This is a genomic window from Cohaesibacter celericrescens (assembly GCF_002866925.1).
GTDB lineage: Bacteria > Pseudomonadota > Alphaproteobacteria > Rhizobiales > Cohaesibacteraceae > Cohaesibacter > Cohaesibacter celericrescens.
This window is the reverse complement of the sequence record NZ_PKUQ01000055.1, coordinates 57,672-173,014: the sequence shown is the minus strand read 5'-3', so window position 1 is coordinate 173,014 and position 115,343 is coordinate 57,672. Positions and strand designations below refer to the sequence as shown.

The 115,343-nt window shown below is 51.3% G+C and carries 95 protein-coding genes and 1 tRNA gene (2 of these 96 cut by a window edge); 38 read left to right on the top strand and 58 right to left on the bottom strand.

The window, feature by feature from the left end:
• The 3 genes from C0081_RS21770 to C0081_RS21760 all read right to left on the bottom strand — a co-directional run.
• Window positions 1-1,096, bottom strand: the 5' portion of a protein-coding gene (locus C0081_RS21770) for a DUF4401 domain-containing protein (protein ID WP_101535838.1). It extends 113 nt beyond the left edge of the window; 1,096 of the gene's 1,209 nt are visible here — the first part of the coding sequence; the start codon lies at window positions 1,094-1,096; its stop codon lies off the left edge, out of view.
• Window positions 1,089-2,147, bottom strand: a complete 1,059-nt coding sequence (locus C0081_RS21765) for a DUF2157 domain-containing protein (RefSeq protein WP_146006515.1) — start codon at window positions 2,145-2,147, stop codon at window positions 1,089-1,091. The genes C0081_RS21770 and C0081_RS21765 overlap by 8 nt, the downstream gene beginning before the upstream one ends.
• A gap of 324 nt (window positions 2,148-2,471) precedes the next feature.
• Window positions 2,472-3,746, bottom strand: coding sequence for a multidrug effflux MFS transporter (locus C0081_RS21760; RefSeq protein ID WP_101535836.1), 1,275 nt, complete (start codon window positions 3,744-3,746; stop codon window positions 2,472-2,474).
• 450 nt (window positions 3,747-4,196) lie between these two features.
• Here C0081_RS21760 and C0081_RS21750 point away from each other — a divergent pair, with 450 nt between their 5' ends.
• Window positions 4,197-7,061 carry a sensor domain-containing protein gene (locus tag C0081_RS21750; protein ID WP_101535834.1) on the top strand — a complete coding sequence of 955 codons (2,865 nt, stop codon included), beginning with the start codon at window positions 4,197-4,199 and terminating at the stop codon, window positions 7,059-7,061.
• Between the two features lie 159 nt (window positions 7,062-7,220).
• Window positions 7,221-8,918: a methyl-accepting chemotaxis protein gene (locus tag C0081_RS21745; RefSeq protein WP_101535833.1), complete on the top strand. Its 1,698-nt coding sequence runs from the start codon at window positions 7,221-7,223 to the stop codon at window positions 8,916-8,918.
• 205 nt (window positions 8,919-9,123) lie between these two features.
• On the opposite strand, the gene C0081_RS21740 is transcribed toward C0081_RS21745, so the two are convergent.
• Window positions 9,124-10,470, bottom strand: coding sequence for an MFS transporter (locus C0081_RS21740; protein WP_180967009.1), 1,347 nt, complete (start codon window positions 10,468-10,470; stop codon window positions 9,124-9,126).
• A gap of 609 nt (window positions 10,471-11,079) precedes the next feature.
• Entirely contained in the window at window positions 11,080-11,619 is a 540-nt protein-coding gene (locus C0081_RS21735; RefSeq protein ID WP_101535831.1) for an acyl-CoA thioesterase, read from the bottom strand.
• Between the two features lie 250 nt (window positions 11,620-11,869).
• Here C0081_RS21735 and C0081_RS21730 point away from each other — a divergent pair, with 250 nt between their 5' ends.
• Complete coding sequence (locus C0081_RS21730) at window positions 11,870-12,562, top strand: SOS response-associated peptidase (protein ID WP_101535830.1); 693 nt, start codon at window positions 11,870-11,872, stop codon at window positions 12,560-12,562.
• A gap of 40 nt (window positions 12,563-12,602) precedes the next feature.
• Here C0081_RS21730 and C0081_RS21725 read toward each other — a convergent pair whose 3' ends face one another.
• The gene (locus C0081_RS21725; RefSeq protein ID WP_101536052.1) at window positions 12,603-13,442 is read right to left on the bottom strand and encodes a helix-turn-helix domain-containing protein; all 840 of its coding nucleotides are present in this window, start codon (window positions 13,440-13,442) and stop codon (window positions 12,603-12,605) included.
• 174 nt (window positions 13,443-13,616) lie between these two features.
• Here C0081_RS21725 and C0081_RS21720 point away from each other — a divergent pair, with 174 nt between their 5' ends.
• A complete protein-coding gene (locus tag C0081_RS21720) occupies window positions 13,617-13,817 on the top strand; it encodes a DUF2061 domain-containing protein (RefSeq protein ID WP_101535829.1) in 201 nt (66 codons plus the stop codon).
• A gap of 55 nt (window positions 13,818-13,872) precedes the next feature.
• Here C0081_RS21720 and C0081_RS21715 read toward each other — a convergent pair whose 3' ends face one another.
• On the bottom strand, window positions 13,873-15,072 hold the full coding sequence (locus C0081_RS21715; RefSeq protein WP_101536051.1) for an NnrS family protein: 1,200 nt from the start codon (window positions 15,070-15,072) through the stop codon (window positions 13,873-13,875).
• Between the two features lie 452 nt (window positions 15,073-15,524).
• On the bottom strand, window positions 15,525-15,701 hold the full coding sequence (locus C0081_RS23325) for a hypothetical protein (RefSeq protein WP_180967008.1): 177 nt from the start codon (window positions 15,699-15,701) through the stop codon (window positions 15,525-15,527).
• Between the two features lie 235 nt (window positions 15,702-15,936).
• Between C0081_RS23325 and C0081_RS21710 the strand changes: the two genes are divergently transcribed.
• The 7 genes from C0081_RS21710 to C0081_RS21680 all read left to right on the top strand — a co-directional run bounded on the left by C0081_RS21710 (window position 15,937) and on the right by C0081_RS21680 (window position 22,242).
• Window positions 15,937-16,704, top strand: coding sequence for a helix-turn-helix domain-containing protein (locus C0081_RS21710; protein WP_101535828.1), 768 nt, complete (start codon window positions 15,937-15,939; stop codon window positions 16,702-16,704).
• Between the two features lie 83 nt (window positions 16,705-16,787).
• Entirely contained in the window at window positions 16,788-17,555 is a 768-nt protein-coding gene (locus C0081_RS21705; RefSeq protein ID WP_101535827.1) for a HalD/BesD family halogenase, read from the top strand.
• A gap of 121 nt (window positions 17,556-17,676) precedes the next feature.
• Window positions 17,677-18,303, top strand: coding sequence for a LysE family translocator (locus tag C0081_RS21700; RefSeq protein WP_101535826.1), 627 nt, complete (start codon window positions 17,677-17,679; stop codon window positions 18,301-18,303).
• Between the two features lie 251 nt (window positions 18,304-18,554).
• Window positions 18,555-18,767, top strand: a complete 213-nt coding sequence (locus C0081_RS21695) for a hypothetical protein (RefSeq protein WP_101535825.1) — start codon at window positions 18,555-18,557, stop codon at window positions 18,765-18,767.
• 361 nt (window positions 18,768-19,128) lie between these two features.
• Complete coding sequence (locus tag C0081_RS21690) at window positions 19,129-19,839, top strand: glutathione S-transferase N-terminal domain-containing protein (protein WP_101535824.1); 711 nt, start codon at window positions 19,129-19,131, stop codon at window positions 19,837-19,839.
• 168 nt (window positions 19,840-20,007) lie between these two features.
• Window positions 20,008-20,628: a phosphatase PAP2 family protein gene (locus tag C0081_RS21685; protein ID WP_101535823.1), complete on the top strand. Its 621-nt coding sequence runs from the start codon at window positions 20,008-20,010 to the stop codon at window positions 20,626-20,628.
• A 537-nt stretch (window positions 20,629-21,165) separates the two neighbouring features.
• Entirely contained in the window at window positions 21,166-22,242 is a 1,077-nt protein-coding gene (locus C0081_RS21680; RefSeq protein WP_101535822.1) for a porin, read from the top strand.
• 166 nt (window positions 22,243-22,408) lie between these two features.
• On the opposite strand, the gene C0081_RS21675 is transcribed toward C0081_RS21680, so the two are convergent.
• Complete coding sequence (locus C0081_RS21675) at window positions 22,409-22,990, bottom strand: TetR/AcrR family transcriptional regulator (protein ID WP_101535821.1); 582 nt, start codon at window positions 22,988-22,990, stop codon at window positions 22,409-22,411.
• A gap of 886 nt (window positions 22,991-23,876) precedes the next feature.
• Here C0081_RS21675 and C0081_RS21670 point away from each other — a divergent pair.
• The gene (locus tag C0081_RS21670; protein WP_101535820.1) at window positions 23,877-24,686 is read left to right on the top strand and encodes a transglutaminase-like domain-containing protein; all 810 of its coding nucleotides are present in this window, start codon (window positions 23,877-23,879) and stop codon (window positions 24,684-24,686) included.
• Window positions 24,687-25,287: 601 nt separating this feature from the next.
• Here C0081_RS21670 and C0081_RS21665 read toward each other — a convergent pair.
• Window positions 25,288-25,770 carry a bacterioferritin gene (locus C0081_RS21665; RefSeq protein ID WP_101535819.1) on the bottom strand — a complete coding sequence of 161 codons (483 nt, stop codon included), beginning with the start codon at window positions 25,768-25,770 and terminating at the stop codon, window positions 25,288-25,290.
• A 442-nt stretch (window positions 25,771-26,212) separates the two neighbouring features.
• On the opposite strand from C0081_RS21665, the gene C0081_RS21660 reads away from it, so the two are divergent.
• Window positions 26,213-28,507: a molybdopterin-dependent oxidoreductase gene (locus C0081_RS21660; protein WP_101535818.1), complete on the top strand. Its 2,295-nt coding sequence runs from the start codon at window positions 26,213-26,215 to the stop codon at window positions 28,505-28,507.
• A gap of 238 nt (window positions 28,508-28,745) precedes the next feature.
• On the opposite strand, the gene C0081_RS21655 is transcribed toward C0081_RS21660, so the two are convergent.
• The 3 genes from C0081_RS21655 to C0081_RS21645 form a co-directional block, all read right to left on the bottom strand.
• A tRNA-His gene (locus C0081_RS21655) sits at window positions 28,746-28,822 on the bottom strand.
• Window positions 28,823-29,011: 189 nt separating this feature from the next.
• Entirely contained in the window at window positions 29,012-29,596 is a 585-nt protein-coding gene (locus tag C0081_RS21650; RefSeq protein ID WP_101535817.1) for a phasin family protein, read from the bottom strand.
• A gap of 274 nt (window positions 29,597-29,870) precedes the next feature.
• Window positions 29,871-30,248 (bottom strand): phasin, encoded by a 378-nt coding sequence (locus C0081_RS21645; RefSeq protein ID WP_101535816.1) that lies wholly within the window; start codon window positions 30,246-30,248, stop codon window positions 29,871-29,873.
• Window positions 30,249-30,666: 418 nt separating this feature from the next.
• Here C0081_RS21645 and C0081_RS21640 point away from each other — a divergent pair, with 418 nt between their 5' ends.
• Window positions 30,667-34,794, top strand: coding sequence for an ATP-binding protein (locus tag C0081_RS21640; RefSeq protein ID WP_180967007.1), 4,128 nt, complete (start codon window positions 30,667-30,669; stop codon window positions 34,792-34,794).
• A 75-nt stretch (window positions 34,795-34,869) separates the two neighbouring features.
• On the opposite strand, the gene C0081_RS21635 is transcribed toward C0081_RS21640, so the two are convergent.
• On the bottom strand, window positions 34,870-36,294 hold the full coding sequence (locus tag C0081_RS21635; protein WP_101535814.1) for an aminotransferase-like domain-containing protein: 1,425 nt from the start codon (window positions 36,292-36,294) through the stop codon (window positions 34,870-34,872).
• 162 nt (window positions 36,295-36,456) lie between these two features.
• Between C0081_RS21635 and C0081_RS21630 the strand changes: the two genes are divergently transcribed.
• Together C0081_RS21630 and C0081_RS21625 are read left to right on the top strand one after the other, a co-directional pair.
• The gene (locus C0081_RS21630) at window positions 36,457-37,500 is read left to right on the top strand and encodes a threonine dehydratase (RefSeq protein WP_245418021.1); all 1,044 of its coding nucleotides are present in this window, start codon (window positions 36,457-36,459) and stop codon (window positions 37,498-37,500) included.
• Window positions 37,501-37,661: 161 nt separating this feature from the next.
• Window positions 37,662-38,252, top strand: coding sequence for a DUF2585 domain-containing protein (locus tag C0081_RS21625; protein ID WP_101535813.1), 591 nt, complete (start codon window positions 37,662-37,664; stop codon window positions 38,250-38,252).
• Between the two features lie 19 nt (window positions 38,253-38,271).
• Here C0081_RS21625 and C0081_RS21620 read toward each other — a convergent pair whose 3' ends face one another.
• The 4 genes from C0081_RS21620 to C0081_RS21605 form a co-directional block, all read right to left on the bottom strand.
• On the bottom strand, window positions 38,272-39,030 hold the full coding sequence (locus C0081_RS21620) for a glucose 1-dehydrogenase (protein ID WP_101535812.1): 759 nt from the start codon (window positions 39,028-39,030) through the stop codon (window positions 38,272-38,274).
• 16 nt (window positions 39,031-39,046) lie between these two features.
• Entirely contained in the window at window positions 39,047-40,510 is a 1,464-nt protein-coding gene (locus C0081_RS21615) for an aldehyde dehydrogenase family protein (protein WP_101535811.1), read from the bottom strand.
• 139 nt (window positions 40,511-40,649) lie between these two features.
• Window positions 40,650-41,267 (bottom strand): NUDIX domain-containing protein, encoded by a 618-nt coding sequence (locus C0081_RS21610; protein WP_101535810.1) that lies wholly within the window; start codon window positions 41,265-41,267, stop codon window positions 40,650-40,652.
• A 32-nt stretch (window positions 41,268-41,299) separates the two neighbouring features.
• Entirely contained in the window at window positions 41,300-42,157 is an 858-nt protein-coding gene (locus C0081_RS21605) for a 3-keto-5-aminohexanoate cleavage protein (RefSeq protein ID WP_101535809.1), read from the bottom strand.
• Window positions 42,158-42,454: 297 nt separating this feature from the next.
• Between C0081_RS21605 and C0081_RS21600 the strand changes: the two genes are divergently transcribed.
• The 3 genes from C0081_RS21600 (at window position 42,455) to C0081_RS21585 (ending at window position 45,916) form a co-directional block, all read left to right on the top strand.
• Window positions 42,455-43,375 carry a MurR/RpiR family transcriptional regulator gene (locus C0081_RS21600; protein WP_101535808.1) on the top strand — a complete coding sequence of 307 codons (921 nt, stop codon included), beginning with the start codon at window positions 42,455-42,457 and terminating at the stop codon, window positions 43,373-43,375.
• 537 nt (window positions 43,376-43,912) lie between these two features.
• The gene (locus C0081_RS21595; RefSeq protein ID WP_101535807.1) at window positions 43,913-44,581 is read left to right on the top strand and encodes a TetR/AcrR family transcriptional regulator; all 669 of its coding nucleotides are present in this window, start codon (window positions 43,913-43,915) and stop codon (window positions 44,579-44,581) included.
• 219 nt (window positions 44,582-44,800) lie between these two features.
• On the top strand, window positions 44,801-45,916 hold the full coding sequence (locus C0081_RS21585) for an ATP-dependent DNA helicase (protein WP_101535805.1): 1,116 nt from the start codon (window positions 44,801-44,803) through the stop codon (window positions 45,914-45,916).
• Window positions 45,917-45,923: 7 nt separating this feature from the next.
• Here C0081_RS21585 and C0081_RS21580 read toward each other — a convergent pair whose 3' ends face one another.
• A complete protein-coding gene (locus C0081_RS21580; protein ID WP_101535804.1) occupies window positions 45,924-46,445 on the bottom strand; it encodes a response regulator transcription factor in 522 nt (173 codons plus the stop codon).
• 432 nt (window positions 46,446-46,877) lie between these two features.
• On the opposite strand from C0081_RS21580, the gene hemA reads away from it, so the two are divergent.
• Window positions 46,878-48,155: a 5-aminolevulinate synthase gene (hemA, locus tag C0081_RS21575; RefSeq protein WP_101536049.1), complete on the top strand. Its 1,278-nt coding sequence runs from the start codon at window positions 46,878-46,880 to the stop codon at window positions 48,153-48,155.
• A gap of 87 nt (window positions 48,156-48,242) precedes the next feature.
• Here the strand turns inward: hemA and C0081_RS21570 are convergent, their stop codons facing one another.
• From C0081_RS21570 to pip, 12 genes are all read right to left on the bottom strand, one after another.
• Window positions 48,243-48,878, bottom strand: coding sequence for a LysE family translocator (locus C0081_RS21570; RefSeq protein WP_101535803.1), 636 nt, complete (start codon window positions 48,876-48,878; stop codon window positions 48,243-48,245).
• Entirely contained in the window at window positions 48,862-49,527 is a 666-nt protein-coding gene (locus C0081_RS21565) for a DedA family protein (RefSeq protein WP_101535802.1), read from the bottom strand. The genes C0081_RS21570 and C0081_RS21565 overlap by 17 nt, the downstream gene beginning before the upstream one ends.
• Window positions 49,524-49,988 carry a hypothetical protein gene (locus C0081_RS21560; RefSeq protein WP_101535801.1) on the bottom strand — a complete coding sequence of 155 codons (465 nt, stop codon included), beginning with the start codon at window positions 49,986-49,988 and terminating at the stop codon, window positions 49,524-49,526. The genes C0081_RS21565 and C0081_RS21560 overlap by 4 nt, the downstream gene beginning before the upstream one ends.
• A gap of 55 nt (window positions 49,989-50,043) precedes the next feature.
• Complete coding sequence (ccoS, locus tag C0081_RS21555) at window positions 50,044-50,256, bottom strand: cbb3-type cytochrome oxidase assembly protein CcoS (RefSeq protein WP_101535800.1); 213 nt, start codon at window positions 50,254-50,256, stop codon at window positions 50,044-50,046.
• A 149-nt stretch (window positions 50,257-50,405) separates the two neighbouring features.
• Window positions 50,406-52,667: a heavy metal translocating P-type ATPase gene (locus C0081_RS21550; RefSeq protein WP_101535799.1), complete on the bottom strand. Its 2,262-nt coding sequence runs from the start codon at window positions 52,665-52,667 to the stop codon at window positions 50,406-50,408.
• A 52-nt stretch (window positions 52,668-52,719) separates the two neighbouring features.
• The gene (locus C0081_RS21545) at window positions 52,720-53,208 is read right to left on the bottom strand and encodes a FixH family protein (RefSeq protein ID WP_180967006.1); all 489 of its coding nucleotides are present in this window, start codon (window positions 53,206-53,208) and stop codon (window positions 52,720-52,722) included.
• A gap of 155 nt (window positions 53,209-53,363) precedes the next feature.
• Window positions 53,364-54,827 (bottom strand): cytochrome c oxidase accessory protein CcoG, encoded by a 1,464-nt coding sequence (gene ccoG, locus C0081_RS21540; RefSeq protein WP_101535797.1) that lies wholly within the window; start codon window positions 54,825-54,827, stop codon window positions 53,364-53,366.
• A 462-nt stretch (window positions 54,828-55,289) separates the two neighbouring features.
• The gene (gene ccoP, locus C0081_RS21535; RefSeq protein WP_101535796.1) at window positions 55,290-56,165 is read right to left on the bottom strand and encodes a cytochrome-c oxidase, cbb3-type subunit III; all 876 of its coding nucleotides are present in this window, start codon (window positions 56,163-56,165) and stop codon (window positions 55,290-55,292) included.
• A gap of 2 nt (window positions 56,166-56,167) precedes the next feature.
• Complete coding sequence (locus C0081_RS21530) at window positions 56,168-56,320, bottom strand: cbb3-type cytochrome c oxidase subunit 3 (protein ID WP_101535795.1); 153 nt, start codon at window positions 56,318-56,320, stop codon at window positions 56,168-56,170.
• 11 nt (window positions 56,321-56,331) lie between these two features.
• Window positions 56,332-57,066: a cytochrome-c oxidase, cbb3-type subunit II gene (gene ccoO, locus C0081_RS21525; RefSeq protein WP_101535794.1), complete on the bottom strand. Its 735-nt coding sequence runs from the start codon at window positions 57,064-57,066 to the stop codon at window positions 56,332-56,334.
• Window positions 57,067-57,078: 12 nt separating this feature from the next.
• Window positions 57,079-58,710: a cytochrome-c oxidase, cbb3-type subunit I gene (ccoN, locus tag C0081_RS21520; protein WP_101535793.1), complete on the bottom strand. Its 1,632-nt coding sequence runs from the start codon at window positions 58,708-58,710 to the stop codon at window positions 57,079-57,081.
• Window positions 58,711-59,266: 556 nt separating this feature from the next.
• Entirely contained in the window at window positions 59,267-60,223 is a 957-nt protein-coding gene (gene pip, locus C0081_RS21515; RefSeq protein ID WP_101535792.1) for a prolyl aminopeptidase, read from the bottom strand.
• Window positions 60,224-60,470: 247 nt separating this feature from the next.
• Between pip and C0081_RS21510 the strand changes: the two genes are divergently transcribed.
• The gene (locus tag C0081_RS21510; protein ID WP_101535791.1) at window positions 60,471-61,664 is read left to right on the top strand and encodes an alpha/beta hydrolase; all 1,194 of its coding nucleotides are present in this window, start codon (window positions 60,471-60,473) and stop codon (window positions 61,662-61,664) included.
• 100 nt (window positions 61,665-61,764) lie between these two features.
• Complete coding sequence (hemN, locus tag C0081_RS21505) at window positions 61,765-63,114, top strand: oxygen-independent coproporphyrinogen III oxidase (RefSeq protein ID WP_101535790.1); 1,350 nt, start codon at window positions 61,765-61,767, stop codon at window positions 63,112-63,114.
• A gap of 131 nt (window positions 63,115-63,245) precedes the next feature.
• On the opposite strand, the gene C0081_RS21500 is transcribed toward hemN, so the two are convergent.
• The 4 genes from C0081_RS21500 to C0081_RS21485 form a co-directional block, all read right to left on the bottom strand.
• Window positions 63,246-63,869 (bottom strand): Crp/Fnr family transcriptional regulator, encoded by a 624-nt coding sequence (locus C0081_RS21500; RefSeq protein WP_101536048.1) that lies wholly within the window; start codon window positions 63,867-63,869, stop codon window positions 63,246-63,248.
• Window positions 63,870-64,335: 466 nt separating this feature from the next.
• On the bottom strand, window positions 64,336-64,953 hold the full coding sequence (locus C0081_RS21495; RefSeq protein ID WP_101535789.1) for a response regulator transcription factor: 618 nt from the start codon (window positions 64,951-64,953) through the stop codon (window positions 64,336-64,338).
• A complete protein-coding gene (locus C0081_RS21490; protein WP_101535788.1) occupies window positions 64,950-66,284 on the bottom strand; it encodes a two-component system sensor histidine kinase NtrB in 1,335 nt (444 codons plus the stop codon). Before C0081_RS21490 ends, C0081_RS21495 begins: the two co-directional genes overlap by 4 nt.
• A 52-nt stretch (window positions 66,285-66,336) precedes the next feature.
• A complete protein-coding gene (locus tag C0081_RS21485; RefSeq protein ID WP_101535787.1) occupies window positions 66,337-67,563 on the bottom strand; it encodes a pyridoxal phosphate-dependent aminotransferase in 1,227 nt (408 codons plus the stop codon).
• Window positions 67,564-68,084: 521 nt separating this feature from the next.
• On the opposite strand from C0081_RS21485, the gene C0081_RS21480 reads away from it, so the two are divergent.
• Window positions 68,085-71,642, top strand: a complete 3,558-nt coding sequence (locus C0081_RS21480) for a PAS domain-containing hybrid sensor histidine kinase/response regulator (protein WP_101535786.1) — start codon at window positions 68,085-68,087, stop codon at window positions 71,640-71,642.
• 45 nt (window positions 71,643-71,687) lie between these two features.
• On the opposite strand, the gene C0081_RS21475 is transcribed toward C0081_RS21480, so the two are convergent.
• From C0081_RS21475 to C0081_RS23125, 3 genes are all read right to left on the bottom strand, one after another.
• Complete coding sequence (locus C0081_RS21475) at window positions 71,688-72,608, bottom strand: calcium/sodium antiporter (RefSeq protein WP_101536047.1); 921 nt, start codon at window positions 72,606-72,608, stop codon at window positions 71,688-71,690.
• Window positions 72,609-72,932: 324 nt separating this feature from the next.
• Window positions 72,933-73,604, bottom strand: coding sequence for a response regulator transcription factor (locus C0081_RS21470; RefSeq protein WP_373235625.1), 672 nt, complete (start codon window positions 73,602-73,604; stop codon window positions 72,933-72,935).
• A 52-nt stretch (window positions 73,605-73,656) separates the two neighbouring features.
• Entirely contained in the window at window positions 73,657-73,842 is a 186-nt protein-coding gene (locus C0081_RS23125; RefSeq protein ID WP_146006514.1) for a hypothetical protein, read from the bottom strand.
• A 187-nt stretch (window positions 73,843-74,029) separates the two neighbouring features.
• Between C0081_RS23125 and C0081_RS21465 the strand changes: the two genes are divergently transcribed.
• Window positions 74,030-74,887 (top strand): thioesterase family protein, encoded by an 858-nt coding sequence (locus C0081_RS21465; RefSeq protein WP_146006513.1) that lies wholly within the window; start codon window positions 74,030-74,032, stop codon window positions 74,885-74,887.
• 10 nt (window positions 74,888-74,897) lie between these two features.
• On the opposite strand, the gene C0081_RS21460 is transcribed toward C0081_RS21465, so the two are convergent.
• The 4 genes from C0081_RS21460 to C0081_RS21445 form a co-directional block, all read right to left on the bottom strand.
• Window positions 74,898-75,521 carry a hypothetical protein gene (locus C0081_RS21460; RefSeq protein ID WP_101535783.1) on the bottom strand — a complete coding sequence of 208 codons (624 nt, stop codon included), beginning with the start codon at window positions 75,519-75,521 and terminating at the stop codon, window positions 74,898-74,900.
• Between the two features lie 182 nt (window positions 75,522-75,703).
• Window positions 75,704-76,732, bottom strand: a complete 1,029-nt coding sequence (locus tag C0081_RS21455) for a DUF2336 domain-containing protein (RefSeq protein WP_101535782.1) — start codon at window positions 76,730-76,732, stop codon at window positions 75,704-75,706.
• Window positions 76,733-77,042: 310 nt separating this feature from the next.
• On the bottom strand, window positions 77,043-77,681 hold the full coding sequence (locus C0081_RS21450; RefSeq protein WP_180967005.1) for a 2-hydroxychromene-2-carboxylate isomerase: 639 nt from the start codon (window positions 77,679-77,681) through the stop codon (window positions 77,043-77,045).
• A gap of 184 nt (window positions 77,682-77,865) precedes the next feature.
• Window positions 77,866-78,795, bottom strand: coding sequence for an AraC family transcriptional regulator (locus C0081_RS21445; protein ID WP_180967004.1), 930 nt, complete (start codon window positions 78,793-78,795; stop codon window positions 77,866-77,868).
• Between the two features lie 239 nt (window positions 78,796-79,034).
• On the opposite strand from C0081_RS21445, the gene C0081_RS21440 reads away from it, so the two are divergent.
• A complete protein-coding gene (locus C0081_RS21440) occupies window positions 79,035-79,580 on the top strand; it encodes an NUDIX domain-containing protein (RefSeq protein ID WP_101535779.1) in 546 nt (181 codons plus the stop codon).
• Window positions 79,581-79,640: 60 nt separating this feature from the next.
• On the opposite strand, the gene C0081_RS21435 is transcribed toward C0081_RS21440, so the two are convergent.
• From C0081_RS21435 to C0081_RS21415, 6 genes are all read right to left on the bottom strand, one after another.
• The gene (locus C0081_RS21435) at window positions 79,641-81,854 is read right to left on the bottom strand and encodes a 3-hydroxyacyl-CoA dehydrogenase NAD-binding domain-containing protein (RefSeq protein WP_101535778.1); all 2,214 of its coding nucleotides are present in this window, start codon (window positions 81,852-81,854) and stop codon (window positions 79,641-79,643) included.
• Window positions 81,855-81,869: 15 nt separating this feature from the next.
• Entirely contained in the window at window positions 81,870-83,078 is a 1,209-nt protein-coding gene (locus C0081_RS21430) for an acetyl-CoA C-acetyltransferase (RefSeq protein ID WP_101535777.1), read from the bottom strand.
• Window positions 83,079-83,216: 138 nt separating this feature from the next.
• Window positions 83,217-85,004 carry an acyl-CoA dehydrogenase C-terminal domain-containing protein gene (locus C0081_RS21425; protein WP_101535776.1) on the bottom strand — a complete coding sequence of 596 codons (1,788 nt, stop codon included), beginning with the start codon at window positions 85,002-85,004 and terminating at the stop codon, window positions 83,217-83,219.
• A 384-nt stretch (window positions 85,005-85,388) separates the two neighbouring features.
• A complete protein-coding gene (locus tag C0081_RS23445) occupies window positions 85,389-85,634 on the bottom strand; it encodes a GNAT family N-acetyltransferase (protein ID WP_245418020.1) in 246 nt (81 codons plus the stop codon).
• A gap of 23 nt (window positions 85,635-85,657) precedes the next feature.
• Entirely contained in the window at window positions 85,658-85,828 is a 171-nt protein-coding gene (locus C0081_RS23440) for a hypothetical protein (RefSeq protein ID WP_210200587.1), read from the bottom strand.
• A 29-nt stretch (window positions 85,829-85,857) separates the two neighbouring features.
• Window positions 85,858-86,289, bottom strand: a complete 432-nt coding sequence (locus C0081_RS21415) for a MerR family transcriptional regulator (RefSeq protein ID WP_245418039.1) — start codon at window positions 86,287-86,289, stop codon at window positions 85,858-85,860.
• A gap of 437 nt (window positions 86,290-86,726) precedes the next feature.
• On the opposite strand from C0081_RS21415, the gene C0081_RS21410 reads away from it, so the two are divergent.
• The 3 genes from C0081_RS21410 to C0081_RS21400 all read left to right on the top strand — a co-directional run bounded on the left by C0081_RS21410 (window position 86,727) and on the right by C0081_RS21400 (window position 93,290).
• On the top strand, window positions 86,727-91,220 hold the full coding sequence (locus C0081_RS21410) for a peptidoglycan-binding protein (RefSeq protein WP_101535775.1): 4,494 nt from the start codon (window positions 86,727-86,729) through the stop codon (window positions 91,218-91,220).
• A gap of 361 nt (window positions 91,221-91,581) precedes the next feature.
• Window positions 91,582-92,505 carry a sulfite exporter TauE/SafE family protein gene (locus tag C0081_RS21405; RefSeq protein ID WP_101535774.1) on the top strand — a complete coding sequence of 308 codons (924 nt, stop codon included), beginning with the start codon at window positions 91,582-91,584 and terminating at the stop codon, window positions 92,503-92,505.
• 95 nt (window positions 92,506-92,600) lie between these two features.
• A complete protein-coding gene (locus tag C0081_RS21400; RefSeq protein ID WP_180967003.1) occupies window positions 92,601-93,290 on the top strand; it encodes a TIGR02186 family protein in 690 nt (229 codons plus the stop codon).
• 37 nt (window positions 93,291-93,327) lie between these two features.
• Here C0081_RS21400 and pdeM read toward each other — a convergent pair whose 3' ends face one another.
• From pdeM to C0081_RS21385, 3 genes are all read right to left on the bottom strand, one after another.
• Window positions 93,328-94,101 carry a ligase-associated DNA damage response endonuclease PdeM gene (gene pdeM / locus C0081_RS21395; RefSeq protein WP_101535772.1) on the bottom strand — a complete coding sequence of 258 codons (774 nt, stop codon included), beginning with the start codon at window positions 94,099-94,101 and terminating at the stop codon, window positions 93,328-93,330.
• Window positions 94,101-96,617, bottom strand: coding sequence for a ligase-associated DNA damage response DEXH box helicase (locus tag C0081_RS21390; protein WP_101536045.1), 2,517 nt, complete (start codon window positions 96,615-96,617; stop codon window positions 94,101-94,103). Before C0081_RS21390 ends, pdeM begins: the two co-directional genes overlap by 1 nt.
• 174 nt (window positions 96,618-96,791) lie before the next feature.
• The gene (locus tag C0081_RS21385; protein WP_101535771.1) at window positions 96,792-97,631 is read right to left on the bottom strand and encodes a GGDEF domain-containing protein; all 840 of its coding nucleotides are present in this window, start codon (window positions 97,629-97,631) and stop codon (window positions 96,792-96,794) included.
• Between the two features lie 286 nt (window positions 97,632-97,917).
• Here C0081_RS21385 and C0081_RS21380 point away from each other — a divergent pair, with 286 nt between their 5' ends.
• A complete protein-coding gene (locus tag C0081_RS21380) occupies window positions 97,918-98,196 on the top strand; it encodes a DUF6460 domain-containing protein (RefSeq protein WP_101535770.1) in 279 nt (92 codons plus the stop codon).
• A 506-nt stretch (window positions 98,197-98,702) separates the two neighbouring features.
• On the top strand, window positions 98,703-100,061 hold the full coding sequence (locus C0081_RS21370; RefSeq protein WP_101535768.1) for an MATE family efflux transporter: 1,359 nt from the start codon (window positions 98,703-98,705) through the stop codon (window positions 100,059-100,061).
• 30 nt (window positions 100,062-100,091) lie between these two features.
• On the opposite strand, the gene arsC is transcribed toward C0081_RS21370, so the two are convergent.
• Genes arsC through C0081_RS21355 form a run of 3 tightly spaced genes read right to left on the bottom strand, consistent with a single transcriptional unit; the run spans window position 100,092 to window position 101,963 of the window.
• Window positions 100,092-100,436, bottom strand: a complete 345-nt coding sequence (gene arsC, locus C0081_RS21365) for an arsenate reductase (glutaredoxin) (protein ID WP_101535767.1) — start codon at window positions 100,434-100,436, stop codon at window positions 100,092-100,094.
• An 18-nt stretch (window positions 100,437-100,454) separates the two neighbouring features.
• The gene (locus C0081_RS21360; RefSeq protein ID WP_101535766.1) at window positions 100,455-101,561 is read right to left on the bottom strand and encodes a quinone-dependent dihydroorotate dehydrogenase; all 1,107 of its coding nucleotides are present in this window, start codon (window positions 101,559-101,561) and stop codon (window positions 100,455-100,457) included.
• 39 nt (window positions 101,562-101,600) lie between these two features.
• On the bottom strand, window positions 101,601-101,963 hold the full coding sequence (locus tag C0081_RS21355) for a DUF952 domain-containing protein (RefSeq protein WP_101535765.1): 363 nt from the start codon (window positions 101,961-101,963) through the stop codon (window positions 101,601-101,603).
• Window positions 101,964-102,185: 222 nt separating this feature from the next.
• Here C0081_RS21355 and C0081_RS23625 point away from each other — a divergent pair, with 222 nt between their 5' ends.
• The gene (locus C0081_RS23625; RefSeq protein WP_245418019.1) at window positions 102,186-102,803 is read left to right on the top strand and encodes a hypothetical protein; all 618 of its coding nucleotides are present in this window, start codon (window positions 102,186-102,188) and stop codon (window positions 102,801-102,803) included.
• A 36-nt stretch (window positions 102,804-102,839) separates the two neighbouring features.
• The gene (locus C0081_RS21345) at window positions 102,840-103,886 is read left to right on the top strand and encodes a hypothetical protein (protein ID WP_101535764.1); all 1,047 of its coding nucleotides are present in this window, start codon (window positions 102,840-102,842) and stop codon (window positions 103,884-103,886) included.
• 25 nt (window positions 103,887-103,911) lie between these two features.
• On the opposite strand, the gene C0081_RS21340 is transcribed toward C0081_RS21345, so the two are convergent.
• Complete coding sequence (locus tag C0081_RS21340; protein WP_180967002.1) at window positions 103,912-105,363, bottom strand: alpha/beta fold hydrolase; 1,452 nt, start codon at window positions 105,361-105,363, stop codon at window positions 103,912-103,914.
• 67 nt (window positions 105,364-105,430) lie between these two features.
• On the bottom strand, window positions 105,431-107,053 hold the full coding sequence (locus C0081_RS21335; protein WP_101535762.1) for a lysine--tRNA ligase: 1,623 nt from the start codon (window positions 107,051-107,053) through the stop codon (window positions 105,431-105,433).
• Window positions 107,054-107,473: 420 nt separating this feature from the next.
• On the opposite strand from C0081_RS21335, the gene C0081_RS21325 reads away from it, so the two are divergent.
• The 3 genes from C0081_RS21325 to C0081_RS21315 all read left to right on the top strand — a co-directional run bounded on the left by C0081_RS21325 (window position 107,474) and on the right by C0081_RS21315 (window position 109,694).
• Entirely contained in the window at window positions 107,474-107,884 is a 411-nt protein-coding gene (locus C0081_RS21325) for a tellurite resistance TerB family protein (RefSeq protein WP_101535760.1), read from the top strand.
• A gap of 329 nt (window positions 107,885-108,213) precedes the next feature.
• A complete protein-coding gene (locus tag C0081_RS21320; RefSeq protein WP_101535759.1) occupies window positions 108,214-108,852 on the top strand; it encodes a thymidine kinase in 639 nt (212 codons plus the stop codon).
• A 107-nt stretch (window positions 108,853-108,959) separates the two neighbouring features.
• Window positions 108,960-109,694, top strand: a complete 735-nt coding sequence (locus C0081_RS21315; RefSeq protein WP_146006512.1) for a DUF930 domain-containing protein — start codon at window positions 108,960-108,962, stop codon at window positions 109,692-109,694.
• 1 nt (window position 109,695) lies between these two features.
• Here the strand turns inward: C0081_RS21315 and C0081_RS21310 are convergent, their stop codons facing one another.
• Window positions 109,696-110,469 carry an alpha/beta family hydrolase gene (locus C0081_RS21310; protein WP_180967001.1) on the bottom strand — a complete coding sequence of 258 codons (774 nt, stop codon included), beginning with the start codon at window positions 110,467-110,469 and terminating at the stop codon, window positions 109,696-109,698.
• 212 nt (window positions 110,470-110,681) lie between these two features.
• On the opposite strand from C0081_RS21310, the gene C0081_RS21305 reads away from it, so the two are divergent.
• Window positions 110,682-111,497, top strand: a complete 816-nt coding sequence (locus C0081_RS21305; RefSeq protein ID WP_210200586.1) for a sterol desaturase family protein — start codon at window positions 110,682-110,684, stop codon at window positions 111,495-111,497.
• Between the two features lie 6 nt (window positions 111,498-111,503).
• Here the strand turns inward: C0081_RS21305 and C0081_RS21300 are convergent, their stop codons facing one another.
• On the bottom strand, window positions 111,504-112,475 hold the full coding sequence (locus C0081_RS21300; RefSeq protein ID WP_180967000.1) for a transporter substrate-binding domain-containing protein: 972 nt from the start codon (window positions 112,473-112,475) through the stop codon (window positions 111,504-111,506).
• A gap of 254 nt (window positions 112,476-112,729) precedes the next feature.
• Between C0081_RS21300 and C0081_RS21295 the strand changes: the two genes are divergently transcribed.
• Both C0081_RS21295 and recQ read left to right on the top strand, forming a co-directional pair.
• The gene (locus C0081_RS21295; RefSeq protein WP_101535756.1) at window positions 112,730-114,772 is read left to right on the top strand and encodes a glycosyltransferase; all 2,043 of its coding nucleotides are present in this window, start codon (window positions 112,730-112,732) and stop codon (window positions 114,770-114,772) included.
• 134 nt (window positions 114,773-114,906) lie between these two features.
• Window positions 114,907-115,343, top strand: the 5' end (the start) of a protein-coding gene (gene recQ / locus C0081_RS21290) for a DNA helicase RecQ (protein ID WP_245418018.1). The gene runs 1,516 nt beyond the window's last position; the window shows 437 of its 1,953 coding nt (coding positions 1-437); it begins with the start codon at window positions 114,907-114,909; its stop codon lies beyond the right edge, outside the window.

Sequence of the window (115,343 nt, the reverse complement as noted above, 5' to 3'; positions counted from 1 at the left end):
TAGCGGACTTTTGAAGCAACGTAAGATCAAGCGCGTAATAATAGTAAAACCCGAAACCAAGGGCGAACGCCAAACCCAACAGAATATGGGCAGGCCGATGGGTGGCATAGCCCAATATCATCAACCCAAGTGCCAACAGAATGCCCGGATCAGAAATCAGGGTAAGCACCAAAACTCCGGCACAAGCGGCCAGCAATGGTTCACTCAGTTTGGAGCGGCCAGTCCCCGCAACCCAAAAAATCAAAGCCAGCAAAGCAAGGGCCAAGGCAATTTGCGTAGGCCATTTTTCACTAAAACCTGCCAATCCCAATGAAAAGGATGCGACGGCCTGCGGCACCTGCCCCAAAGCGGTCAATTTGATAAATGTGGCAATGATCCCGACACCGATACACAGAGAGACCAACAAGGCATCATACAGAGCGAGCACATGACGGCGCAGTATCGACCAATGCAGAAAAGCCGCAATACCAAACAGATGCACGATGACCAGAAGGGTGAACATGCCCCCCTGCCAGCGCGCTGATGTGTCCAGCAACAGGCAAACCCATAGGGAAATCAGGAAGGACGATGCAGCAACAAACCTTTCCAGAGACGACGGAAAGAGCAAAAAGCTGAGAACAGCAACCAACCCTAGGATGATGACGATTGGCCAAGCAAACCCCAAATCAAGAATATCATAGGCAACCATCGCCAATCCGCTGATAAGGGACACTTTGCCTGCCTGCAACAATGTCAGGCCGATTTGGAAGAGAAAATCCTGTTTTAAACCCGTGCTGTTCAATCCCGACCGGTAAAGAAGGGTCGCGACAGACATCAACACCAAGCCATTCACACTGAGACTGATCTGGTCTAGTTCGAACAGGCCGAACAAATAGAGCAGATAAAGGATCAGAAAACCCGAGATTATCGCACCAATCCCACTCAAAGCACGCAAGTAAAGCGGCGTTTCGTGGTGTGTCTGTGCGTCGGTGGCAACAATTTCATTTGAAATTGCCTCAAGGGTTGCCGGTTCTATTTCTGGTTTTTGTTGGCGCAAATAGGCAAGCCAACGAGCCGCATCGGGGGCATCTAGCACCAATTTGAAAGCCTCATACATTGCCACTTGCCGTCTCCCCGTCCCTATTGTCTTTCTGCCCGCCCTCAAGCGCCAACAGCCGCCTCAAATATCCGGCGGCGGCAGCAAAACAGATGATGGCGGTCACTGCGGTCCAAAAGGTGGTTCCGAGTGCGCCAAACAGTTGGGTATCAAAGAAGACCGCCAACGCAATGACAACCAGCAAACAAAGCATCAGCAGAACCATTGTCAATGCAGGAATGTCCAATGTGATTTTGCGGTAGGTAACCAACAGAACCACGCAAACTATCGTCGCCAACACGCCACTGACCGTAACGAATGCAGTGGCCGAGCCGATATTGGTAATCCATTCCAGCATATTGGGGAACAAGAACAGCAGCATCGCCGCAACCAATAGCCAACGTGTCCAATGAGGTGCCAACCACGTAGACGCCCTTGCATGCGGGGACCGGTTTGCATTGAGCACCAATCGTTCGCGGAGAATGAGAGCACTGCCAATGAATGCAACATGGATCAGATTCCAGAAATAGACATGCTGCGTGCCCAAGCCAAAATCGGCCTGCCAAAAGAGCCAGAGTGCCAGATTGATTAGGCCTAACCACAGCACCCACATGACAGCCAAACGAGAAACAAGCGTCCAAGGCGTCATCAACACAGCCCATAGAGCAAACAATTGCCACGCGTCAGCGCCGGTCTGATAGATCTGTCCGAATGTGGCGAGAAAGACACCCACCAGCGTCGCCGCAACCAACAACAACAATCGTCCGGTAAGACGATCCGGCGTTTGCTGCCACGCCCCTATTGCCGCCAAAACCAAGGCCGCCTGAATGACCGCCAACTTGACCAAGTCTGGGATAGATGCCCAGTTGAAGGCGAAAAAAAAGATAATACCCGATAGCATCAACCCAGTGCCAAAGGCCAGCAGCAGCAGCATCGTCCAATTTGCCCAAAGATAAGCCGGATGAAGCCAATTGAGGCTTTGTTGCCGAAGTTCAGCATCAATCACCCCTTTTTTGGTCAATTCGTCAAGTCGATGCCGATCAATAGACAAGCCGGCCAGTTTATCAATCATCCTTGGACCAGAATTTGAGGAAGACAAGGCGCTATAATCCTTTGCTTTGAGCAAGCTTCAAGTGATTTATCTCAACAGCATAACAAGAATGCGCAGATTTTGTGAGCTCTTGTTGTTTTACGCTCTATTTGGATGTCACTTTAACAAGTTTTAAGCGCTGTAACGGGGTGGTCGCTCGAGTGGACACTGCAGGCGCAGTCTGGTGGTTTGAACCTGATATTTCAAACCACCAGTCAATTTTGATGGCACATTATCAAACCATTTGAATAGTCTAACGACAGGTTTCTCAAAGCCATGAGACAGTCAAATGTTTTGTTCCATCGATTAAACGGGCATTGCTTCGTCCGATTTTGGGGCACGCAAACGCTCTGTGATCTGAACCACCAGCAATGTCGTCAATCCAGAGATCATAAAGGCACCGCCCAACGCCAAGATCGTGCCGTCATAGACTTGGCCCATCAGGGTTGCAATAGTCATCGCCAGCCCCGTGGAGACTGCGCCGATCCAAGCCGACGCCAAGCCAGCAATCTGCCCCACGTCTTCCATGGCCAGCGCATTGATATTGCCAAATAAAAGACCCATGCAGAAAAAGAGTGGGCTAAACAGCATCAGGAACAACCACAGTGGCGGCACAAAGCCGGACTGGTAGGACAATATCAAAGCGAGGGAAGACAGACAAATCAATGTCATCAGGGCCGCATTGACCAACTTGCGCATCCCGAACGTCATCACCAGCTTAGAATTGAGGAACGACGCAAGACCGACAGACAGCGCCAAGCCTGCAAAGAAAAAGGGAAATCGCTCTCCAACAGCATAGGTGGTTTGAAACAGATCCTGTGCAGTGCTGATATAAAACATAAAAGGACCAAAGGCGAAACCTGCAGCAATCATATAGCCAAAGCAGCTGGGAGTGGTGAAGACCCGTCTCGTTCCATTCCAAAGGGATGATGGCGTGACCCGAACGCGTTTGGATGCTGGCAGCGTTTCTCTTTGGCGTATGCCGAACCAAATCCAGGCAACGCACGCAAGAAAAACCACGAAGAGGAAAACAGCGCGCCAGCCAGCCAAATGAGCAATAAACTGGCCAATGATCGGTGCTATCGCAGGTACGAAGATGAACACCCCCATGATAAAGGACATGATGCGCGCCATAGCCCTGCCTTGGAACATATCCCGAATGAGAGCCATCAGGATAATGCGCGGACCAGCGACGCCGAACCCTTGCAAAAGCCGGCCGATGAGAAGTTGGGAAAAAGACGTGGAAGACCAGCTTAACAAATTACCGATGACAAACAGAGCCAGCCCTAAGTAGATGCATTTTTTTCGGCCTATTTGGTCCGAAAGGGGGCCGTAGACCAGTTGCCCAACAGCCAATCCAGCAAACAGCGCCGTAATCACTTGTTGCAATTGTTGGGGATCTGAATGCCCCAATTCATGCCCGATGATGTCGAGCGACGGCAGGATGGCATCCGTACTCAAAGCAACCAACGACATCATAAGTGCCATCAGAACGACAAATTCAACAAATGGCAAACTTGCCGCTGTTGGCTCGGACTTGTCAGCCTGCGGATCAGACATTTTGTCTTTTGAGTCAATCATTTATCAATAGATCCTTTTTGCACGCGGAACATCTGGATCATCAGATGCTTCATGCTAAATCTCACATTTTTGGGCAAGACAGCGTTGTGGGGAAACCGTCATTATAGCAGGTGCGCACCACCAGACCCTAGAGACGCTTTGGATGGTGCAGATGGGGAATATAGGGTTGCTCTTACCATTGGCAAATAACGATGACCAGCAAAATTCGGATTTTCTAACGTCCACTTATGCCAACTCGTATGGCCGCAATATGAAATCGGGATACTTTTGGCATGGCATTTTGGATCTCCCCTTCCGCTTTATCTATATTTCAACACTTTCCTGTCATTTTTGACAATAAGACCCTTCGAATTGGCAGAGATGGGTGAGAATTCCTTGGCTCACTCGCGATACGTATCAGTTGTTTCAGCGAAGGGGCTGTGTTGACCCGAGTTAACCAGAGGCCTTTGTATGCTTAAGAAAACCGGCGTAAGTGGACATAAACTGATCTTATTCGGGCTCTTCTTCACCACAATTGTCGGCGAGTTGCTTTTGCTGGATATTACAGCATCTGCAGATCATGAATTTGTGCATGAAACACTTCAAATGGCTAGCCAATTCTTTTTGTGGTGTATCGCAGGCCTCACTGTTCTTGCATATTTAGCGCACCGCCGCGCAAATCAACGTTTGCTGGCCCTGATTGAAGAGCGCGACAAATCGCGACAGCTCTCAGCAACCCTGAAGTCTCATAAAGCGGCCATTGATGCGCATGCTATTGTCTCCATCACCGATCCAGACAGTAAAATCACTTATGTGAACGAAAATTTTTGTAACATCGCACAATATTGCGGTGATGAAATGATCGGCAAAAAACATACCATTCTTAATTCAGGATATCATCCGGACTCCTTCTTCGAAGACATGTACAAAACCGTCATGGGAGGAGATGCGTGGTTTGGTGACATCTGCAATAGGGCCAAAGATGGCAGTCATTACTGGGTCACAACCACTGTGATGCCTATTCATGATGCCGAAGGCAACTTGACAGAAATTGTCTCCATTCGGACGAATATCACAGAGCTTAAGAAAAAAGAGGAAGAGCTGAATAAAAGCAATCAGATCCTCTATTCTACATTTGACAATTTCCCCGGCGCTATCAGTGCTTATGACAAGGACCTTGTTCTTCAGCTAGCCAATCCTGCTTTCTATGATCTGCTTGATCTTCCCGCCAAAGATTTTCCGGTGGGTTGTAATTTTGCGGATATATACCGTCACAATGCTTCTTCGGGTGTCTATGGAGACGGCGATGTGGAGCAGATGGTGTCTGAAGCCGTTGCATTGGCTAAGCAATTCTTGCCTCACAGCTTTGAGCGCACCACGCCTAACGGTCAAGTGCTGGAAGTGAATGGCTGGCCGCTTGAGGACGGTGGCTTCGTGAGCTCGCACATTGATGTTACAGAACGTCACACGATGATCGAAAATCTTCGTGACAAAAATGAACTGGCTGAAAAGGCGACACTCGACCTGCAGACCGCACAGCAGGCTCTGAGTAAGACCCACGAGAATTTGTTAAACTCGGTCAATTCGATGCAAAATGGGTTTGCCCTTTGGGACCGACAAGGCATCCTGCAGATGGCCAACCTCGCCTATCGCAATATTTATCCCAAGCTCTCGCACGTCATCCGCCCGGGTCTGAGATTGGACAATATGATGCGCTTGGGCTGCGAAGCTGGTTGTTGGTCATTGGACGGACTGGATGTAGACAGCTGGGTTGAAAATTACTTAAAGGATCATTTCGAAAAACAGGAGTTCGAATATGATTTGATTCTGGATGACGGAACGCAGTTGGTGGTATCCAAAAAACACTTGGCCAATGGTGAGAGCATTTCCACAGTCATCGATATGACCGTTCAAAGAGAACGGGAAGCCGAACTGCGCCGGACTCGCGATGCGCTGGAGCATATTGCTTATTTTGACGCGCTGACGACCCTGCCAAACCGCGCCCACTGCCAACAAGATCTCGAAGAACTGACCAAAAAAGATGGCCCAATCGAGCGTTTCGCAGTGATCCAGATTGATCTGGACAAGTTCAAGCGAGTCAATGACACGATGGGACATGCCGTTGGGGACCACTTACTGAAGGAAATGGGCACACGTCTGGCATTCTTTTCAAGCAAGGTCGCCAATTTCAAACCCTATCGATGGGGCGGTGATGAATTTATTGCGATCGTCAAGGGCGACAGCACATTGGAACTTGAGGGCCTGTGTCAGGAGCTTACTGACTTGATCGCCATACCGGTCCTGCATGGATCAGCAACCTTGTGGCCAACAGTCAGTCTGGGCGTAGCGGTCTGCCCTGATGACGGGATCGAGTTGGAAGCTCTGATGATTTATGCTGATTTGGCGCTTTATAAAACCAAAGAAGCGGGGCGAGACGGTTATCGCTTCTTCTCGGCCGAAATGAAGGAGAAAGTGGACAGTGACATCAAAATCGAAACCGATATCCGCTCGGCTCTAAGCCATGATCAGTTCGAGCTCTACTTCCAGCCCCAGATCAGCTCCGTTGACGAAAGCATCACGGGTATAGAGGCCTTGGTTCGCTGGAACCACCCCACACAGGGGTTGCTGCCCCCGGGCTTGTTTATGGACATCGTAGAAAGCAATGGCCTTGCGGGAACATTGGGGCGCGTCATTATCAACAAAGCAATGGAAGCGGCAAAAATCTGGTCGGACGAAGGCTTGGAGTTTGGTCGGCTTTCTATCAACATCTCGCCAGATCATCTGAGCAAAACGACCTTTGTCGACGATTTTTGCGACAGCATGACCAAATATGGCGTTGATCCAAGTTTGCTCGCGGTTGAATTGCTAGAAAGCATCTTCGTCAGTTGCAAGGATGCAAACCTTAAGGCTCTATTTACGACTCTGGCTAAAAAAGGCGTACATGTGGAACTGGATGATTTTGGCACAGGCTATGCGTCCCTGTCTCATTTGTCCTGTTTGCCAGTAGATGGCATTAAAATAGATCGCTCTTTTGTCACAGATATCACCACAAGCGAAAAGAAAAAAGCGATCATGGAAGTTGTCATGTCCATGTCTCGGCTGATGCAGTTGCGTGTTGTATGTGAGGGCATTGAAACCCACCAAGAGCTAACCACGGTTGCCGAAATTTCAAATTGCTCGGTTCAGGGGTATTTGGTATCGCGCCCTCTCAATATGAAAAATATAACCCGATGGATCCGCGAGAAACGGAATATCGGCGCTTTGTCAACACAGTCAAGTCGCCATAGGCAATCTCTCCTGGCCAAAGACTTCAAAAGTAAAAAACAGTCCGTTTAGTCAAAACTCTTGTTATACACATGTATACAATTGAATAATACGCAATAATACCAACAATAATCAATCTATACTATAATTTACTCTGATAAAACAAAACATTAACGATACATTAGGCATGTTATATAACAATGGCTCCAAACCTCAAATTTGGAAAAAGCCATGTTTCTCTCAAAGTTGCCACTGTCCTGGAAAATCGCCATCCCTACGCTGGTTGTTTTCTTTTTCATGATCACGCTCTCCGCGCTGAACCTCAATACATTGTGGTCGACAATGCATGATGAGCGCCTCTCCAGCCTGAAGCATATCACCGTGTCCGCCCGGACCATTGCTGAAGGCTATCAAAAACGGGAGGCCGCGGGCGAGTTGTCTCGCGAAGAGGCACAGGCACGTGCAAAAGCAGCGATTGACTCCCTGCGTTATGACGACGGCGTTGGCTATATTTTTGTCTATAAATGGGACGGCACCAATCTTGTCTTGCCGAACAAGGACCTTGTTGGCAAAAACCTAATCGACATGAAAGACGCCAACGGGCTGTATTTGGTCCGCGAACTGATCGCTATGGCGAAAAAGGATGGTGGTTCGCTTGAGTATTACTGGAACAAACCAGGCAATGACGTCCCGGAAATCAAGCTCAGCTGGGCAGAGGGTGTTAAAGACTGGCAATGGATGCTTGGCACCGGCGTTTACATCGACGATCTTGAGCAACATTTCTATGCTCAAGCCGTTGTGGTCACGATTGCCAGCTTATTGGCTGTATTGGTGGCAGCCCTCATCTCCTACTTCATTATACGGTCAATCAACCGACCTATTGCCAGTCTCATCGGCAATATGCTTTCTCTGTCGGAAGGCAACAGCAACATTCAGGTTACAGGCATTGAACGGGATGATGAAGTCGGGAAAATGGCGAAGGCCATGCAGGTGTTCGTCAACAATGAAAACAGCCGTAAAACACTGATGGCAGATCAACAGAAGTCTCAAGAACTGGCTTTGGCTCAAGGTGAAGCGGTGCAAAACCTGTGCCTGTCTTTTGATCGTGAAGTGGCGGAAATGCTTTCTACGGTCACCGCCTCCGCGATGGAACTTCAGGAAGCCTCTCAGCATATGAGCGAAACTGCCCTGAGCACTTCAACCCAGAGCGAACAAGTCTCCTCTGCGTCGCAGCAGGCATCAAGCAATGTTGAGGCTGTGGCTTCAGCAGCAGAAGAATTATCAGCGTCGGTGAGTGAAGTGGCGCGTCAGGTGCAGACTTCCAATGAAATGGCTCTTCAAGCGTCAAATGAGGCTGCAACGACCAACGATCGGGTTGAACGGCTGGCGCACTCTGCCAAACAGATTTCTGAAGTGGTGACGCTGATTCAGGCAATTGCCGAGCAGACCAACCTACTGGCTCTGAATGCGACCATTGAAGCCGCCAGAGCGGGTGAATCTGGCAAAGGCTTCGCTGTCGTTGCAGCGGAAGTCAAAGAATTGGCCAACCAGACGTCAAAAGCCACTGAAGAAATTGATAAACAGATTTCGGAAATCCAGCTTGAGACCGATCATACGGTCAGCGCCATATCGACCATATCTCATACCACTGCCAATCTGAGCAATATTTCGGGCCAGATTGCAGCGGCAGTGGACCAACAGCGGGCGGCCACTGAGGAGATTGCGTCCAATGTAACCCAAGCCTCTCAGGTCACCCATGAAGTCTCGGTCAATATCGGCTCAGTGACAGATGCGGCAGAAAACACACGGCAGACAGCCAAACTGGTCAATGACTCGTCTCACCAGTTGCAAAGCAAAGCGGATGAATTGCGCACACGGGTGGATAATTTCCTGAACGATGTGAAAATGCAGTCTGCAGCCAACGGCTAAGGCCCGACAAAACACAAATCAGACCGACCAAATCCCCCGCTTCTTGAAGAAGTCGGGGGATTTTTTTGTTTGGCAAGATTCCCTAAGCACAAAATCCTGCAACAGGATGAAAACGAAGGTGGCGTCTCGATCTGATGGGCCGAGCCGAGAGCAACCTGCCTCCCTGTCTGTCACAGGTTTGGCTTAAGGAGGGGTGGAAACCCGACTATTGAACGGACACGTCCGACGCTGCCTTAGCGTCTGCTTCGGGCTCAGTATCCTGCTCTTGTGGGTCCTGCTCTTGTGGTTCCCACTCATCGGGCACCACAACATAACGATCATCCTCATTCAACAATTCAGGAGCCATAACACCACCGAGCGCGGCAGAGGTTGCCGCCATGTCGAAGTCTTCCTTTTCGGCCGACACCACAGCGTCCTTGCGAAGAATTCGTTGACCCAAATAGATCGACAACACAGCCAGCAAAACACTGGGGAACAGGAACAGCGCATCAATGCTGACATATTGCATCAGGATGGACGTTACAAATGGTCCGATTGAAGACCCCAGACCAAAAGCCACGAGCAGACCTGCAGCCATGCGCAGATAGCCATTTTCCTTGGCATTATCATAACCATGCGCGGCGGCCAGTGAATAGGCAGGCTGGGTTACGGCACCGATTATGACACCAACGAGCAGGAACGTGATAAAACTGGTGTCTTCCAGCAAAGTGATCGAGATAGATGCAACAATTCCCATAATACTGATCATCAGCAACACAAGCCGTCGGTCGACACGGTCGGAAAAGCGACCCAGCGGCCACTGGCTAATCATGCCGCCAATCCCCAAGGTGGCCGCGAAAACCGGGGCTTGTGTCATCGCATCATAGCCCTTTTCGATCGCATAAATGGGCGCAAAAGTCAGATGCGAGCCGAGAACCATACCGATTATGAAGGCCGAGACAATGGCTGCGGGGGATGTCCGAAAAACTTTACCCAACTCCAACTTAACAATCGCGATCGGCGCTGGTTGAGCTGCTTTGGTCATGGCGACCGGCATCACCGCCAAGGAAATAATGATCGAAGCGGCGGCAAATAGATGAAAATTTTCAGGTTGGGTGAGTGTTGCCAACAGCTGTCCAGTCGTGAAAGCAGCATAGTTCACCACAATATAGACCGACATAATCAAACCGCGATTGGCGTTGTCGGCAAATTCGTTCAACCAGCTTTCAATAATCAAATACAGACCAGCGATGGAAAAACCGGTTATAAACCGAAACAAGACCCATGCATCAGCGTCAGCAATCAATGGATGCAAAAGAGCGGCTGCCGACATGGAGGAAACCATGATCGCAAACCCTCTGATATGGCCTGCGCGCACAACGACATGCGGGGTGACAATGGCACCAACCACAAAACCCGCAAAATAGGCAGATGCAGCCAGACCAATCATCAGATCCTGAAATTCCAAGCTGCGCGAGGCCAGCGGAATGATCGTACTCTGCAAGCCATGGCCGACAAGCAAAAGAGCGACAGAGAACAACAGCGCTGCAATAGGCGTGATCATTTTGACCATGACAACCATCCAAATATCAGACGCTCCGTGCAAGGCTGAGATCAGACAAAGCAGGAAGACCGGCTGGCTCAAGCCAGCAAAGAGAAACAATGATTTTTTTGGGCTCCAACGCTCAACTTGATTTCAGGAGCCCTAGGAGCAAATCGGCATATACAGCATCGTCCACGACACTGAGTTTAGAGCCGCCGATCAATTAGTCGACAACTTGTTCCTCGATATCTGATTGTGAGTATTTTGCAATATAAAAATGAGTGTAACTAAAAAAAACTGCACCAAGCTCGACAATGAGCTCGGTGCAGTTAAGGATGTTGATTACAACCCGTAGTGAAACAAATAAATCAGGTTATTTAAAATTGTCAGGTTATGGTTCAAAGATGACTGAGATCCGCATGCTTTACATCCCCCATTTGGGTGAGAGGTTGCAGATTACCTCCCCAAAAACCCAATTTATTTTATGAAACCGTCGTTTTTTCCTCGAAATTTTATTGAAACGGAAAAATCTACGACCATAATTGCAATATATGCAAACATTCGAACGTTATAGCACTTCACACTCCTTGCAAAAAGCCTCCTACAAAAGCGGATGCCAAGGTCATTTGCATGTCGCAGTCACGGTTTAGGCGGCCAAGGCCGTTCTTTATCCGCCTGCTCCCAATCCTTCACCCAGTCGGGCATTGGCAGTGTCCATTCCGGAGCACCGAGCACGTCGCAAACTTCTTGGGTAGGAACGGAGCGGCCTTTTGCGGTAATACAGGTGCGAAGCAGAACCGATGAAGCGGGCTCCCCTCTCACCCACATGGATTGGGCAACATAGAACCAGCGCTCGTCAATCGCCACCACTTGGCTGCGCATTGTCACCTTGTCGAACAAGCGCACTCGCTTGCGATAACGCACGGAACTCCCGGCAACAGCGAGGCCCCATTTCTGACTTTTGAGACCATCCCAAAGCCCACTTCGGATGGAGAGGTCAAACCGGCCAAGATCATACAATGTCAGAACCCGACCATTGTTCATTTCCATAAACATATCCAGATCCCATGGGTGACAATGGAAAGTGATTTCCCCCACGTCGGCAAAATCGATTGGGCCCTGTGTCTGCGACCGTTTGGCTTTCCAGCTGGACGTAAGCAGGCGAATGACAGGATACATCGTATAGTCCTAAATAATGAGTTGACCACTGGGGAAACCAAGGGCGCTTGATTATTCCGCTTACGCAAAAGGCAAGTCCGGAGTTGCTACGCCATTTCCTGCGGCATTTCAATGTTAAACAGGCGCTTTTGCCGTCTCAATCGAGCTATGCACTCTCAGGAACGAGGGGCCAACAGACCAATATGAAGGATTGAGCTTATGGCTGAATTGACGCATTCTCACAGCCCTTGCATAGACAGGAGCGTCGCAAATGTGTGGTCGATTTATTCTTAAAAGCGCGTGGTCAGAGATTTACGACATGTTTAATCTCATTTTGCCAGAGGATGTGAAACGCAACGTCCCCGCTCGTTACAACATCGCCCCCACCACAGATGTGCTCTATGTGATCGAGCAAGAAGGGGCGAGGCACTTGGCGCAAGGGCGCTGGTGGCTGGTGCCTCATTGGGCCAAAGACTTGCAAAATAAATATCCCATGTTCAACGCACGCTCGGAAGAGGCCCACGCCAAGCCGTCCTTTCGCCACGCACTGAAATATGGACGATGTTTGATTCCCGCCGACGGATATTACGAATGGACCACCAACGAATCCGATAAGAAGAAAGACCCGCATGTGTTGCATTTGCCAGATTTCAAGCCATTCGCCTTTGCTGGATTGAGTGCCTATAATGCGACGCTGGACATACATAGCTGTTCTATTCTGACCGCTCCGGCCGTTGATGAAATCAAGTCGATTCACCACCGGATGCCAGTGATCCTCAAGCCGTCTGCGTTTGATGCTTGGCTCGATCAGAAAACAGGAGTGGATGAGGCACGCGGATTGCTTTCAGAGCATCTCGATAGCGAATTGATAAGCTATCGGGTTGATCGCGTCGTTGGCAATGCACGCGCAATGGGGCCGCACTTGATTGATCCCGCAGAAGAGGAAATTGGCACCCTGTTTTAGAAGCACACGCTCCAGTGGAACAGGGCCTTTCGCTCTCCCTTTATTGAATGAGCAGGCGGATGTGATTGGCGATGTCACGGGCATCCACGCTCGCCTCCCTGACCAGCCCATCAAAATGATCCGCCAGAGACCGCACACGCTGGCTCTCCCTAAAGGCCAGATAGAATTGGCCGATGTATATGACTGCCAATTGAGGTCCAAATACCGTCACTGGAGCGCTGAATATTTTATGGGCATCAAACAGATAAAGCCGCAAGCGGGGGTACATTTCCTCGCAAAGATCAGCAATTAGTGACAATTGCGCGTGCCGAACGTCTTGTTCGAGCCCATCGTAATAGGCGCTTCCTTCAGCACAGGCGCGCAGTTCATAAAGCGGCAACGCAATCTCATAATCTGACACCCCGGAGCGAAGCCATGCACGTTGCTCTTGCATCGCGATGATGGCCTGAGCGGAGCCTTGATCGCGAAAGGATGAATATTCCCAGTCCAGCATTTGTTCGGTTTTGAGAATATCAGGCAAGGTCGCGGGAACATGGCGCACTTTGTATCCGGCAGCCTCACGGTGCCAACCCAAAATCTGTTCATCGGAAGAACTGCGTTCCGCCGGGCTCACCGCCATCGCTGCGGCCACGATGTCTCCGGGTCTTTCCGGCCTGTCTGTCAGACCAAGCAGCCAGTCTGTGCTGACCCCCAGCGCTGATGCGGCGTCGGCAGCCAGCTGGGCGTTGGGTAAACGCGCAATGTCAGGTTTGAGCAACTGACCGATTGTTGACCGGTCCACATATGTCTCGCGGGCCAATTGGCTGCGGGACATTTTTTGTTGTCCCATCGCAAGCTCCAGACGCTCGCGAAAAAGAGCAGATCGATCACGCTTATCCATAAGTATCACCATTGTAGATTATTATCACCATAAGATACTTTTTGCAGCAAAAGAACCAAATGTCCAGCGCCACCTTTTCGCGGTATTCATAGCCCCATTGCAACAGCATTGATTTGATGGCTGAAGATCGCAAACCAACAGATCACCTCCCCCAAATAGGATCTTGAAGCAAAAGTGGATACGACAAGCAGAACATTAGTGAAGTCAATCACATGGCAAGTCATGGGATTGCTGTCTATGACGATTGTGGGATATTTGTTTACACGATCCATCTCGGCTAGCGGCGGTATCGCCCTCTCGGGTGCCGTGATTGGATTTGTTTGTTATTTTTTGCATGAAAAATTGTGGTCCCACATTGGCTGGGGCCGGAAATAGGCCTTCGCTTGGTGCACGCTGTGCCAGCTCCTCCCTTTCATAGCGTAAGGTGTCGCTAAGGTTTTTGTTTTTTGGGCTTAAGGAGCATCGGTCCGTAAACCAGCGCATAGCCGAAAAATGCCAAACACCATAACCCGCCAGAAATGTCATAAAGCACCGGCTCTGGCCAGAACCCCGCAGCAAAGCGCGACAGGGTGGCTCCGATGATGGCAAAATAGATCAATATTGTTTTGGCATTTGCGTGCAATGCATTGCCTGTATGCCCCAAAGTTGCCCGTGTCATAACCGCAAGCGTCATGGTTCCAAACGCACCCGCTGTCCAAAGATGCAGAGCGGCAGCCATTGTCAGCATATCAGGGACAAGAATAGCCACCCCCAGAGCAATGGCGCCAAGAGGCACAAACAAATAGGCAATATGCAGGATGGTGACCATCACTTCTGCGCCTGTGTGCCATCCCTTCCAGCGAAACAATCTGATAAGATGGCCCATTCCGATGATCAGCAATGCGGCTCCAGTCGCATCTGTTTCTGGATATAGAACCCAGCCCAACAGCACCGCTGCGCTGGCGAGCATAATGATTTTGTCAAACCCCTGCATTGGAGGTGTGGGGCGCGCATCATAGTTGTTTTGAGCCAACCAATTGCGGGTAAAAGCCGGAACGACACGACCGCCGATGAGTGCAATCATCAACAGCACAGCGGCAAGTCCAAGCCGCGTCCCGATGCCTTGGGCAGCATAGTCCCCCTGCGCCGCTTCAAGATGGAACAGGAAATTTGCGACCGTAAAGATCGCAAGCAACAGCAAAACAACCAGATTGCGCCAGTTTTTCCCCGCCAGTATCTCGCGCAAAATCACCAGACCAAGCACCAGAGGAAAAGACAGATCAACCACCGCTACAAACCAGACAGGCAAACCAGCAGAAAAAAGAACCGCGAGACGCCCTGCCGCCCACAGCGTCACCAGAGCGGCCAAGCGCCACCCTGTCACCGGCAAGCGGCTGGTCCAGTTGGGCACAGCTGTCAGCAAAAAGCCGGCGATAATCGCCCCCAGATATCCAAACAAAAAGGCATGGGTATGCCACGAGACGGGGTCAAGGTCTGTCGGAAGCTCCCACCCGCCACTCAACATTCCAATCCACAAGACCATTGAAGCACCGCACCACAAAGCCCCCAGCAGGAAAAAGGGACGGAAACCATAGCTCAATAGAGCGGGGCCATGCCACCGACGCATCTGTTCCGAGGACGAAAGTGCCATTGTGTTATTCCTGTTGGTTGGGTGTGAGCGCAAAGGGTCAGAAACAAAATAGGAGCCAAATCCAAGACCGTTTTTATCAGCGACACCCAATATTTGCGCGCGCATACAAAGACACAAAGAGCGGAACCGAGCAGATTGGCAGTGAATTCGTGCCGCACCTGCGGTCGAGATACCTTGACCAGCGTCAAGAAGGCGCGATCTCACCAGTCATATATGGTAAGCTCGGCAGCTTTGAATTTGGGAAATAAAAAAGGATATTGCGGCATCACGAAAACCAGCATTCGTGAAGCCGCAATACCAATTCCAAGGGGAGATCGGAGCAACTGGTATATATTTGCGGAACCAGACGCTTATTCCTGAGATGCCCAACCGTGTCACAACCACAGTTTGGCCTCCTCCTTGGAGTTCAGTCACAAATCACCAGCACCCTAAACAGGGGTACCGGACCTCTCTCAACCCGTCGCAGGCTTGTTGCCTGAAGACTTTTCAAGTTCGGCTTCCGCGAGATAGACCAATTGGCGCACGGTGGTGGCATTGTCGGCCTGCGACTGCTTGAGAGCGCTTAACAAATAGTCAGCCACTTTCCTGTTTGATGCAATCAGTCCTTGGTCGCCAGTTTCGTTTGCCATTCGCCTGCCTTCGCGAAATCAACCCCGTTTTCAAGCAATGCCAATGTAAACATCCGGCAGCGAGCCCAGAAAGGCTTCACCTGCAGAGCCACTCAGCGCCTGAAAAGCGAGATAAAACAATTTCATCGACTAAAAATCTATCGGTTCCAAGATTTGGTATATTGGAAATTATTGCGCGCCTGTGTTAATAAGTATTTATACATTTTAATCACCTGTTGTTATTAGGCTTTTTCATATGATCACCAAGCAGATCAAAACAAATCGGTTTGAGGCTTCTGCCATTTGGTCAGAAAATGTAAGTTTTCCTGCGCATGCCCATGATGAGTTTGTCCTTAGCTGCAATATCAAAGGGCACGAGCAGCTAAAGCTCGATGGGCGCACCATGGAAGCGCCGGAATTTGCCACGACGCTCTACAATCCGGGGCAGATTCAATCAGGTGTTGGCACCGAACTCATCAGCAGCGTCTATCTTGATCAGACTTATGTTCAGGATGCTTTGAATGAAGAGCGAGAGGTCGTGTTTGACCGCTACATCGTTGAAGATCCGTTGTTGTTTAAGCTGTTTGCCAAGGTCATGGGCTGCGTGTTGATCAATGATGAAGACGGCGATTTGGAAGAATATATCAACTCAATCCTACTGTTGGGTGCAGAGCGTTATTCCAATCGCAACCTTTCCGCCCCGCCCAGAGTGGATGATTGGCGGGTGCATTATATCCTCAATTGGCTGAAATCTGATTTGAGCATGACTCCAAGTCTGGAGTCCATGGCGATAGAAGTCGGCCTGAGCAAGACCGCTTTTCTGCGCATGTTCAAGCGCGCCGTAGGCACCACACCCTCCCAGTGGCACCGATCTCAACGTCTGGCAGAGGCCAAGCGCCAATTGCGCATCGGACGTTCAGCCACGCTCGTTGCTGTAGATTTGGGCTTTTATGATCAGGCGCATTTGATCAAGCATTTTAGACAAGCCTATGGCGTAACGCCGGGACATTACACACGTAAGTGATTTATCATACAATCTAGAGCCCATGCAGTGAGGAACCTTGTTCACGCCCCAAGAGGTGCGCCCAACAAGGAAGGAAACCCTCAATGCAATCTCTTATTCACGCCTCCATCTCGGATCACCTAGGTCAACTGCCCGAGCAATTCCTCAAGTTGCTTTCAGCGGAATTTTCAAGCTCACATATTGTCGCCATAACAGACCTATTGCCCAGCCATCTCAAAACAGCCTTTCATGAAGAAGCTGCCCGTCTGTTGCAGCAAGATGCCAAACGGCGGGATTTGACCATTGATTCGACCGGAGGCACCCCGCGTCATTATCAATCGGTTGGTCGTGATGTAATCAAAGAACATGGCACGGTCATTCCTGCTGTGTTTACATCGCCCGACATTCTCGCCTTTTTGGCCCAGATCGCCGATGAGCCGCTGCATCGTGTGCCTTACGAGCCGGAAGAATATATTCTCAATTCTCAAAATCAAACCGGCGATACCCATGGCTGGCATTGGGACGACTATACCTATGCCCTGATCTGGATTGTAGAAGCTCCGGATCCCTTGTCTGGGGGGAGGATCGAATATGTGCCACAGACACAATGGGATAAAGATGCCCCACGCGATGCATTAAACAGTATTTTGCAGACCCGAGAAGTCCGTAGCCGCTATGTCGAAGCGGGCACCTGTTACCTGATGAAAGCAAGCACAACCTTACACAGGATCGCGCCACTAACCTCCAATACGCGCCGCACAGTGGTGGTCTACACTTTTGCATCAGAAGCCGATTTGAGTGACGAGACCATCTCGCACGAAACAATGGAAGCGATTTACAACGCAGAAATACCCACCATCGCCGCAGAATAGTCAGCCGTTGATCTCATCGGGTCCGGCTAACAGGTGACGGACACAATCGATTATTATAATGCATTCTGAATGCTTTCCCGGTTGAAAAATCGGGGAAGTGTCAGGTTTGGAAAGCACCGTTATGTCTGACGCTTTGCTGCTATTTGCCGTCACTGAGTTTTTCTTATCGCTGTCTCCTGGGCCCGCAGTTCTGTTGATTGTGTCCCTGTCTCTTAACCGTGGCATAGGGGCGACCATCGGTGCTATCGCAGGTATTCTGTGCGTGAATCTGGTCTATTTTTCCCTGTCCGCGGTGGGTGTTGGGGCTGTGATTGCCTCCTCCCCTGTGTTGGGTTTAGTGCTCAAATTCATCGGTTGCGGATATTTGGCTTGGACCGCCTTTAAAATCATCCTCGATGTCAGAAGCAAACAGCAAAACGGTACTGCTCTGCCACGAGGCAGCCTGCCAATGGCGCAGAGCTGGCGCCAGGGATTTTTCAAGGGCTTCCTAATTCAGGCCTCTTCCATCAAAAATATTATGATTTTTGTGGCAATCATCCCGCAATTCATCGACATTCATGCCGAGATTTTACCGCAAATGATTGCCCTTGGCATTGTATCGGTTGTTGTTGAAGCACCCGTGCTGTTCGCGTACGGCTTTGCGGCTTATCGCCTGTCACGCTTGATGAGCAACCGCGCGGCCAATGCGCTTGATCTGGTCTCTGCGGCTTTGCTGATTGTTGTTGCAGGCAGTGTTGCAATGGTTTGACTGGCCTTCATAGTGGAAGCCAATTACTCATTTTTGCTAAATTCATTACCAAAACGCCGCATTTTCGCCATTCGGGATAATGTTTTAACCCTTTGTTAACCACGTTCGTTAACGATAGCCTTGGGGACAATGCGCATATTGGTCATATTTTTGACACGCACTGCATATCAAACCCCAAAGTCTTCAGCTCTAAGCCCCTTGTTATCAAGTGGCATGCGTTGGCAAAACGAGACTGGTTGAAAGGGGACAACATGATACAGGGACACTCCGTGCGTCCACATCTTTTGGACGAAGACGCAATCAGGAAGGCCATCTTTAGCACTGGGCTGCAATCCCATCAACGCGGACAGATTGTCAATGCGCTCGTAGAGAATTACACCGTTGATCTTGACCTGCTGGCAGCGACCTTCGCCGTTCTGGGCAGCTTAAGAAAAGACGATACGCGGATCTCGCGCGCCGCCTGATTGATCCGTGAACCCCAGGTGATACGCCCGTCCCGACAGGCCAGCGGTGCGATGTTCTGCTATGCACCAGCGCGCTGTTTGGAACCAATTTCCATTCCATTTTGAAAATTTGCAAAATTTATCCACGATCCGGCCTCACAATGTGGAGCGGTCCTTCCCATTTGATGGATAACAAGTGCGGTGCTTGCATTGATTTATCAGATCCGATGCACGTTCATGACACAGAAATCTTGTTTCAATCGAACAAGGGACGCACTTAAACTTTTTCCGTGCGGCCCTATTCTATTTATCATTTCGCATTCTCAATAACCGCTGTCGGTTGCCAGTCTTTCCTTCCAGCATAAATCCCGGAGTCCATCCTATGAGTGACCAAAAATCTTTGTCCGCTTTTCCAATCACAGGCCGTTGGCCCGCCAAGAACCCCGATATCATCCAGCTTTATTCCTATCCGACGCCTAATGGTGTCAAAGCCTCGATTGCGCTGGAAGAAATGGGACTGGCCTATGAAGCACACACAGTGACCCTATCGGATGCAGACGTAAAGAGTCCTGAATTCTTGTCCCTAAATCCCAACAACAAGATCCCTGCTCTTATCGACCCTAACGGCCCTGACGGGGCGCCGATCGGATTGTTCGAAAGCGGAGCGATCCTGATTTACCTGGCAGAAAAAACCGGCACGTTCCTTGGTGAAACGCCGCGAGAACGCGCAACCATTCTGCAGTGGTTGATGTTCCAGATGGGAGGCATTGGGCCGATGTTTGGTCAGATGGGCTTTTTCGTCAAATTTGCGGGCACGGCCATTGAAGACCCTCGCCCACGCGAGCGCTATATCAACGAAGCCAAGCGCCTTCTGGCAGTATTGGACAAAGAGTTGGCGGATCGCGACTGGATTGCAGGCAACTATTCCATTGCAGACATGGCTATTGCTCCTTGGCTACGCCCGATTACCGGCATTTACGAAGCAGCGGATCTTGTCGACTTAGCCTCTTTCAAAAATGTCGGTGCCTATCTGGAACGGTTCCTTGCACGCCCTGCGGTACAAAAAGGAATTTTGGTACCTCCACGGGGTTGATGTAACACTGATCCTTCTGATGCCCCTGACTATAGGGCCGCTTCTGGCGGCCCTATTTGATTTCACGGTGATACATTTGAAGCGATTGCCACGCGCCTATTTGACGCTAGAATGAAAGCAGGGTTGATAACTGCCTGATCAGACTTCAAATATTAGGAAGGGAAGACGATGGCGGGACTTTATATTGTCATAGAGCTGTTGGTGTCGATCCTTCTGATCGTCGTTGGGTACAAATTCTATTTTCTACCGCAAAGATTCCCCATTAGGGGCACCCGAACACCAATGACCCGTCTGGATCACAAGATCCCTTTCCGCCCCGATTGGGTGTGGCTTTATTCTGGATTATATTATCCGTTTATGCTGTCACCGGTCTTGTTCATCTCTGATCTCAATGAATATATCAGCCTTTGCGTCAGCTTCTTCCTTTTGCTGTTTACACAAATTGTGGTTGCCTTTGCGTTTCCAGTCAAAGCGCCGACGGAATGGCGCAATTATGCAAAACACGCTTCCTGGTCCACCCGTTTCTTAGCCTATGTTCAGCGGGTCGATAAAGGAGGCAACTGCTTTCCGTCCATGCATGTTGCCGTTGCCGTTCTGGTGGCGCTGCACCTGACCCAGTTGAACACTATCGATCAAGTGACCCATATGGCTCTGCTGTGGAGCATTCCGGTTCTTGTGGCAATCAGCACCCTCTACACCAAGCAACATCTGCTTATTGACCTACCTGCCGGAGCCGCCTTGGCGGCGATGGTCTATTGGGTTCATGTGACATACATCGTCGCCATCTAATGGCTTGAAGCTGACTATCCAGACCTCTCCTTCTTCATTTCTGACTATCACCATTACAGCATTGAAACGACCAATCGCCCGCATTGTTAGCAGTGTGAAAACATCGAGACACAGTGATAGATTGTCACTTTTCGATTTTTTTAAATTTGAAACGGCAAAGAGGTGTATGTCGCCGGTTTAGTTGTCTGCAAGACCCCACACCCTTGGCTTACATCAACTCTACATGCTGTCTCTCATAAGATTTCTTTGCTTATCCCAACGATGAACAACGCCACCCTTTGTTGACGGTGCCAGCTCTTCCTGCCGCTTATTGGTGCAAATTACCAAGGGGAACCACGGTATTTGTGCCAAGGGAATAGGAAAAAGGTCCCGCGCTCTCGCCATAGCACTCCTCACCCCACGGAACGAGCTGTTGTAATTTTACAACGCCACTTTGATAATTACTTTAAGACTCTATTTGTAAGATTGAACATTACATAAAAACTAGTATTGTCCATTTGTCCCTAACGAAATTACAAATTCTAAAAGGTCAGAATTATGAACATCAAGAGCATCATCCTTGGTTCTGCAGCAGCTCTCGTAGCTGGCGGTGCAGCTCAAGCAGCAGATCTGCCAGTAGCAGAGCCTGTAGACTATGTTAAAGTATGTGACGCATACGGCGCTGGTTATTTCTTCATCCCAGGCACAGACACATGTCTGAAAATCGGTGGTAAAGTATTGTTCGGTGCTGAAAGCGCTGGTTTCAATTCCGACGTTGCACGTAGCGACAACTTGGTAAACTTCTACACCGAAACCACTTTCAAATTCACCGCTCGTGAAGAAACCGAGCTGGGCACACTGACTGCTCACATGGAATTTGACGATACAGGCGAAGACGATTTAGGCGAAGGCACCGCAATCGACAAAGCATACATCACGCTTGGTGGTTTCTACGCAGGCCTTACCGATTCCCTGCTGAGCTTCAATGCTGGTTATGGCTATGATGACTATGGCGTATTGGACGTTGATCTGAACACCATCGGTTATAAAGCCGAAATGGGCAATGGCGTAACTGCAGCAATCGCTCTGGAAGAATACACAGGCAACGAAACCGGTGCAGGTACTTCCATGCCAGCAGTTGTTGCTAAACTCTCCATCGCACAGGGCTGGGGCTCTGCTGAAGCTGGCGGTTCTGTATTCCAGGTTCGTTATCAAGATGCAGCTTATGACACCGATTATGGTTATGCCTTCGGTGGTCAGGCTAAATTCAACGTTGTTGAAGACCTGAAATTCGGCGTTGCCGGTGGTTACACCGCTGGTGGTTCCTGGTTGGAAGAATCTGCTGTAACAGGCAAACTCAACACCGGTTGGGCTGCTTCTGCTGGTCTTGAATATGCATTTGCTGACAACTTCAACTTCTATGTTGACGCTGGCTATAAAGCATTCAACGATCGCTCCGGCACCGACGATTGGGAAGGCTGGGGTGTAAGTGCCATGGCTGAATATTTCCCAGTTAAAAACCTGAGCATCGCTGCTACAGTTGGCTACCAGAAAATCGACTTTGATACAGAGACGACTGCCAACCAAGACTGGGATGACGTAGCTGCCAAACTTGAAATCGAACGTACTTTCTAATTCAGGCAATGCCTAATTAGAGGAACGCACGTTAAAGGGGCCCCGAGAGATTTATCTTTCGGGGCCCTTTTCGTATCGGTCACTAAAACAGGCAAGCCATTTTTGATGCTGTGAAGGCATTGGCTTCTTTTATCGGCGCGAAACAGTCCCCGTTCGCCTGCCAAGCCTAGTCCGGGGTATATTGATCTCTTCCAAGTGCCATTATCATAATTGTCACTTTCAGAGACCGGAGATGCGCATCAAAGATCTCGCGTGGATTGGGCGCGGTTTTCAGTTGCTCGCAAACAAACAGGATGAATTTTGCAAACTCTGCAGGTGATTGCCCTGCTTCTCCTAGCTTGGTGGTATAGGGCAGCAACAATTGCGATATAAAAAGATAATACGCTTGTCGGGCCTCAACAACAGCGCGGTGTCCGACAATTTCGTTGTTGCCCCAAATATCAATGCAAGATGCGTTCTTTTGAATATACTCATAAGGAATTACAATTGTTTCTTCAAAGAAGACGTCCAATTGTTCGCTTAGGGATTTACACTCAACCAAACGCGTCTTGGTTGCTTGCAGAGAATCCATCGACGCATAGCCGATGACTTCGGCGACCACTTCTTCCTTGCTACCCAATGTAGCATAGAGTGTCTGCCTGGATAATTTTGCCTCACTGGCAATATCAGCCATGGTCGTTCTTTGAATACTATAGCGCTTAAAAGCCTCTAGGGCCGCTACAATAATTTTTGTTTTCGTATCTATCATTTCTCCCTCCCCCAAGGGCAAAACCGTATAAAATTTCAGTCCATCAACGCCTTGGATTCTCTAAACCCAATTGCCGATATCTTCATATAATTATTTCTAGATAAACATAATTTCGTCACTTTTAATATCGCTCTGCATATCTATTAACACATGTAGATAATTTGTAAATTTCAACTGCATTTAATTGACATATAATGTCAGTTTGTATATGTATGAATTACAAAACAAATATAATTGTAATGCTCTCTCTTTCATCATAATTGGCATCGCAGTCGCCTATTGCTTGAATGAGAATCAAACAAAATTGTTTCGACGCTCTTTTGAACACCGGATAATGTTTGCTGATGTGTTCATAAGTAATCCGTCTGACAGTGTCATGAGCATTGTTAGATATAGGCTGTTGTGGAATATTTGCTCTTGCTTATTATTCACTGCTTGCGACACATGCAGATAAGCCAGATTTCCTCCACAACAGCCTCCCCCCCCCCCAAAATATGCAATATAGAACATCAAGCTCTTTGCCCTCAAGAAGCCCCAATTGATGCGCATCCTTATTATCGTTGATATTATTCAGCGGTATGGGAGCAATTATTGCTCATTAAGTTCTTTTTTCTTGCCCGTCATGCTCCCTCTCAAGTTTATTTAATCGCTTGAGCATCACAGGCATCCCGTAGCAGATCACCAATGGCAAGTCTGACCATGATTCCATCTAGCTCGATATTCCGTCGTTTGACATCAGGCTCAATGGGGTTGAACAATAGAAACCTCGACAGCTGCCAGACATGGGTTTGGGCCGAGGATCAACATGGATCCGTATTGCGTATCATATTTTGAGACAGAATTCGGACATGTATGATGACCAGCAACCAGTGACAGGAGATCTATCATGCGCATCAGCCTAGGATGCAAACTTCGGTTTGATATGCCGCAGGCGACGCCAATGGTCGCAATGCTAAATGTCCATTACTCACGGTTTGGCGATCTGGAACGCCCGGACTATCTCAGCACGTCTCCCGGTGTGCCGGTCGAGAGCTATCGGGATGGATTTGGCAATTGGGCTACAAGGCTAGTGGCTCCGGCTGGTGAATTCACCCTGATGACGAATGGCATCTTCCGAGATCCGGGGAACCTTGATCCAATCGCCCCAGACGCGGTTCAACATGCCGTTCAAGCCCTGCCATCGGATACGCTGATCTTTCTTCGCGGCAGCCGTTACTGTGACACTGACATCCTGTCCGAACAAGCATGGCAACTGTTTGATAACGTCAGTTTGGGGTGGCCGCGGGTACAGGCCGTTTGCGATTATGTCCATGATCACATTACGTTTGGATATGAACATGCCAAAGCGACCCGCACCGCATCACAGGCCTGGGCCGAAGGGCATGGCGTCTGTCGCGATTACACACATCTAGCCATTGCTTTTTGCCGATGCCTCAACATTCCCGCGCGCTACTGCACCGGCTATTTAAGCGATATAGGTGAACCGGAGCCATATGCAGCAGGTGACTTTGCTGCCTGGATGGAAGTATATCTCTCAGGCCAGTGGTGGGTCTTCGATCCACGTAACAACAGCCGGCGGATCGGACGAATATTGGTCGCACGCGGCAGAGATGCCGCTGATGTTCCCCTGACACAAACCTTTGGCCCCAACACATTGACGGACTTCAAGGTCTGGGCAGACAATAAATCCGATTGAACCACCGGTATTGTTGTAAAAACCGCAAGACATAAAGGTATGAGCTTGCGGTCACGTCCCTTTGCTGTGCAGCAAAGAAAAAGGCCGCTCCCTTAGGCGCAGCCTCGTTTTATGCTGTTTGGGGCTTGTCTCACCTATCTAGGTGTTTTGCCTTCTCTTGGCTCTTTATTCCACTTCGCGGCAAGCCAGAAAACTCCCAAAGCAATCACAGCAGCAAAGCCGATCCAATAAACATATTCAAGCATCTTTGATTCTCCGAACAGTCCGATATTGAAAGCTACTCTATCACAGTTTGATATATTCGAATTTGATATTAATGCAGACGAGGTCAGAATCTACTGTCAAACAGCTTTGTTCCCGATAACGAACCGTCTCTAAGCCAGAATTACAGATATCAAAGGCTTAGACAACAGCGAAAACCCTATCAGTCCGGTGACGGATATGCAGACGACAAAACCCGGCGGCTGTCTCCAACCCCGGGCTTATGCATCGCTGTGCCAATGATCAAAGAAGACCAATGGTTTTCAGTTGGTCATTAGGCAGCCTGCTGTGCGCACCATTGCAATATTGACGGTTGACACTCGCTGGCCGTTTCAACTGATTATTCTTCAGTACTTGCACCTGAAACATATTTAGCACTGAAAGCTTTTTCGCCGAGACGTTCAATCAGGCTAAGCTGAAGTTCAAGCCAGCTTTTGTGGCCTTCTTCGTCAACAGCAATTTGTTCAAACAGCATCCGAGAGCCAATATCACCAGTCTCCATCGCATGTTGAGAGGCCTTGGTGTAAAATTCGATTGCTTCGGATTCATCTTCCAAATCGGATTTGAACAAATCAACGAGAGTATCTGCTTGAACCGGTTTTTTATAAAAATCCAAATCAGGCTTACCGTTGAAGAATAGAATTCTGGCAACAAACAGGTTTGAATGCTCCAGCTCTTCCTGCATTTCAGACCGCATTTGTGCAGCCAATTTGTCCAAACCCCAATCATCCAGCACATGAGCATGAAGTTGATACTGATGAGCGGCTGATAGTTCCATCTGCAGGGCTTGTTGCAGATATTCAATTGTTTTGTTGTTGGACATTTTTGTATCCTCATACTTGGGAGTTTGTATATTCATCATAGTGAATATATGCAGTAAAGGAAAGCGGTTTTGACTCAAAAGTGTTCACAAGTGCACCAATATCCGGTTGTGTTTATGCGTGTAAATACAGTCAAATGCCTTGATTTTTGTTGAAGGAAGGCGCGAGGAGTGATCTGGGGCAGTTTTTGGCATTTACAATCAGAACACAGACGTGGATCCTAATCTCTTTGTTGCGTAAAATAAAGCAACAGTCTGGGTCGCAATCAGGCACGGATGAACTATGCAACCGCTCTGACTTTGATAGCGCAGCGCTTGATGGATTGATGAAGGTGCGTGTGTAGCTCAGCCTTTTTCGCTGAAAGATTTTGACACGGCACTGATGCGCAAACCAAAACCGGGAGAGGTGCAGATCAAAGTGATTTTTGAGCTGCTATTATAGGCCATGAAATATACCGCTTCCCATTGGGGCGCCTATCAAATCACCAAGGCGGATACTGCAACCCAGATTGATATCAAACCCTTACCCGATGACCCCGCTCCTTCGCGCATTGGGCGGGGATGGATCAGTGCTGCGCGCGATCGCGATAGCCGCATTTTGAAACCGGCCATTCGAAAAGGGTGGCTTGAGGGCGACAACGGTGCCAACCGATGCCGTGACAGTTTTGTCGAGGTAAGTTGGGACGAGGCCATCCGCCATGCTGCCAGCGAACTGCAACGGGTGAAACGCACCTATGGCAACGGATCAGTCTTCGGCGGCTCTTATGGCTGGTCGAGCGCGGGGCGGTTTCATCATGCACAAAGCCAATTGCGCCGTTTTCTCAATTTGGCGGGCGGCTTTGTAAGCTCTCGCGACACCTATTCGCACGCCGCAGCAGAAGTCATATATCCCCATATTCTGGGCCTGAGTAATCGAGCCTTTCAGGACGATATGACCGCGTTGCCACTGGTGACAGAGCATTGCGAGATCTTACTTGCCTTTGGTGGCATCTCTGGTCGCACCGCACAAATTGCGTCTTCAGGCACATCAGCCCATGCTGTCCCCTCATGGCTGGACCAGCTTCGCGCAAAGAATGTGCGCCTGATCAATGTGTCGCCCCAAGAGAGCGATCTGGACAAGTCTGAATGGTGGGCTATCAGGCCGAGCACCGACACAGCTTTGTTGTTGGCTTTGATGTATGAAATCGTGGTTGCTGGGCGGGCCAACGAAGACTTCCTCAAGCGCTATACCAGCGGCTGGGAGGTTTTACGGGCCTATCTGATGGGCGAGAGTGACGGTGTAGCCAAATCGTCGGATTGGGCGGCTACCCTTTGCGATCTAGCTGCGCCGGATATTCGGGCATTGGCATTGCAGCTGGTCTCGCGCAAAAGCATGATCGCCATGACATGGGGCATGCAGCGGGCCGATCATGGAGAGCAACCGCTTTGGGCAGGACTGGCACTGGCTTGTTTAATAGGGCAAATCGGGCAGCCGGGAACCGGTTACGCTTTTGGATATGGTTCGTCTTCTCCCGTGGGCCAGCCTTCTCGCCTCATTTCCTGGCCGTCTATGCCACAGGGAAAGAACCCGATCAGCGATTATATTCCCGTCGCACGCATTGCCGACATGCTGCTCAATCCCGGTGGCAGTTATTCATACAATGGCGAAAACAGGATCTACCCAACCACGCGCCTCATCTGGTGGGTTGGTGGCAACCCGTTCCATCACCATCAGGACTTAAATCAATTTGAAGACGCTTGGACACGCCCCGAAACGGTGATTGTCAACGAGCATAGCTGGACGGCAACGGCGCGGCGAGCAGATATCGTGCTGCCCGCAACAACACCGATGGAGCGCACGGACATTATGCTCAGTCGTCGCGACCCGACGCTGTTGTATATGTCCAAGCTGTTCGACCCCATGGGTGAGGCCAAGGACGATTTTGAGATTTTTAAGCTACTCTCGCGCGCTCTCGGCTTTGAACAAAGCTTTACCGAAAGATTGGATCAAGAAGCTTGGCTGCGCGAAATTTGGCAACAATCCGCTGTCGTGGCCCAGCAACAAGGGTTTGAATTGCCCAGCTTTGAGAGCTTTGTCAAAGAGGGGCGATTTGATGTTCCAGACGCATCTGAATGCCGCATAGCGCTTGAGAGTTTTGTCTCAGATCCAAAGACCAATCCATTGAACACAGAAAGCGGCCGTATCACACTGTTCAATGAGACAATCGCGGCAATGGATCTGTCTGACTGCCCTGGCCACCCAACGTGGTTGGAGCCATGTGAAAGCCTGCTGGATGCCGAACCTGATCAATTACATCTAATATCAGGCCAACCTGATACGCGCCTTCATTCCCAGAATGATCGCGGCAGCGAGTCGCGGGCGGACAAGATCAATGAACGGGAGCCTGCTTATTTGCATCCCGAAACAGCCCAACGCCGTGGCCTCTGTGAGGGAGATATCGTGAAAATCGCCAATGACAGAGGCGCGTGCCTTGCAGGACTGCGCTTATCCAAGGGCATACGCAAAGACTGCATTGCCCTAGCGACCGGCGCATGGTTTGACCCCCAAACGATCAACAACTTTCCTCTTGAAGTCCATGGAAACCCTAATGTTTTGACGATCGACAAGGGCACTTCCGGCCTCTCTCAGGGCAACATCGCTCACACAGCCTTGGTGCGTGTTGAAAAATGGACGGCTCCCCTGCCTGACCTGACGATCAGCAAGCCCCCTAAGATCAAGGCCCAGCCTGAAAGCGCCTAATTTCGGATGAACTGAAACGCAAAATTCCTCGAGGTAGGGTTATGTGGTTTTGGATGGGGCGGTCTTGGCCATTATTTTTTAAACAACAGCCTACACAGACACAAAGATACATCGCCTTTGCCGAGTAACACATAGCAAAGGCGTCATGCCAGCATAAGACAAACTGCCAGACGCACAAAACCCATATTAGGTATGTGTTTGTTTCTATTCAATTTTTGGGATTTTACCAAGAGAGAAATGGTACAGTTGGGTGGTCTCGAACCACCGACCTTCGGATCCACAATCCGACGCTCTAACCAACTGAGCTACAACTGCACAACACTCTTGGTGGGCTGTTTATTAGGCAAATTTTTTTATGAATGCAAGGCCTGATGTGTGATCTTCCCACAACTTGTCAAAAAAACGTCACCAAACCTTGGTGATGGGCCCCACCCTACACAGGCTCACAAGCGTTATGCGAGCCTGTCTCGTCTCATTTAGATCTCAAAACGCACAGAAACGGCTCTAGGCTGCCTTGATAGATTCCATGGTTTTTTCCGCCGCTGCTTTTACAGGAGCACTGGTCTCTTCGATGCCTTTTGTCAGGCTCTCTTGCAAATCTTTGCTTTGTGCCGAGAAGGTTTCAAACTGCTTGCCGGCAAACGCGGTCTGCAATTCAATCGCATCACTGAAGCTTTTCACAGCCATCAAGTCGGTCAGAAAGTTGAACCCGGCATCCATGTTGCTTTTCACAGCATCCATGGTTTTTTGGTTTAGATCTTTCGCACTTTTGGTTGCGCAGTCGATGCTTTTCTCAATGGCGGCACTCTGCTCTTCAACCGAAGCTGATGTTTTTGCAAAGGTATCCCGAGCGGATGCCAGTGATTTTTCAGCAAGTTCGATAGCGCCGTCCGGCATCAGTGTTTCTGGCAATTCAAAATTCGGCATAGCAAAAGCCAGCGCAGCTGCTGCATCCGGCTTTGCACCAGGCTTCGTCGAAGGCTTGGATGCGGTTTCAGCTGAGGCCTTTGCGGCCACTTGAGGCTTTTTGGCAGGCGTAGCCTTGGCAGCAGCTTTAGCGGCCGGGGCTTTTGGGGCGGTTGCGGTCATATCGGGTCTCCATGTCTACAAAATTGATAAATCAGCTTTGCCTGACTTCGGCTTCGCTGATGATCCAGATGGCGACAGGCAAAATACGCTCACCAAAATTATCAGCCAACAGTAACGCAGCGCTGGGTTGGGAAGCCCACCGGCGAATGAATGTGGCTTTTGCCCGTTTGTCTCTGAAAGAATAAGGTCTTGAATTGCGTTTGTGCGGCGCTGTCTATATTGCGTCGCACAAGATAGCTCTCATCTGGTCTTGAGAACCAGACATCGGCATTGATTAGTCTTTTTTGGTCGCGTCAGCGGCTGCCTTGGTGGCAGATTCGCCAAATTCACGGGCAACTTCGCCAAAACGCTGCATTTGGGACTGAACATATTTGGTCTGCAATTCAATTGCTTCTTGCATGTCTTTGGCTTTCACAAGCTTGGATGCCAGTTCGAAAGACGCATTCATGCTTTCTTCGGTTGCAGAGATCGCTTTTTTGTTAAGGTCTGCAGCACCATCACGCATGGTCTGCGCAGAGCCTTCAGCCTTTGCAGCGGCTTCTCCAGCAGCAGCAAGGAACTCTTCGTAGGCTTTGCGTGCCTGATCTACGCCTTTTTCAGCCATGTCACGCACTTGTTCTGGAACTTCGAATGTTTCTGGGGCCTTCATCATAATGATATCTCCTAAACGTGAGGATCGGCACCTGCCGTCTCTATGTTGCAATGCACCATATCAAATTTTCTTGTGCACTGCAACATATTTACACTGTACTTTAGGTGTAGTCCGCAAACTGGCAATCTCAAGAGCCATCTGACGATGCATCGACGGGTATTTCTGTCGATCGCAATCAATAACCGGCGATCCAGCATGAATTCAAAGCCTTGTTGCCGCTCTAAAGGTCTCAATTCTACAATTTTACTGCGGGGAGATTAACCATGGCAATCTATTCCGCGGCTATTGACGCGGGTTTTGTTGGACCTGATTGACCAGAGTGGGTATTAATAATGTATTAACACTTCCAATCAGGACACTGAGCGGATGAATTTGCTTCATGCCGAAGCGTTGGTCGGAGATCAGAAAAGAACACCACATGCACGAATCCCAGTCGGCCAGCTTGGCCATGCCCTTTTTGACGCTCACTGCGCATCCGGCGATCGGAGCGGTGCTGCTAGATCCGCGCCCTGCTTGGGTGTGGAACAGCGAGGGTAGCCGGATTCTGTGGGCCAATGTGGCAGGCGTGGCTTTCTTTGGTGAACCCAGCATGGACGCCTTGTTGAACAGGACCTTTGGTGATGTCCATCCAGCGCGGCGGCATCTGTCCCGATTGGCTCGGAACGCCCGTGCGGACACGCCTGTTCTGGATCGCCTGCGCTTTTTCCTTGGCGACACCGCTGTTACGGCCTCTTGCTTGTGCAAACGGCTGGATGTGCAAGGCGAAGGTGTTCTGTTGATCATGGCGACGGACCAGCCCGACGCAGGACATTCGGATCAAGTCCAGAGGCAGCTGTTTCTGGATATGTTGGTTAAAGACACCGACATGCAGGCTGTCATTTTTGACAATCTGGGGCAAACTCTGGCGCACTCCGGCTCTATTGACTGCTTGCCGCTCGCCCCCAAACAGCTACAATTGATGATGACAGAAGCCGATACGCCCCTGCGATTGGCGGCCGATACCATAAGCCACAATGACACACAATTCATCGTCGCGCTTGCTCGGATCGGTGAAGAAAATGTCCGTCATTATCTGGCAATTGTTCAAGACGCAGGCGCAGATCAGGGGATTGATACGCGCGCGCTGTTGTTTGCAGAGTTGGATGATGGCGTTTTTGATGAAAACGCTATCGAGGATACCGATAATGTGGCTGATATTTTTGGCAACGATTTCGGATTGGAAAACACAACGCCAAACACCACAAATGTCACCGATCTGGCCAAGCATTTGCAAAATATTGAGGATGTTCATCCCTTTTTGTCTGATTTGCCTTCTGTCAATCCATTCCTCGACAGGCCACATCATTATGATGACAATGTCACCGTATTGAAAGATCGTTCCAAGCGGACTGCGCCAACCAAGGCCAGCCTCTCGTCTGGTGCTTCGATGCCAGAGACCCCGTCCAATGTTGTTGCCTTGCCTTTTGGTATGGACAATACCGAGAGCGACGGCATCGACGATAAAGCGACATCAAAAAACCCAGCCAAATCGGCTCAAGATGTGGATGCGACGCCGCCATATGAATTTGATGACGATGGTGGCCTGTATCATTTTGTTTGGGAAAGCGACGAAGTCGGCCGGTTTAACTATATATCACCGGATCTTGCTCAAGCAGTTGGTCCGGACTATGCCGACCTTATTGGTCTGAGTTGGCCTGAAATCGCCGATCGGTTTAAGATGGATCAGGATGGTGTCGTCGCAAAGGCCTTTGAGGCCCGTGACACATGGGCTGGCCTGACTGTCCTGTGGCCGATTCAGGGCCGTACGCTCAGAGCCCCAGTGGAGCTAACAGGTTTGCCTGTTTTTGGCCGTTATCACGGTTTTCAAGGGTTCCGTGGTTTTGGTGTCTGCAACACCAAGACCCTAAAATCCGGCATAGATCCAAGCACCGATGCGGGCATTCACGCCCCCACAACGCCAGACGCCCCGACTTCGCCACAGTTTGAGGGCAATAGCGATCTCATGTCAGATGAACTTCTGCTAGCGGCTCGGAATGCCGTTGTTGCTGCGGAAGAAACTGTTTCGGCTGGTTCCTCTGCTGCTGACGCCCTGCATGAAGAACCGATGGAGACGTTGGAGCAAGATGGAGTTGATGCTGTGCATGATGAGGTGAACGACCCATCGACAGCTCAGAAAGACCCCGGGGATCTCGCCGCTCAGAAAGCTGCAGAGGGCGGCGACGGCTCGCGTCAACAAGAGGACGAGCCGCAGACAAGCCACTCAGGCAACGACCCATATGATCTGGTTTCAACATTGCTTAGCGGCTCCACAAAAGGCGTTAAGGAATCTTTGCTTGGTGACAAAGATGACGACGCGGACCAATCAGCAACGGTGATTGATACACAGTCAGCGACTGACGCTGATCCGGATGGGGCTGGGCGTTCTGAAGCATTGAGCGATGGAGAACGTGACGCCTTCGACAGCATCGCAGCGGCGTTGACCGACGGGCCGTTTCAAGATAGTGACAAACAGAATGACGCTAATCTGATCACCTCGACCTCTGGTGCTGATAGGCCGAACACATCAGATATCGTGACAGAAACTCCATCAAAGGCACGGCCCCAGATGGATGAAACATTGCGTTCTGCTGCGAGCAGTGCTTTTCGGGAAATCCTCGCGATGGACCCCGCTTTTCGGCATATGCGCGGGCATATGGCCAAATTGTCCGAAGATAAAAGCGAATATTCTAAAGACAGTAGCAGCACAGAAAACACGCCATCAGACACAGCGCCCTCAACAGAGACAACCAGCCCGAGTGAAACCATACCCGGTGAGCCACCAATCGTCCAAGATTTTGAGGCTAGCGAAGTCGCCGATGATGCAATGTTGCCTTCAGAAGTGCTACCCGCTGAAAAAGGCGACGAAGCAACCGCAAGCAATGACACCCAAGACGCCAATCAAATAATCGCGCCCACTGTGGAAGGCACGACAGATAAGGTGCCACGGGTTGACGATGCTGACGCTGAAACAGATGCTGCGGATATGTCGAACGTCGAGGCTGAGACAGCCTCTTTGTGGGATAGCAAGGACAGCTCGTCTCCTCTGATCAATTTGCTCGACAAATTACCAACCGCAATCATTGTTTCTGCTGGTTCGACCATCTTGTTCGCCTCTCGAAAAGCCCTGCGACTGCTGTCTTTTGAAACAAGTGCAGATCTTGAAAAAGCCGGAGGCATGGAAGGTTTGTTTACCGGACGGCCGGGCGACTGGTTGACCAAGACAGACGGCCGCACCACTTTGCGTGGCGGAAAAGGCGTGCCTGTTTCCGTTCTGGCGACCATTTCTTCCATCAATTGGGGGGACCGTCCCGCGGCGATGCTCAGCTTTGAAGATGCACAAGAAACAGCACCCAAAACGGGCGTTTCTGAAGAAGACGAGAAAATTGCCGAGTTGGAAGCCATCCTAGACGCAGCCACCGACGGGGTTGTGGTGTTGGATGGGGATGGAATGATTCTGCGCATGAACCATTCCGCCGAAGCCCTGTTTGAAACAGACCGGCATGATGTGGCCGGAGACAGTTTTCTGACCTTGTTGGCAGAAGAAAGTCACAACGACACCCTCACCTATCTCGAAAGCCTGAAAAGCAATGGTGTGGCCAGCATTCTCAATGATGGTCGCGAGATTGTTGGGCGAGTTAAATCCGGTGGTATGTTGCGTCTGTTTATGACCATGGGGCGGATCGCTATTCCGGGCACCAATCGTTTCGGTGTTGTGTTGCGCGACATTGCCCAGCGCAAGCGCGCTGAAGAGCTGCTGTTAACGCAAAAACTGGGTGCCGAGACAGCAAGTCAACAAAAATCTGATATGCTGGCCAAAGTGAGCCATGAAATTCGCACACCTCTCAACGCTATCATCGGCTTTTCCGAAGTCATGATGGACGAGCGGTTTGGCGCAATCGGATCGACCCGCTATAAGGACTACCTCAAGGATATTAGCATTTCCGGCAAGCATATTATGAACTTGCTCAATGACCTTCTCGACCTGTCCAAGGTTGAAGCGGGCAAGATGGAAATGCAATTCGAGCCAACACAGCTGAACCGGTTGGTTTCCGAGAGTGTCGGACTTATGCAACCCCAAGCCAGCCGTGATCAGATTATCATCCGCACATCGTTTGGCTCCAATTTGCCAGATGTGGCTGGAGACGATCGTTCGCTCCGGCAGATCATTCTTAATCTGCTGTCAAATGCACTCAAATTCACAGATACAGGCGGACAAGTTATTGTTTCGACCGGCTATGAAGAGAGTGGTGATGTGGTGCTGCGCATTCGCGATACTGGCATAGGGATGAATGAAGAGGAGCTCAAGATAGCGCTTGAACCTTTCCGTCAGGTCTCGACCACCCGTAGCGCATTGCAAGGCACTGGTCTTGGGCTGCCTTTGACAAAAGCCCTTGTCGAGGCAAACCAATTCCGTTTTGCCATGACCAGTAAGAAGGGATACGGTACCCTTGTTGAAGTGACCATCCCCAAAGAACGGGTCATTTTAAAACAAGACGCCGGACAATAACACCAATCAAGACCACCGGTCTTGATTGTGGCTTTGAAGCCTCGAGGGGCAGCACAGCAGCACAGCCCCCTGCCCCTATTCCCAAGCCTTGTTGAGCCTTTTGCAGGCCTCGGTCAAATCTGACCGATTGAGCGGAGCGGTGACGCAGAGGCGCACGCCGTCGGATTGAATGCGCCCAGCACAAAACGTGGATGCAGGCACCAACGCGACACCTGCGGCGCTGGCTTTGGCTGCCATTTGCTCTCCCGTGCCACAGTCGGGATGGTTGGGCAGCCCCCCTAGCAATTGACTCGACGCTCCCGTAGGAATCCAGATGTGCGGCGCGGCCGGAGCGCGCCCCAAGGCGGGCAACCCCAATTTGCGCCGGAGCAAGCCTTGCCGCGCGCGGGCTTCCTGTCGCTGCCATTCCATGTGGTTGTCGACTTCACCCTTTTCGATCCAGTTACAGGCCAACTCCAGCATAATGGGCGCCGCCATCCAACTGGTGACATGAACCAACTCGTTTGTGGAGAAATTAAGCCCGACGGGCGCTCGATCTTCCCCTTCCAACGTGGAAATAATAAACCCGAAGCGCGGACCCGGCGCAACCAGTTTGGACAGGCCACCGACCAGAATAGAGCGGCCTGCCAGTTGTAGGCTCAAAGGCGGTTCCTTGGAAAATCCGCCATAGACATCTTCTTCAATCACCAACAAGTCGAGCTTTTCGGCCAGTCGGGCAATCTCAGCACGACGGGCTGCGTCCATTGTCGTTCCGGTGGGGTTTTGCAAAATGGGACTCACGACCAAAATACGCGCACCACTGGCCCGTGCGGCCCGATCCAGATCTTCAGGCAAAATGCCTCTGTCATCCATCGTCACCGGCACCAAGCGCAACCCCATTTGTCTGGCTGCGACTTTCATGCCCGGAAAAGTCAGCTCTTCAACCAACACCGGCAGATCCGGCTTTGCGACCATTTGCAGTGCCGCAAACAGGGCCGCTTGCGCACCAGCACAGGGGAAGATATCGGTTTGTCGCGGATGAAAGCCTCGGGCCTGATACAGTTGGGCAATTGCATTGCGGCAGCGTTTGATGAGATTGGGGCTGTTATAGTCCATCATGTCGGCAAGATTGTCCCGAGCCAACAGGGTGGCAAAACTTTGCCGAACATCCTCATCACTGAATGCACGGGCAGGAATGATGGTCGACAGATCAATCATATTCTCGGTTTGCGACCGATCCATGGCATAGAGCTGAGCGGCATCATTGCCGGGCAAAACATAGGTGCCTCGGCCCACCTCGCCCGTGATCAACCGCAGTCTGGTTGCTTCACGAAAAGCCTCGGTTACGGTTGAAAGATTGACCTTCAGGCTCCATGCCAAATCGCGCTGCGTGGGAAGACGCGCGCCTGGGAGCAGAATGCCGTCCTGTATATCCTTTTGCATAGCGGAAACAATGGCGCGATACTTGGGGCCCGCAAGGTCAGATATATCCGGACACCAGTCTGTTTGTTTGTCTTTCATGCTGCCCCTGCTTCTTTGCCATTGATCGCGCGTTTCATTCACTTGCCATCAATTGTATGGAAGACAATTAAACTTGCTTCCCATACAATATATATATTGTACCATACAATATACTTTGTCATTAATTTTGCCAACCGGTATTTGCTAACCCGACAAATGCCCATGATCGGCCATGGTTTTACCGATGGCTTTTGTGACCGCGCCCGTCACCCCGAAGATGACAAAGGACACCATACCATGCTCAGCTGCCGTGATTTTGAAAAGGCCGAAGAACTTGTCTACCGCTCCATGTCCCCCACCCCGTGTTACAACTGGCCCTTGTTGGCGGCTGAACTGGGTGCCTATGTCTGGATGAAACATGAAAACCACACTCCGACGGGTGCGTTTAAGGTGCGCGGCGGTTTGGTCTATGCCAACCGTCATAAGGCACGGTTCCCAGAAGGCGGGGGTCTGATTTCTGCCACACGCGGCAATCATGGACTGAGCCTGGCATTTGCAGCAAGGGTTGAAGGCATGCGTGCAACCATTGTGGTGCCGCATGGCAACTCCCCGGAAAAAAACGAGGCTACAAAGGCCTTTGGTGCAACTGTGGTGGAAGAAGGCGATGATTTTGATCTCGCAGTGAGCCACGCCAAAGCGGTCGCCGCACAGGATGGCCTGCATATGGTACCCTCTTTTCATGAGGATCTTGTCGCCGGTGTAGGCACCTATGCCTATGAAATGTTACAGCAGAACCGCGACCTCGACACCATCTATGTCCCCATCGGCAAAGGCTCGGGCATATGCGGTATGATCGCGGCACGGGATGCGCTGAATTTGAAAACAAAAATTGTCGGCGTCACCTCAGACAGAGCCGATGGTTACGCCCGCTCATTTGAAGCAGGCTGTCTGCTGGAAGCGGATCGCAGCGACACCTTTGCTGACGGTATGGCCGTGCGATGCCCCGATCCTGATGCGCTGGCGGTTGTCTGTAAGGGCGCAGAACGGGTTGTACGCGTGGACGACGAAACCATTGCCAATGCGATCCGGTTGATCTTCCGCGCCACACACAATATGGCCGAGGGTGCAGGAGCGGCGTCCCTTGCTGCGTTGATGAGCGAGAAAGCCAAAATGGCTGGCAAGAAAGTGGGGGTTGTTCTGAGCGGTCATAACATTGACACCGCGTGGGTGGCCCAGCTGATGGCGGGGCAAACACCTACGGTTTAGGCCCAGAAAGAACCCAGATATCACTAAAGCTGTTTGCGGCGCTGTTTCGGTGGGCTGAAGCAGAAAGATGGGGGCAGGAAAAGGCTTGTCTGGCGTGAGGTCTCTAGATCCCTTATCGTTTGACACCTATTCTGCCCGTATCTCATTCTGAAAGATGCCACATGCTCGCTCGTTTGACTCCAAAACATTATGCCCTGATCGGGATTTTAATGATCGCGACCACTGCGATCATCCTATTGATGATGGGGCGCGAGCCGATTTGCAAATGTGGCGTGGTCAAATTCTGGACATGGGACGTCAACAGCTCAGACAACAGCCAGCATATTTCTGACTGGTACACGCCCTCCCACATCATCCATGGCATGTTGTTTTATGGACTTTTTTGGTGGATGGGTCGCTTTGCGACCGGTGGTGCCGGCTGGCCAATGGGGCTGCGCGCCCTGTTGTCGATCTTGGTTGAAGCAGCATGGGAAGTGTTGGAAAATTCGCCCTTCATTATCAATCGCTATCGCGAAGCGACCATTGCGCTGGACTATTTCGGCGACAGCGTGTTGAACTCGGTCTTTGATATTATATGGATGTTGTTTGGATTCTGGTTAGCGGCAAAACTGCCTGTGTGGGTGACGATCGTCTTGATCATTGCAGCCGAGCTGTTTGTCGGTGCAATGATCCGCGATAATCTGTCGCTCAACATTTTGATGCTGCTCTACCCGATCGACGCCGTGCGCGACTGGCAATTGCAGGGACTGTAATGGCCGGTTGATGGAACCGCTAAATACAGCGACCACCATCCACTTCCAAGGCAACACCAGTGATGAAGTTCGCTTCATCCGAGGCTAGATAGAGCGCTGCGTTGGCCATGTCTTCAGGGGTAGAGAGACGTCCCAGCGGGATGGAGCTTTTGAAAAGTTCGCGTTTTTCTGGCGTGTCTTCCCCCATAAACAGATGCAACATGCCGGTTTCGCCTGCCACAGGGCAGAGCGCATTAACACGAATATTGTCAGGGGCCAGCTCCACCGCCATGCTTTTGGTGATGGAAATGGCTGCTCCTTTGGAACTGTTGTAAGCCACAAGACCCGGACGCGGACGCAGGCCCGCAGAAGAGGCTGTGTTGATGATCACACCGCCACCGCTTGCGCGCATAATGGGAACAGCGCGTTTGGCGGCCATAAAAATGGCTTTAACATTGACTGCAAAGATGCGATCGAACATGTCGTCTTCCACATCCAACATCGACATATTGCGGTGGGTGAAACCGGCATTGTTGATCAGAATATCCAAACCGCCCAAGCTTTGCGCGGCCTGCATCATGCGGTCGACATCCGCTGCGAGAGCAACATCCACTTCCAACGCCATACCGCCGATCTCATCAGCGACCTTATGGGCACCGTCGCCGTTAAGGTCGGCGACAATGACCTTTGCACCCTCCTTGGCAAAGCGTCGTGCCATACCTTCCCCAAAGCCCGATGCTGCACCGGTTATGATGGCGATTTTATTGGCCAGACGCCCTGTATCAGATCCTGTAGTCATACGCGTTCCCCGCTGATTAGCCGTGTTTCATGATCACCGTTTTGACGGCAGACAGTTCCATCAGGCTGGCCATGCCCTTTTCTCTGCCATGGCCGGATTTTTTGAAACCACCGAAGGGCAACTCAACCCCTCCGCCTGCCCCATAACCATTGATATAAACCTGACCGGCACGGATGGCGCGCGCCATGCGCATGGAGCGCGATGTGTCTGCGGTCCAGACACCGGCGACCAACCCGAACGGGGTGCCGTTGGCGATGCGCACAGCTTCTTCCTCTTCGCGGAACGGAATCATCGATAGCACGGGGCCAAAGATCTCTTCTTGTGCCAATGCGCAACCGCTGGGCACAGGACCAAACAGAACAGGGGCAGCGTAATAGCCACTTTCGGGCGCATCTTGAGCGATTGTGCCTGCGGCCAATACGGGGATGTCCAAATCATGCGCCAGCGTCATAAAAGTTTGCAGCCTTTCAGCCTGCCCGTGAGAAATCAACGGGCCCAGATCGGCATCAGCATCATGCCGGTTCGCAACCAGCGTTTCAAAACGGGCGGATAATCGCTCAATCACATTTTCCCAAATGTCGTGATGCACCAACAGGCGCGATCCCGCAGAACAGGTTTGGCCTGCGTTCTGAATGATCGCATTGACCACAACGGGCAACGCGTCGTCCAGATTGGCGTCTGCGAACAAGAGCTGCGGGCTTTTGCCGCCCAGTTCCAACGTCGTGCCGATATGGTTTACTCCGGCGGCGCGCTGAACCTGACTGCCCACTTCGGGCGAGCCTGTAAAGGTGAGAAAGTCTATGTCCGTGTGTGAAGCAAGTGCAGCACCGGCCTCTTCGCCCAAACCCGTGACAACATTGAGCACACCCGACGGGACACCGGCTTCCAACGCCAGCTCTGCCATGCGCAAAACAGACAGGCCGGCCGCTTCAGCCGGTTTGATGACAAGGCAATTGCCCATGGCGAGACCAGCCCCAATGATTCGGGATCCAATTTGCGCAGGATAGTTCCATGGGATGATGGATCCGATAACGCCATGAGGCTCGCGCAGAGTGAAGGCCGTATAGCCGTCAAGCACGGGGATTGACTCCCCCATGACTTTATCAGCAGCACCACCGTAAAACTCAAAATAGCGGGCCGAAACCGTGATGTCTGTTTCCGCTTGCCGCAAAGGCTTGCCGGTGTCGCGGCTTTCCAGAGCCGCCAACTCACTATGGTTGTCTAGCACCAACTGTCCCAGAAGGCTTATGCAGCGCCCTCGCTCTGTCGCTGTCATGCGAGACCAAGGCCCTGTTTCTAAAGCGGTTCTGGCGGCTTTCACCGCAGCGTCGACGTCATCCAGCCCAGAGCGGGCGATGGTGCAAAATATTTGGCCGTCCGAGGGACAGGAAACATCAAGCGTCAGTCCCGAGGCCGCCTCTTGATGGCTGCCGCCAATCAGATTGCTCCACTGTTTGTCCTGTGCGATGGTTTGCGCCATCGTCGCCAATGAAACCGACATCTTCACCCCCAAATGTTGAGCATTGAAATGTGTGAAGCAGCATGTCCTGTCCAACCGGCAAGTGCAAGGGGACAATCCAAAGGCTCGGTTCGATGCTTATCGCTTGCTTTTGACGGCGTCAGAAAAACAATTCGGGTTCTGCCAGCATCAAATACTGGATCAGCAGGATCGTTTTGGAATCACGCAATCGCCCCTCAAGCACCGCTTCTCCCAATTCATCAAGAGCGATTTCCTCGACGATGATGTCTTCGTCTTCATGGTCCAAGCCTCCCCCTTCATGAACGCGATCGTCCAACGTATAGCTGGCCAGAAAGCCGTGGACTTTTTCGGTCAAAATTCCGGGAGACGCATAGAAACTTGAGACGAATTGCAGCTCATTAATACGAAAACCCAATTCTTCCTCGGCTTCGCGCAGCGCGGCCCCTTCGGCACTTTCGCCTTCATCGATCAACCCTGCAGCCACTTCCAGCAGCATCGGGTCAGGCTCTTTGTTGGCAACCAGTCCTGCGCGCAACTGCCGCACCAGCAAGGCAACATGCCTGTCACGATCCACGGGCAGCACACAAATCGCATGACCATGATCATGAATCTCGCGGGTCATCACGCGCCGCTCGCCGTCTGAATGGGTATATTCCAACTGGCACTCGCTCAGTTTGACAAACCCACGGTATTTCACTTCACAATGCGTCAGCTTAGCGTCGACATGGTCACGTTTGGGCAGAAAACGATCGGACATAGTGTGGTTGCCTTTATGACTTGTTGAGCGGTTCACCGTGCGCCGAACAGAAGTGTGCGTGTTTCAAAAGCGCTGGCTGTGGGGCGGCCCAAACGGCCTGCCAGATCCCCAAGCGCAGTCAGCTGATCTTGCGGTGAAAGGAACAGCTCCCCCTCTACCGTATGGATGTTATAGGCCGAGCCGGGTGCAATATGACCTCCCAGAGCCATGGCGGCTGTCAGGGCTGCTGTTTCCTGAGGGCCGAATGCAGCAACCGACCACGCTATTTTCCCCAAAAGATTTTGCTTTTCCATCCCCGCCAAAAAGCCTCGCAAGCGATGCGGCTCGCTGGACGGGTCTTCCCCGTCACTTCCCAGAATAAAAAGCAAAGACTGGCAGGTTTCTGGTATGATTCCATATTGGCGGAAGGCATAGAACCAATCGATGTCAGTGGCCTGATTGATTGCAATTTGCACGCCGATTTTCAACTGATCACATAGGTCAAAAAGATCACGGGCAGCCTCTTCGTCGGCTTCGTCTCCATCGCGCGGCAAGATCTGGTTGAGTGGAATCTGGCAAGCATCCGGTTGCGCCTTGCTCAAGAGCGCCCCAAACTGCGCGGGCGACGCCCCGCTGCTGGCATCCAATTCCAACTGCAAAACCATCGCCCCATCCAGCGCGTCCCGCAAGGCCATGACGACTTCAGAGCAGATGTCGGGATCGACGCAATAGAGCCCCTTTTCGTCACGCACAGAAAAAGAAAAAAGTGAGGCACCGGCATTTTGCGCCGCTTTGGCCGCTTCTAATAATTCTTCGCGTTTAAGCGGAAGGCCAAGATAGTCACGTTTGCTGCGACCAATGCCATTGGCGGCGAAAGACACGCTAACCGGTTTGGGAATTCCAAGTATCATGTTATTTTGACTCTTTTTTGGCAGCGAGATTATCCGCGCACCAGCGTTCAGATCTTATTTATAGGACCGGGACGACAAAAATATCAAATTACGCAGTCAACAATCGAAAATTGGTCCACTTCATTGTTACACTAAGCTATTGTCCATCCAAGTTGGGACTCTAAATAGATAACCAGTAAAAGCGTCAAGCTCACCCTTTGCCAAATGCCCTCAACTTTTGTATGAAGGAGGCCGTTTTGATAGTGCGGTGCCGGTCCGATTCAGTGGTCTCTTCGGTATCACAAGAAAAGAGTCTTCATGAAACTCGATGATTTGCGGCAATTGCTTTGGGACGCTTATCCAGATTTATCGCCCCAGATGAAAGTGGCTGCATCTTATGTGCTCGAAAATCCGGCCGATGTGGCGTTCAAATCTGTTCGCCAGTTGGCCAAGGCGGCAGATGTGCACCCGTCAACCATCGTAAGATTGGCGCAGGTTGCAGGCTTTTCAACCTTCGATCCCTTTCGCGCAGTGTTTCAAAAAGGCGTGCAAGCTCAGGAGATTCGACTCGATGAGCGCGCTGCTGCTTTGCAAAAAGATGGCCGTTGGGGAGAAAGCTCGGATGCCTTCGTTGAAATCGGGCAGGCAACCTTAAGCAATTTGACCAGCCTGTTTCAGCCAGACACCCAGAGAGCCGTGCAGCGCATTGCCAAGGCTATCATCGAAGCGGATCGCGTCTATGTCTCGGGCTATCGCTCGTCTTTCGCATTTGCGCATTATCTGGCTTATGCAGGCAAAATCGCGTTACCGTCTATTCGGCTGCTGGAAAGCCCGGATGGATCGCATTTTGATATTCTGGGGCAGGCCGGACCACGCGACCTGATCATACTTTTCACCTTTGCGCCTTATGCATCAGAAGGCGGGCGGCTGCTGACAGTTGGCAAAAAACGCGGCTGCAAAATCATCGCAATTACAGATGCCATGTCTTCTCCGGCCGTGCCTTTGGCTGACTTGGGGTTGTTTGTTCCTATGACGGGTCCGCAATTGTTGCCATCGCTGGTCCCTGCCGCCTCTGTTTGTGAGTTGATCCTAGCCGAATGCGCCCGCCTTGGTGGCTCAAGCGTGGTTGAGAATCTGCGTTCATTTCGCGATCAGGTACACGCAGTGGAAGGCTATCTCAGTCCGGTCGAGCCGTCTAACAAGTTCGATGATGATGACGACGATCTGTTCAACAGCTAGCTTACCATTTTGATTGTGGCTCCGATTTCCTGCGTAAAATCGAGTTGCACAGCTCAATTCAGAACAGATATCTGTGGCGGTAAAATCACTAGACCCACGTAGAAAACCGGCCGAGGTGCCTGTCTTATCGGGTTACCCACAGGCCGCATTGCAATCTGGCATGATTTGAATTCTTTGGCACACGCATACTCACAAACAGGGTCAGCATCGGCCTCAGCGGACAGCCTCCCTTGTCATTTTTGCCAATTTTTCTACTTCTGGTTCGCAAAGTGCCATTGATTTCAATCACCTGAGAAAATTCACTGGCAATGCAATTATCAACACACTTCAAAAATCCAAGCAGTCACAATTGCATTCAATAGGAGCATATTGTCAATGTTCCCCATTGCAACCAATGCGATATGATGGCTGTTGGATACCTGATGAAATAAATTTTGGTTTGCATTGACCAAGTGAGTTGCAGCAAGTCCGGTTGACAGGTAGATTCTCGTTATAGGCGTATAATTAGTGGCGCCCAGTGATGATACGGAGGATTACATGGGACGTCCAAAAGAGTTCAATTCTGAGTTTGTTATGGCAGCAGCAACGGATTGTTACTGGCGTGATGGGGTTGCACGAACATCCATCAGTTCACTCGTCGAAGCGATGAAGATTCAGCGGTCCAGCTTCTATAACAGTTTCGGCTCGAGAGAAGGCATATTGGCGACAGTCCTTAATCGCTATATGGACGCATCTCCGCTTAATCAGCTGGTCAATGACATACAAGATAAAGAGACATCGGCAGATATTGCTCTGATTGATCTGATTCTCGATTTCAGCCATTTTCTAGCCAATAATGGGCAAGGCAGGGGATGTTTGTTTTTCAACGGCTTGAGCGAGCTCTCGGCACGAGACGGACAGATTTATGAAATTTACCAAGATTACTACTTACGCCTGATGGGTGGTCTGTCACAGTTATTGGACCGCTATAAGAGAGAAATTTCGCAATCTGAGGGTGTGAATGCAATAAGCATAGATCATTTCTTGTGCATCTTAATGAGTTTGGCGCATTTTTCCAAACTCGACCCGTCCGAACTGCGCCTTGCGAGAATAGGGTTGGATCAATTGTCCGGGTTGTCACCGCATTTTGCTACGCTGATAAAGACACAAGCGCGCTCGGTGGAAACCATGCGCCAATCTCAAGAAGCCCAACGCCTGCAGGCCTAGCAGGCCGGATTGGAACAAGCTCGGCAGTTTGACCAAGCAGCGAAAAAACTAAAACCACGGCCTGCATGGTGGTGGTTCTTGGGACAGTTTTCCTTGTCCCTTTGCCAATTTTCATCAATTGCTTGAAATTTGCGGCGCGCTTGGCCAGTCTCGGCGCAACCGGCACAGTTCGCATCGGAACTGATTCCCTTGTCCCTGAAGGATTGGTAAAAGACAGCCATGGAATGGTCGCAACAGCAGGACGCTGCACTGCGTGCAGTGAGTGAATGGATCCAACACGGCAAAGAGCCCATATTCCGTCTCTTTGGCTATGCTGGTACCGGTAAAACCACGCTCGCCAAACATTTGGCCGAAGGCGTGAATGGCACAGTCCTGTTTGGAGCATTTACCGGAAAAGCCGCGCAAGTCTTGCGCCAAAAGGGCTGTCCGGGTGCGAGTACCATCCACGCGATGATTTACCGTCCTGATACCAGCGACAAAGATGACGAAGAACAAGCCAGCGATGTGCCCTCCTTTGTGATCAATCGTGACAGTCCCGCTCATGATTCGGACCTGATCATCATTGATGAATGTTCGATGGTCGATGAAATGCTGGGTTCTGACCTTTTGTCTTTCGGCAAACCGGTTCTGGTGTTGGGTGACCCCGCACAATTGCCGCCCGTCTCTGGCGGCGGCTTTTTCACCGAAGCAGAGCCGGACATCATGCTTACCGAAATCCATCGGCAAGCGAGAGACAACCCTATCATTCGGCTGGCGCAGGAGGTGCGCGAAGGCAATGAGTTGGATTATGGAGATTTTGGTTCGGTTCAGGTGATCAATCGCCGCGATCTGGATACAGACCAAGTGCTTGAGGTGGATCAGGTTCTGGTTGGGCGCAATATCACGCGCAGCAAGTACAACAAACGCTTGCGCGAGTTGCAAGGCTTTGAAGGGCCCTATCCGCAATTGGGAGACAAGCTGGTTTGTCTACGAAATAACCACCAAAAAGGATTGCTCAATGGCGGCATCTGGATGGTGGATAAAATCACCAGCCGGGTCGGCAAAGACATCAAGATGCGGGTCAGTCCTGAACTGGGTCATGAATTGTCAGGCCGCGTGCCTCTCAAGGTGCCCAAAGCACTTTTTGAAGAGCATGAGGGCGAGATTCCTTGGACCGTTCGTAAAAGAGGTGATTCCTTTGACTATGGTTATGCTCTGACCGTGCATAAATCGCAGGGCTCTCAATGGAATGATGTGATGTTATTTGATGAAAGCTGGGCGTTTCGCGATCATCGACAACGCTGGCTTTATACCGGCGTAACACGGGCAGCAGAACGGCTCATCATTGTGCGATAGCGATCCGCTAGCCAAATGCGGTGGGTACAGACACGGCCCCGGCGCCCACATCCAGTAGGCCATCCCCCGCCCGACGTATGACCGATTCTCGTGGTGCCGGACCATAATATGTATCGGTGCGCACAAATGGGCGTTCCATCGATGTGGCGGCCACCAGACGCAAATACATGTCCTTTGCAGAGAAGGGTTTACGCAAGAATTCATGCACTCCCAATTGCTTGGCTTCCATAATGCGGTGTTTCTCGGCGTAGGATGAAATCATGATGATCGGCACTGTACCCATAGGGTGATTGGGGTTTCGTACCAACCGCACAAGCTCGGGGCCATCCAGAATGGGTAAAACCCAATCGATGATGACAACGTCCGGCGACAATTGCTCAAGCTTTTCCAGGCCGACACCGCCATCTTCTGCTTCAAATATTTCGCGCACACCCAGTCCTTGCAAGATGGTACGAATGATCGTGCGCATATAGGCACTATCTTCGATCACCAAGACCCTTAATGCTGACAGGACAGTAATTGACGCCATCGAATACTCCACACCTTGAAACCACCAACGGGCCAAAACCGATCGGATAGAAGGATACGGGTATGGTAGTTGCAAAGCCTTTATGAATGTTTACTTTGCCTTTGAATGCGAAGGCTTGATGCTATTACAACTTTTTTGGGGTTCACTTCGTGGCTTATGCCCTTTAAAAAGGCCTTAAATACGAGCATTTGCGTAGGCTGGATCACAATGTGTCCAAGAGGTTACGGTAGCGTTACAAATTTGTAAGGCGCGTGATAATTGACAAAACTCAAAGCTCTTGCGCAAAGTGTCAGGCAGAGTGACCACAAAAGATGCAGACCCGATGCTTGATTAGACCATTTATTTGAGGGCTGTACCAAACAGTCCAACAGGCTTTGAGACCAGACCAATCGGTTCGCTGATTTGGACCAGAAACAAGCGGATGCCATTTGTATGAAGTATCAAGAATTCTTCGAGAACGCCGTGTCTTCTCTGAAGACCGAAAAGCGTTACCGTATCTTTGCCGATCTTGAACGGCAAGCAGGCAAGTTTCCGCGAGCTATCTGGCGTGCAGACAATGGTCTGGAACGCGAGATCTTGGTTTGGTGCTCCAATGACTATTTGGGCATGGGCCAACATCCTGATGTCATCGCGGCCATGAGCGACACCGCCCAAAAAATGGGTGCCGGCGCTGGCGGCACGCGCAACATTTCTGGCACCAACCGTCCGTTGGTCGAGTTAGAAATGGAACTGGCCGATTTGCACCACAAAGAAGCAGCCTTGGCCTTCACATCCGGTTTTGTCTCCAATGAAGCGGCGATTTCTACCATTGCCAAATTGTTGCCAGATTGTCTCATCTTGTCGGATCAGCTCAATCACGCCTCGATGATCGCCGGCGTGAAAAGCTCAGGCGTATCCAAACAGGTTTTCCGTCACAACGACGTTGAGCATCTGGAAGAATTGCTGGCCGCAGCAGGCAAGGAACGCGCAAAGCTGATCGTATTTGAGTCTGTTTATTCCATGGATGGCGACATCGCGCCGATCGAAAAAATTTGCGATCTCGCCGATAAATACAACGCCATGACCTATATCGACGAAGTGCATGCGGTTGGCATGTATGGTCCTCGTGGCGCTGGCATTGCCGAGCGGGAAGGCCTGATGGATCGAATCGACGTTATCGAAGGCACTCTCGCAAAGGCCTTTGGCACGTTGGGCGGCTACATTACTGGCAATTCCGCTATTATTGATTCCGTACGTTCCTATGCACCCGGCTTCATATTCACCACAGCGATGCCCCCGTCCATTGCGGCCGCGGCACGCACCTCTGTACAGCATTTGAAAAATAGCCAATCCGAGCGCGATGGTCAGCAACGTCAAGCTGCGCAGACCAAGAAGATTTTGTCTGGCGCGGGACTTCCTGTAATGCCGTCTGAGACACATATTGTGCCGGTGTTCGTTGGCGACCCTGACCTTTGTAAAAAAGCCTCTGATATGCTGCTTGAGATGCATGGCATCTATATTCAGCCCATCAACTACCCCACTGTACCGCGGGGCACTGAACGGCTTCGTATCACACCCACGCCTTTCCATGACGATCATTTGGTCGATGGGCTGTGCAACGCCCTTCAAGATGTCTGGGAGCGTCTGGATCTGCCCAAAATAGAGCCAGGTAGTTTTTATGACCTCAAATGTTTGGAAGAGCAGCAGGTTTTTAACGCCGCAGGCGGGTAGCCCATTGCTTTGACAAATCAAACATCCCTCCCCCCGCGCTGTTATCAGTGGCGGGGGTTTTTGTTTGGGCATGTCAAAGAGGCTGGATCATAACTGCGCAGTGGCCAGTCTGGCTGCCAAACCGACAAAAATCACCCCCGCGATGCGGTTCATGATCATTTGAGCCTTGGGCGAATGACGCAGCCAGTTGCCCAAGTAGCCTGCGCCAATAACCACAGAGCCGAAAACGATCAGTGTCACGGCGATGAACACCCCGCCAAAGGCAAACATCTGGAGGGAAATGGGGCCAAGAGCAGGATCTGCAAATTGCGGTAAGAAGGCGAGAAAAAAAATTGCCACCTTGGGGTTTGTAATATTCATGATAATGCCACGGCCATAGAGTTGCCGCAGGCTGATCGCGCCATTAGGGCGCTCACTCACAGAAAGATCGGCTCTGGATGCGCGAAACGCCCCATAAGCGAGATAGATCAGATAGGCAGCACCGATAAACTTGAGGGCCGTAAAAGCGAGCTCTGAGGTCTGGAACAACACGGCTACGCCAAAAACCACGGCGGCGGTATGCACCAACAACCCCGTACAGAGCCCAAGCGTAACCGCAAACCCTGCCTTGCGCCCATATAGCGCAGACTGTGTGAGAACAAAGATATTGTCCGGTCCGGGCGCCATTCCCAACGCTATAGACGTCGCGATGAACACACCTAATGTTTCATAGGATATCAGCATTGATGGGGTCGACTTTCGATTCAAGACATTCGCCAGTGTCATTTCCAGCGGTTTTTTCTTTGTATTTTTTCCAACTGGTGCGTAGCCACCACGCAGCAACGATAGCGACGGCAAAAGCGGCAACAAACCCGAGGCCATCACTGGCAAGACTTGTTAGCTCTGAAAGCCGATCCGCAAAGAAATATCCAGTCAGAGTATAGCCGGCAACCCAGACAGCCGCTCCTACCATAGACGCCAACGTGAAGAATATCCACTTTAGCCCAGCAGCGCCACACAGATAGCTCATCCAAGGTCCTAAGGGGCTGATGACAGTGCGAGACAACAGAATCGCAATCACACCGCGCTTTTTGAGCAGCGCCTCGGCGCGTGTTATCATGGCCTCCGCTTTGGCAGATTTTTTAAATCGCTCCAATAGTCCCGGCCCTGCGATCCGCGCAATACGGAATGCCGTTTGATCCCCTGTAATATACCCCCCATAAGCAGCCGCCATAGCAAAATAGAGATCGATATCACCGGCTGCGGCAAAGGAGCCTGACGCGATCACCAACATTGAGCCGGGCAATGGAATTGCCAAACACCCGAACGCAATGGTAAAGAAAATCACCCATAGGCCATAGGTGGGAATGAGAGCCAGAATGGTATCACTCATGGCTTTTCCACTTTCTGCGCCTTCGGATCGTTGATACCATTGGGCTGATTGGGCTCATCCGCTTGCATTGCCCCCTGACGCTTGCCATTTCCCAGCTTTTTAGGGGCATTTGTGCGTTTTTCTTCCATATGGGATTTTTTGGCAGCCCATACGCGCTCTTGGAGTTCAGCCAGTGAAATGCCTAATTTTGCAGTGACTTCATCAAGCTTGACGCGCGGACGCCCCATATCCTCCAACTCCATCACATCTTGGACGATTTCTGGCGGGATCGCATAACTCAAGCTCACATAGCGAGGGGTCATCCAAGGCTCAAGTGCCTGATTTCGGTGCGCTGGATCATGAAAATAAATAAATCCGAAAACAAATCGACCGCCAAAGAAAACAAGCAGCGCGATGGCAAGCACAAAGGCCGATAGTGCAACTGGCTGTTCTTTCCAGAAATAGTGCAGAGCTTTTAGCATGCGTTTTCCTTAAGCGCCTGTGGCTTCAAACAAATTGACTTTAAAGCAATCTACCTCAGGATTTGCTGACCGTCTTGCGATGAGAAGCATCGGGTTTCGCATTGATTTTTGCCTGTTCTTCCGGCGAGAGATCATCATCATCAAGTATGCGATAGGCTGCCCCCTGAATGTCATCATATTGGTTGGTCCTCAGGGACCAAAGAAACCCGGCCAACCCAAGAGCGCCAAGACATAATGCGATAGGAATGAGAAACAGCAAAGAACTCATAGTATTCAGCCTTCCTGACGTATGGGTTTAATATAGGAGCAAATAAAGGACCTGTCGTGAAGCCCTCTATTCATATCAGTCGCAGCCCTGATCTGACCAGCCTTGAAAGACCGGGCTTGGTGACAATGACGCACACCCATCCGCATCTATCAATCTGCTTGTGGGGCCTGTTCATTCAGTGCTTCATCAAAAGCAACATTGTCGGTCAGCCATGCGTCACCCTTGGCGCGGGCTCTGAGAGCGTTGATGGTGACGATCAAGGAGGAGCCTGACATGGCCAGAGCCGCAATCAGCGGCGTTACAAATCCGGCGACAGCAAACGGAACAGCAATGACATTGTACAATGTTGCCAGCCACAGATTCTGTTCCATGATTGATCGGGCGCGCTTGCCGATATCAAGCGCGTGCAAAACCGGCAAGAGCTTTTCCCCCAGGAAAAGCGCGTCTGAAGCCGCCTGACTGACATACGCTGCCGTGACAGGCGAAATCGACACATCGGCAGCGGCAAGTGCGGGAGCGTCGTTCATCCCGTCTCCGACCATCATGACTTTGTGCCCCTTAGCCTTTTGCGCCTCAATCATCGCGATTTTATCGGTTGGCGAGATGCCTGCGTGATAGGCGTCTATACCCAGCTCATTGGCTATGACTTCTACGGCGCGAGGTTGGTCACCAGACAGAATCATCAAGGCGATGCCTCTGTCTTTAAGGCGGGCGATCACATCGCTTGCATCGGATCGCAATTGCTGCTCAAGAGCAAAGACAACTGGCGCGTGGCCTTCTTGTGCAAAAGCCAACAAAGATGCCGTTGGATGAGCTGCACGAACCTTTTCAGCTTGTGCTTCGGCTCGACAGAAAACCGGAGATCCAAGGCGCACCTCTGCCCCCTGATGATCGGCAAAAAGCCCCTTACCCTTTTCTTCTGTCGCATTGGTGATGGGCTTGATTTTCCGGTTCATCGCGGCCAAAGCTGCAGACAGAGGGTGGCTCGATGCCTTGGCCAAAGCGATCGCCAGAGTCAAGCTTTCATCATCGCAATCACTTCGATTGACGATACCTACCCTTGGGCGCGTCAAGGTTCCTGTTTTGTCAAAAACCACCATATCGACATTGGCGAACCGCTCCAATGCGTCAGAGCTATTGAGCAGAACCTGATTGCGGAACAGCGACCCCGAGGCCACCACTTGCACTGCCGGAATAGCCAGCCCCAATGCACAGGGGCAAGTGATGATGAGCACCGAGATGGAAATCACCAGCGCAGGTTGCCAACCGATGCCATAGAGCCACCAGCCCAGAAACGTAAGGGCCGAAGCGGTGTGAACAATAGGCGCGTAAAGCTCGGCGGCACGATCGGCCAATTTGCGATGGCGTGAACGGGCCTCCATTGCCTCATCGATCAGACGGTTGACTTCATCCAGCAGCGTGCCCTTGGCAGCCGCCGTGACCGTAATCGTCAGCGCGTTTTCACCATTCAGGGTGCCAGCATACACCGAATCACCCTCGCTCACCTCGATGAGACCGGTTTCACCTGTCACCAAGCTTTGATCGATTTGCGAGGCCCCTTTGAGCACCGTACCATCAACCGAAATGCACTCGCCGGGGCGCACCAAGACCTTATCATCTGGTTCTATCTTGGACAGGGGCACCTCGCGCAAGTTGCCATCGTCAAACAGCTTCATAGCCGTTTCGGCTTTGAGCGCTGTCAGGTTCTCAGCAAATGCACGGGTTTTCAGCCGCATCATGTGATCGAGCCAACGGCCGATCAAAAGGAAAAACAGCAGCATCAGGGCGCTCTCGAAATAAGCTTCCTCTTCATGCTGGACCGTTTGCAGCACTGACAAAAACAACGCCAGAATAACCCCGATGGAAATTGGCACATCCATGTTGAGGTGGCCTTTGCGCAATACGCGCCAAGCCGAGCTGAAAAAGGGCTGACCAGCATAGGCTGCTGCTGGCAACGTGATAAAAGCTGACAGCCAATGGAAAAAATCGCGGGTTTCCGGTGTTATATCAGATGCGTTGCCGGACCAAACCGAGACAGACAGCAGCATGACATTCATGGCGGCAAAGCCAGCCACCGCAAGCGCCCGAAGAAGGCGTTGGTTTTCGCGCTTTTCTTCTGTTTTGACACGGCCGGGGTCGAATGGGTGTGCACCATAGCCCAGGTCACTGAGACGCGCGAGCAACATGTCCGGGTTGGTTTCACCCGGGTTCCACGTCACAGCCAGACGATGAGAGGTGAGATTGACACGGGCATTGGCCACACCTTCCAGATCCAGCAGGCCCTTTTCAATGCGTGTCATGCAAGCCGGGCAATAGATGCCTTCCACCGCGAGCGCCAGCTTTTCATTGCCATCAGGCAGACTTTCAGAAAAAGAAGCCCAGTCTCGTTCTACCGTCTCATTTTCTGCCATGCGTCTGTCCGTGATTTTTGCATTCGCTCACTGCGAATATCCCGCCTGATATCTATTTTAGCGTGATCGTTTCGAGGGTTTGAAACATAACCTCGCCTTTTTGCGACGCTTCAATTTTAATACGCCAGTTGCCTGGATTAAGCGCAGCCACTTTGGCTCGGTATAGACCATCCCCCGCAGCTTCCAGACTCAACTCCTGATCTTGAGTCTCAGTTGTCGGGCGGCCTACATTGGCTGTGATTGAAAGATCATTGAGCGGATTGTTCAATTTGTCTTTCGCTAACAATTCAAGATACACCCCGGATTGGCTACGCTTGAGTTCTACTTCCATATGCCATGAACGCTCGTTCTGCGCTTCGGCTTCGGCCAGGGTTTTGTTGTAGTTCTGGCTCGCCTGATAAGGGCTTTGTTCTACCACGCCCGGCCATGTGGATCGTGCGAAATAGACGAACATCCCATTAGCGAAAAACATGACACCAAAAAAACACCCCAGCCAGATGAGAACATGCTTGCCAGTGAATTTCTTTTCTTTTTTGTTCATCGCAGTACCCATTACAGCCTGCTCCTTACATAAATTAAGTGGCCCCAGAGGTCTTATTGGACCACAGAGACCCCAAGCATACCATCTTCTGCAAACAATTAGAGGCTTTGGGCATACACCAAAAGCCTCTCTTTAATTTGTCTACGTCAACCCCGTTACGGCGCCTTGAAATAGTCAGTCACGGTTTGCGCTTCACCGGTTTCAGAATCTTTCACATTGAACCCAATTTGCTGAGATTTATCCAGTTTTGCTCCCTTGGGTGCAAAGACTTGAATACGAAGCTCTTTGGTGATGTCCTGATCAATGGGAATAGTGATCATTCTGGGGCTGTCATTTTCGATACCGACAGCTTTCAAAGAAAACCCTTCAGGGGCACCAACAAGAGACAATTCAAAGTCTCGCGCTGTGGTGGACTTATTGATCAATCGAATTGTGAAACCGTTGCGGATTGAACCGTCAGACAAAGCCACATAGAGTGGATTGCGGTCATGCAAAACATTAAGATCGACCAATTGGCGGTTGACCAAAGTGTAAGCCATCAAGCCTACCACCAACGTGATCAACCCGACATAAATGATGGTGCGAGCGCGGACAAAACGATAGATGCTTTCCTTACCCTCAAGATGGCGCTGGATGTTGATGTCGGTATCATAATCGACCAAACCACGTGGTTTACCGATTTTGTCCATAACATTGTCGCAGGCATCAATGCAGAGCCCGCACTGTATGCATTCGAGTTGGGCCCCATCACGAATATCAATGCCGGTTGGACACACCGCAACACATTGGCCACAATCGACGCAATCGCCTGCATCCAAACCTTCGGCGGCGCGGGCTTTCATTTTTTTCAATGAACCACGTGGTTCGCCCCTGTCTTTACGATAGGTCACGTTGAGTGCCCATTCGTCGGTCAGGGCCGCCTGAATGCGCGGCCACGGGCACATATAAACGCATACCTGCTCACGCATATGGCCGGCCATGACATAGGTTGTCGCCGTCAAAATGCCGATCCAGAGATAGGCGACAAATGGCGCTTCACCAAAGGCAAGTTCTTTTACCAAAGTCGGTGCATCGGCGAAATAGAGAACCCATGCTCCGCCCGTCCACCAAGCAATCATAAGCCATAACGTGTGCTTGAGCAGCATTTTGCCCACACGTTTACCTGTCATCGGTTCTTGATCTGTTTTCATCCGGACCCGGCGATCACCTTCAATCCAGCGCTCAACCAGCATAAAGAGATCGGTCCAGACGGTCTGAAAACACATATAACCGCACCAAACGCGGCCCGCCAAAGCATTCATCAGGAAAAGAGTAAGCGCGGCCAAAATGAGCAGGCCTGTAAGATAATAGACCTCTTGCGGCCAGATTTCGATAAAGAAAAAGTAGAAACGCCGGGCCGGGAAATCGACCAAAACCGCTTGATCCGGAGCACCGACACCACGGTCCCAACGCACAAATGGCAAGAAGTAATATACCCCAAGCGATACGACCATAAAGGCCCATTTGAAATTGCGAAAACGGCCTTTGATACTTTGTGGGTAGATCTTTTTCGCCTTGGCAAAATAAGACTCCCCATTTGGGTTGGAATCCGGGCTGGTCCCTGGGGCTTCAACCGTCATCGAACTTCTCCTCGAAGCAGCATCCTGTATAGTGTTTGAACTGAATTCCGTCTTGGGTCTTCGGTCGGTGTTAGATCGGTCTTTGGTTCTCAGCACAACATACTAACAAGCATGTTATTTACCTGTATTGCATTTCTGTTTTAGCGAGCCATAAATTTATGTTACATGACATAGAATAAACTTGAGGGAAAATACCGAGGCATATTGTCGCGACAGCTCGGATAAATCATGGCCCGGTCGAGTAGGTTCAGCGTTGTGGGACGCGGTCTTATGAGTCCTAAGAACCATAAAATGGGGTTCGTCTATGGACGTTCATTCTCAACCGATTATCTGATCCATCAGACCAAAGCACGGTCACAAAACTCCAACACCCAGCACACTGACTGATTGGGAACGAGATCAGCGTTTTGGCGTTGATCCCGACTGTTGTAAAAGGGCGCGACATGCGCGCCCTTTAATTTGTTACTGTCCACCACCACGGGTGTGGACATAGACTGCCAACGACTTGATGGTCACAGGATCGAGGCGGGCTTCCCAGCTGGGCATCACGCCATTACGACCGTTGGTGACACTCTCAATGATGGTCTCGCGAGAGCCACCATAGAGCCAGATGGCATCGGTCAGGTTGGGCGCGCCCATTTCCTGCAGACCTTTGGCATCTTCACCGTGACAGGCGGTGCAATTTTCTTCAAACAGGACCTTTCCTGCCTCAAGATCGGCACCATCATCGGTGGGCTGGCCAGAAATGGACAGCACATAGTTGGAGACTGTGACAATGTCTTCTTTTTCAAGAATTTCATCACGGCCGAAAGCGGTCATAGAGTTGGCCCGCTCTTCATCGTGTCCAGACCGGATACCGACGCGTAGTGTCTCGTGGATTGCATCGATCGTGCCGCCCCAAAGCCAGTCATCATCAAGCAGGTTTGGATAGTCTGTAGAACCGGCAGCACCGGAACCATGACAGGCTGAACAGTTGTCGCCAAATGCAGCTGCACCTTGGGCAACAGCAAATGTACGAAGGTCGTCATTGCCTAGAATGTCCTCAACGCTGGCGTCTTTAAGACCGGCACCACTTTCGAGGCGCTTTGCGATGAGAGCATCATAAGCGGCGATGCCTTCTGCTCGGTTTGAATGGCCAAGAACACCTTTGGTGTAATCGGTCAGCAAAGGCCAGGACGGGTACAATACGCAGTATCCGACAGCCCAAACTATGGTGACATACCAAGTCCACAACCACCAGCGAGGCAGCGGGTTGTTGAGTTCCTTGAGGCCATCCCATTCGTGACCGGTCGTCTCGATGCCGGACACTTGGTCAATATCTTTTTTGTGATCACTCATTCTCAGTCCTCCCGCAACGGCATATTGGCGGCCTCATCGAACTTTTCTTTATTGGTCGGCCAGAATGTATAAACCAGCACGCCGGTAAAGATCAGCACGAAATAGAGCAAGCCCCATGTCTGCGCGAAGTTAGCTAAAGTTTCATAGGTCGACATGAACCTGCTCCTTAGCGAAGGTCTGCCTTGTCATCATAGATCGAGAAATCTACCAAGGTGCCCAACATTTGAAGATAGGCAACCAAAGCATCCATTTCTGTCACCTTGTCCGGATTGCCGTCGAAATCGCGATAGGCGACATCAGGATAGCGTTCTTCAAAGCCATCAATATTGTCATCATCGGGATTTGCCTGAGCTAACAAGTCAGCTTTGGCGTTGGCAATTTGCTCGTCGGTATAGGGTACGCCGACAAACCTGTTGACCTTGAGATCAGCAGACATATCGGGCACGTTCAGTTCCTTTTTCGCGAGGAACGGATACCCAGGCATCACAGATTCCGGCACCACTGAACGAGGATCGGTCAGGTGGCTTGTATGCCACAGGTCGGAATATTTGTTGCCTACACGAGCCAAATCCGGACCAGTACGTTTTGACCCCCATTGAAAGGGATGATCGTACATGGACTCAGCAGCGAGAGAATAGTGGCCATAACGTTCGATTTCGTCGCGCATCGGGCGGATCATCTGTGAGTGACACAGATAACAGCCTTCGCGGACATAGATGTTACGACCGGCGAGTTCGAGTGGGGTATAAGGGCGCACGCCCTCAACCTTCTCGATGGTACTTTTCAGATAGAAAAGCGGAACGATTTCAACCAAACCACCAATGGCAACCGCGATCAGGATACCAATGAGCAGCAGCATGGAATTGCGTTCGATGATACCGTGCTTGTTCATAAGAGACATGCTTACCGTTCCTTATTCTGCAGGGACCAGGGCAGGATCAGCGGCGTCAACTTCCGCCTTTTCACCAACCTTGACGGTCATCCAGAGGTTATAGGCCATGATCAGAGCGCCAAGGAGGAACAAAAGACCACCAATTGCGCGGATCATATAGAACGGATGCATTGCTTCCACGGACTCGATGAAAGAATATTCCAAGAATCCAAGCTTGTCGTATGCACGCCACATCAGACCCTGCATGATACCCGACACCCACATCGACGTGATGTAGAGGACGATACCAAGCGTTGAGACCCAGAAGTGCCATTCAACCAGTGTGTTGGAATAAAGCTTCTTGCGGTTCCAAATCCAAGGAATCAGACAGTAGATTGCACCAAACGAGATGTAACCAACCCAACCAAGAGCACCGGAATGCACGTGACCAATGGTCCAGTCTGTATAGTGTGACAGAGAGTTCACTGCTTTTACTGACATAAGCGGACCTTCAAAGGTCGACATGCCGTAGAAAGCAACAGACACAACCATCATACGCAAGACAGGGTCCGTACGCAGTTTATCCCATGCACCAGACAAAGTCATCAAGCCATTGATCATACCACCCCAAGACGGCATCCAGAGGATGACAGAGAAGGTCATACCAAGAGTCTGAGCCCAATCGGGAAGCGCCGTGTAATGCAGATGGTGCGGTCCAGCCCAGATGTAGATAAAGATCAGAGCCCAGAAGTGCACAATCGACAACCGGTAAGAAAAGACCGGACGTTCGGCGCGTTTTGGAATGAAATAATACATGATGGCCAAGAAGCCAGCCGTGAGGAAGAAGCCCACCGCATTATGGCCGTACCACCACTGAACCATCGCATCCTGAACACCAGAAAAGACCTGATAGGATTTGATGCCATAAGGCGAAACTGGAATAGACAGGTTATTGCCGATATGCAGCATCGCAATGGTTACGATGAAAGCAAGATAGAACCAGTTTGCCACATAAATGTGGGGTTCCCTGCGTTTCCAAAGCGTACCAAGGAAGACCAGCAAATAAGCCACCCAAACAATGGTCAGCCACAAATCGGCATACCATTCAGGTTCAGCATATTCTTTACTCTGGGTCGCACCAAGCAGATAACCAGTACCGGCTATCACGATGAAGGCGTTGTAACCGAGGATAACGAACCACGGTGAGATACGACCAACAATGCGGGCATGACTGGTTCTTTGGACAACATAGAAAGAGGAAGCCAGCAGAACGTTGCCGCCAAACGCAAAAATCACTGCAGACGTATGCAGTGGGCGCAAGCGACCAAAGCTGGTCCATTCCAAGTCAAAGTTCAGAACCGGGAAAGTCAGCTGCCAGGCAATGATATCGCCGACCAGAAAACCAGCAATCCCCCAGAACATGGCAGCAACTGCGCCAAACTTGATCGGGCCGAGGTTGTATCCTGTTTCATCAGCGTCCTCTGGACGCTTGAAATAGGCGTTAAAAATAAGAAACACGCCGAGTGCTGAAAAAATCAGCCCGACGGTCGCGTGAAATGCCATGACACCATCAACCGCTTTAGCGGCGATGATCAGACAAGCGAAGGCCAACACAGTCAGGAATACTGCATACAAGCCTTCTTCTATAGAGAGTCTTTTTGTCGTGTGAGCCATCTTTCAGTCCCATCTGCAACATCGGGCGCCCAGCAGAGCGGGCGATGCCCCAGCGTCTAATATCGATCAGTATTATGCTTTCCAATTGGTCCATTCGAAAGCAGTTAGATCTAGGAACAAACGTCCCCCCCAATAGGGTCGTCAAACCCTATGGACCAGCTAAGCCATACGCTTTGACTCATGTCAACGGAATGGGGGAGGTCCAATCCCCCCCTGCGACTCGTGGTCACATAGCAAATCTTTCCGAGAATTAATGTAAATTTTTTATTATTATATTTCAGATACTTAACACTCTACAGTCAACATGTATGCAGATACCCTATACGCTAAAAGTGGCATAAAAAATATGCATACTTAATGCACGTTATACACGTTTGTAACGCTTTCGGTCCTCTCCAGAAGGCGGAAAATTTAGTAAAAAGTGGGATCCTCACCACCATAGGCCAGACAGAATCAAGGCCGTTGATCGCACGATCCAACCTCGCAGAATCAACGATACTCGTCGCGCGCTCTCTAATTGTGTCCAGACCATTGAACGATCAACCCGTTTTGGCAATCAGACCTTTTGAGCGAATGAATCAACGACGCGGATCAGGCGGTCAAGAATACCCGGTTCATTATAGGCGTGCCCGGCCCCCTCGATCGGATAGAATTCCGCATCCGGCCAAGCTTTGTGAAGCTGGTAGGCTGAGTGCATCGGACAAGGCATGTCATACCGACCATGAACAATGGCACCGGGGATGCCTTTCAGCTTGCCAGCATCGCGCAACAGTTGCCCCTCTTCCAGCCAACCGGAATGTTTGAAAAAGTGCGTTTCGATGCGAGCAAAGGCGATGGCAAACCGATCTTCAACAAACTGATCCGAGTTATGCGCATCTGGCAGTAAGGTGATGGTTTCCCCTTCCCACAGACTCCAAGCCTTGGCCGCTTCCAATTGAATTACCGGATCATCCCCTGTCAAACGCTTGTAATAGGCTGACAGCAAGTCATCGCGTTCAATTTGTGGGATGGGTGCAACGAAGCGGTCCCATTTTTCGGGGAACATTTGATTGACGCCAAATTTATAATACCAGTCCATTTCGGCCTTGGTAAGCATATAAACGCCGCGCAAGACCAGCTCGGACACCTTGTCGGGATGGGTTTGAGCATAAGCCAGCGCCAGAGTGGAGCCCCAAGACCCACCGAACACCATCCATTTATCGACACCCATCAGGATGCGCAACCGCTCAATATCTGCCACCAAATGCCATGTGGTGTTGGCGTTCAATTCCGCATGTGGCGTGGAGAGACCGCAGCCGCGTTGGTCAAACAGCAGAATGTCATACAGGTCGGGGTTGAAAAGCTGGCGGTGGGTTTCATAAAGACCACCACCCGGCCCACCATGCAAAAAGACCACAGGTTTGGCACCTTTGGTCCCAGCCCTCTGCCAATAGATCTGGTGCCCGTCGCCAACATCAAGCATACCGGTGTCATAAGGGGCTATGGGGGGATAAAGAGTGCGCAATTGTGTCATGAAGCAGGGTCCAGATTCTATCATTGGGTGACGATCATCAAAGGCGGGATACTTGATCTACCACAGCAAAAAAGGAGCGACAATCTCAGAATGCTGCCGCAATTGTGTGTTTGAAGACACAGCATACAAGCATTCGCGCGGTCTGTAAGCAATTTCGCCTAACACATGTTCCAGATACTTGGTAAAGCTGCTAACAATGTGTTGAGTTTGTATTATTGCGCATCGCCAATCAGATCGAGCCCCGTTTATGGACCGTCCTTTGGATCTATCGAAGACACATGATAGTCATCTTCACTCAACATATTTGGGGCGAGGAGCACGCACGGTTCTGACCGTTTTAATGTTCGGTGCGATGTTGGCAGGATGCGCGTCACCAACCAGCGTGAAATTTGCACGGTCTACTTTTTCTTCGCTGGATACCGAGACCGTCTTTGTCGCCACAAACCGCAAGGCAATCGGCAAAAGTGATTTTGACGGTGAACGCGGCGAGAAGATTCAATTTTCCTCCTATGCGATCTCAATCCCCCCCATTCACGAAGTCGGACAGATCGAGTGGCCTCGTAACGAGCCAGATCCTGCTAAGCATTTTGCAGTCATCAAAGCTCAACCTTTTTCCGAGACGGCTGGTTTTAAACAGCATCTGAATGTGGCGATTGATACTCCCGGCGCACGGACGGTGGATGGCAAACGGGAGGCGATCTTATTCGTACATGGTTATAACACCAATTTCTCCGAAGGCCTGTATCGTGCCGCACAAATGAAACATGACTTTGGCATTACATCGCCAATGACCCTGTTTAGCTGGCCATCAGCAGGCAAGCCGGGGCTCTATATGTATGATCGGGACAGCGTCAAAGCATCTCGGGATCAGCTGGCGGATGTCGTGCGCATGCTGACCAATTCTAAAGCTGAGCAGGTGACATTGGTCGCCCATTCTCTGGGGACTGAGCTGCTGATGGAGGCTTTACGGCAGATGGCTTTGTCCAATGATGGGCGATTGCCTGCCAAAGTGAAAGCCGTCATTCTGATTTCGCCAGACCTCGATATTGACGTATTCAACAGTCAATTGCAGGTTATCAAAACACTGCCGCGCGATTTTATGGTTTTCGTCTCCGAAAAAGATCAAGCACTACAAATTTCCAGCTTTTTGGCGGGCGACACCAATCGCGTAGGCAATAATATCGACGAAACCCGAATCAAACGGGACGGTATCAACGTCATTGATGTGTCTGAGTTTGATGGTGGCGACGGCCTCAATCATATGACAGCCATCACCTCTCCAAGTCTGGTTTCACTGCTAAAAGGCATGGCGCAGTCTGGCCAGCGAAAAATGTTATCAGAAAGCGGTCTGCAGACCAGTCTTTCGGACAAACTGGTCGATACAGCCACACTTCCCTTGACCCTTGTGGTCAAAACAACCAAAGCGATACTCAATCAATAACCACTCGGTCTGTATCCTGCGTAGAAATCCGCACATGACAAATCAGTAAGATTTGACATTCCTCAAGGCTGGAGCAAACCACACAAAGCTAAATGCATCCATGACTGATGTAACCTTGAAATATGCTTCCCGCGCCGTGCCGCGCTACACCTCCTATCCAACCGCTCCGCATTTTTCCAGCGAGGTCGGAAAGGATGTTTATGCAAAATGGCTCAGCATGATTGACTCCGACACGCCGATCTCTCTGTATCTGCATGTGCCCTTCTGTCAATCCATGTGCCACTATTGTGGCTGTTACACCAAGATTACGCAAAAAGAAAAACCGCTGCAGGATTATGCGGATATGTTGGTCAAAGAGGTGGAGCTGGTGGCCAGCAAGCTGCCCGATGGCCAGCCGGTCAGTCACATCCACTGGGGTGGTGGTACACCATCCATTTTGCCTCGTGACGCTTTTTTGCGTGTGGTCAATGCCGTCAAAACGCATTTCAGCCTTACCTCGGGTATGGAACATGCAATTGAGCTGGACCCGCGTACGGTAAACCCTCATTTGGCCGAAACTCTGGCGCAAGCCGGCATCAACCGCGCCAGTCTTGGCGTACAGGATTTTGATCTCAAAGTGCAAGAAGCGGTCGGGCGGGTGCAGCCCTACGACATCGTCAAAGCTGCGGTCGAGGCCTTGCGGGCAGTTGGCATCCGTGAAATCAATCTAGATTTGATGTATGGCCTACCGTATCAGAGCCGTAAAACCATCCAAGAAACGGTTGACCTGACGGCCAGTCTGGACCCGTCACGACTGGCTCTGTTTGGCTATGCTCATGTGCCATGGATGAAGAAGCACCAACGACTGATCCCCGAAGATCTTCTACCCAATGCCGCTGAACGTATTGCGCTGTTTGATGATGCGAGCGCAGCCCTTGCTGCTTATGGCTATGAAAAAATTGGACTGGATCACTTTGCCAAGGCTGACGATCCGCTTGCGGTGGCCGCTCATGAGGGCACCATGCGCCGCAATTTTCAGGGCTACACAACCGATGAAGCCGATATCCTGATAGGCCTAGGCGCTTCGTCTATTGGTAAACTGCCCCAAGGATATATGCAAAACAGCCCCGATTTTGCAGGGTGGGTCAGATCTGTCGAAGCCGGTGAGTTGCCGATTGCTCGAGGGCTGGAGATGGATCAGGATGACAGAGCCAGAGCCACCATTATCATGTCGATCATGACCGCCTATGAAGTGAATGTAGCAGCTGTCGCAGAAGCCTTCAGCGTCGATTTGGAACCTTTACGCGCCTGCTATGATCAACTGACCGAACTGCTACAGGATGGCGTTGCAGAGCGTGATGGCGATGTGGTGCGGGTTACCCATCAGGGCCGCCCGTTGGTTCGCTTGGTGGCATCCGTCTTTGATGCTTATCTGCAAACAGGCAAAGGCCGCCATTCAGTCGCGGTCTAAGCAACGGCTGAGACCTCTTGCAGATTACGCACTCTTGCCGCGACAATTTGACCATGCGCACACCTGTGCTCAATGCCATTGCAGCGCACTGGCGATGTGGATATCTCAACGATTTAGGAAGTATTACTGAGTCAGTATTTACCGGTCAAATGGCACAAACCGCAGACATTCATCACCCGAATGCGGTCCTGTTTTTCCATTGTGATGACTTTGCGGCGTTTCATATCAGAAAGCACGCGACTCACGGTTTCGATGGTCAAACCCAAAAAGTCTGCGATTTCCTGACGGGTCATATGCAGCGTTACGACGGACTGATCTTCATCCCCTTCAGGACCAATACAGCCAAAATCACCACGGCTGGGAACAAAGCGCATCAAAAAGGACGCAACACGTTCATGGGCTGATTTCCGACCCAGCAAAACTGCATGCTCATGCAGATTCTGCACCTGGGAAACCAGACACTTTTTCATGTGTTCCTGAATGATGTTTGAGTTCTCCGCATCTTTGCGGGAAATCATATGGACCAGAGTTTCGGTCAAGGTTTCCGCTGACGTATCATAGACTTCACCAGCTGGGATCCCGAACAAATCCCCCGAACCAAGGATCTCTACAACCTGCCTTCGACCATCGGGTAAAAGCTTGTAGAGCATGACGGATCCGTCTGCCACTTCATAAATATTATTGGCAGGGTCACCCTCAAAGAATATAACGCCATGAGAGGGAAATGTTTTATGTCGGCTCTGCTCGCTTGCCATGATGCCTTTTGATTCTGTCTGCACAGGAAAGGAAGACCGCGTAGAGAAAGCACCTCTTCTCGCAGAAGGAGCGGCCATTCTGTAAATTCGATCTTCCGACATCCAATAACTCTCCTGATTCAGGGTGAAAATCCCGTCGAACCAAATCTTCCTATCGAAGATTGCCTGCACCTATACGACATGTTTCAAGATGTCGCAATCTATCCCGGTGAAAATACATCTACCAAGTATTAGTACTGATACAAAAGCCAAAAGCAAATCAATTGTATTTTTTGCTCTTAAATTCTGTGTTATTGCAAAAAATCGGATAAATCTTAAAAATGTCAGTAAGTTGAAAAAAGGGGGGGAATGCCCCCCCTCTTTTCAGGATGTCAAAACAACATGCCCTATTGCGACATGCTTGCTGAATGATAACTCACCTGCTGAATCACGCCGGAACACCCGCGATTCAGCGCGGACATGGGCATCAATGGCCGGTAAGAACAATACGCACCAAATCAGCGGTATTGCGTGCTTTGAGTTTTTCCATAATACGCGCTCTATGGACCTCGATGGTCCGCGGGGAAATCGCAAGATGCAAACCGGCTTCTTTGTTGGAAGCGCCCTGGGTGATTTGCAATAAGACGTCCCGCTCCCGAGGAGTCAGAGCTTCCGCATGTGGGAAACTCCAGTTTGCGAGCGCAGATTGTCCGGCATCCGGCGTCTTGTTGACATTTGCGAGTATTTTTTCGATGCGATTCACCACTTCGGTGCCATCGAAGGGTTTTTCGATAAAGTCATGCGCGCCCTGTTTAATAGCTGCGACAGCCATTGGGATATCCCCTTGACCGGAAATAATCAGCACGGGAGCCGCTATATGACGCGCGGTTAGCTCTTCCATCACTTCGAGGCCGGAGCGGCCTGGCATGTGAACGTCGAGCAGAATGGCGGAAGGAACAGACTCGCGCAAGTGAGCGAGGAAATCCTCGCCATTTGAAAAGGTCTCAACCTGATATCCCTCGAGCTCAAACAGAACGGACAAAGCATCCCGAACAGCGGGATCATCATCAACGATATTGATGGAAGGGTGCAGATCAGTTGTCATTGCAGTGCCTCTTGGCTTTTAATCGAACTTTGGATGGCCGATGCGCTTGGCTTCTTGTTACCATCGACATCTCCGACATTTTCTGAATCGTCAGGCATTTTTGCCTTAACGGGAGATGCAAGTGGCAGGGTGAGGATGAAGCAGGCCCCCGGCTGGTTATCATCATGCGGTGCCAATTCGAGGCTGCCGCCATGGGTCTGGGAAATGGAATGCGCGATGGCTAGGCCCAGACCCATGCCATTGCGACGTTTGGAATTGAAAGCCTTGAACAAATCTGTCCGGTGCTCTTGCGGTATGCCAGGCCCTGTGTCCTTGAACAGCACTTTCACTCTCTCAGGTCGGTCAGACGTCGCCTCGGCAAGAAAGACCGATACCATGATTTCTTTATGATCCACATCGCGCATGGCCTGAAATGCATTGCGCAAAAGATTAAGGAAAATTTGCTCGATCTGAACGGGATCAGCAGACACCAAAGGGACCTTCTTGGGGCAAATGAGTTCAATATGCACATCGGTCGCAGCAAAGCCAACCAGCGCCAACTCGTGTGCCTTACGAATGATCTCCACAATGTCGCACGGACTGCGCTCAGGCTCATTCTTTTCAATAATGGAGCGTATGCGTTGCAGCAGCGATGCTGACCGTTGTGCTTCTTGCACGGCACGACCGCAAAGATCGCTTAGCTGATCAAGATCATCCTGTACAATATTATCAGCGCCATTTTTCAGTTGTAGCTTGCGCTCAATGGCCTGCAAATAAAGAATGATCGCGGTCAATGGCTGGTTGAGCTCATGGGCAATCGTCGCGCCCATCTCATCCATTGCATTGATGCGGGTCATTTGGTTGAGTTCGGTTTGCAGAGTGCGCAAGCGCTTCTCGGTTTGTTTGCGTGCACCTAAATCACGGATGACACCGATAAATTCCGGTCCATTCTCAGTTTGCGTTACGCCAACCGACAAGTCGAAAGGAAAGATTGATCCATCCTTTTTCTTACCCTGAACCTCGCGACCAATGCCAATAATCGAATGCTCACCCGTTTCCAGATAGCGGTGCACCCAGCCGTCATGATGCTTGGCATATTTGTCTGGCATCAGGATGTTAACGCTCTGACCGATCACTTCTTCAGCGCTATAACCAAACAGCGTTTCTGACGCTTTGTTAAACAACAAAATACGTGACTGGTTGTCCATCAGGCAGATGGAGTCTGCGGCCATGTCTAGAAGTGATATGAGCCTTGCATCAAGGTTTTTGAGTGGCCTGAAAGGGGACGGCTCTCTTAGTGAGTGAGAATCGTCCAAATGTTTGGGGCCGTTGATGGTTAAAGATCCATCCATGCTGAGAGGTCTCTTTTCGCCTGTTTGGTTCAGAACCCCCAGTTTTCTGCCGTTATTCCTTTGACAGCCAAAGGTTCAAGCGATCGATTGCGAGATCCATCTGGTCGGGGTGTGTGGCGAAACATAGTCGCATAAATGCGGACCCGCTTTGACCGAACGCAAAACCGGGTGCCAAACCGACATTGGCCTCATCTGCCAGCCGTTTTGCGAGCATGAGTCCATCGTCTTCGCCTTCCACTCCGAAGAAGAAATAGAATGCACCAGCGGGTGGAGCGTAACGCAGAATGTTGTTTCCCTGCAGTCTGTCCAGCAATTTGTCTCGCCCTACACGCGCCCTGTTGATTTGTTCGGTCACGAAGGTTTCCCCGTCCTCCAATGCCGCAATCGCGGCCCTTTGCATGAAAGGCGCGACACCCGAGGTTGAATATTGAATGAGATTACCAATGACATCCGCGACGGCAGGAGGCGCACTCAACCATCCAACTCGCCAACCGGTCATTGCCCAGTTTTTAGAGAAGCTATTCACGAACAGTATTTTATCATCATCGCGCGCAATTTCATAAAAGGACGGTGCGTTGGTGCGCGCATCATCATAGTAAAACCGCGTGTAGATTTCGTCGGCAATGATCCAGATGTTCTTTTGACGTGCAAAGGCCAGGATAGCCTTCAAGTCATCCAGACTGGCAGTCCAGCCCGTGGGATTACTGGGAGAATTGATGAATAGAGCTTTGGTCTTTGAAGTACAAGCGCCAAACAATGCGTCCAGATCGAGCCGCCAGCCATCAGATGCGAAATCCAACGGCACCTCAACAGCGGTTGCGCTGGCAACCCCGACGGCAGCCTTCAGGTTGGGCCATGCCGGGCTGGGCAAAACCACCTCATCGCCGACACCTGCGACCATACGAACGGCCAATTGAATGGCTTGCATGCCCGAACCGGTGACGAAAAACCGTTCAGGATTAAACGGCCGATCATAAAGACGCTGATGATAGCGCGCAATTGACTGGCGCAACTCGGGAATGCCGCGCTGATGGGTGTAGAAGGTTTCGCCCGCCTTGAGGGCTTTGGCGGCAGCATCACAAATAAAGTCAGGCGTCGGCAAACAGCCCTCACCCACCCAAAGCGGGATAAGCCCCTCTTTGCCTCGTGCATATTCGACCATCCCGATGATGCCACTGCTGGGGGCATGCTGTGCCTCGGAGCTGAGTGTATTGAAGATATTCAATGCATTGAGAGGGTTTGTAGAGTCAGCCGAAGCCGTAGAGGAAAAGGATGCCATTGTCGTGCCATAAACTGATATTGAAAAAAGGAGATCCCGACGGACGGGCTGCATGCGAGAAGACCTTAACTTTGCGTATAAACGCCCTTGAAAGCAAGGGTAGACACCGTCGATTTCTCGCGAAACTCTCTGTAAACACAGATGACCTTGCCTGATTGCCCGATCTTGGCAAACGGCCATTTGCTAAAGGCTGAGTGTTTTCGTCAAATATCGCCTGTTCAATTGAGCGAATGGTCAACATATGTGGAATGTAGGCTTTGTTGAAGTTGGCAAAGATGTCTGATTATTTGCAGTGAATTTCGAGTTAAGGCGCAACAAGACGGCGCACCTGCGCAAAACCTTACTGAAAGAATTATTGATAAACAAAGGTCTTTGGTGTGAGTGACCTGTGGCACATCACACCTGACCTGATAGTTTTATCTTGAGAATTAGTCTAAATGGCCATCATTCAATGCCTTCTCTAGTGTCATAAATCATTCTTGTGCTATATCTTGGCGGGACTCAAGTAAGGATCGAGTTTTATGCTGCAAGGCTGGATGGTCGTGCTCACGACCCTAATTTATATCGGGCTTTTGTTCGCGATTGCTTCCTATGGCGATCATAGAGCCCGGACACGGACATCCGAACAGCGCCATCCAAACCTTTATGCTCTGTCTCTTGCGGTCTATTGCACCAGCTGGACCTTCTTTGGTTCGGTTGGTTTGGCCAAGTCCAGCGGGCTTGATTTTCTGACTATTTATATTGGGCCGATTATCGTTTTCACAGTCGGGGTTCCATTGGTTTGGCGCATCATCCGCCTGTCCAAGGCCGAGCGCATAACCTCCATTGCCGACTTTCTCGGGGCCAGATATGGCAAAAACCAGCAAGTTGCAGCAGTGGCCACCATTATCGCTGTGGTGGGCACGATGCCATACATTGCGCTGCAACTGAAAGCTGTCGCCACGTCTGTCGCCACGATGATGGACCATATGAACATCGCTTTTCCCAACGGCCATTTGCCGGTATTGGCTGATATCGCCTTTTTCGTGGCGATTGCCATGGCTGCCTTTGCTATCCTGTTTGGGACGCGTCATGCAGACGCCACGGAACATCAGGGTGGTTTGATTCTAGCCGTTGCAACAGAAAGTGTCATTAAGCTCTGTGCGTTCCTGACAGTCGGCCTATATGTCACTTTTTGGCTGTTTGATGGCCCGTTTGACCTGTTTGCTCAGGCCGCGCGCGCTGGCATTTCTGTACTTGGTCCAAACGAGGGGCCAGATGCGATCAACTGGATCGTCATGATATGCCTTTCTGCTGGGGCAGTGTTGCTTTTGCCAAGGCAATTTCATGTTGCGGTGGTTGAAAATACGTCAGAAAAAGCCCTCAAGCGAGCCACTTGGTTGTTTCCGCTCTATCTGGTCGGCATCAATCTATTTGTGATCCCCATCGCTCTAGCGGGCCAGATCACTTTGGGGGCGCACGTGGACGCAGACAGCTATGTGCTAACCCTGCCAATGACGGCAGGGGCCGACGTGGTTACTTTGATTGCCTTTTTGGGTGGTCTGTCCGCGGCCACTGCGATGGTCATTGTATCTTCTGTCGCTCTGGCAATCATGATCTCGAATGACCTCGTCTTGCCGCTGATTTTGCGGCGACACGCAGATCAAGCCATCAACACACCGGACATGGGCAAGACGTTGCTGAATGTGCGCCGGATCTCCATTTTGGTGTTGTTCGCGCTGGCTTATGCCTTTTACAGAACGGCGGTCAATAATACTGCTTTAGCACAAATCGGATTGATTGCCTTTGCCGCGATGGCGCAATTCGTGCCTGCTCTTTTAGGGGGCATGATCTGGAAAAGAGCCAATGCACGAGGCGCAATTGCTGGCTTGCTGATCGGTTTCACGGTCTGGGCCTATACGTTACTGATGCCGATGTTTGCGCAATCTGGCTTGTTTCCCGTCGACTTTATGATCCACGGCCCCTTTAATGTTACCTTTCTAAAGCCGCAAGCTTTGTTCGGAACGGAATTGCCGTCTTTGATGCACGGCGTCTTCTGGAGCCTGTTGTTCAATATTATAGCTTATACGGTAGGCTCCCTTTCGCGCGGACCGGAATTGATCGAGCGCCTTCAGGCCAACGTATTCGTGCCGGATGAATTGCGTCCTTCGCCTAGCTTACGGCTGTGGCGTTCCATGCTGTCCGTTGGAGATCTTGAAGATATGGTGGCGCGCTACTTGGGTGTTGAGCGCACCCAGCGCAGCTTTCGTGCCCATGCGCAGCAACGCGATTTGATATATGAACGCAATATGGAGGTGGACCCCCAGTTCCTGCGTTTTGCCGAGCAATTGCTGGCCAGTGCCATTGGATCCGCTTCTTCACGGCTTTTGATGAGCCTGCTGCTTAAGCGGCGAGAACCTTCGCCCAAAGGTACCATGAAGCTGCTCGATGATGCGTCCGAAGCTCTGCAGTATAATCGTGATTTGTTGCAGACCGCCCTCAACCATGTGAGACAGGGCATCGCCGTGTTCGATACGGATTTGCGGCTTACCCTCTGGAACAAACCCTTTCGTGACCTGTTAAAAGTGCCCGCAGAATTTGGTCAGGTCGGCACTCCGCTGCAGTCAATTTTGCACCATATTGCAGCGCGTGGCGATTTGGGTGAAGGCAAAGTAGAGCAACTTGTCAACGACCGCATTGACCTTCTGGTGGTGCAACAGGCCCCCTATCAGGAAAATATGGCCGGATCTGGCCTGACACTGGATATCCGTGCCAGTGAAATGCCAGACGGCGGCATTGTGATCACTTTCACCGATGTATCCGAGCGGGTACGAGCGGAACGGGCGCTTGAAAGTGCCAACGAGTCGCTCGAACGCCGGGTCAAGGACCGCACACGCGAACTTATGCATCTCAATGATGCCCTCAGGAGCGCCAAACAGGACGCAGAAGAGGCCAATGTCTCCAAAACCCGTTTCCTTGCAGCGGCTGGCCATGACATTATGCAGCCAATGAATGCGGCGCGGCTCTACACCACAGCACTGGTGAACCGTTTGGAACGCATGGACAAAACGGCAAGCGAGAAGACCATAGCCGACAGCGCGGTGATGGCTGGTAATATTGATAGCTCGCTAGAGGCAGTTGAAGATATTCTCGCGGCCCTTCTGGATATTGCCCGGCTTGATTCCGGAGCGATGAAAGCCCAATTGTCAGCCTTTCCGATTGATGAATTGCTGGACCGGATGCGGATCGACTTTGAACCATTGGCCAATGAAAAAGGTCTAGAGTTAAAAATCATGTCATGTGGTCTGCATGTCCGTTCTGACAAGCATTTGTTGCGCCGTTTGCTGCAAAACCTCGTTTCCAACGCCATAAAATACACCACGCAAGGGCGCGTTCTGGTCGGATGCCGACGCCTTGACGGAGCCATTGAGGTGCAGGTGCATGATACCGGCGTCGGCATCCCCGAAGAGCAACGCGAGGAAATATTTCTTGAATTCCAGCGTCTGGATGAGGGCGCACGCATTGCCAGTGGTTTGGGGCTTGGGCTGTCTATTGTTGATCGCATCGCCAAGGTGCTGGATCATCCAATCCGGCTGCTATCGACCCCCGGCAAGGGGTCGGCTTTTGCAGTCAAGCTGCCTGCTTTCCGCCTGTTGCACAGCGCTCGCCGAGTTGAGGCTCCACCTTCGATGGCCAACCAACCGCTCAGCCATTTGCGCCTGTTGTGTATAGACAATGAGCCCGTCATCCTTGAAGGCATGCGTGCCATGCTGGAAGGCTGGGGATGCAATGTCTTGACCGCGTCAAGCGTTGAGGAAGCCGAAAGCACCTTGGATGAAGCAGGCACAAAGCTGGATGGCATACTGATCGATTATCATCTTGACACCATGCTCGGCACGGATGTTTGCGACATGTTGCGCACTAAAATGGGCAAGGATATTCCTGCCAGCCTGATCACCGCCGACCGCAGCAATGAAGTCCGCGACGAGGCTCGCTCAAAAGACATGGCGGTGCTCAACAAGCCGGTTAAACCGGCGCAGCTTCGGGCTTTGCTCAACACGTGGAACATGACTGCCATTCGCAAACGTGGACACAAATAGGATCCCTTTGGCGCAATTATACATGGAGCCAGCAGGCCGGTTTATCTATGCCATTGTGATCATGTAACCAGCATAGAGAACGAGAAACAGAGTACCCATCATGCGGCCAATGCCTCGCCCCAACAGCAATAGTGCGACAAGAATTGCAGTAGTGGCAAGCATTGTCCAACCATCAATTACGATAAAACGCTCAGCAACGGGTATTGGAGAAATCAAAGCGGTAAGGCCCAAAATACCCAAGATGTTGAAAATATTCGAGCCAATGACATTGCCTATCGCAATATCTGATTGACGCTTCAAGGCAGCAGCGATGGATGTCGCAAGTTCAGGCAAGCTTGTTCCGACCGCAACCACAGTTAAACCAATGATCGCGTTGCTAACTCCCAAGTCAGCAGCAACCACGGTTGCTCCCCGCACCAATAAATCAGCCCCGATAGCCAGAAGCCCCATGCCCGAGACAAGCAGAAGGCCGACCCGAACAGGCGTGATATGCGCCAGACCTTCTTCAATCTCACCCGCTCCAATAGCGCAGTCTTGAACATAGGCAAAGGCGAGATACAATGCGAGAAGAACAACCATAACAATGCCAAAACCAAAACCGATCGTACCGACATAGAGCATCATCGCAAGCATTGCTGTGGCGGCGAGCATGACCACAAGATCGCGTTTGGAACTACGGCTTGTTGACGACATCGGTGCGATGACTGCGGCCAATCCGATAATCAACAAAATATTGGCGATGTTTGAACCAACGACATTGCCCAACGCGATGCCTGGCGCGTTAGCAAAGGCAGCGCGGACAGATACCAGCAGCTCTGGCATGGACGTCCCGAAACCAACAACGGTTAGCGAAATCAAAAAAGTAGGGAGGCCCAGCTTTGCTGATAGGGCAATCGCACCCTTTACCAACCAATCGCCACCAAGGAACAGACAGACAAGACCTGTGGCAACAAAGACATATTCCATAAAGTATTCCGATGTGTTCGCAGCCCCCATATGGGCGACATTATTTCACTGGCATGGAGGCTTATCAAAAACGATAGAGACAATTCCTACCAACGCTGAAATGGGACTGAACCTGCCGCATTCAATATGCCGGACCATTTCAAAGTCTATGGATTTGTTGCAGTGAACCATTGCATTGAAGTGCCGTAAGGGTTTGGTACTAACAATCCACGATCCAACACGCCGCACCAGACAAACACGTGCGTTCCAATGGGTGTCGCATCCCACAAAAAAGCCCGCGAGCAAAGCTGCGCGGGCTTTTGATTTCAAGTGATATCAACGCAATCAGTTTTTGACGCTGATGGATTGCCATTGACCGGCTTCAATCTTGGCAGCCGCAATCACAGCCTGTGTGCGACTGTCAACATTGAGCTTTTGCAAAATGGCTGAGACGTGAGCCTTAACCGTGGCCTCCGATACACTCAGTTCATAAGCAATCTGCTTGTTCAACAGGCCTTCAGACAGCATCATCAACACCCGTACCTGCTGTGGTGTCAGAGTATTGAGGCGCTCCACAAGCTCGGTGATCTCATCGCTGTAAGGTGCTGAAAGATCGATGCTTTCCGGCACCCAAGTCTCACCGTTCAACACAGCGCGGATGCCCTGCGCGATGGCGTCGATTGACAAAGATTTAGGAATGAAGCCTGATGCTCCAAATTCCATACAACGGCGAATGGTCGGCACGTCTTCGCTGGCCGAGACAATCACAACTGGAATGGATGGATATTGCGCACGCAAATAGAGAAGACCCGAGAAGCCACGCACACCGGGCATGGAAAGATCAAGCAAAACCAGATCAATATCTTCAGAAATTTCGAGCTGTTCCCCCACCTGTTCGAGGGCTCCTGCTTCGTGAATGGCAATCTGGTCGAAGATTGTTTCTAGAGTCTGCCGCAACGCTCCACGGAATAATGGGTGGTCGTCTGCAATGATAATATTCAGAGATGCCTGCTGCACTTTAGGTCCTCCCCCAACGGTCGGGCGGAATGGATCTGACTGATCTGGGCGATCAGATGCGACCATCCCTTAAGTCTTGTCGCCAATTTTTTCGCCGCATGGCCGAATAGAGTGACGACGAAATTACGACTAGTTCCATCAAACTATGAGCGGTCACATCCAACTTGGCAAGTCGTTGCTTTAACATATTCGCATATTCATCCCCTTGATGCGACAATTCACCTAGAAAATAGGACATAAGGTTCGCCCTTTGGGGAAATCACGGCACAAGAAAGCAAAGTTTATTAACCAAAACAATCATGTGCCCCTTTTACCAAAGAATCGGAATGCACCCGCCATTGGCGTGGGTTGTGTGTTTAACATCGCCGCATTAGTTTGTGTTTCCAGCTCTGCAAACATCGATGAGCGTAACAAAGGACCGATTCATGACCCGTTTTGTCACACTGAACCAATTCGTCAATCTTTGGGAATGTGATGAGAATGACCATATGAATGTCCAGTTTTACTATTCAAAGTTTGAGGATGCCGGACAGTTGTTCGCGGTTTGCCATGATCTGGAAGCTGCGCTTGGCAGACGGATCAGCCGCCATGTACGTTATCATTCTGAATTGCGCGGCGGCGCGCAAATTTGCATTCGCTCTTCGATCGTTGACCCCATTCCCGACTCCACTAAACATGGCGTATTTGTTCAGCATGTGATGGAAGAAACCTCCACAGGCCGCATCGCAGCGACGGCACTGGACTGGCACGCAGGAACAATCGATTCGCCGCAGCCGGATATACGCGATGCATTGAGCAGCGCGGTGATGCCTCGTGGTTTGAAGAACGAAGCAGATTTTGGCACAAAGTCCCCTCTCGCCGCTCTTGATGCAACTATGTTGCGCGGGGTGTTGCGACCAGCCCAATGTGATGCGCAAGGATGGGCACGGGATCAAGCCTATATCGGTGCTATATCAGATGCAGCAGCCCATGCCTGGGATCGGATTGGGCTCAGCAGTCAATGGCTTGATGAGAAGGGCTTTGGCCGTATCGCAGTCGAGATGCGTTTATGCATTCTAACCCCCATGCGAGCAGGCACGGCGTATCAAGTGCAATTGACGTTCACTGGCCTTCAGTCGCGATCTTACAGCAAACGCTATGATTTTTTCGATCTACGCAATGGGCAACATATTGGATTTCTGGAGTCAGCCGTTATGCTGCTCAACCACACCACGCGCAAGTCAGAACCTTTGCCAGACTTCGCGCGGGACGCCCTTTTGGGACACCTTGAAAAGCAAACCTGATAGGCGTGGTTCACACACGATTGTCATCAAATTCCTTGCGGAATTCTTTCACAACCCCAAAGAAACGCCGCAACATTGCTTCACCCATATCCAGAAATTGCTCAAAATCTTCAGGAGCTTGTTCCTCAGAGTTTGGCGCAGTTTCGGGGATTTTGTCAGGTACAATTTCAGCTTTGGGCTTTGCTTCGGGGGATTTGGGTGCAGACGCTTTAGGGTTTAAGGCCTCGGAAGAAGGACGCGCCAGTTGCGCCTGTGACTCAATCTGGGCCTCTGATAGGGCCTCGGTCAGCTCCGTAATGCGTTTGGCTTGTTTGTCGTTGCTCTGTTCTAGCTGATCAATGCGGTGATTGAGAATGTCTATCTTATCACGCAGGATGGAACCAAATTTCTGTTGTTTGTCCAGAGCGTTGGCAAGTGTCGCCAATTCGGTCAACATAGCGTCACGCCAATCAACGTCTTGCTCGATTGATTTGTCGCCCTGTTGTGTTTGGGCGGGCGCTTCTATCGGCGCTTGAATGGCTCCTTTTTCTTGTGCCCATGCGCTGCTGCATAACAAGCTAAAAAGGATGCAGGAGGGTAATCCGAGGCCTCGGATTAGAGATGTGCGTGCATTCTTACAATTTGCCAATGGCATGGTTATTCCTTTGTCCGGCAACTATCACTCACAACAGCAGCCCCGATTTGCTCTGAAGCAATTTAACAGATTGTTAAGAAAAGGAATATGGCAAACTTGTATGCAGGGCACAGTGCCTCACAGACACATAGCACAAGCTGGCGTGTTTTTTCTATTTTCGAGAAAGTATTGAGATTGGAAGACTAACGCTTTTGGCGCAGTTTTTGGCGATAATCCTCAACATCCCGATATAGATTTCGACTTGGGAAATCCAAAGCATCCACCCGCCAATGCAGCAAGGCATCATAGGTTTTGACACTGACCTGTTGTTCAATCAAAAGACGGGGAAGCGTCTTGTTGCCGTCGGTGAGCAAAAGATGCTCCATGGCTTTTTCGGACAGCCCTTGCGCATCTTTCAAAAACCAGACGATGTCTTCTTTGCGCCGATTGCTGATCAAAGTCGCCAGCAGAGAATCAAAACTCAACTCGCCCAAATTGACTTGCAAGACGGCTTCATGGCGAGACAAATGATTGCCTCCCATCTCCAGCGCGTCACCTTGTAATTTGCCCGCCAGCTCAGCGAGCGTTCCGTGCTTTGTGGCGTGGGCCAAAGCCGAGGGAAGAAACGGGCATTCCGTATCAACATGCCGCCGAAGTCGGTCATGAAAGGCCTGATCGACAAGACAGCGAGCGGCCATCAAGGACTGAATATTCAGCGATTTTTGACAGAGGATTGCACAGAGCAAAAGAGCGTTGTTCGAAAAACTGGCTCCCGCATTGCGTAGGAGCTCCCCAGCGACACTTATAAAAGCGCGCGCCATTAGAGCGTCGACCAGTTCTTCGGGAACTTCATTTCTGCGAGCGATGGATATAAGGACGGCTTCGCCTCGTGTCCGAACGGCTCCCAACAACAAGGGCCCGCTCAACATGGGGGAATATTCAAATAAACAACATACGACGTCATCTTGTTCTTGAGACAGTCGAGAAGCCAACGCACTTGATATAGAACTGGTTCGGGCCAGAAGAGTGACCAGATCTCGCCGGACCCCCACGTCGATCTGATCATATAGATCCAATACGAGTGCCGAGAAAAGGGTGCGCTCCATTTCGCTCGGGCCATCATCCACACGGCGGGTATATTGAGCGGTGAGCTTACGGATCAACAAAGACCGTGCTTCAGGATTTTTTTCCTTGGCGAGTAGCTCTAGGTCATTTTTGATCTTGTATGCCATTCCTTCTTTCCGACTTATGTGCCCCCTAGTGGCGGTTTGAGGTGCATTCAATCGCACGGTAAAGAGAAATTCTTAAGGATACCTCCACCATTTTCGAAATATTTGCCAATTGACGACAAGATCACAGCTTATGGACTGGGTCTAAATGTCTGGTAAAAACAAAGACAGACCAGTTTTGCGACTGGCCTGTCTTCGTTTTCCTTAAGGCACGGCAAAGAAAAGCCGTCTGCAACGCTGACTAGTCGTTCCTTGATGGACAGAATTTGCGCTCCTCACAGGCCTGAGAGGTTCAAATACTTCAATCTATCCACTAGACAGCTCCGGTATAAGCAGGACGACAAGAGGTAATCGCTTCTTCGACAAAACCAAATTTGTCCTGCCCCCAAAATGCTTCGCCCTGATACACCACACATGGCGCCCCGATGATATCCAGCTCCAGACCGCGCTGAGTGTTTGCCTCATAAATCGCAGCAACGGCACCGCTTTCAGCTGTTGCAAGAATCGCATCAGCATCTTCGCCACACTCAGAAAGGCAAGCGGCAATAACACTGCGCTCTGCAATGTCAGCTTCTTCCGCCCACACCTTACGCAACAACTTACCAATCAAAGCGGAGGGATCCTTGCCCTCTTGCTGCAAGGCGATAATGGTGCAATCGGCGAGTACTGGGTTGGTTGGGAAAAATTTGGGCTGTACATTCATTTCCAGTCCGCGGTGGTCTTTCCAACGCAGCAACTCAAGCATGCGGTTGCGGATTCGGGCCGGATGACGCTGCGGCACAGGAACCCCACCGGATTCGCCAAAGATCTTGCCCAGCTGCACCGGTCGATAGGTTACATCCAGATCCAGTCGTTGGACCATTTCCATAAATACCGCATGGCCCAAATAGGCGAAGGGCGATATCGCAGTAAAATAATATTCAATTTTGGGGCCGGTTTTTGCAGAACTCATAGCGATCATATCCTGAGTTTAAATAAGTATTTTTCTAGACTAGGATATTTTTTACCTATCGGTCTAATTAAAATATATTTTTCTTCGTCGGTATTTATGTTTGAACCAGATGTGCAGTGCAAGAGGCCGTTCCCGTATAAGAAACGCCCTCGTGCCTTGCGTTGGAATGCCTAAGTTCTGAGATTCACACCAAAGGAATGCGGATTTCGGTGAGAAGATCTTGGGGGGGCGTGTTTCTGGCATCACTGTGGAAAATTTCCACTGGCGGGTGGTTGGCTGTTTCTCGCCCGCTTTGCGGCAACCATTGGCCATAAAACCAATCATATGTCGGTGCAATTTGATCGTAGGGGCCCTTCAACATAACTGTCGCATAATCGCCTGCTTGAATGTCGCGTAGGGCCAAAGGATCGCAAACAGTAGCGTCCGGGCTCACGCTTACCCCTGCATCGCAGCGCAAAAGGTGCTCTTCTGTTTTGGAAGGGTTGTCATAGGATAGACCCAGAACCATGCTTTCGGCACTCCATAAGCCCTGTTGGTGCACAGCTTTGATGGCCTGTTCGAAGGTTGGGCCCACTTTGAAATAGGAACCGGTGTGGCGGATATAGGCCAGTTTTATGGTTGGCATTTGTTTGATTTTGACATCGAAAGACATGCGTCGTGCCTCGTGCTGCAAATAGTGGAGCAATGCGATGGCCTCGCTGTTTTGATATCCTGTTGCAAGGCTACTTAATCCTTGCGGGGTGATCAAAACCTGACCATTGCGGCGATATTGACTGGGAGAGACACCAAACAAAATTTTAAATGCCCGACTGAAGCTTTCACTATTCTCAAAGGCCGCATCGAGTGCCAACTCGGTGATTGATGCTTTGCTCGTTCTGAGCTGGTTTGCCGCCATTAAGAGGCGCCGACGGCGAATATAGCCACCGAGCGTCTCGCCGGTCATGCCCTTAAAAAGGCGATGAAAATGAAAAGGCGAGAAATTGGCGATGGAGGCCAGTTCCTCTAACTTGAGCGGGCCGTCGAGATTTTCGTCGATATGCTTCAACACACGCAGCAGGCGGGTTTCATAGTCTTTTGCCGTCGTCAATTTACTGGGTGCCTGTTTACCGGTCATGTGCTCTCCTTGGGTCATTGTCACGAGCATGCAGTGCGTATGCATGTGACTGGCACAGACGCTATTGCAAAAGCGCGGTCAAAGCCTGACCGGACTTGCGCATTTTTAAGAGGAATAATTCTACGCCATTGTCTTGTCACGTCCAATTGTTAGAGCCATTCTTATGAATGCCACGCCATACAAGCTATTCTGTGTTCCAACCTGATTACGCTCACCAATGTATTCTGCGGGAGTTTTTTATGACAACAGAGATAAAGCAACTTACCACGCGCGCCATTTATAAAAACCGTTGGCTGAGCTTGCGTGAAGACAAAGTCCGCTTCCCCAGTGGGCATGAGGGCATCTACACAGTAGTCGAAAAAGCCGATTTTGCAGTTATTATTCCCATTCATGCCGATGGCCGTATTCAGCTGGTGCAGCAATATCGCTATCCGGTTGGCGGGCGCTATTGGGAATTGCCGCAAGGGGCGTGGGAAGACAAAGCCGATGTTGATCCGCTTGAGCTTGCGCGTGGAGAATTGGCTGAAGAAACTGGGTTGATCGCCGGACGGATGGAAAAGCTGGGTGAAATCTTCAATAGCTACGGCTGCCTCGACCAGACGTGTCATATGTATGTAGCCCGCGATCTGAAACAGGGCGAGACAAACCGTGAAGCCACGGAAGTGGGAATGGAGACAGCGGCCTTCCCCTATGACGAACTGCTCAGCTTGATCCGCAAAGGCGAAATGCCAGACTCCGTTACCCTCAGCGTGCTTGGTTATTGGAAGATGATTGGAGAAAGCTAGGAACAAAAGCCGGAAGCAATGGATGCCCCCGGCTTTGATTTCTAATATCTAATGGAATGGCTATTCTGCTGCGACGTCGCTGGCTTGAGGATCGAAGCGAACATAAAAACGGTCATTGTTGGCCGCCATGTCTTCTAGCAATTTGGCTGGCTTGAAACGTGGGCCAAATTTGGCTTCCAGTGCCTGGCATTTGGCAAGGAAGGCCGGTGTGCCCATGGTGTCTATGTAGGAGAAAACACCGCCGGTGAAAGGCGCAAAGCCAAAACCGAGGATGGAGCCGACATCGGCCTCTCGCACATCTTCCAGCACGCCCTCTTCGAACACCCGCACAGCTTCCAACGCCTGAGCGACCAGCAAGCGGTCCTTGATTTCATCAAAATCAATGCTGTCCGGATCCTGCTGGGGTGCAAGGTCTTTCAAACCCGGCCAGAGCTTTTTGTTGCGGCCTTGATAATCATAAAAACCTTTGCCGTTCTTGCGCCCCAGACGACCCTCGTCAACAACCAGCTTTTTCAACAAGGCAACCTGATTGGGGTCAACGGCGGCTTCTCCCAATTGTTTTTGAGTGGTCTGGAGGATGTTCCATGCGAGCTCCAGCGCCACTTCATCATTGAGCGACAGCGGCCCAACCGGCATGCCTGCCTGTTTGGCCAGATTTTCGATCATCGCAGCGGGCACCCCTTCGGTCAGCATCAAATGACCTTCACGGATGTAGCCTAGCACCGAGCGATTGGCATAAAAGCCGCGCCCATCATTGACCAAAATCGGGGTCTTTTTGATCATTGAGACAAAATCAAGCGCCGCGGCAATTGCTATGTGACCCGTGTTTTTGCCCTTGATCACTTCGACCAGCATCATACGATCAACCGGCGAGAAGAAGTGGATCCCAAGGAAGTTGGCCGGTGTGGCAACCGCCTTGGCAAGCCCTGATATTGGTAAGGTGGAGGTGTTGGACGCAATGGTGCAATCGGGGCCAACCACCGCTTCAATCTGCTTGAAGATAGACGCTTTGAGATCTGGGTCCTCAAACACGGCCTCAATAACCAGATCACAACCGGCAAGCTGGGCATAGTCGGCTGTGGGCGTCACGTGGCCTAGCAGCTTGTCCATTTTCTCCTGTGTGGTACGGCCTTTTTTCATCGCCTTGGTCAAGCTGTCGGCAATATGGCCTTTGCCTTTGTCGGCGCTTTCCTGATCGCGATCCACCAACACAACGTCGAGCCCCGCCTGAGCTGAGACTTGCGCGATGCCCGCCCCCATGAAACCGGCGCCAATGACAGCGATCTTCTTCAACGCGCTTTTCTCAATACCTTTGGGCCGGCGCGCGCCCTTGCCCAGTTCCTGCATATTCAGAAATAGTGAGCGGATCATATTGGCCGCTTCCGGTGTTGCCACGGTCTTGGCAAAATAGCGGCTCTCAATGCGCAGCGCTGTGTCCATGTCCATCAGCAGACCTTCATAGGCAGCGCGGATCATGTAGCGGATGGCGGGATAATTATCGTGGGTTTCGCGGCGGTAGATCGCGCCCACAGCAGGCCAAACCTGAAAACCAGCGGGGCTGTACACACGACCTGAAGGCAGCCTGTAGCCCTTTTGGTCCCATGGTTTGACTGGAGAAAGACCATCGAGCAGCATCTGTTTTGCTGTGTCGATCAGCTCATCAACAGGCACAACCTTGTCGATTATCTTGGCGACCAGTGCTTTCTTGGGGGGCAGCATGGACCCTTTCATCAGGAACTGCAGGCCCTGTTGTGTATCCATCATACGCAAAATGCGCGTGGTTCCGCCTGCACCGGGAAACAGGCCGACTTTGACTTCAGGTAGGCCAAATTTGGCACTATCATTGTCCGTCATCACACGCCCATGACAGGACAAAGCCAACTCACAGGCACCACCCGCAGCCGTGCCATTCAGCGCAGCGACCCAAGGTTTGCCGCACGTTTCAAGCTTGCGAAAGGTCAGCGACAGTTTGCGGCTTTGATCAAACAATTCCGTCGCTGCGATGGTTGCGCCTTTTTCGGCTTTGGCTTTTTGGTAACTGCCGAGCAGGCCTTGCAGCATGGTCAAGTCAGCACCACCAGAGAACTGGCTTTTGCTTGATGTTACCACCACGCCCTTGATGGCATCATTGGCCACCACATCGTCGATGATGGTATCCAGCTCCAGAATCACATCTTCAGTGAAGACATTCATAGAGCGATCAGGCATATCCCACGTCAGGATGGCGATGCCGTCTGTGTCGATTTCACATTTGAAATTGGTATAGTCAGGCATTGAATTCCCCTCCCCTTAAACGCGCTCTATGATGGTGGCTGTGCCCATGCCTGCGCCTATGCACAGAGTGACCAGCGCGATGGTCTGATCGCGGCGTTCCAGCTCATCCAGCACCGTGCCGAGGATCATGGCACCGGTGGCCCCCAATGGGTGCCCCATGGCAATCGCGCCACCATTGACATTGATCTTGGCAGGGTCAGCCTGAAAATATTGCATGAAGCGCAAGACGACCGAAGCAAAGGCCTCGTTGACCTCAATCAGATCAATGTCAGATAGCGACATGCCAGAGCGTTTGAGTATCTTTTCGGTGACAGCAATCGGGCCGGTGAGCATCAAGGCAGGTTCAGACCCGATGTTGGCAAAGGCCCGGATGCGGGCGCGAGGCTTGAGGCCAGCCGCCTTGCCTGCTTCGGCGTTGCCGATCAAAACCGCTGCGGCCCCGTCGACAATACCGGAAGAATTGCCTGCATGGTGGATGTGATTGATAGTTTCAATCTCGGGATAGCGTTCCATAGCAACAGCGTTGAAGCCGCCCATCTCGCCAATCATGCCAAAGGACGCGTTAAGCTTGGCGAGGCTGTCTATTGTGGTGCCAGGACGCATGTGCTCGTCTTTATCAAGGATCAAAGCGCCGTTGATATCAGTGACAGGCACTATGGATTTGTCGAAATAGCCATTGTCCCACGCATGAGCGGCCCGTTTTTGGCTCTCGACCGACAAAGCATCGGCTTGCTCGCGGGAAAAGCCATATTTGGTGGCGATGAGGTCGGCCGAGACACCTTGCGGCATGAAATAGGAAGGTACGTTAACACTTGGGTCCATGAACCATGCGCCACCCGATGAGCCAAGGCCCAGACGGGACATGGCTTCAACACCGCCACCGATGGTCATATCGTGGGCACCGGCCATAATCTGGCTCGCGGCCATATTGATGGCATCCAGACCCGAGGCACAAAAGCGGTTGATTTGCATGCCAGGAACGGACTGGTCATAATCGGCGGCAAAAACTGCCGCACGCGGAATGACACCGCCTGCTTCTCCGATGGGATCAACACAGCCCAAAATAACATCGTCCACCAGCTTGGTATCCAGCCCATTGCGGTCACGGATGGCTTTGAGGGTGGTTGCGGCCAGCTGAACGGCAGGGACTTCATGCAAGGACCCGTCCGCCTTGCCGCGTCCACGTGGTGTGCGCACATGATCATAAATATAGGCGTCTGCCATATGGGTCTCCTCCCAATTTATCTCAAAAGGCCACGCGCTTTGACGCTTATGCCCCTCATTTGCATCGCATGTTTGAAAGCTGCGGCACAAGACCTGAACCTATTGCGCGGCAGTCTAGCATAATTTTGACGGCAAGCTTTAGAAGGCTTCCGCCGGAAGCGCCATTAGGCTATCTGCACCAACCATAATGCGGTCGCGGCGCATGGCCGTGGTGGGCATGGTGCGTTCCATATAAAATTTGGCCAGTGCCAGCTTGGTATCAAAGAAGCTCTTGCGGCTTTCATCTTGATTTTTAGTGGCGACTTCTGCCATTTGTGCCCACATATAGCCCAGCATGACTGTGCCAAAGAGATGCATATAATCAACGGAACCAGCACCGGCATGATCGGGATTGCCCAGTGCATTGTTTCCAAACCACATGGTGGCTTTTTGCAGATCTTCAGCACCGGCTTTTAGTGGAAGAATGTAAGGTACGAGTGCCTCATCAGCTGCATGTTTCTCGACATAAGCACCCAATTCCTGAAACAGAGCCATAATGCCTCGCCCGCCATTGGCCATCAGCTTGCGCCCAACCAGATCCAGCGCTTGAATGCCATTGGCACCTTCATAGATCATGGCAATACGGGCATCTCGGACGAATTGGGAGGCGCCCGTTTCTTCTATGTAGCCATGGCCCCCAAAGACCTGTTGACCCAAAACGGCATTATCAAACCCAACATCGGTCAAATGCCCTTTGAGGACAGGCGTAAGCAGGCTCAAACGATCATCGGCTTGTTGGCGCACTTTCTCATCAGGATGCTTGTGGGCGATGTCCGACTGCATAGACGCATAAACACAGAAGGCACGAGCGGCTTCATTGAAGGAGCGCATGGTCATCAGCATACGGCGAATGTCTGGGTGCACGATCAATGGGTCCGCTGGACCATCTGGATTTTTGGGGCCGGTCAGAGACCGCCCTTGCAAACGTTCCATGGCATAGTCGCGCGCATGTTGATAGGCCGCTTCTGACTGGGTGAGCCCCTGAACGGCAACCCCCAAGCGGGCCTCATTCATCATCACGAACATGGCTTTGAGGCCGCCATTTTCTGCGCCGACGAGCCAACCGGTCGAGCCGTCAAAATTCATCACGCAAGTGGAATTGCCGTGAATGCCCATTTTCTCTTCGATCTTGCCAACAGAGACATGGTTGGCGTCACCGGGGTTGTTGTCAGAATCCGGCAGGAATTTCGGCACAACAAACAGTGAAATACCCTTGGTGCCCTTAGGTGCACCTTCGATGCGGGCAAGTACCAAATGCACTATATTTTCAGCTAAATCATGGTCGCCGGCCGAGATGAAAATTTTGGAGCCGGTGATCTTGTAGCTACCATCATCACTTGCGACAGCCTTGGTGCGCAGCAAACCCAAATCCGTGCCGCAGTGGGCTTCGGTCAGGTTCATGGTGCCGGTCCATTTGCCTTCGGCCATCTTGGGCAAATAGGTGTTTTTGATTGCGTCGCTGGCGTGCACATTCATTGCCGCGTAAGCGCCTTGGGTCAGGCCCGGATACATCGAAAACGCCAAACTTGCAGTGCCAATATATTCGTTCAGGATCACATTGAGGGTCACAGGCAGGCCCTGTCCACCATATTGGGGATCAACGGTCAGACCCATCCAACCTGCTTCAACATATTGCTCCCAAGCCTGTTTGAAGCCCGACGGGGTCGTCACGCGACCATCCTCATGCAACGTGCAGCCTTCGGTATCGCCCACCCTATTTGTGGGCAGTACGACTTCGGTGCAGAATTTACCAGCTTCCGTCAGAATGGCCTCAACCAGATCGTCCGTGGCTTCTTCATAGCCGGGCAATGTGTTTAGCTGCTCAAGGCCAAAGACTTCTTTGAGCAAAAACATGGTTTCTTCCACGGGGATGGTTAAATTCGGCATAATAGTCCTCCCTGACCCAGCTTCTATACGCTGCACTCACACCTCCACCACAAAGGATCGCGACAGGCCGCATCAACAAGCCATTGGCATGTGCGATTCTGCTGAACATCAGAGGCTGCTACTTCCTATTTACAGCAAAGCCTTACGTTTGCGTAAGCGTTATGTGAGATATAACCCGAAGCGATGCAGGGTTCAAGGGGTTTCACCTATAGCCAGACCAAAGAAGCAGAGCGATATTCCCAACTTCGCACGATGTTTCTGCGTGACGCAGCGTCAGACAGCCATAGGTGACAGGTCGGTTTATCAAAAGAAAAATCTATCTATGGTGCATACGAAGCACCCAAGGACACCACAACAAGTGCACTGTCGCAACCGCGACGCTCTCTAAACCTGTTTTGTCATTGAAACAACGTTGCCGTTACGTGCAGCTTCTTGCCATCCAAGATCTTGATACAGATCGATATTTTCAGGAATGGCAACATGGGAACAAAAACGGATTTCCTGATAACCCTGCCGCCGCGCCTCGGTTTGACAAAGCGCGATCAGAATGCGTCCCACCCCCTTGCCTGAGTGCTCAGGGTGAACCGCAATATTGATCAGTTTCATCGCCTCGCCTTGCGCAACGAGCACGAGGCCTGCAATTATTTCATCGCTTAAACAGCGACCCAAACCTGATTTTTCTGGATTTCTTCTGCGATGCCTTCCGATACACGCAGCAGATCATTTATATGCAGCTTATACTGAGCATAAGCTGCATCAATACAGGTGTCCAAGGCACTGGCATCTGCCAATGTCGCCTTTCGGATGATCGGATCACCGTTCAAAAATCCACCTCATTGCTGACTAGACCTGCTCAGCTTTCGCTTTTTTCTTTTTCGCGTAACATGCCAGACACAACTTCAACCGTGCGCTCGAGATCACCAATAGCCTGATCCACATCGGCCCGTTGTTGCTTGAGGATATTGATTTGGCCAGTGAAACGATCCAGCGCCACACGAAGCTGCGTGACTTGGCCATCTCGTAGATCATAAAGATCCAGCATGTCCTTGATTTCAGTGAGCGAAAACCCGACTTTCTTGCCCATCAAGACAAGTTTCAAGCGTGCACGATCCCGACGGTTATAGATCCGGGACATGCCGTCGCGGCGTGGATTGAGGAGGTTTTTGTCTTCGTAAAACCGCAAGGTTCTCAATGTGACACCAAATTCTCTGGCGAGGTCACCAATTGAATAAGAGAGAGGACCGGTGTCATTTGTGGAAGCTGTCAGGACATCCTTGCCTTCCATTTCGGCATCCATCGCCAACTTATCTTCGCTCACAGACCTAATCTCCTTGCCTCTATATATCATCGTATATGCAAAACCGGCCACGACGACACCTTACCTAATGGTAAACCATCCTTACTGACTGCTGTCAATGCAGCCGGATCGAATTTATGCCTCTGAGGGCCATAAGTCGCGGTCTGCAGGCCACCGTAGCCACCAGTACTGTTGGCAAACGCTGTAGGCCCCGTTGGTGTGGATGAGGCCCCAAAACGCGGATTTATAGTGAGCAAAGGGTTAACAGCTTAGGTATTTTTCGCAATTCGCACGTCTCATTAACGGCTTATTTACCCTAACTTCTCAAAGTGCTTACAGGAAAATCCGCTGGTAGCGTTCGTTCTGTGTTGTCCCGACTTATCCTTTTGGGTGCGGCTAAACCGGCAAAAAATTGAGCCTGAATCATGATTGATGAAACATTCCACACGGATCGAGATGTAGGTGAGTTTATCGAAGGCCTGCGCAACTCGTCACGGATACACAACCGGAATGGCCGGACCCGACGTATGCCGGATCGGGGGCGGACCGATAAGAATGCTGCATTGCTCGACATGATTAGGGATATGGAAGATCAACTCAATGCGCTGTCTGATCAAACCGGATCATCGGGACACTTGCATAATGATCTTGACAACGAAGTTGCAGAACAAGCCCGTTACAAACGCACATCAGAACGCCGAGCCGCGCAGAACAGACCAGCGTCAGTACCTATGAACAATACAGCTCTGCGCTCTTCAAATATCCCTGATCAAACCAGCAACGAGCGCACGAACTACCAAAGCGTACTGGAGCGCATACAGGCACAGTTGGAGCGGGTTGACCATGCGCTGGCATCTAAAACAGAAGCAAGATCTAAAGCGCCACGGTCGCATGGAATGCCTTCTGGAAGTTCATCTTCAGAACTCAGAGACCAAAACACGGACCGCGCATCATCGCAACGGGATGAGTCCAGATCAAAATCCGAGTCCAACGGTTTGCACTCCGCTCTTCGGCAAATCATGGAGCAAGCCAAGAATATTGAGCATGCTGGTGTTACCGCCCAGAATAGCTTTGAGACGCAGAAGCCTTTTTCTGGGCGTCCTTTGCGTGAGGTTACGCCCCCCGTGCCGGATACCCATGCGCAAGATGATAGCCTAAATTTATTGCGTGAAGATGTTGCCACCTTGCGTGATTTGCTCGAGGAAGCAAACTTCTCTGGTGCTTCCGAAACGATTTTGAATGAAATTGCCGCTCTTTCGGGGCGCATAGATACCCTGACGACCACGATGAGCGAGAGCCGACAGGATCCCGAGATGATGGACGCTATTCGCGATATCCATGATCTTCTGGACAGACCTGCATTGGATCCCTCACTCGATGCGCATTTTGACCGTGTTCTTGTCAAGCTCGACAATCTGCCGCTTGCCAATCATTTTGAAGATTTTGCAAAGCTTTCAGCGCAAATCGACAATCTACGGGACATTCTGTCTGCAGCCCCACAGGCGCAGCATATGTCGCATATGTCGGGCCAGATGGGTATGCTTGTCGAACGCTTGGGATCCCTTGAAAATGATGTCCGCCGGAGCGCCAGCAAAGCCCCTCTCGCTGACCACCGAACAGAAATAGAGGATCGCCTCGCCAAACTGCAAGACATGATGGAGCGCCTCGATCCCAATGACCGCCTGATGCGTCTGGAAGATCAGTTGGCCTCGCTTGCCGACCGGTTGGAAGCAAATAGCGATCGCGGAGAAGTCCGCAAGCCTCTCGAAGCTCTTGCCCATCAGATCGAGAGCCTCGTTGGTTTGATGGACCAACAGGGCCAGCATAAACAACAGGACGCACTCGAGATACTGGCGGCCAGAATTGCCGATCTGGATATCCGGATTCAAGAAACCCAGATGCCTGCTGCGTCGAACCAACGGTTTGATCAGGTTGAACAAACTTTGGCACGTATTGATGACATGCTTGCGCGCCGCATGGAAAGCACCGATCTGTCCGGTTTGGAGGTTGGCCTTTCCCGCTTGGCAGACCGTATCGAAGCTCAGGAAGAAGCCCTGCGCAGCAAATCTGCGAACAGCTTTAATGGTGCTGGCAATAACGCCGGTCAGGTTGATATTGCAGGTCTTGCAGAACTTGAAAGCCAGATTGCCGACTTGGCAGACCGGCTGGATGGCGCCAGCCGCGATGGTGGAGACAATCAGTTTTTCGATACCCTGACGACACGCCTTGACAATCTGGCCGCGCAATTTGCTCAATCGCAAACCCGTTTTGACGCCGTGGACCGCATCGGTTCCGAAATCAAACAATTGGCTTCAAACAGTGCTGGCAGCTCGGTCAATGAATCGAAAATGGCCGAAGCAGCCGCTCTAAAGGCGCTGCAAAAAATTGGACCGCTGTCCACGTCTGTTGGCGATAACGCCCTTGAATCCATCATTGATGGTTTGAAAGATGACCTGCATGGACTGCGCCGTTTTGCGGAGAGCAGCGAATCGACGACCCAACAAAGCCTTTCCAGCGTCAGCACCATGCTCAACACGATTGTTGATCGCCTTGGGACACTGGAAACACAGGTCCGCGCAAGCGAGGCGCCCGATGTAGCGGTGAGCTCGAAAGACCTTGATACCCGGAGTGGGCTTGGCAAGCTTTTGCGTCGCAAAAACAAGCCCGAGCAATCCTCGCCAGCGACCGCAGGCTCCCAACCAGCAGCAAGGGACGCCGCTCCGAGACAAGGGGTTCAATCTTTAAGTGCGGCAGAATTGCTGGCCAACAGGGGCAACCGTTCTGGCAGCCAAGCAGCGCCACAAACGGACCAACCGGCAGATCATCAGTCAAGCGGTCAACAAGCAATGGCCGGAGCCCGGCGTCAAGCTGGTATTTCTCTGTCTGGCCAAGCCGTCACAGCAGGTGCTTCGGCTGCTGCTCAGCCACAAATGCGCGGCAATCTTGCATTGCAAAGTCAACCTCAGCCGGCGGTTCCACCAAAACCACGAACCGCCCAGATCGTTGATGACAATGGCGCAGCCCGGACAACTCCTTCAAGCCAAAGGTCCTCAGGGTCCTCAAAGGCTGATTTCATTGCAGCGGCTCGCCGTGCCGCTCAGGCCGCAGCTCAGGAAAGCGAACGGGTCGAGAAAAAGGAAAAAGCCGCGCAGGGTTTCCTGTCGCGCTTGAAGAAAAAACAAGATGCTACACCAGAGGTGCGCACCGATGGACCGGACGCAGCAACCAATGGCATGAACCGCAAAGAACGACGCGCAGCAATTTCTGAAGCTGCGCGAAATGCCAAACAGGTCAAGAACCTAGATCCAACGGCAAATGCCGCTGGATATGATACCACGCACAATGCTGCGATGGTTTCGGATCTATTAGGTGATGACGATGCTCGCCAGAGCCTTCTCTCCAAATTGGGAAGTTCTGTTTCTCGTCACAGTCGCCCTCTGCTTATGGCTGCGGCGGCTATTTTGCTCGCTATCACGACATTACAATTGGCCAAAAATCCAAACTCAAGCTTGCACCAATTGTTCAACAATGAAGCTGCCCAAACTGAACAGGGCAACCTTGGAACCGATCTGAATGCCGATGACAGCTCCAATTCGCTGGCGCCTTCTTCCGGAGATCAGTCCAGCCTGACACCATCGTCGGGCAGTCTGGCACCTTCCATGGCCGGTGAAGACGCAACACGCGCGATTACCTTTGCTGATCCATCAGACGTCCAGGGATCCATGTATGGGCCACGGATGGCACAAGCACCCGCTGACAATGCGGCACCAATGGGTCCAACTCTCAATCAAGCCCCGACAACAAGCACAAGTGGCGACGTACCGGGCATAGGTCAAGGCATTGATTTAACACCGACCAGCTCCATCCCACGCACACCACTGCCAAATCTGGAAGCCCTACAGCAGGAAGCAAGCCAACAGCCCTTGCCGCCGATGCTTTCCAACCAAGCAAGTATCGCTTCGGGAACGGGCTTCGACAGCTCGGCTGTTCAGGGTGCGCTTGATCCATCGGTGCAAGCCGCCGTTGAAATGAACAAAATGTTGGCGCCGGGCATTGCTGATACCCCCTTGATGAAAGCCGCAAAAGCAGGCGACGCGCTTGCTCAGTTCGAGATGGGTCGCCGTCTCACTCTTGGAACAGGTATGACCGCCGATCTCAAGGAAGCTGCGACCTGGTTTGAAAAAGCCGCAGCGCAATCTATGCCTCAGGCGCAATATAGCCTCGCCAACCTCTATGAAAAAGGACAAGGGGTCAAAAAGGATCTTCAGGTCGCGCGTCTATGGTATCAACGCGCTGCAGAAATCGGCAACGTCAAAGCCATGCATAATCTCGCTGTTTTATATGCAGAGGGTGGACTGGGCAAGCCGGACTTCCAACAGGCATCCCGCTGGTTCGAGCGCGCGGCTGATCATGGCTTGAAAGACAGTCAGTATAATCTGGCTATCCTCTATGCCCGTGGTATGGGGGTCAAACAGGATCTATTGAAGAGCTATAAATGGTTTGCTGTCGCAGCAATGAATGGTGACAAAGGCGCAGTGGCCAAACGCGATGAAGTGCTGAATGCGTTGAAGCCTACGCAACAGAAAGCAGCCAAGTCCTTGTTCGAAAACTGGGTAGCGAAGGTTGCTAAACCATCGGCCAATAAAGTCGCCAGTCTGCCTGAAGAGTGGCAAATAAAAGCCCCTGCCGAAGTCATGGGATCGACGTCATCCGGACAGAAGATCGTCACAAGAGAACAAGTTATCGCCAAAACCCAATCGATGCTGGCAGCATTGGGCTATAATGCAGGAGCTGCCGATGGGAAAATGGGACCGCGCACTCGCACCGCCATTCGTAATTTCCAAGAAGTAGCAGGATTGCCCGTAACCGGACAAATTGATGAAGCGTTGTTTGAGGCTTTGGCACAAAGGGTTATATGACCCTTTGACAAGCACAATTGCATGCAAAGGGCGTATCGTGCTTGATAGACACAGTCCTTAAATGCCACTATTGAAAGCAAGAAATCTACAAGGCTGAAATCAAGCGACGCCTTTTGTAAATCCGAACGTTCAAATGGGTTGCATTCAAGAGAAGTATCGTTGACAGCAGGTCCTTCAATATGGGAAGGATGCTGCGTCTAACATGACTTGAGCTCTGTATCCTTTAGCGTTCAAGATGGATTTTATTTTGCCTAGAGAGCGTGGTTTGTGTCCGCTCTTGACCATTTGCCCGGAGCATGAGGCGCGTCAGACCCGTGCCTGTGAGTCGTTGTGACCAGACCCCCGGAAACAGGAGAGGCGCGTGGAGCTCTATCTGCCCATCGCTGAGTTGCCCGTCAATGTCTTTGTCATTCTGTCAATGGGTGGCGCTGTGGGCTTTATTTCGGGCATTTTTGGTGTTGGCGGCGGATTTCTTCTAACACCTTTGCTGATTTTCTATGGCATTTCTCCTGCTGTTGCGGTTGCCTCCGTGACCGCACAAATCACGGCATCGTCAACAACCGGTTCGTTGGCCTATCTCCGCACAGGAAATCTAGATCTCAAGCTTGGTACGGTGCTGTTCAGCGCCGGTATTGTGGGTTCCGTGCTGGGTGTGGAAGTCTTCGCCATTTTGCGTCAGTTGGGACAACTCGATCTGATTATTTCTATCTCTTACGTCACCTTCCTTGGCGCTGTGGGATCGCTGATGGTAATGGAAAGTGTGCGAGCCATTGTGAGGACACGCAAGGGGACGCCAATCTCTATGCGCAAACCGGGCCAACATAATTGGGTGCACGGCCTCCCATTCAAGATGCGCTTTAAAAAATCCAAACTCTATGTCAGCGTTCTGCCGGTTATTTTCATTGGCGGCACCATCGGCTTTTTGGGTACGGTTTTGGGTATTGGCGGCGGTTTTATGCTGGTTCCAGCCCTTATCTATTTGCTGCGCGTACCAACGGCAGTGGTCATCGGAACATCACTTTTCCAGATTGTGGTGACCATGGCTGTAGCAACCGTATTGCACGCAAGCACCAACCAGACGGTCGATATCGTGCTCGCACTTATTCTGATGATCGGCGGCACGATCGGGGCTCAGTTTGGCGCACAAATCGGACAGAAACTCAAAGCAGAGCAATTGCGCGCCTTGTTGGGCTTGCTGGTGCTGATGGTTGGCGTGCGATTTGCTGTCGATCTCATTATCGAGCCGCAAGAACCCTACAGCATTGAAGTGAGGGCAGAGAAATGATCCTGTGCCGCTTCTTTTATACTTTAGTGAGTTGTGTATTGATAAGCCTGTGTTGGAGCGGGCCCTCAGCACGGGCAGAGAGTATTGTCGCCGATATGTCTGATCGTGTGATCAAGATATCATCCAACTTTACCGGCTCCAACATTGTCGTTTTTGGCATGATTGAGCGGGACGCACGCACCGTGTCTCGCGGCGATCCTTATGACCTTGTTATTGTTGTGCGCGGCGAAAACCAGACCCTTGTTTCGCGCCGCAAAGAGCGCGTTGCTGGAATTTGGGTTAATAAAAAGAGACGCTTGTTCGCCAATGCCCCCAATTTCTACGTCATGTCATCCACGCGAAAACTGGAAGACATTGCCCATCCCAGCACACTGACCAAGATGCAATTGGGAACCAACTATTTGCTCATGCCAGATGGTTTCAACCCACAAGATAAGTTCGCTACCTATGACCCTTTTCGCGAGGCTGCTTTGCGACTAAAAAGGGCCAAGGGCCTGTATCGGGATGATCTGTCGTCGATCACCTTTCTCAACAAGGCGATGTTCCGTAGCACTGTTGATATTCCGGCAAACGTTGAAGTCGGGAAATATGAGGTGACTGTGCATTTGTTTCGCGGGGGCTCATTGCTGCATTCCTCTTCGCAACAACTCAATGTGACCAAAACCGGTTTCGAACAACTCACCTATGGGCTCTCCCGCAATCATGGTGTCATTTATGGCATTTTATGTGTGATCCTTGCCATCTTCACCGGATGGTTTGCTGGCATCGTATTCCGTAAGAACTAAAAGGCGTCCGATTAGCATTGATCTAGTCCTCAGCCCTTTACGAATGTACCGACAGATTGAGTAGGCTTAAGGTTTGCCGACCAATAACGATCAATCGGGTTTCTCGCGTTAGAAATGGCTGAAAAGCAACATGCTGAACATCCAGCCCACCGGTATAACTGCCATAAGCGGGCAGGATCACTCGTTGCTGTGTAACAACAAAAGCGCGGCGGCGCAAAGAACGCCCACGCTGCCGGTTGCTAATTTTGGCAACGGGATGAAGATGACCGGCAATCTCGGCTTTGACCTCGGGTTCCCCATCTTGTATCGCTGACAGCAGGCTGCCCGGCTCATGGGTCAAACCGATACCATCAAGACATATCACAGTCTGTGCTTCACCACCCAAGGAGGCGGGCGCTTGTGGATCGTGATTACCGGAAATCCAATACCAACGCCGTCCGAGCATCATTGTGGTCAGAATTTCGCGGCAGGCAGAAGGGAGCCGATCCGGTCCGCCAATGTCATGGAAGCTGTCGCCCAAACAAATCACCTGCTCTGGCTCGTAGCGCGTAATGTCTTTTGCCAATTGATTGAGCGTTTGCAGAGAATCATAGGGTGGCAGGAACTGGCCGCGCTGCGCGAAAGCAGAGCCTTTCTCCAGATGCAGATCAGCCAGTAGCAATGCGTTTTGGCGCGGCCAATAGAGTGCACCAGAGAGCAAAGCGGTAAAGGCCTCACCGGCCAACTCGAATGAGACTTTGTCGCGCATCTCAAACTCTGAAGCGGTATCGCTCACCTGTGATCCCTCGGTTCGGTCATAGTTGGCGTGCATTAAAGCCCCAGATTTTGGGCGGCTTCGAGCAGGATTTGGTCCTCTGCTTCGCCATAGATCGGCTCCTTGCCAATTTCAAGCAGAACCGGAATGGCGAGAGGAGACGGTTCCTTAAGGGCGGCATGGACAATCCGTCCTTTGGTACGTGCCAGCATATCGCTCAGACGTCCAATATCCAACAGCCCAGCGGATGCATCCTCCCAAGTCGCCTTGAGAAGCAGATGGTCTGGTTCATGCTCGCGCAGCACATTGTAAATGAGATCAGAAGACATAGTGATCTGGCGACCCGATTTTTCCTTGCCCGGATGGCGTCGTTCAATCATGCCCGAAATCAGGGCACAATTGCGAAAAGACCGTTTGAGCATTGCACTTTCGGCCAACCAAGCATCCAGATCGTCTCCCAGCATATCTTCATCAAACAAATGATCAAAACTCCAGCCCAGATCAAGCTCCAATCGCGCTAGATCTTTCAGCCCCCAGATCATCAGGGCATAGTCTGTGGCAACAAACCCAAGCGGCTGGGCTCCTGCCCGCTCCAGTCTTCGGGTGAGCAACATACCCAGAGTTTGTAGTGCCAATCGCCCCTCAAACGCATAAAGCGTGAGATAAAATTTGCCTGCACGCGGGAAGGTTTCAACCAGCATTTGATCAGCAGCGGGGATCAGGGAGCGTTGTTGTTGTGCCACAAGCCAATTTTGTACCTGCACCGGCAATCGGCTCCAACTTTCGGGATCGGCCAGCATAGCCCGCACACGGGATGCCAGATAGGTCGACAGGGGAAATTTTCCGCCGTAATAAGCGGGCACCTTGGGTTCTTTATGATGGGTGCGCGTAACAAGGGCGTTGTTTTCCAGCAGGGTTTCAAAGCGCAAGACCTGACCGGCAAAAAGAAAACTGTCCCCCGGAGCCAGGCCTTCGATGAACATTTCTTCCACCTCTCCCAACACACGTCCCCCACGCCCCAAGCGCCTGGGCTCTCCGCTACCGCCTTTCCACGAGGTCAGCCGGATTTTGACCATTGGTTCTTCAACGATGGTGCCAATGTTGAGACGATATTGCTGGGCACGTTTGGGATGGGACAAGCGCCAGAGGATTTTACCGCTTTCATTATCTTTTGTCCGTTTGAGTTTGGCAAACTGCTCATAGGCCCGCATGGCATAGCCGCCAGTCGCGACAAAATCCATGGCCTGCTCAAACATCTCCCATTCCAAATTGCGGTATGGATAGGCTGCGGTTATTTCGTCGAAAAATGCCATAGCTTCAAACGGCCCAGCACAGGCGCGGCCCAAAATATGTTGGGCCAAGACATCCAATCCCCCTTTGCGCACCGCTGGCGTGTCCTGATCACCCAGATAATTGGCGTCAAGCGCAGCACGACATTCCAGCACTTCAAAACAATTGGACGGTACAAGCAGCGCCTTGGATGGTTCATCGAGCCTGTGGTTTGAACGGCCAATGCGTTGGGCAAGGCGACTTGCACCTTTGGGGGCTCCAATATGGATGACCATATCCACATCACCCCAATCTATGCCCAAATCAAGGGTGGAGGTGCAGACAACGGCCCTTAAGCTGCCTTTCGCCATGGCCGCTTCAACCTTGCGACGCTGGTTTGCGTCCAACGAACCGTGATGAAGCGCGATGGCCAGTGTATCGTCATTGATGGTCCACAATGCCCTGAAGAGATGTTCTGCCTGCGAGCGCGTGTTAACGAACAGCAGGCTGGTCTTGTGGTCCTTGATTGCATCATACAAATCCGGCAATGCATATCTGGCGCTATGTCCAGACCACGGGATCCGTTCACTGGAGTCCAGCACACTAATGTCGGGTGTGGTGCCGCCTTCCAAACGCAAAATCTGTGGCTCCTGCTGCGCTTTGCCGCCGGCATGGGGCACCAGCCAATGGGCTAACTCCAACGGGTTGGAGACCGTTGCCGACAGCCCTACAGGGCGCAAATTTGGCGCTAGTTTGCGCAACCGTGCCAACCCAAGAGACAACAGTTCACCGCGCTTTGACGTCACCAAGGCATGCAATTCATCAAAGATGATGGTCTTGAGCGAGGCAAAAAGAGTTTCAGCTTCACGCGACGCCAAGAGCAATGCCAGCTGTTCGGGTGTGGTGAGGAGTATATTAGGCGGCTTGCGTTTTTGTCGCTGGCGCTTGTGGGCGGATGTGTCGCCCGTGCGGGTTTCGACCGAAACCGAGAGACCCATTTCCGCAATCGGGTCTTCAAGATTACGCGCGATATCAACCGCCAAAGCTTTGAGCGGCGATATATACAAGGTGTGCAAACGGTCCTGCCATGCACCCTGCTCATCTGTCAGGTTGACCAGAGTGGGCAGAAAACCCGATAAGGTTTTACCAGCACCGGTGGGCGCAATCAGCAACGTGGGAAGGGACAATTGACCGGCCGACAACATCGCTGCCTGATGAGGCCGCAAACGCCAGCGACGTGCCTTGAGCCAATTGGCAAAGACAGGGGGCAAATCAGCCGCACTGTTTGGCATGGCATAATGCATCGCCATGCCATCAGGCCCCGGTGCAAGCATAACAGAACAAGCCATAGGATCCACGCCTGTGGCATCAATCGTATTCATGAGGTGCGTGGTCGGCTGTTTCATTCCCTGACTATGGTTCAGAGCATAGGGCTTGTCACCCGATTGCTACAAATACTCAGGACTTTTCAGAGTGTTTTAGGCGACCGCCTCATCAAATTGTACATCCTGCTCATAGCCTTCAACTTGATCAGGATAGGAAAATGAAACATGCACCCGATCGCGCCCAGCTGACTTGGCAACATAAAGAGCCTTGTCCGCACGCAGAACCAACGATTCAAATTTGTCTTCTGTGTGGTTCCATTCAGTCACTCCAGCACTCATTGTCATGTTAATTTTATTTCCTTCCCAGTAGAAAGGTGTCTCAGCGACAGTTTCACAGGCCCGCTCAGCAAAGGCACGCGCGCCTAAAGCGCCCGAAGACCGTAATAAAATTGCAAATTCTTCGCCGCCCCAACGCGCAACCAAATCATTGTCTCGAGTGACCTGCCGCAAGATTTCAGCCAGATGCTGCAACGCCAAATCCCCTACAATATGTCCGAATGTGTCGTTGATCGACTTAAAATAATCGGCATCGAACATGATCAAAGACAGGCCAGACTTGTGGATGTTCGCCTGAATGGTCATTTCCTTGCCACGCCGATAGAAGGCAGCACGGTTGGCCAAGCGCGTTAAATGATCACGCTCGACCACCTCACTTAGCGCTTTGTTGCGCTGCTCAAGCATTGCAAACCCACGCATGAGCAGAAAACTTGAGCCCAATACCAAAGCAAATGGCAGGAAGTAGGCCAAAGCTTGTACAACCGGCAGAATGGGAGAAACAACATAATTCAAAGCAAAACTGGTTCCGGCTAACGACAGCAGGCTACAGACGCTTGCCAGAATACTCGAAAATAAAAATGCATGCCCTCTGGTCTTTATTCTCCCTAAGTATCGATAAAACTTATTGAGAAAAGCTTCACTCTTATCAGTCACCATAGTCCCCACCGTTGGCGTTATGTGCAATTCAAGACAATTTAATCCATTCTCACGGACAGCCGTCTTGATTGCGGCCCCTATCAACCAGACTTTGACAGCCTTGTCACTGAGTTAGAATAATTAAAAAGATCAAATCACGCTTTCGTCGGGTTTTGGTCTTAAGGAAAGGTTGAAGGTATGGTTCAAGTTGATTACATGCATCACTGTGACACGCTCAACGGCCTGCGGTTGGCCTTTGCTTCAAACTTTGTTAACCTTTGCGTGTCGCCCAAGGAGTAATAGATAGATGGACAAAACCAATATGACCCGTTTCTTTGGAGGTTCGCCTGGGCCAGTGGTGTTGCGCCTAATTGGTTTGTCAGTGGTTGTCGGAGTTATCCTGAGCGCACTGAATTTGCATCCTCGGCAAGTGCTCAATCATATCGTATCAATGTTCGAGCATATCTATTATATGGGCTTTGATGCCGTGCAGTGGGCGCTTGAGTATTTCTTACTGGGTGCGTTGATTGTATTCCCAATCTGGCTGGTTATGCGCGTACTGAAGATAGGTCGCAAAGAACCGTAAGGACGCCCGAACTTTTATCTCAAAAGACCCGTAACATTTGGCAGTCTTTGCCTCCCAGCTTATTGCTTGCAGGGGGGGGATTCTGTGCGACGGGAGGCATGTTTTATTACCGTTTCCTGACCATGACATTACATATGTTTAAGATGACTTATCAATGCTGATGAGCGATATTGTCTTTAACAGCAACGGCCAAGAGGCACAGGAATCCGACTGAGAAATCAGAAGGAGCCTTAAGGTCGACGGAAAAGATTTCATCCGGTCCGAATTCTTCTCCAAATCGTGGTTGCCCGACTGCCTCCCCCTCATAGCCATCTGGCTTGATCGGGTCTATCACAACAATTGAACCGCCGTACGATTGGTCCTCGTGCGGCGGTTCAATTGTTTTTAGGGTTTGCCTTATCAGGCTTTTCATGAAGTCAATGAAATGATAGGACTGGCCATCTTACCTTTGTGGCTACGCCTTTCCTTGCTTCGCTACACCACCTCTTACAATTGGGTCTTTTGGCATGACGTCGAACCCTGATCAGAATCTTCTTGCCTTTGATGTCACACATAAAATGGTGCTCGGCATCGCAATTCCCATGACATTGGGACTCGTCACCGTGCCTCTGGTGGGCATCGTTGATATGGCGGTGATCGGCCAATTGGGAAGCGCCTCGCTAATGGGCGGCATTGCTGTTGGAGCTTTGATGTTTGATGTTGTGGCCGCTTCCTGCAATTTTCTGCGTATGGGAACGACGGGGTTGACGGCTCAGGCTGTGGGGGCTGGAGACGAAATATCGCAACGGGCTGTTGTCTATCGCGCTTTCATGCTGGCAGCTCTCATTGGTTTTGTTGTGCTTGCGCTCGCGCCTTTCGTTACTCCTTGGGCACTTGGTGTAATGGGCGGGTCAGACGCGGTGAATGTATCGGCCAAGCAATATCTGCTTATTCGGCTCTACGCCATGCCCTTTACCTTGGCCAATTTTGCTATATTCGGCTGGTTGTTCGGGCTGGGTAAATCACGCACAGCAATGGTATTATTGATCCTGTTAAACAGCACCAACATCTTACTGACCATATGGTTTGTTCTGGGATTGGACATGGGTGTGGAAGGCGCTGCGTTGGGCACTGTGGCTGGTGAAGTGATTGCGGTTTTGATGGGGTTTGGCATTATGGCCTATCACTTGCGCGACAATTGGCGCGTGCCCCTGCCCCGTCTGTTTAATCAGGCTGCATTTTTGCGATTTCTAGCACTCAATAGAGATATTTTCATCCGCTCGATGGTGATGCTGGTTGCCTTTGCGCTTTTCACCTCGCTGAGTGCGCGCCAAAATGATGACATTCTGGCCGCCAATGAATTGCTGATGCATTTCTTTATGTTTGGTGGCTTCTTTCTGGACGGCATAGCCACAGCAGCAGAACAGCTGGGGGGACGTGCGACGGGGGCCAACTACCGTCCCGCGTTTGACAAGACAGTGCGGTTGACCTTGGTCTGGGGGATTGGGCTCGGCGCAGGATTGAGCCTGCTGATGTGGACACTGGGGCCTTTTATCATAGATGCTCTGACCACGGCTCCCGGTGTGCGCAGTTTGTCACGGGATTATCTGGTTTGGGCCGCTCTGACACCCTTGATTGCGACGCTCGCCTTTCAGATGGACGGCATCTTTATCGGCGCGACATGGTCCTCTTCAATGCGCAACATTTCCATTCTGGCAACAGGGGTATTTGTGTTGGCGGAAATGGTGTTTATGCCCCTTTTAGGCAACGATGGTTTATGGCTGGCCATGCTTGCGTTTCTCACCACGCGCGGCTTGGGATTATCACTCTTGCTGCCTGGGCGTATTAGCAAGACCTTCGCTATTGGGAGCATTCCTCCGACATAACCAGCCCAGAGTGTGCCATTTTCGCGAGGCCTAAAAGAGGATCAGGACACTCTCTGGTGGTCGGCCGACCTTTGCCTTGCCATTATGAATGACGACAGGGCGCTCGATAAGTTTGGGATTGTCCACCATGGCATGGATCAGCTTTTCTGGTGCCGAGATTGTGGCCAATCCCAGTTCCTTATAAAGCGGTTCACCCGTTCGTATGAGTTGGCGTGGATCCATATCCAGCATCGCCAGAACGTCCTTGATTTCCTCTGCGCTTGGCGCATCCTCCAGATATTTTCGGACTGTAAGGTGAACGCTCTTTTCTTCAAGCAAAGCCAGAGTCTGTCGCGATTTAGAGCAACGCGGATTATGCCAAATAACAGTGTTCATTGACGTTTCTCCCAATGTCTAGTCCGAGCTGAGTTGAAGCTTTGCCCAATCAGCGGTGGTCCTTCCCCTGATCTCATCCAGGCTGGTGATGCCTCTGGTTTTCAACTCGTTTGACAGTTCCAGCAGCATGTTTGGCACCATGGAGATGCCACCATAAACCAGCCCAGAATAGAATTGCACCAGATTGGCTCCTGCGCGGATTTTCTCCAGCGCAGAGATGGCATCCGTCACCCCGCCAACTCCAATCAGCGGCATGTTGGGTCCGACCCGTTGGCGTGTTTTGGCAAGGGCTATGGTGGATTTGGCAAACAAAGGAGCGCCGGACAATCCACCCGCTTGAGTCAGTAGTTTTTTGGATCGAAGACGCGCGGGCCGATCCAGAGTGGTATTGGATACGATCAGACCATCCACACCACGTCCCAATGAGACTGCGCACACATCATCAAGACCGAACTCATCAACATCAGGAGCAATTTTCAGCAACACCGGCACCTTACGACCCACTCTAGCGGTCTGGCGATCGCGCTCGTGCAGAACACGGGCCAGCAAATCATCCAGTGCATCGCGAGCCTGAAGATCGCGCAAACCAGGTGTGTTGGGCGACGAAATATTGACTGCAAAATAGGAGGCGATATCCGCAAAGGCTGCGATGCCTTTGACATAATCCTCGGTGCGATCGTTGCTGTCTTTGTTGGCTCCAACATTGACCCCGATGATGCCTTTGCTGCTTTTGCGTGCTTTCAGGTTTTGATATGCAACCGCATGTCCTTGATTGTTGAAGCCAAGGCGGTTGATAACTGCATTGTCTTTGACCAACCGAAACATCCGGGGTTTGGGATTGCCCGGCTGGGCCAGTGGCGTAATGGTGCCAATCTCTGTTGCGCCAAACCCCAGCGCAAGCACGGCATCGGGCACGGCAGCATTTTTGTCAAAGCCAGCAGCCATTCCCAAGGGGTTTGGGAAAGTCAGGTCCCATAACCGCACCTCCAACGCGGGGTCGACTGGCAAAGTCGTGCCGCGTATGAGACCGGTTTTCAAGGCATTGATCGCAAGTCCGTGCGCCGTTTCCGGATCCAACGTAAACAGCGCTTTGCGTGTCAGAAGATCAAACATGGAATGAGACATTATTGCGGCTCTTTCAATTCTTATTTTGGTTTTGGTCGTCTACAAATCTCTGGGTAGCGGAGGAAGAATGTGAAGCCCATCCTCATTCAGCTCCAATGAAGACACTGCGACCACCGCATGCAGAGGCATAGGGCAGTAAAGATGAGGGAACAGCGCACCGCCTCTGGAAGGTTCCCAAGCTAATGGTTGAGCCGTTCCTTCCAGAATATCCACGGCCACAACAAGCAGCAACACATTTTCAATAGTGCGAAAATATTTGTGAGCTGTCTCTTCGACCTGGTCTGCGGTGGAGAAGTGAATATAACCATCTTCAATATCAACAGGCGCACCGTCAAACTGTCCTGCTTTTAGTGCCGCGTCCCATTGTGTTTTGGTCGCAAGCTTATATATCCACTTTGCCATAGGCCCTCTCAATATTGCAGTCGCTCCTTGTCCCTACGACACAGATGCCCTTTGCGTAAAGGCATTTTTACCGATTGTTGGATTCTGGAGAAACAGTCTCTCACCGGTGTTGGCTTTTGATGCTTTTGTTTTGCCCCTTCTTGATTTATAAGTGCGATTATTAATTTTTCTTTCTTAAGTTGAGTAAACTCTACTACGGGCACTGGTCGCAAGAGAGAAGTGATGCTATCCCACGACACCATCTGGAATGCCATTGACCGCTTGGCGAGCCAAAAAAACCTGTCACCATCGGGGTTAGCGCGCCTCGCTGGGCTCGACTCCACCTCTTTCAACCCTTCCAAGAGGGTCAAATTAAATGGACGGCCTCGCTGGCCTTCAACCGAGTCCATTGCCAAGATATTGTCAGTTACGGACACGAGTGCCAGTGTCTTTTTCGACTACACATCCGACGTCGTGGCCAAAACTCCAAATGGAGAAGCCGACGTTTGCTTGTGCCGCGATATTTTGACGCACAAACCGGTTGCCCTTTGCTCGATCAACCAAAGGGGTAAAAAGACAGAATCGGAAGCCAATTTGATATTTACCTTGCGGGTAAAGGGTACGCATTTTATGCCATTCTATCAAAATGGCTCTCACTTGTTGCTGTCATTCGATGGGAACCACAAAATTGGGCATCGGGTGATCGTCAAAACCAATGACCGAGATTTCCTGTTGGGTGATGTAGAACATTCAAGCCCGGACTTATTGCAGCTTTGGACTCTTTCACAGGAGCGGGCGATGCAAACTATCGCCTTGTCCAGTATTGAATGGGTTGCAAGAATCCTCTGGGCCAGCCAATAATGCGGCGTGTTGACTGTGAGATGTGGATACCGCCCCATGCCAACCTTCGAACCTGGGTATGATTCAGAAATTGACCAAACGAACACCAGTAAGCTGGTGCGCGGTATGCTGTTTTTTGTGATTGCTCTGTTACTCATAGGTCTGGTTTTTTTCGGCCTTTGGTTGTGGCTGGGCAATCAGGGCCGTGAAACCGCCAGCAACACCGCGGAACAGCAGCAACCCGCGCAGGAGCAACCCGCGCAGGAGCAACAACAGCCCCCAACAAAAACCCAAGAAGCACCTCTTCAGGGCCCCGATGAAGGGCAACTGGTTGCTCCTCCAACGCGTGATGTGACCCCCAATTATCAATTGTCCCCACTCCACCAAACAAAACCTCTGACGCGTACAGCAGGCAGTCCCTTGCCTCCGGCACCCAAACAGGATTCCCTACCTCAGATTTTCAGGCATGTGGTCGTGGAAAACCCAACAGAGTTGGAACTCACAGTGAGCCACAACCGCGTTGTTCCTGTTCGCCTCGCCCATTTAAACGCCCCTAACGCCCAACGCATGTGCTGGTTTGCTGGCCAAAAAGTCCCCTGTCTTGCCATGGGCAAGACTGCATTGCGCCGCTTCATCCGCGCACGAGCTATTGGCTGTGATTGGATCGCCAAAACTGAGCAACCAAATGAACCCAGCAACGACACAGACGATAACAGCGGCCGACAAGCGGCACGCTGTTATCTGGGTCCGGGCTTGAAAGATCGCAAGGCGGGTGGGGAACCCAAAGGCGTGACGGATCTCGCAAGCTGGCTGGTGCGTTTTGGCTGGGCCGAACCAGAAAATGGTTTTTATGGTGATGAACGGCAGGAAGCAATCGGTCTCAAACGCGGCATCCATGCGACACAGGACAGCAGCGGTGGTGCGCAAATTTTGGCGCGTCAACAGGAAATCCGAGCCCTTTCAGCAACCAACGAGCAAGCCGCCGATGGCATTGAGGCTTCAAGCAGTTTGAATGATGAGGAAGCGCCGGAGGCCCTGACACTGATGGCTCCGCCGGTTATTGAGAAAGAAAAAGAGCTGCAATTGCCACCCGGATTTGAATGATGCGATCTAGAAACTGCTCGAGACGTCAATGAGCTTCTGTCTCAAGCCATTTTTCGGACGGCCCGAAAAACGCAACATTGCCATCTCCGACACATGTGTTGTCAAGCTTTGTGGCGGCTGTACCATCCAGAAACTTAGTCGCGATATCACGTGCACAGGAGATTTGACTTACCACATCATGCCCCGCAAAGGGCACGGTGATCAACGCTCCGTTGGCATAGAGTTTTAGTGTCTCGAAAGCCGATTGAGGGTTGACGATAGTGTCATATTGGCCGTTGAGCATAAGTACCGGCTTTTTGGTCTTGCTCGCCTTTTGCCAGCCTTTTTTGAGTTTGACGGTATGGCTGGTCTCTTTGCTGATGCGATCGCAGACGTTGCGATAGAAGGCCATTTGCAAGGGCTGGTCCAGTTCGCTCAAGCTTTTATCTGCGAGCGGCGCGATGTCCTCTGCGCAGATTATTGCAAAATGCATGAGCAAACCGATGCCCTTCATGGATTGGGGAAGCGGTGACGGCGCAATCCACTCTATGTCTTGCTCGAGTGCTTGCTGAACGCTTAAAGCGGTTTTGGTGATGTCAGCAGGAACCGCGCGCAGCTTGTGGCTGGCCAGCATGGCTTGTAGGCGATTGCGATACAAATATGCCTGCAGATCCGCAGGGAAGCTGTCTTTTGGCATTTTCGCCTTGCGAATATCAAACGGGAGGCGCTGAAAGTCCCAATAAAGATCGGGGTAAGTGCTGCGACAGTCTTCTTGCTCATTACACAGCTCAATCGCCTGTTGCACCAATTCGAATGGGTTCCAGTCAAAAAAGCGCGTTGCAACAAAAAGCGGGCCGTTGAAGAGGATGCGGTCAATGCCCTTTTCGTCTTCTCTCACCAAACCTTGCGCCACACGCCCACCATAGGAACTGGCAAAAATGGCCCATTTGTCGATTTTTAAAGAATAGCGCAGCGCTCGGTAATCCTGAACGGCAAAATCCGTGCTGTAGTCCGATAGGAAATAAGCGTCAGCTTCTGCTGCCTTGACACACTCGGCCACCCTATCAATAGAAATCTGTTCGTCGTCCCCCACGGCGTCTTCGCATTGTACCTGACCGGACAACGGGCCCGTACCACGTTGATCCATCAAGATCAGTTCGCGATTCTGTCGAAAAGGTTTCAGATTTTCAGCGATTGGCCCAGCCAGCTTGATAACCGATTGACCGGGACCGCCACCGAGCACCAACAACGGCGACTTGGTCGCCTCTTTGCCTAGCGGGGCAAAGCGCATCACGGGCAGCTCACGCGAGCGATGTGACAGGTCTCCCCAATCTGCAGGCACATGCAAAATAAAGCAGGCGGCCTGCTCACTTTTCGCGAGTGTGCCGGGACAATCAACGGGCTGAAGGGGCGTATGGGAATCCTCGGCACGGGCAATAGGGACCGCCACCCAAAGGCCTGAGATAAGCCAAAGAAAAGCCGGCAAAAGGCGTCTCAAAGAACAGTCCCTACCGGCTTTCATTTTGTGCGCCCTTTCGATGGCGTTGGCAACGACGTCAAATAGATCAGCTCTTTAGCAGATCGCCAGCCAAGCCTTTTTCGATCAGGGCACGGGTATTGGCAACCCCGTACAAAGCAATGAAGGAGCCAAATCGAGGTCCTTGATCTTGCCCCAAAAGCACTTGATACAGAGCCTTGAACCATTCGCGCAAATTTTCAAAACCGTGCTCTTTGCCGACCGAGAAGACTTCGGTCTGCAACGCATCGGAACCCAGATCGGCATCCATTTCGCCCAACCGTTTGGCCAGATCAGCCATCGCTGCGGCTTCCTGTTCGTTCGCTGCGCGGAAGACTTTTTTGGGTTTCACAAAGTCTTCAAAATAGCGAATGGCGTAGCCAACCAACTCATCCAGCTTTGGATGGGTCTGGGCGCTAGCACCGGGGGCATAGCGAGAAATGAAGCCCCAGAGCACTTCTTTATCATGCGCATTGGCAGCGCTAACCAGATTGAGTAGCAACGCAAAGGTCAGAGGCATGTCCACTTTTGGCGGGTTACCTGTATGGATATGCCACGTTGGATTGACAATGCGTTTTTCAGTGTCTTCGTCCTGCACTTTTGCAAGGAAGGTGAAATATTCGTCCACTGCTTTGGGAATTACGTCAAAATACAGCTTTTTGGCTGTTTTCGGCTTTTGATACATGTAGAGCGACAAGCTCTCGGGTGATGCATAGGTAAGCCAATCCTCAATCGTCAGGCCGTTGCCTTTGGATTTGGAGATTTTGGCCCCCTTATCATCAAGGAACAATTCATAGGACAGAGCTTCAGGTTGGGGTTTGCCGATAGCACGACAGATTTTGGTCGACAGTTTGACCGAGTCGATCAAATCCTTACCTGCCATTTCATAATCCACCCCCAGAGCTGCCCAACGCATAGCCCAGTCGGCTTTCCACTGACATTTAACAGCGCCACCGGTGACAGCCACTTCAACCTTTTCTTCGGTCTCGGGGTCCAGATAGACCACGGTGCCCTTGGAGACATTCCGCTCGATCATCGGCACCTGCAGCACTTTACCAGTGCGCGGGCAGACGGGCAGAAACGGTGAATAGGTTGCCTGACGCTCCGCACCCAACGTTGGCAGAATGATGTCCATCACTTTGTCGTAGACTTCGAGCATGCGCAGCAAGGTCTCGTCGAACCGGCCGGAGGTGTAGTAGTCCGTAGAAGAGGCAAACTCATAGTCAAAGTCGAACTGATCAAGGAAGGCGCACAGCCGAGCGTTGTTGTGCTGGGCAAAACCTTCGTGGGTGCCAAACGGGTCTGGCACGCGAGTCAGCGGCATGCCCAGATATTGCGCCAACATCTCTTGCTGTGGCACGTTGGTGGGCACTTTGCGAAAACCGTCCATATCATCGGAGAAACACAACAGGCGAGTGTTGACCTGGTCGTTGGTGATGGCCCGAAAAGCTGTACGCACCATAGACGTGCGGGCCACTTCACCAAATGTTCCGATGTGCGGCAAACCCGATGGGCCATAACCGGTTTCAAACAACACTTCATCCGGCATGCCCGTTTTGGCATAGCGTTTGACCAGCTTTCGTGCCTCTTCAAACGGCCAAGCCTTGGACGTTGTAGCCGCTTCGACAAGAGTCTCGGTCAGCGCTAGCGGAAAGGCAGTTTGCGAAGTCATAATATCGGTTTCCTTGAGGTTCAGGCGTTTAGCGGATTTACCAACAACAGCACCGGAACGGATCGGTTTGATCAAATAAACAACAAGCCCCCTACTTAAAAGAGGGCAGCAGGGGCTGTTCTAGCCCATTGCCTTGATCAAGAAAAGGCCATTTGGGGAAACAATAGCCAACAACCTATCAACAGGAGCGGTGAGCCCCCAAAACAAAAACAGCTGGACAATTGCATTGATCCCGATTGAGCCCATTTTTTGCTCGAAATAGCTATATTTTAAGGCTCTTTCAGATAAAAGCCAAATGGTGCCTTGATCCACACTGTCGGGGCGCTTAAATCTTATGGGTAGGCAGACAGATGCTGCATTGACGCGAATGTCCATTTTATATCCACCCCTGAACGCAGGGCGAAAAACAGGATAGATCCCATGATTAAAACCGTCTCACCAGAAGAAGCCCTTATCTATGTGATGGTTTCCACCTCGGCTGCCGACAGGACAATGACTGATTCCGAATTGTTCAAAATCGGAGAAGAAGTGCAGACGCTGCCTGTCTTCTCAGAATTTGACGCAGGTCGCCTGATTCAGGTTTCTCGGGATTGTTCTGAATTGTTGGCCGAAGGGGGCGTTGATCGTGTGCTTCAGGTGATCCGCGAAAGCCTGCCAAAGCCGCTGCGCGAGACCGCCTATGCCTTGGCTGTAGAAGTGGCCGCAGCTGATCTGCAGGTCGAACAAGACGAATTGCAGTTTCTGTTGATGCTGCGCGATGAACTGGAGCTCGACCGGTTGCATGTGGGCGCTATCGAGCATAGCGCGCGCGTTCGTTATCGTAAAAAATAGCCTTTGGATCGGATGCGATGATATCCGCCAAAACACTAAGTTTTAAGGGTCTCTGCTATAATGGCGAGGCCCTTTTCTGGCTAATGGCCTATCCGCGACGTGACCGAGCAGGCTAAAGCTTTGTGGCTAACAAGAGCGATCGGCACTCACACTCATCGGCTTTGCATTGCGCCACATCTTCACCATACAGACATATCAGCGCACTTTGAGACGCTTTAAAGCACACCCATCCACATTTCGACGCACCAATTGCCCCATCGGACTTGCCGAATCTGTAACCGAGTTTTAGCAAGGAGCAATGGTTCGCTCATTCTTATGTGGAAGCTGATATGGCCAAGATTTATTTTACCTATTCGGCTATGAATGCCGGCAAGTCCACTTTGTTGCTGCAGGCCTCCTACAACTATGTTGAACGCGGCATGAGAACCCTGCTTTACACCGCAGCACTGGACAATCGCACACAGGTGGGTCAAGTGTCTTCGCGTATCGGGCTGAAATCAGAGGCCTTCACTTTTGCGACCACGACTGATTTGTTTGCCCATATTTGCGCTCAATATGATGTTGAAAGCGGGGATAAAAAGCCCGACTGCGTCTTTTTTGACGAGGCACAATTCTTGTCTGAAGATCAGGTGTGGCAGCTTTGCCGCGTGGCCGATGAACTGAGCATACCAATCATGTGTTATGGTCTTCGCACGGATTTCCAAGGCAATCTGTTCCCCGGCTCCCTGCGTCTGTTGGCCTTGGCCGACGAGCTGCGAGAGGCGCGAACTATTTGTTGGTGCGGCCGCAAAGCATCTATGGTTGTGCGCATTGACCATGAAGGACATGTGATCGACGAAGGAGCTCAAGTGGTGATCGGCGGCGAAGAAAGCTATGTGTCGCTATGCCGCAAACATTGGGCAACCAAGGCGTTGGGCGACAAGGACAGGTCAGACCCGCAGGGCGACTTGCCGTTTGAACGAGATTAAGACACCATGTCTGCGTCATTTTGGCACGCTCCAATTTCGACGCATATGGACCACTATTCTGCCCAATTCGATGAGTAGTTGGGGAGTTTGTTCAGGGCCAAGGCAAATTGCTTGTTTTCATCTTGGCACATTTGCGACTGCGTCCCATATCCATGCGCCTATGCCAAGCATACAGCCCGGAAAGATCAAATGCCCACAGCGTCCTTATCTCTGTGGCGTTTCATGGTGCGTTGTTGCTGGGCTTGCTCATCATACCCATGCGGCAACTTGCCGATCCAGAGCCGGAAACAAGCATCAAGGTCGACGTGATTTCCTTTGATGTTCTGCGGTCTATACAAGCCACAAGCAACCAGCGGGCAAAATCGAGCGGTGCCGCGGTAGAGCTGTCAAATGATGGAGACCTCGCGCAGAGTGACTCGCCATCGCCTCCCTCGTCTGTCAAACCAGCTTACGGCACCCTGATTCGTCCCACCACTATGCTGTCTGGCAGCGCATTAGCGCGAAAAGGGAATGCCGAAGCGCGCGGAGATTTGGCTGGCATAACCCCGGAGGAACGACGCGAACAACTCTGCGCCCTAGAAGCGCTGGAGCAGATCCACGCTTGGAACGAGGCATATATTCCCGAACGCATGGTGTCTTACAGCTTTGACGAGGTCCGATATGAAGGGCCGCGCATCATTGCGGATGGCGCGACCTTTTGGAGCAAAGACAATTGGCACCGGCTAAAATTTGAGTGCGAAGTGTCTGACGATCTTCAAAGGGTGCTCGATTTTGCGTTTTTTGTTGGCGTTATCGTGCCCAAGGATCAATGGGAGCGTCACAATCTAACCAAATATAAGTAGGTTAGATTCCGTCTCTCTCATCCGCTTCGTCGTCATCGTCATTGCCAAACTCCATCAGCAGCTTGGGTGGGTTTTCGGCAAAGGCTGCAGCAAGTTGTGCGGCATGCTCCATGTTGCTTTTCATGGTGCTTTCGGATTTACCGGTTGGTCCCAGATCGTGACTTCCATCGGTGATCCATTCCAGCGTAACCTGCCCTGGGAGCTCCAAGGCATTCACTTCATCCCACCAGCCAAAGTCGTCGCGCTCACCTTGGCAAATCAAAATTGGAAGCAAGCTTTTTTGCAGGGGTTCCAGACGCCAATTCTCGGGTTCGGATTTGCGGCTGGGATGGAAAGGATAGCCCAGAACGACAACACCGCGCACAGCCAAATTGAGATCTTCATCGCTGGCCAACATAGCCGCGACACGGCCACCCATGCTTTTGCCGCCGATCAAAAATGGAAGTTCATTCCATTCCGCTTTCCACTTGTCACCCTCAAGCAATTCATCCACAGCACGGAAATAATGGTGAGTCCAGCGCTCGGCACGGCCTGCTGGCCGGCGTTTGCCGTCAATCCGTCGGCGCGCCATATAGGAGAATTCGAACCGCGCAACCACAATACCGTGAGAGGCCAGCATGCTGGCCATCCGCTCCATAAAGGGAGAGTCCATCGGCGTCCCAGACCCATGCGCCAACATCAGCACCGCCTTTGGCGCGGTTTCTGGTTCAGTGATGAGAAAATCAAAAGGACTGTCAGCGGTGATCGGCGTGTTTTCGTTTACAGGATCGGTCATTGGATGCGATGGCTCGGTAGGTTGACTATGAAACAGAAGATGCTTCCTATCAGCTTGCGCTTCAAAGTCCAAGCCCTTTGCTGGATAGCAGGCTTACGCCGTCACGACAATGTGACGCATGGATGGTGAAAAGCGATTTGCCATCGGGGCTTGCAAACGGGTATAGATGCAGAAGATTGAATTTAAACCGCTCCAATAGGATTGAGTGCCCCATGCAAGACAGTCTCTTTTCCGTTTTTGGCCTTGATGAAAACAGCCTACGGTTGCTCGTTTTTCTGGGAACTTTTGTGGTGATGGCGCTGGCGGAATGGGCGTTACCAAAACGCAAACGCACCTTGCCACAAGGACGACGCTGGCTGACCAATTGGGGCATTGTGGTGCTGGACGCGGTGTTGGTCCGGTTTGTGATGCCGATTTTGCCCATCGGGTTGGCACTTTATGTTGCGGACAATGGCTGGGGACTTCTTAACTGGCTGGCTGTGCCCTCTTGGCTGTCAATCCTGATTGCTTTTGTGTTGTTGGATTTTGCTATTTGGTTACAGCACCTGATCTCGCATATTGTGCCAATTTTTTGGCGCCTGCACCAGGTCCATCATGCGGATCGCGATATTGATGTTTCGACAGCGCTCAGGTTTCACCCGATCGAAATTCTGTTGTCCCTGCTCTATAAATTTGCGTGGATTGCAGCCATTGGCGCGCCCGCCCTTGCCGTCTTCGCATTTGAAGCGGTGCTCAATGCCGCGGCTTTGTTCAACCATGCCAACGTGCGTTTACCGCTTAAACTGGATCGGGTGCTGCGCTTGGTTCTGGTCACGCCCGACATGCATCGGGTGCATCACTCTGTCTCCCCAGTTGAGACAAACTCCAATTATGGGTTTAATCTCTCCATTTGGGATCGGATGTTCGGCACCTATATTGCGCAACCGGACGCGGGACATGAAGATATGAAGATCGGCCTTAACGCCTATCAAAGCGAAAAGCCGGGACAGTTGTTGTGGTCAATTTTACTGCCATTCCGCAATCGCTAAGGATTTTCAATAAGTGGCATACACATCCAAGGCAAAATGGCGGGCGTATAGTTCTGACATCCGGCCTTTCTGCGCCAGTTTCAGCAAGCCGTAATTGAGCATGTTCCCCAGATCCGTCTGATTGTGCCCATAGGCGACCGCCATGCCATCACCGAAGAAATGAGTGTCGTAAAAAGGTTTACCAGCAAAAATGATCGGGCTGTCGGCTTCCGAAATCATCGGCAACAATTGGAAAGCATCGCCAAATATGGCGTCGACTTTTTCGTCGGTTAATAGCTGGCGCGCATCTTCCAGATCGGTTACAGGCACCCGGTTGGTGGTTGGGAAATAGGCCTTAAGATAGGCCTCATGGGCAGAGCCTCCTCGAACGGCGACAGGCTTGCCCGCCAGCCCCTTAGTGTCTGTGCGAAAGAACTTTTCCTTGAGACGAGCGAAGCGCGCGGGACGTTGCAAATAGACATTGGAAAAATCCAATACATCTTTAAGACTTGGATGATTAACCAGCCCCGCAAGAGCCACATCGGCCTGCCCGTTGGCAATCAAATCAGGGATGTCCTCAAAGGCAGCGATCTTCAACGTACATGGGGTGCTCAGTTCTTCGCAAAGGGCGCGCGCGAGTTCGACATGATAGCCCTGTGGAGCACCGTTTTCATCGCGGTTATTGAAGGGCGGGAAGTCGTCTGTCGTTAAAATCCGCAAACCTTTGTCCAACAACTCCTGATCGGGAAGCCCCAGACGCTGTCGCGTGTCAATAAATCCGTAAAATCCTGCCTTTGCCCACGGCTCACTGGCCACTGGCCCATTGGCTTGGGCTGGTCTATTGCGCAAACTGACACCGGTTTCTAGGCTGTCAGGATTCTCCTCATCGCGGTTTTCAGTCTCATCTTGAGGCTCGCTTTCTGTTTCACTCGTCGTTGCTTCACCCGTGGTTGCATCAAGGGTGCCTTGAGCATAGCTGTGAGATGACAGAGTCAACAACGGCAGTGACACCGCAAAAACAACTAAAAACTTTATAATAAACAACGGAATAGCTGCACACCCATAATCACGGCACATCATAGAACGCGATGATTTGATCAAATATCGAATGCCACTCAAGGTTGGGAGTTTTTTTGAATATGCAATTGAAATTGCGGAACCCATGTGTCACACTTTTAAGTATATATAAACAATACCCCGTCTTGGGGTAGCCTATTAATATCTTGATATAAAGGCATTGTCAGAGCCTTGTCATGACTTTTTTATCTCAGGGACCAAAAAAGCCCGATCCGATCGCAGCGGTTCCCCTGCTCAATTCGGATATGTCGGCTCACTATGCTGATACACCTTCTACACCAGAGAGGGAAAAGCGCCCCGAGACCGATGCGTTAATTCTTCCGTTTCACTTATCGCTTTTGTGTTCAAGTAGAGTGTCTGCCCAACAGTTGCTGGATTTCCGACAAACAGCCCCCCTGTTTCATGGCATAAATCTGGCACAGCATTGGATCCTTGAGGGCCATCTCGATGAAGCCCTCTACTTCATGATGGCAGCCAAGCGGCTTGGCATTCCCTTTATCGGGAAATTGGATGCGGACGATCTATCTGATTTGCAGCAAGAGTGGTCGCTTGAAGACTTGAAAAACATCAATTGCGCCCTCACCAAATCAATGGCCAAACTTAACGGTCTTGCCCCGCGCCCCTCAAGCCAAGTGGTTTGTGCCCCCCATGGCGCTGCGCTTGATCGATTAGCCAAATGCTTGACGGAACAGCCCGATTTGCGTAATCGGGTTTGCCTAACCACACCCACGATGTTGCTTGAAGCCCAACAAAAACACACCAGTCAGCGCGCGCTCAATGACCATGTCTACCGGCTCAAGGAAACCATGCCACATATGTCCAGCCACAACCGGTTTGGGAAAATCGCGACGATTGGATTGATAAGCATCGTGTCTTGCATTGGCTTGAGCTGCATTGTCTGGTCGCAAATTGCCATCTTTTTTAATTTCTTGACGCTTTCGATTTTCCTGTCTCTCGCCTTCCTGCGATTGATGGCTTATCGCGCATTGCCTCGCATCAGGTCACAAGCCAAACAGTCATTTTCTCGTCTACAAACGGCACATGCCGCGCTTTCATACTGGCCAAGCTATACGGTTTTGGTGCCGCTTTACCGCGAAGCCGATATGATCCAAGACTTGGTAGCGGCCTTATCAGGATTGTCCTATCCGCGAGATTGTCTGGACATCCAGCTTTTGGTTGAAGCCGACGATACCGAAACACAGGCCGCGCTGACGACCATCAAGCTGCCCGCCTATATGTCCATTGTTCAAATACCGGTGCACGGTCCGCGCACCAAACCCAAAGCACTCAACTTTGCGCTTTCCTTTGTGCAATCTGATCTTGTCGTAATCTATGATGCGGAGGACAGGCCGCACCCCAATCAACTGAAGGAAGCCGCCTTACGGATGGAGGCTGGCGGACCGTCGCTTGGATGTTTGCAAGGACGTCTTGCGATTGACAATGCGGATGCCAACTTTCTTACCCGGCAGTTTGCACTGGAATATGCGGCCTTGTTCGACGGCTTGTTGCCCTTTTTAGCAGATGAACGACTGCCAGTACCGCTTGGTGGTACGTCCAATCATTTTCGCACCAGTATTCTCAAGCAAGTTGGTGGTTGGGATCCGTATAACGTTACCGAAGATGCTGATCTTGGTTTGCGCTTAACGCGACTTGGTTATCGGATCGAGATATTGCAGCATGATACATGGGAGGAGGCTCCAGAGCGTTATGCCGCTTGGGTCAAGCAGCGCTCACGGTGGTTCAAAGGATGGATGCAGACTTGGCTGGTTCACATGCGACGGCCTCGCACCCTGTATGGAGACCTTGGCCGCTCCCGTTTCCTCGCCTTTCAGGTGATGATTGGTGGCATGCTCGTCTCTGCTTTGATTCACCCCCTCTATATCGTCAGTTTCACCACCTCCTTTGCGGCGATCACCTTCAATATCGGCACCGACTCAACGCTGTTTTGGTCGCTGATGGTTGCCAACGGGGCCAATCTGGTGATGGGATATGGAGGCGCGATGCTGCTTGCTCATCGTACTGCTCGTTCGCGATATGGTTATGGTTGGCGGCAGGTTTTAGCGATGCCACTGTACTGGCTCATGATGACCCCAGCGGCGTGGCGCGCCTTTTTGCAGCTGCTGATTTCCCCACACCACTGGGAGAAAACCCAGCATGGGTTATCCAAGCAAAGACCACCTGTTGCCAACGCACACAAGCGACAAAAACAAGGACCTTGAATGCATCCCTGGCCTTGAACTCTCACGCTCTTGAAACTCTTGTCCCTTTGTCCCGTTTATCGGTTTACGGCATTGGAGCAAATCAGATAGACTCGCATCAACCATTCCCTTTGCCTTTGTGATTTGCGGTCTTTATGCCTCCTCCCGCCCAGCCCATTGTTGCCATCGACGCTTATGACGCTGTTCCAATCGTGCCCAATATAGGCACAGACATGGATCTAGACAGTCCACGTGTCGAACTCTCGTTTGATGCCTCAGCACCGACGTCAGAGCAAGCTCTGCAAGTGCTTAAAAATGTCTATGGCTATGATCAGTTTCGCGGACGGCAGGCGGAAACCATTGAAGCGCTACTCAACGGTCACAGCACACTTGCCGTGATGCCGACAGGCATGGGAAAAAGCATTTGCTTCCAGATACCGGCGATGATTTTTGGCGGTCTCACTTTGGTGGTCTCGCCTTTGGTGGCGCTGATGGAAGATCAGGTGATGGCATTGAAATTGGCTGGCGTTGCGGCTGAAAGCATAAACAGCTCACGCCATCGCGACGAAAATGTTGCCACTTGGCGCAAAGT

What these genes read in the sequence shown, in the direction of transcription:
- C0081_RS21765 (WP_146006515.1), bottom strand. Translation starts at nt 2,147, where the DNA reads ATGATTGATAAACTGGCCGGCTTGTCTATTGATCGGCATCGACTTGAC.
- C0081_RS21760 (WP_101535836.1), bottom strand. Translation starts at nt 3,746, where the DNA reads ATGATTGACTCAAAAGACAAAATGTCTGATCCGCAGGCTGACAAGTCC.
- C0081_RS21750 (WP_101535834.1), top strand. Translation starts at nt 4,197, where the DNA reads ATGCTTAAGAAAACCGGCGTAAGTGGACATAAACTGATCTTATTCGGG.
- C0081_RS21745 (WP_101535833.1), top strand. Translation starts at nt 7,221, where the DNA reads ATGTTTCTCTCAAAGTTGCCACTGTCCTGGAAAATCGCCATCCCTACG.
- C0081_RS21740 (WP_180967009.1), bottom strand. Translation starts at nt 10,470, where the DNA reads ATGGTCAAAATGATCACGCCTATTGCAGCGCTGTTGTTCTCTGTCGCT.
- C0081_RS21735 (WP_101535831.1), bottom strand. Translation starts at nt 11,619, where the DNA reads ATGTATCCTGTCATTCGCCTGCTTACGTCCAGCTGGAAAGCCAAACGG.
- C0081_RS21730 (WP_101535830.1), top strand. Translation starts at nt 11,870, where the DNA reads ATGTGTGGTCGATTTATTCTTAAAAGCGCGTGGTCAGAGATTTACGAC.
- C0081_RS21725 (WP_101536052.1), bottom strand. Translation starts at nt 13,442, where the DNA reads ATGGATAAGCGTGATCGATCTGCTCTTTTTCGCGAGCGTCTGGAGCTT.
- C0081_RS21715 (WP_101536051.1), bottom strand. Translation starts at nt 15,072, where the DNA reads ATGGCACTTTCGTCCTCGGAACAGATGCGTCGGTGGCATGGCCCCGCT.
- C0081_RS23325 (WP_180967008.1), bottom strand. Translation starts at nt 15,701, where the DNA reads ATGGCAAACGAAACTGGCGACCAAGGACTGATTGCATCAAACAGGAAA.
- C0081_RS21710 (WP_101535828.1), top strand. Translation starts at nt 15,937, where the DNA reads ATGATCACCAAGCAGATCAAAACAAATCGGTTTGAGGCTTCTGCCATT.
- C0081_RS21705 (WP_101535827.1), top strand. Translation starts at nt 16,788, where the DNA reads ATGCAATCTCTTATTCACGCCTCCATCTCGGATCACCTAGGTCAACTG.
- C0081_RS21700 (WP_101535826.1), top strand. Translation starts at nt 17,677, where the DNA reads ATGTCTGACGCTTTGCTGCTATTTGCCGTCACTGAGTTTTTCTTATCG.
- C0081_RS21695 (WP_101535825.1), top strand. Translation starts at nt 18,555, where the DNA reads ATGATACAGGGACACTCCGTGCGTCCACATCTTTTGGACGAAGACGCA.
- C0081_RS21690 (WP_101535824.1), top strand. Translation starts at nt 19,129, where the DNA reads ATGAGTGACCAAAAATCTTTGTCCGCTTTTCCAATCACAGGCCGTTGG.
- C0081_RS21685 (WP_101535823.1), top strand. Translation starts at nt 20,008, where the DNA reads ATGGCGGGACTTTATATTGTCATAGAGCTGTTGGTGTCGATCCTTCTG.
- C0081_RS21680 (WP_101535822.1), top strand. Translation starts at nt 21,166, where the DNA reads ATGAACATCAAGAGCATCATCCTTGGTTCTGCAGCAGCTCTCGTAGCT.
- C0081_RS21675 (WP_101535821.1), bottom strand. Translation starts at nt 22,990, where the DNA reads ATGATAGATACGAAAACAAAAATTATTGTAGCGGCCCTAGAGGCTTTT.
- C0081_RS21670 (WP_101535820.1), top strand. Translation starts at nt 23,877, where the DNA reads ATGCGCATCAGCCTAGGATGCAAACTTCGGTTTGATATGCCGCAGGCG.
- C0081_RS21665 (WP_101535819.1), bottom strand. Translation starts at nt 25,770, where the DNA reads ATGTCCAACAACAAAACAATTGAATATCTGCAACAAGCCCTGCAGATG.
- C0081_RS21660 (WP_101535818.1), top strand. Translation starts at nt 26,213, where the DNA reads ATGAAATATACCGCTTCCCATTGGGGCGCCTATCAAATCACCAAGGCG.
- C0081_RS21650 (WP_101535817.1), bottom strand. Translation starts at nt 29,596, where the DNA reads ATGACCGCAACCGCCCCAAAAGCCCCGGCCGCTAAAGCTGCTGCCAAG.
- C0081_RS21645 (WP_101535816.1), bottom strand. Translation starts at nt 30,248, where the DNA reads ATGATGAAGGCCCCAGAAACATTCGAAGTTCCAGAACAAGTGCGTGAC.
- C0081_RS21640 (WP_180967007.1), top strand. Translation starts at nt 30,667, where the DNA reads ATGCACGAATCCCAGTCGGCCAGCTTGGCCATGCCCTTTTTGACGCTC.
- C0081_RS21635 (WP_101535814.1), bottom strand. Translation starts at nt 36,294, where the DNA reads ATGAAAGACAAACAAACAGACTGGTGTCCGGATATATCTGACCTTGCG.
- C0081_RS21630 (WP_245418021.1), top strand. Translation starts at nt 36,457, where the DNA reads ATGATCGGCCATGGTTTTACCGATGGCTTTTGTGACCGCGCCCGTCAC.
- C0081_RS21625 (WP_101535813.1), top strand. Translation starts at nt 37,662, where the DNA reads ATGCTCGCTCGTTTGACTCCAAAACATTATGCCCTGATCGGGATTTTA.
- C0081_RS21620 (WP_101535812.1), bottom strand. Translation starts at nt 39,030, where the DNA reads ATGACTACAGGATCTGATACAGGGCGTCTGGCCAATAAAATCGCCATC.
- C0081_RS21615 (WP_101535811.1), bottom strand. Translation starts at nt 40,510, where the DNA reads ATGGCGCAAACCATCGCACAGGACAAACAGTGGAGCAATCTGATTGGC.
- C0081_RS21610 (WP_101535810.1), bottom strand. Translation starts at nt 41,267, where the DNA reads ATGTCCGATCGTTTTCTGCCCAAACGTGACCATGTCGACGCTAAGCTG.
- C0081_RS21605 (WP_101535809.1), bottom strand. Translation starts at nt 42,157, where the DNA reads ATGATACTTGGAATTCCCAAACCGGTTAGCGTGTCTTTCGCCGCCAAT.
- C0081_RS21600 (WP_101535808.1), top strand. Translation starts at nt 42,455, where the DNA reads ATGAAACTCGATGATTTGCGGCAATTGCTTTGGGACGCTTATCCAGAT.
- C0081_RS21595 (WP_101535807.1), top strand. Translation starts at nt 43,913, where the DNA reads ATGGGACGTCCAAAAGAGTTCAATTCTGAGTTTGTTATGGCAGCAGCA.
- C0081_RS21585 (WP_101535805.1), top strand. Translation starts at nt 44,801, where the DNA reads ATGGAATGGTCGCAACAGCAGGACGCTGCACTGCGTGCAGTGAGTGAA.
- C0081_RS21580 (WP_101535804.1), bottom strand. Translation starts at nt 46,445, where the DNA reads ATGGCGTCAATTACTGTCCTGTCAGCATTAAGGGTCTTGGTGATCGAA.
- hemA (WP_101536049.1), top strand. Translation starts at nt 46,878, where the DNA reads ATGAAGTATCAAGAATTCTTCGAGAACGCCGTGTCTTCTCTGAAGACC.
- C0081_RS21570 (WP_101535803.1), bottom strand. Translation starts at nt 48,878, where the DNA reads ATGCTGATATCCTATGAAACATTAGGTGTGTTCATCGCGACGTCTATA.
- C0081_RS21565 (WP_101535802.1), bottom strand. Translation starts at nt 49,527, where the DNA reads ATGAGTGATACCATTCTGGCTCTCATTCCCACCTATGGCCTATGGGTG.
- C0081_RS21560 (WP_101535801.1), bottom strand. Translation starts at nt 49,988, where the DNA reads ATGCTAAAAGCTCTGCACTATTTCTGGAAAGAACAGCCAGTTGCACTA.
- ccoS (WP_101535800.1), bottom strand. Translation starts at nt 50,256, where the DNA reads ATGAGTTCTTTGCTGTTTCTCATTCCTATCGCATTATGTCTTGGCGCT.
- C0081_RS21550 (WP_101535799.1), bottom strand. Translation starts at nt 52,667, where the DNA reads ATGGCAGAAAATGAGACGGTAGAACGAGACTGGGCTTCTTTTTCTGAA.
- C0081_RS21545 (WP_180967006.1), bottom strand. Translation starts at nt 53,208, where the DNA reads ATGAACAAAAAAGAAAAGAAATTCACTGGCAAGCATGTTCTCATCTGG.
- ccoG (WP_101535797.1), bottom strand. Translation starts at nt 54,827, where the DNA reads ATGACGGTTGAAGCCCCAGGGACCAGCCCGGATTCCAACCCAAATGGG.
- ccoP (WP_101535796.1), bottom strand. Translation starts at nt 56,165, where the DNA reads ATGAGTGATCACAAAAAAGATATTGACCAAGTGTCCGGCATCGAGACG.
- C0081_RS21530 (WP_101535795.1), bottom strand. Translation starts at nt 56,320, where the DNA reads ATGTCGACCTATGAAACTTTAGCTAACTTCGCGCAGACATGGGGCTTG.
- ccoO (WP_101535794.1), bottom strand. Translation starts at nt 57,066, where the DNA reads ATGTCTCTTATGAACAAGCACGGTATCATCGAACGCAATTCCATGCTG.
- ccoN (WP_101535793.1), bottom strand. Translation starts at nt 58,710, where the DNA reads ATGGCTCACACGACAAAAAGACTCTCTATAGAAGAAGGCTTGTATGCA.
- pip (WP_101535792.1), bottom strand. Translation starts at nt 60,223, where the DNA reads ATGACACAATTGCGCACTCTTTATCCCCCCATAGCCCCTTATGACACC.
- C0081_RS21510 (WP_101535791.1), top strand. Translation starts at nt 60,471, where the DNA reads ATGGACCGTCCTTTGGATCTATCGAAGACACATGATAGTCATCTTCAC.
- hemN (WP_101535790.1), top strand. Translation starts at nt 61,765, where the DNA reads ATGACTGATGTAACCTTGAAATATGCTTCCCGCGCCGTGCCGCGCTAC.
- C0081_RS21500 (WP_101536048.1), bottom strand. Translation starts at nt 63,869, where the DNA reads ATGGCAAGCGAGCAGAGCCGACATAAAACATTTCCCTCTCATGGCGTT.
- C0081_RS21495 (WP_101535789.1), bottom strand. Translation starts at nt 64,953, where the DNA reads ATGACAACTGATCTGCACCCTTCCATCAATATCGTTGATGATGATCCC.
- C0081_RS21490 (WP_101535788.1), bottom strand. Translation starts at nt 66,284, where the DNA reads ATGGATGGATCTTTAACCATCAACGGCCCCAAACATTTGGACGATTCT.
- C0081_RS21485 (WP_101535787.1), bottom strand. Translation starts at nt 67,563, where the DNA reads ATGGCATCCTTTTCCTCTACGGCTTCGGCTGACTCTACAAACCCTCTC.
- C0081_RS21480 (WP_101535786.1), top strand. Translation starts at nt 68,085, where the DNA reads ATGCTGCAAGGCTGGATGGTCGTGCTCACGACCCTAATTTATATCGGG.
- C0081_RS21475 (WP_101536047.1), bottom strand. Translation starts at nt 72,608, where the DNA reads ATGGAATATGTCTTTGTTGCCACAGGTCTTGTCTGTCTGTTCCTTGGT.
- C0081_RS23125 (WP_146006514.1), bottom strand. Translation starts at nt 73,842, where the DNA reads ATGTCCTATTTTCTAGGTGAATTGTCGCATCAAGGGGATGAATATGCG.
- C0081_RS21465 (WP_146006513.1), top strand. Translation starts at nt 74,030, where the DNA reads ATGACCCGTTTTGTCACACTGAACCAATTCGTCAATCTTTGGGAATGT.
- C0081_RS21460 (WP_101535783.1), bottom strand. Translation starts at nt 75,521, where the DNA reads ATGCCATTGGCAAATTGTAAGAATGCACGCACATCTCTAATCCGAGGC.
- C0081_RS21455 (WP_101535782.1), bottom strand. Translation starts at nt 76,732, where the DNA reads ATGGCATACAAGATCAAAAATGACCTAGAGCTACTCGCCAAGGAAAAA.
- C0081_RS21450 (WP_180967005.1), bottom strand. Translation starts at nt 77,681, where the DNA reads ATGAGTTCTGCAAAAACCGGCCCCAAAATTGAATATTATTTTACTGCG.
- C0081_RS21445 (WP_180967004.1), bottom strand. Translation starts at nt 78,795, where the DNA reads ATGACCGGTAAACAGGCACCCAGTAAATTGACGACGGCAAAAGACTAT.
- C0081_RS21440 (WP_101535779.1), top strand. Translation starts at nt 79,035, where the DNA reads ATGACAACAGAGATAAAGCAACTTACCACGCGCGCCATTTATAAAAAC.
- C0081_RS21435 (WP_101535778.1), bottom strand. Translation starts at nt 81,854, where the DNA reads ATGCCTGACTATACCAATTTCAAATGTGAAATCGACACAGACGGCATC.
- C0081_RS21430 (WP_101535777.1), bottom strand. Translation starts at nt 83,078, where the DNA reads ATGGCAGACGCCTATATTTATGATCATGTGCGCACACCACGTGGACGC.
- C0081_RS21425 (WP_101535776.1), bottom strand. Translation starts at nt 85,004, where the DNA reads ATGCCGAATTTAACCATCCCCGTGGAAGAAACCATGTTTTTGCTCAAA.
- C0081_RS21415 (WP_245418039.1), bottom strand. Translation starts at nt 86,289, where the DNA reads ATGGAAGGCAAGGATGTCCTGACAGCTTCCACAAATGACACCGGTCCT.
- C0081_RS21410 (WP_101535775.1), top strand. Translation starts at nt 86,727, where the DNA reads ATGATTGATGAAACATTCCACACGGATCGAGATGTAGGTGAGTTTATC.
- C0081_RS21400 (WP_180967003.1), top strand. Translation starts at nt 92,601, where the DNA reads ATGTCTGATCGTGTGATCAAGATATCATCCAACTTTACCGGCTCCAAC.
- pdeM (WP_101535772.1), bottom strand. Translation starts at nt 94,101, where the DNA reads ATGCACGCCAACTATGACCGAACCGAGGGATCACAGGTGAGCGATACC.
- C0081_RS21390 (WP_101536045.1), bottom strand. Translation starts at nt 96,617, where the DNA reads ATGCATTATGCCATGCCAAACAGTGCGGCTGATTTGCCCCCTGTCTTT.
- C0081_RS21385 (WP_101535771.1), bottom strand. Translation starts at nt 97,631, where the DNA reads ATGGTGACTGATAAGAGTGAAGCTTTTCTCAATAAGTTTTATCGATAC.
- C0081_RS21380 (WP_101535770.1), top strand. Translation starts at nt 97,918, where the DNA reads ATGGACAAAACCAATATGACCCGTTTCTTTGGAGGTTCGCCTGGGCCA.
- C0081_RS21370 (WP_101535768.1), top strand. Translation starts at nt 98,703, where the DNA reads ATGACGTCGAACCCTGATCAGAATCTTCTTGCCTTTGATGTCACACAT.
- arsC (WP_101535767.1), bottom strand. Translation starts at nt 100,436, where the DNA reads ATGAACACTGTTATTTGGCATAATCCGCGTTGCTCTAAATCGCGACAG.
- C0081_RS21360 (WP_101535766.1), bottom strand. Translation starts at nt 101,561, where the DNA reads ATGTCTCATTCCATGTTTGATCTTCTGACACGCAAAGCGCTGTTTACG.
- C0081_RS21355 (WP_101535765.1), bottom strand. Translation starts at nt 101,963, where the DNA reads ATGGCAAAGTGGATATATAAGCTTGCGACCAAAACACAATGGGACGCG.
- C0081_RS23625 (WP_245418019.1), top strand. Translation starts at nt 102,186, where the DNA reads ATGCTATCCCACGACACCATCTGGAATGCCATTGACCGCTTGGCGAGC.
- C0081_RS21345 (WP_101535764.1), top strand. Translation starts at nt 102,840, where the DNA reads ATGCCAACCTTCGAACCTGGGTATGATTCAGAAATTGACCAAACGAAC.
- C0081_RS21335 (WP_101535762.1), bottom strand. Translation starts at nt 107,053, where the DNA reads ATGACTTCGCAAACTGCCTTTCCGCTAGCGCTGACCGAGACTCTTGTC.
- C0081_RS21325 (WP_101535760.1), top strand. Translation starts at nt 107,474, where the DNA reads ATGATTAAAACCGTCTCACCAGAAGAAGCCCTTATCTATGTGATGGTT.
- C0081_RS21320 (WP_101535759.1), top strand. Translation starts at nt 108,214, where the DNA reads ATGGCCAAGATTTATTTTACCTATTCGGCTATGAATGCCGGCAAGTCC.
- C0081_RS21310 (WP_180967001.1), bottom strand. Translation starts at nt 110,469, where the DNA reads ATGACCGATCCTGTAAACGAAAACACGCCGATCACCGCTGACAGTCCT.
- C0081_RS21305 (WP_210200586.1), top strand. Translation starts at nt 110,682, where the DNA reads ATGCAAGACAGTCTCTTTTCCGTTTTTGGCCTTGATGAAAACAGCCTA.
- C0081_RS21295 (WP_101535756.1), top strand. Translation starts at nt 112,730, where the DNA reads ATGACTTTTTTATCTCAGGGACCAAAAAAGCCCGATCCGATCGCAGCG.